Source organism: Dokdonia sp. Asnod3-C12 (genome assembly GCF_045063975.1).
Classification (GTDB): domain Bacteria; phylum Bacteroidota; class Bacteroidia; order Flavobacteriales; family Flavobacteriaceae; genus Dokdonia.
On record NZ_JBEFNY010000003.1, the window covers coordinates 1173015 to 1285510 of the forward strand.

The 112496-nt window shown below is 37.5% G+C and carries 94 protein-coding genes, 3 tRNA genes and 1 pseudogene (1 of these 98 only partly in view); 53 read left to right on the top strand and 45 right to left on the bottom strand.

Annotated features, from left to right (window positions below):
• Nucleotides 1–1096, bottom strand: partial view of a TonB-dependent receptor family protein gene (locus ACJJVW_RS05385; RefSeq protein ID WP_405250990.1) — the 5' portion only. It extends 956 nt beyond the left edge of the window; only the first 1096 of its 2052 coding nucleotides appear in the window; the start codon lies at nt 1094–1096; its stop codon lies beyond the left edge, outside the window.
• A gap of 85 nt (nt 1097–1181) precedes the next feature.
• Between ACJJVW_RS05385 and ACJJVW_RS05390 the strand changes: the two genes are divergently transcribed.
• Nucleotides 1182–3563, top strand: coding sequence for an alpha/beta hydrolase family protein (locus ACJJVW_RS05390; RefSeq protein WP_405250991.1), 2382 nt, complete (start codon nt 1182–1184; stop codon nt 3561–3563).
• 135 nt (nt 3564–3698) lie between these two features.
• Here the strand turns inward: ACJJVW_RS05390 and ACJJVW_RS05395 are convergent, their stop codons facing one another.
• Entirely contained in the window at nt 3699–5489 is a 1791-nt protein-coding gene (locus ACJJVW_RS05395) for a ribonucleoside-diphosphate reductase subunit alpha (RefSeq protein WP_298329522.1), read from the bottom strand.
• Complete coding sequence (locus ACJJVW_RS05400) at nt 5490–6767, bottom strand: ribonucleotide-diphosphate reductase subunit beta (protein ID WP_298329525.1); 1278 nt, start codon at nt 6765–6767, stop codon at nt 5490–5492.
• Nucleotides 6768–7260: 493 nt separating this feature from the next.
• On the opposite strand from ACJJVW_RS05400, the gene ACJJVW_RS05405 reads away from it, so the two are divergent.
• The 14 genes from ACJJVW_RS05405 to ACJJVW_RS05470 all read left to right on the top strand — a co-directional run bounded on the left by ACJJVW_RS05405 (nt 7261) and on the right by ACJJVW_RS05470 (nt 18650).
• Nucleotides 7261–7590, top strand: a complete 330-nt coding sequence (locus ACJJVW_RS05405) for an iron-sulfur cluster assembly accessory protein (RefSeq protein WP_013750987.1) — start codon at nt 7261–7263, stop codon at nt 7588–7590.
• A gap of 152 nt (nt 7591–7742) precedes the next feature.
• Nucleotides 7743–9188 carry a Fe-S cluster assembly protein SufB gene (gene sufB / locus ACJJVW_RS05410; protein ID WP_108877176.1) on the top strand — a complete coding sequence of 482 codons (1446 nt, stop codon included), beginning with the start codon at nt 7743–7745 and terminating at the stop codon, nt 9186–9188.
• A gap of 48 nt (nt 9189–9236) precedes the next feature.
• Nucleotides 9237–10124: an N-acyl homoserine lactonase family protein gene (locus ACJJVW_RS05415; protein ID WP_405250992.1), complete on the top strand. Its 888-nt coding sequence runs from the start codon at nt 9237–9239 to the stop codon at nt 10122–10124.
• Between the two features lie 3 nt (nt 10125–10127).
• Complete coding sequence (locus ACJJVW_RS05420) at nt 10128–10547, top strand: hypothetical protein (RefSeq protein WP_405250993.1); 420 nt, start codon at nt 10128–10130, stop codon at nt 10545–10547.
• A 23-nt stretch (nt 10548–10570) separates the two neighbouring features.
• Entirely contained in the window at nt 10571–11323 is a 753-nt protein-coding gene (gene sufC / locus ACJJVW_RS05425; RefSeq protein WP_013750983.1) for a Fe-S cluster assembly ATPase SufC, read from the top strand.
• A gap of 81 nt (nt 11324–11404) precedes the next feature.
• Complete coding sequence (sufD, locus tag ACJJVW_RS05430; RefSeq protein WP_339846715.1) at nt 11405–12718, top strand: Fe-S cluster assembly protein SufD; 1314 nt, start codon at nt 11405–11407, stop codon at nt 12716–12718.
• A gap of 124 nt (nt 12719–12842) precedes the next feature.
• Nucleotides 12843–14057 (top strand): aminotransferase class V-fold PLP-dependent enzyme, encoded by a 1215-nt coding sequence (locus ACJJVW_RS05435; RefSeq protein WP_405250994.1) that lies wholly within the window; start codon nt 12843–12845, stop codon nt 14055–14057.
• A gap of 107 nt (nt 14058–14164) precedes the next feature.
• Nucleotides 14165–14641, top strand: a complete 477-nt coding sequence (locus tag ACJJVW_RS05440; RefSeq protein WP_405250995.1) for a GNAT family N-acetyltransferase — start codon at nt 14165–14167, stop codon at nt 14639–14641.
• 43 nt (nt 14642–14684) lie between these two features.
• Entirely contained in the window at nt 14685–15113 is a 429-nt protein-coding gene (locus ACJJVW_RS05445; protein ID WP_298329549.1) for an META domain-containing protein, read from the top strand.
• 2 nt (nt 15114–15115) lie between these two features.
• A complete protein-coding gene (locus ACJJVW_RS05450) occupies nt 15116–15541 on the top strand; it encodes a SufE family protein (protein ID WP_013750978.1) in 426 nt (141 codons plus the stop codon).
• A gap of 87 nt (nt 15542–15628) precedes the next feature.
• Complete coding sequence (locus tag ACJJVW_RS05455) at nt 15629–15946, top strand: DUF59 domain-containing protein (protein ID WP_013750977.1); 318 nt, start codon at nt 15629–15631, stop codon at nt 15944–15946.
• 64 nt (nt 15947–16010) lie between these two features.
• Nucleotides 16011–16520 carry a DUF2480 family protein gene (locus ACJJVW_RS05460; protein WP_144782316.1) on the top strand — a complete coding sequence of 170 codons (510 nt, stop codon included), beginning with the start codon at nt 16011–16013 and terminating at the stop codon, nt 16518–16520.
• 65 nt (nt 16521–16585) lie between these two features.
• Entirely contained in the window at nt 16586–17542 is a 957-nt protein-coding gene (locus ACJJVW_RS05465) for a DUF3078 domain-containing protein (protein WP_298329554.1), read from the top strand.
• Between the two features lie 154 nt (nt 17543–17696).
• Entirely contained in the window at nt 17697–18650 is a 954-nt protein-coding gene (locus ACJJVW_RS05470) for a DUF3078 domain-containing protein (protein ID WP_298329558.1), read from the top strand.
• Nucleotides 18651–18811: 161 nt separating this feature from the next.
• On the opposite strand, the gene ACJJVW_RS05475 is transcribed toward ACJJVW_RS05470, so the two are convergent.
• Both ACJJVW_RS05475 and ACJJVW_RS05480 read right to left on the bottom strand, forming a co-directional pair.
• A tRNA-Pro gene (locus ACJJVW_RS05475) sits at nt 18812–18886 on the bottom strand.
• Nucleotides 18887–18960: 74 nt separating this feature from the next.
• The gene (locus ACJJVW_RS05480; protein ID WP_405250997.1) at nt 18961–19407 is read right to left on the bottom strand and encodes a hypothetical protein; all 447 of its coding nucleotides are present in this window, start codon (nt 19405–19407) and stop codon (nt 18961–18963) included.
• 137 nt (nt 19408–19544) lie between these two features.
• Here ACJJVW_RS05480 and ACJJVW_RS05485 point away from each other — a divergent pair.
• Nucleotides 19545–19619 (top strand) — tRNA-Pro (locus ACJJVW_RS05485).
• 94 nt (nt 19620–19713) lie between these two features.
• Nucleotides 19714–20610, top strand: coding sequence for a serine/threonine protein phosphatase (locus ACJJVW_RS05490; RefSeq protein WP_339846702.1), 897 nt, complete (start codon nt 19714–19716; stop codon nt 20608–20610).
• A gap of 43 nt (nt 20611–20653) precedes the next feature.
• Here ACJJVW_RS05490 and ACJJVW_RS05495 read toward each other — a convergent pair whose 3' ends face one another.
• From ACJJVW_RS05495 to trmB, 7 genes are all read right to left on the bottom strand, one after another.
• Entirely contained in the window at nt 20654–20983 is a 330-nt protein-coding gene (locus tag ACJJVW_RS05495; protein ID WP_298329566.1) for a 2Fe-2S iron-sulfur cluster-binding protein, read from the bottom strand.
• A gap of 51 nt (nt 20984–21034) precedes the next feature.
• Nucleotides 21035–22087, bottom strand: coding sequence for an NAD(P)/FAD-dependent oxidoreductase (locus tag ACJJVW_RS05500; protein ID WP_339846697.1), 1053 nt, complete (start codon nt 22085–22087; stop codon nt 21035–21037).
• Between the two features lie 75 nt (nt 22088–22162).
• Nucleotides 22163–22405 (bottom strand): NifU family protein, encoded by a 243-nt coding sequence (locus ACJJVW_RS05505; RefSeq protein ID WP_108877190.1) that lies wholly within the window; start codon nt 22403–22405, stop codon nt 22163–22165.
• A 2-nt stretch (nt 22406–22407) separates the two neighbouring features.
• Nucleotides 22408–23544, bottom strand: coding sequence for a P-loop NTPase (locus ACJJVW_RS05510; RefSeq protein WP_405222282.1), 1137 nt, complete (start codon nt 23542–23544; stop codon nt 22408–22410).
• Nucleotides 23545–23712: 168 nt separating this feature from the next.
• Nucleotides 23713–24063, bottom strand: a complete 351-nt coding sequence (locus tag ACJJVW_RS05515) for an MGMT family protein (protein WP_405250998.1) — start codon at nt 24061–24063, stop codon at nt 23713–23715.
• Complete coding sequence (locus ACJJVW_RS05520; RefSeq protein ID WP_298329580.1) at nt 24060–24689, bottom strand: LysE family translocator; 630 nt, start codon at nt 24687–24689, stop codon at nt 24060–24062. Before ACJJVW_RS05520 ends, ACJJVW_RS05515 begins: the two co-directional genes overlap by 4 nt.
• A gap of 9 nt (nt 24690–24698) precedes the next feature.
• Complete coding sequence (gene trmB, locus ACJJVW_RS05525) at nt 24699–25373, bottom strand: tRNA (guanosine(46)-N7)-methyltransferase TrmB (RefSeq protein WP_298329583.1); 675 nt, start codon at nt 25371–25373, stop codon at nt 24699–24701.
• 707 nt (nt 25374–26080) lie between these two features.
• Here trmB and ACJJVW_RS05530 point away from each other — a divergent pair.
• A pseudogene (locus tag ACJJVW_RS05530) lies at nt 26081–26362 on the top strand (glycosyltransferase); the annotation flags it as partial.
• A gap of 111 nt (nt 26363–26473) precedes the next feature.
• Here the strand turns inward: ACJJVW_RS05530 and ACJJVW_RS05535 are convergent.
• The gene (locus ACJJVW_RS05535) at nt 26474–27529 is read right to left on the bottom strand and encodes a cell wall metabolism sensor histidine kinase WalK (protein ID WP_298329585.1); all 1056 of its coding nucleotides are present in this window, start codon (nt 27527–27529) and stop codon (nt 26474–26476) included.
• Entirely contained in the window at nt 27529–28212 is a 684-nt protein-coding gene (locus ACJJVW_RS05540) for a response regulator transcription factor (protein ID WP_298329587.1), read from the bottom strand. Before ACJJVW_RS05540 ends, ACJJVW_RS05535 begins: the two co-directional genes overlap by 1 nt.
• Before the next feature lie 315 nt (nt 28213–28527).
• Between ACJJVW_RS05540 and ACJJVW_RS05545 the strand changes: the two genes are divergently transcribed.
• Nucleotides 28528–29505 carry an acyl transferase gene (locus tag ACJJVW_RS05545; protein ID WP_405250999.1) on the top strand — a complete coding sequence of 326 codons (978 nt, stop codon included), beginning with the start codon at nt 28528–28530 and terminating at the stop codon, nt 29503–29505.
• Nucleotides 29506–29569: 64 nt separating this feature from the next.
• The gene (locus tag ACJJVW_RS05550) at nt 29570–30019 is read left to right on the top strand and encodes a YHS domain-containing (seleno)protein (protein WP_405251000.1); all 450 of its coding nucleotides are present in this window, start codon (nt 29570–29572) and stop codon (nt 30017–30019) included.
• A 100-nt stretch (nt 30020–30119) separates the two neighbouring features.
• Here ACJJVW_RS05550 and tyrS read toward each other — a convergent pair whose 3' ends face one another.
• Entirely contained in the window at nt 30120–31415 is a 1296-nt protein-coding gene (tyrS, locus tag ACJJVW_RS05555) for a tyrosine--tRNA ligase (protein WP_298329596.1), read from the bottom strand.
• Between tyrS and ACJJVW_RS05560 the strand changes: the two genes are divergently transcribed.
• Nucleotides 31415–32542, top strand: coding sequence for an NAD-dependent epimerase/dehydratase family protein (locus ACJJVW_RS05560; protein ID WP_405251001.1), 1128 nt, complete (start codon nt 31415–31417; stop codon nt 32540–32542). The genes tyrS and ACJJVW_RS05560 overlap by 1 nt on opposite strands.
• Here the strand turns inward: ACJJVW_RS05560 and ACJJVW_RS05565 are convergent.
• From ACJJVW_RS05565 to ACJJVW_RS05575, 3 genes are read right to left on the bottom strand one after another with little or no spacing between them, the layout of a single operon-like run.
• Entirely contained in the window at nt 32526–33041 is a 516-nt protein-coding gene (locus ACJJVW_RS05565; RefSeq protein ID WP_405251002.1) for a DUF4296 domain-containing protein, read from the bottom strand. The genes ACJJVW_RS05560 and ACJJVW_RS05565 overlap by 17 nt on opposite strands.
• A complete protein-coding gene (locus ACJJVW_RS05570) occupies nt 33041–34381 on the bottom strand; it encodes a dihydroorotase (protein WP_339846665.1) in 1341 nt (446 codons plus the stop codon). The genes ACJJVW_RS05565 and ACJJVW_RS05570 overlap by 1 nt, the downstream gene beginning before the upstream one ends.
• Before the next feature lie 2 nt (nt 34382–34383).
• Nucleotides 34384–35106, bottom strand: coding sequence for a polyprenol monophosphomannose synthase (locus ACJJVW_RS05575; protein WP_405222266.1), 723 nt, complete (start codon nt 35104–35106; stop codon nt 34384–34386).
• A 109-nt stretch (nt 35107–35215) separates the two neighbouring features.
• Between ACJJVW_RS05575 and ACJJVW_RS05580 the strand changes: the two genes are divergently transcribed.
• Together ACJJVW_RS05580 and ACJJVW_RS05585 are read left to right on the top strand one after the other, a co-directional pair.
• The gene (locus ACJJVW_RS05580; RefSeq protein ID WP_405251004.1) at nt 35216–35875 is read left to right on the top strand and encodes a DUF4271 domain-containing protein; all 660 of its coding nucleotides are present in this window, start codon (nt 35216–35218) and stop codon (nt 35873–35875) included.
• Between the two features lie 23 nt (nt 35876–35898).
• A complete protein-coding gene (locus tag ACJJVW_RS05585; protein ID WP_035335512.1) occupies nt 35899–36645 on the top strand; it encodes a uroporphyrinogen-III synthase in 747 nt (248 codons plus the stop codon).
• 85 nt (nt 36646–36730) lie between these two features.
• On the opposite strand, the gene ACJJVW_RS05590 is transcribed toward ACJJVW_RS05585, so the two are convergent.
• Nucleotides 36731–37504 (bottom strand): DUF3050 domain-containing protein, encoded by a 774-nt coding sequence (locus ACJJVW_RS05590; RefSeq protein WP_405251005.1) that lies wholly within the window; start codon nt 37502–37504, stop codon nt 36731–36733.
• 217 nt (nt 37505–37721) lie between these two features.
• On the opposite strand from ACJJVW_RS05590, the gene aspS reads away from it, so the two are divergent.
• From aspS to ACJJVW_RS05615, 5 genes are all read left to right on the top strand, one after another.
• A complete protein-coding gene (gene aspS / locus ACJJVW_RS05595) occupies nt 37722–39470 on the top strand; it encodes an aspartate--tRNA ligase (protein WP_298329616.1) in 1749 nt (582 codons plus the stop codon).
• Nucleotides 39470–40021, top strand: coding sequence for a hypothetical protein (locus ACJJVW_RS05600; RefSeq protein WP_405251006.1), 552 nt, complete (start codon nt 39470–39472; stop codon nt 40019–40021). Before aspS ends, ACJJVW_RS05600 begins: the two co-directional genes overlap by 1 nt.
• A complete protein-coding gene (locus ACJJVW_RS05605; protein WP_405251007.1) occupies nt 39993–40838 on the top strand; it encodes a tetratricopeptide repeat protein in 846 nt (281 codons plus the stop codon). Before ACJJVW_RS05600 ends, ACJJVW_RS05605 begins: the two co-directional genes overlap by 29 nt.
• Before the next feature lie 142 nt (nt 40839–40980).
• Complete coding sequence (locus ACJJVW_RS05610; protein WP_035335508.1) at nt 40981–41247, top strand: hypothetical protein; 267 nt, start codon at nt 40981–40983, stop codon at nt 41245–41247.
• 91 nt (nt 41248–41338) lie between these two features.
• The gene (locus tag ACJJVW_RS05615) at nt 41339–41530 is read left to right on the top strand and encodes a cold-shock protein (RefSeq protein WP_013750944.1); all 192 of its coding nucleotides are present in this window, start codon (nt 41339–41341) and stop codon (nt 41528–41530) included.
• A gap of 89 nt (nt 41531–41619) precedes the next feature.
• On the opposite strand, the gene ACJJVW_RS05620 is transcribed toward ACJJVW_RS05615, so the two are convergent.
• Genes ACJJVW_RS05620 through ACJJVW_RS05630 form a run of 3 tightly spaced genes read right to left on the bottom strand, consistent with a single transcriptional unit; the run spans nt 41620 to nt 44608 of the window.
• Nucleotides 41620–42525 (bottom strand): geranylgeranylglycerol-phosphate geranylgeranyltransferase, encoded by a 906-nt coding sequence (locus ACJJVW_RS05620; RefSeq protein WP_405251008.1) that lies wholly within the window; start codon nt 42523–42525, stop codon nt 41620–41622.
• Between the two features lie 31 nt (nt 42526–42556).
• Nucleotides 42557–43495 carry a mevalonate kinase gene (locus ACJJVW_RS05625; protein ID WP_379952819.1) on the bottom strand — a complete coding sequence of 313 codons (939 nt, stop codon included), beginning with the start codon at nt 43493–43495 and terminating at the stop codon, nt 42557–42559.
• 30 nt (nt 43496–43525) lie between these two features.
• A complete protein-coding gene (locus tag ACJJVW_RS05630; RefSeq protein ID WP_405251009.1) occupies nt 43526–44608 on the bottom strand; it encodes a diphosphomevalonate/mevalonate 3,5-bisphosphate decarboxylase family protein in 1083 nt (360 codons plus the stop codon).
• A gap of 95 nt (nt 44609–44703) precedes the next feature.
• Between ACJJVW_RS05630 and ACJJVW_RS05635 the strand changes: the two genes are divergently transcribed.
• Entirely contained in the window at nt 44704–45180 is a 477-nt protein-coding gene (locus tag ACJJVW_RS05635) for a TspO/MBR family protein (RefSeq protein WP_013750940.1), read from the top strand.
• Here ACJJVW_RS05635 and ACJJVW_RS05640 read toward each other — a convergent pair.
• Genes ACJJVW_RS05640 through ACJJVW_RS05650 form a run of 3 tightly spaced genes read right to left on the bottom strand, consistent with a single transcriptional unit; the run spans nt 45173 to nt 48390 of the window.
• Nucleotides 45173–45703 (bottom strand): DUF1697 domain-containing protein, encoded by a 531-nt coding sequence (locus ACJJVW_RS05640; protein ID WP_298329644.1) that lies wholly within the window; start codon nt 45701–45703, stop codon nt 45173–45175. The genes ACJJVW_RS05635 and ACJJVW_RS05640 overlap by 8 nt on opposite strands.
• 10 nt (nt 45704–45713) lie before the next feature.
• Nucleotides 45714–46955, bottom strand: coding sequence for an NAD(P)/FAD-dependent oxidoreductase (locus ACJJVW_RS05645; protein WP_298329648.1), 1242 nt, complete (start codon nt 46953–46955; stop codon nt 45714–45716).
• Entirely contained in the window at nt 46948–48390 is a 1443-nt protein-coding gene (locus tag ACJJVW_RS05650) for an alpha-amylase family glycosyl hydrolase (protein ID WP_298329650.1), read from the bottom strand. The genes ACJJVW_RS05645 and ACJJVW_RS05650 overlap by 8 nt, the downstream gene beginning before the upstream one ends.
• A gap of 325 nt (nt 48391–48715) precedes the next feature.
• On the opposite strand from ACJJVW_RS05650, the gene ACJJVW_RS05655 reads away from it, so the two are divergent.
• From ACJJVW_RS05655 to ACJJVW_RS05695, 9 genes are all read left to right on the top strand, one after another.
• Nucleotides 48716–51856 (top strand): SusC/RagA family TonB-linked outer membrane protein, encoded by a 3141-nt coding sequence (locus ACJJVW_RS05655; protein WP_298329654.1) that lies wholly within the window; start codon nt 48716–48718, stop codon nt 51854–51856.
• Between the two features lie 16 nt (nt 51857–51872).
• Complete coding sequence (locus tag ACJJVW_RS05660) at nt 51873–53489, top strand: RagB/SusD family nutrient uptake outer membrane protein (protein ID WP_405251010.1); 1617 nt, start codon at nt 51873–51875, stop codon at nt 53487–53489.
• A 151-nt stretch (nt 53490–53640) separates the two neighbouring features.
• On the top strand, nt 53641–56856 hold the full coding sequence (locus tag ACJJVW_RS05665) for a VCBS repeat-containing protein (protein WP_405251011.1): 3216 nt from the start codon (nt 53641–53643) through the stop codon (nt 56854–56856).
• A 5-nt stretch (nt 56857–56861) separates the two neighbouring features.
• Nucleotides 56862–60200, top strand: coding sequence for a VCBS repeat-containing protein (locus tag ACJJVW_RS05670; RefSeq protein ID WP_405251012.1), 3339 nt, complete (start codon nt 56862–56864; stop codon nt 60198–60200).
• Nucleotides 60201–60203: 3 nt separating this feature from the next.
• Nucleotides 60204–63443, top strand: coding sequence for a VCBS repeat-containing protein (locus tag ACJJVW_RS05675; protein ID WP_405251013.1), 3240 nt, complete (start codon nt 60204–60206; stop codon nt 63441–63443).
• The gene (locus ACJJVW_RS05680; protein ID WP_405251014.1) at nt 63443–64795 is read left to right on the top strand and encodes a vanadium-dependent haloperoxidase; all 1353 of its coding nucleotides are present in this window, start codon (nt 63443–63445) and stop codon (nt 64793–64795) included. Before ACJJVW_RS05675 ends, ACJJVW_RS05680 begins: the two co-directional genes overlap by 1 nt.
• Before the next feature lie 12 nt (nt 64796–64807).
• Entirely contained in the window at nt 64808–65698 is an 891-nt protein-coding gene (locus ACJJVW_RS05685; RefSeq protein ID WP_405251015.1) for a GyrI-like domain-containing protein, read from the top strand.
• A 1-nt stretch (nt 65699) separates the two neighbouring features.
• Nucleotides 65700–66269 (top strand): pentapeptide repeat-containing protein, encoded by a 570-nt coding sequence (locus tag ACJJVW_RS05690; protein ID WP_405251016.1) that lies wholly within the window; start codon nt 65700–65702, stop codon nt 66267–66269.
• A gap of 170 nt (nt 66270–66439) precedes the next feature.
• Complete coding sequence (locus tag ACJJVW_RS05695) at nt 66440–67045, top strand: DUF4230 domain-containing protein (protein WP_405251017.1); 606 nt, start codon at nt 66440–66442, stop codon at nt 67043–67045.
• A 76-nt stretch (nt 67046–67121) separates the two neighbouring features.
• Here the strand turns inward: ACJJVW_RS05695 and ACJJVW_RS05700 are convergent, their stop codons facing one another.
• The 3 genes from ACJJVW_RS05700 to ACJJVW_RS05710 all read right to left on the bottom strand — a co-directional run bounded on the left by ACJJVW_RS05700 (nt 67122) and on the right by ACJJVW_RS05710 (nt 71283).
• Nucleotides 67122–69413, bottom strand: a complete 2292-nt coding sequence (locus ACJJVW_RS05700) for a glycoside hydrolase family 65 protein (protein ID WP_405251018.1) — start codon at nt 69411–69413, stop codon at nt 67122–67124.
• A gap of 89 nt (nt 69414–69502) precedes the next feature.
• Nucleotides 69503–70159 carry a beta-phosphoglucomutase gene (pgmB, locus tag ACJJVW_RS05705; RefSeq protein WP_405251019.1) on the bottom strand — a complete coding sequence of 219 codons (657 nt, stop codon included), beginning with the start codon at nt 70157–70159 and terminating at the stop codon, nt 69503–69505.
• 83 nt (nt 70160–70242) lie between these two features.
• Entirely contained in the window at nt 70243–71283 is a 1041-nt protein-coding gene (locus ACJJVW_RS05710; RefSeq protein WP_013750926.1) for a LacI family DNA-binding transcriptional regulator, read from the bottom strand.
• A 285-nt stretch (nt 71284–71568) separates the two neighbouring features.
• Between ACJJVW_RS05710 and ACJJVW_RS05715 the strand changes: the two genes are divergently transcribed.
• The gene (locus ACJJVW_RS05715) at nt 71569–72918 is read left to right on the top strand and encodes a sugar porter family MFS transporter (RefSeq protein ID WP_405251020.1); all 1350 of its coding nucleotides are present in this window, start codon (nt 71569–71571) and stop codon (nt 72916–72918) included.
• Entirely contained in the window at nt 72908–73852 is a 945-nt protein-coding gene (locus tag ACJJVW_RS05720; protein WP_405251021.1) for a carbohydrate kinase, read from the top strand. The genes ACJJVW_RS05715 and ACJJVW_RS05720 overlap by 11 nt, the downstream gene beginning before the upstream one ends.
• Nucleotides 73853–73998: 146 nt before the next feature.
• On the opposite strand, the gene ACJJVW_RS05725 is transcribed toward ACJJVW_RS05720, so the two are convergent.
• A tRNA-Leu gene (locus ACJJVW_RS05725) sits at nt 73999–74080 on the bottom strand.
• Between the two features lie 178 nt (nt 74081–74258).
• Nucleotides 74259–75644 (bottom strand): cell wall anchor protein, encoded by a 1386-nt coding sequence (locus ACJJVW_RS05730; RefSeq protein ID WP_298329692.1) that lies wholly within the window; start codon nt 75642–75644, stop codon nt 74259–74261.
• A 288-nt stretch (nt 75645–75932) separates the two neighbouring features.
• Between ACJJVW_RS05730 and ACJJVW_RS05735 the strand changes: the two genes are divergently transcribed.
• The 6 genes from ACJJVW_RS05735 to ACJJVW_RS05760 all read left to right on the top strand — a co-directional run bounded on the left by ACJJVW_RS05735 (nt 75933) and on the right by ACJJVW_RS05760 (nt 83966).
• Entirely contained in the window at nt 75933–77321 is a 1389-nt protein-coding gene (locus ACJJVW_RS05735) for a dipeptidase (RefSeq protein ID WP_298329695.1), read from the top strand.
• A gap of 202 nt (nt 77322–77523) precedes the next feature.
• Entirely contained in the window at nt 77524–78195 is a 672-nt protein-coding gene (locus ACJJVW_RS05740; RefSeq protein ID WP_405251023.1) for a hypothetical protein, read from the top strand.
• An 88-nt stretch (nt 78196–78283) separates the two neighbouring features.
• Entirely contained in the window at nt 78284–78655 is a 372-nt protein-coding gene (locus ACJJVW_RS05745; protein ID WP_298329701.1) for a BlaI/MecI/CopY family transcriptional regulator, read from the top strand.
• Nucleotides 78652–81237 carry a M56 family metallopeptidase gene (locus tag ACJJVW_RS05750; RefSeq protein WP_405251024.1) on the top strand — a complete coding sequence of 862 codons (2586 nt, stop codon included), beginning with the start codon at nt 78652–78654 and terminating at the stop codon, nt 81235–81237. Before ACJJVW_RS05745 ends, ACJJVW_RS05750 begins: the two co-directional genes overlap by 4 nt.
• Before the next feature lie 400 nt (nt 81238–81637).
• Nucleotides 81638–82651, top strand: a complete 1014-nt coding sequence (locus tag ACJJVW_RS05755) for a mechanosensitive ion channel family protein (RefSeq protein ID WP_379952822.1) — start codon at nt 81638–81640, stop codon at nt 82649–82651.
• Between the two features lie 211 nt (nt 82652–82862).
• Nucleotides 82863–83966 (top strand): DUF4407 domain-containing protein, encoded by a 1104-nt coding sequence (locus tag ACJJVW_RS05760; RefSeq protein WP_298329709.1) that lies wholly within the window; start codon nt 82863–82865, stop codon nt 83964–83966.
• A 56-nt stretch (nt 83967–84022) separates the two neighbouring features.
• Here ACJJVW_RS05760 and dinB read toward each other — a convergent pair whose 3' ends face one another.
• Complete coding sequence (gene dinB, locus ACJJVW_RS05765; RefSeq protein ID WP_298329711.1) at nt 84023–85135, bottom strand: DNA polymerase IV; 1113 nt, start codon at nt 85133–85135, stop codon at nt 84023–84025.
• 57 nt (nt 85136–85192) lie between these two features.
• Between dinB and ACJJVW_RS05770 the strand changes: the two genes are divergently transcribed.
• From ACJJVW_RS05770 to ACJJVW_RS05790, 5 genes are read left to right on the top strand one after another with little or no spacing between them, the layout of a single operon-like run.
• Nucleotides 85193–85861: an NAD(P)H-binding protein gene (locus ACJJVW_RS05770; protein WP_298329714.1), complete on the top strand. Its 669-nt coding sequence runs from the start codon at nt 85193–85195 to the stop codon at nt 85859–85861.
• On the top strand, nt 85845–86213 hold the full coding sequence (locus ACJJVW_RS05775) for a VOC family protein (protein ID WP_298329718.1): 369 nt from the start codon (nt 85845–85847) through the stop codon (nt 86211–86213). The genes ACJJVW_RS05770 and ACJJVW_RS05775 overlap by 17 nt, the downstream gene beginning before the upstream one ends.
• Nucleotides 86214–86218: 5 nt before the next feature.
• A complete protein-coding gene (locus tag ACJJVW_RS05780) occupies nt 86219–86596 on the top strand; it encodes a VOC family protein (protein WP_298329721.1) in 378 nt (125 codons plus the stop codon).
• 23 nt (nt 86597–86619) lie between these two features.
• Complete coding sequence (locus ACJJVW_RS05785) at nt 86620–87087, top strand: CYTH domain-containing protein (RefSeq protein ID WP_298329724.1); 468 nt, start codon at nt 86620–86622, stop codon at nt 87085–87087.
• A 1-nt stretch (nt 87088) separates the two neighbouring features.
• Nucleotides 87089–87571, top strand: a complete 483-nt coding sequence (locus ACJJVW_RS05790) for a YciI family protein (protein ID WP_298329727.1) — start codon at nt 87089–87091, stop codon at nt 87569–87571.
• A 3-nt stretch (nt 87572–87574) separates the two neighbouring features.
• On the opposite strand, the gene pbpC is transcribed toward ACJJVW_RS05790, so the two are convergent.
• The 6 genes from pbpC to ruvC form a co-directional block, all read right to left on the bottom strand.
• Nucleotides 87575–89944, bottom strand: coding sequence for a penicillin-binding protein 1C (pbpC, locus tag ACJJVW_RS05795; protein WP_298329731.1), 2370 nt, complete (start codon nt 89942–89944; stop codon nt 87575–87577).
• 2 nt (nt 89945–89946) lie between these two features.
• Nucleotides 89947–95538, bottom strand: coding sequence for an alpha-2-macroglobulin family protein (locus ACJJVW_RS05800; RefSeq protein WP_405251026.1), 5592 nt, complete (start codon nt 95536–95538; stop codon nt 89947–89949).
• Nucleotides 95539–95750: 212 nt separating this feature from the next.
• Nucleotides 95751–96065 carry an antibiotic biosynthesis monooxygenase gene (locus ACJJVW_RS05805; protein ID WP_298329736.1) on the bottom strand — a complete coding sequence of 105 codons (315 nt, stop codon included), beginning with the start codon at nt 96063–96065 and terminating at the stop codon, nt 95751–95753.
• A complete protein-coding gene (locus ACJJVW_RS05810; RefSeq protein ID WP_298329739.1) occupies nt 96065–96823 on the bottom strand; it encodes a cyclase family protein in 759 nt (252 codons plus the stop codon). The genes ACJJVW_RS05805 and ACJJVW_RS05810 overlap by 1 nt, the downstream gene beginning before the upstream one ends.
• A gap of 112 nt (nt 96824–96935) precedes the next feature.
• The gene (gene hemW, locus ACJJVW_RS05815; RefSeq protein WP_298329742.1) at nt 96936–98069 is read right to left on the bottom strand and encodes a radical SAM family heme chaperone HemW; all 1134 of its coding nucleotides are present in this window, start codon (nt 98067–98069) and stop codon (nt 96936–96938) included.
• A 16-nt stretch (nt 98070–98085) separates the two neighbouring features.
• Entirely contained in the window at nt 98086–98640 is a 555-nt protein-coding gene (ruvC, locus tag ACJJVW_RS05820; RefSeq protein WP_144782357.1) for a crossover junction endodeoxyribonuclease RuvC, read from the bottom strand.
• Between the two features lie 43 nt (nt 98641–98683).
• On the opposite strand from ruvC, the gene ACJJVW_RS05825 reads away from it, so the two are divergent.
• Both ACJJVW_RS05825 and ACJJVW_RS05830 read left to right on the top strand, forming a co-directional pair.
• A complete protein-coding gene (locus ACJJVW_RS05825) occupies nt 98684–99643 on the top strand; it encodes a lysylphosphatidylglycerol synthase domain-containing protein (RefSeq protein WP_298329748.1) in 960 nt (319 codons plus the stop codon).
• Nucleotides 99644–99646: 3 nt separating this feature from the next.
• Nucleotides 99647–100783: a glycosyltransferase gene (locus ACJJVW_RS05830; protein ID WP_298329751.1), complete on the top strand. Its 1137-nt coding sequence runs from the start codon at nt 99647–99649 to the stop codon at nt 100781–100783.
• Between the two features lie 26 nt (nt 100784–100809).
• Here ACJJVW_RS05830 and ACJJVW_RS05835 read toward each other — a convergent pair whose 3' ends face one another.
• The 8 genes from ACJJVW_RS05835 to ACJJVW_RS05870 all read right to left on the bottom strand — a co-directional run.
• Nucleotides 100810–101301, bottom strand: coding sequence for a hypothetical protein (locus ACJJVW_RS05835; protein WP_298329755.1), 492 nt, complete (start codon nt 101299–101301; stop codon nt 100810–100812).
• A 54-nt stretch (nt 101302–101355) separates the two neighbouring features.
• Entirely contained in the window at nt 101356–102558 is a 1203-nt protein-coding gene (locus ACJJVW_RS05840; RefSeq protein ID WP_298329759.1) for a lipopolysaccharide assembly protein LapB, read from the bottom strand.
• A 3-nt stretch (nt 102559–102561) separates the two neighbouring features.
• On the bottom strand, nt 102562–103995 hold the full coding sequence (locus ACJJVW_RS05845; protein ID WP_298329762.1) for a M56 family metallopeptidase: 1434 nt from the start codon (nt 103993–103995) through the stop codon (nt 102562–102564).
• 32 nt (nt 103996–104027) lie between these two features.
• Nucleotides 104028–105614 (bottom strand): M56 family metallopeptidase, encoded by a 1587-nt coding sequence (locus ACJJVW_RS05850; protein WP_298329765.1) that lies wholly within the window; start codon nt 105612–105614, stop codon nt 104028–104030.
• A gap of 2 nt (nt 105615–105616) precedes the next feature.
• On the bottom strand, nt 105617–105976 hold the full coding sequence (locus ACJJVW_RS05855; RefSeq protein WP_298329769.1) for a BlaI/MecI/CopY family transcriptional regulator: 360 nt from the start codon (nt 105974–105976) through the stop codon (nt 105617–105619).
• Between the two features lie 448 nt (nt 105977–106424).
• Nucleotides 106425–108374, bottom strand: a complete 1950-nt coding sequence (locus ACJJVW_RS05860) for an OmpA family protein (protein WP_405251027.1) — start codon at nt 108372–108374, stop codon at nt 106425–106427.
• A gap of 35 nt (nt 108375–108409) precedes the next feature.
• Nucleotides 108410–109357, bottom strand: a complete 948-nt coding sequence (locus ACJJVW_RS05865; protein ID WP_298329775.1) for a type IX secretion system membrane protein PorP/SprF — start codon at nt 109355–109357, stop codon at nt 108410–108412.
• Nucleotides 109358–109412: 55 nt separating this feature from the next.
• The coding region (locus ACJJVW_RS05870; RefSeq protein ID WP_405251028.1) for a Calx-beta domain-containing protein at nt 109413–112496 on the bottom strand (3084 nt) is incomplete at its 5' end.

The following is a 112496-nucleotide window of genomic DNA, read 5'->3' on the forward strand; positions in this document are numbered from 1 at the left end:
CCTCTTCTCCATCAAGGTTTCTAAACCTATTCCTGCGATCATTTTGATAAGCAAAGTCGTATCCTGCGCGTATGGTATTCTTATTTTTCTTGTAAGTTATGCTCGTTCCTTGCCCTAAGTAATTGCGTGATAGATCAACAATACCACCAAACTCAAATGGCAACAGCCCATTAAACTGTCGGTTGCTATAAAAAGCATAGGCATTTACCGTGGTATTCTCATTCCTATTCCACGCTAGGCTAGTTCCTACTTTAAACTGCTCTATAGCCTCACCTGTTTTAAACTGCACATTTCTATCTCTCGCCTGTCTTCTATTAGCGTTAACTTCCTCTAGCGTCAATCCCCCTGGGTCATCTGCCTGTGGTGAGTCTGCATAATTAAGAATAGCCGTTAGAGAAGTATTCTCCCCTAGTTTAAAATGCCCTTTAAAATTGGTGTTTATTTGCTCAAAACCACTTTGATCTCTGTAACCATCGCTAGTCGCATAATTACCGTGGAAGGTATAGTTTGTATTTGCATCTCCTATGGTAGCCGTGGCTTGATAATTTTGAAATCCAAAAGCACCTATTCCAGCTTTTACTGAGGTGCTATTTCCCTCCAGGGTGTCAAAAGATTTTGTAGCAATATCAATTACACCACCAGATGCATTACCGTAAAGGCTGGCACTTGCTCCTTTTGTAATCTCAATACGGTCTATGATACCTAGATTAAGATTATCAAGTTGTCCTTGCCCATCTGGAGTGGTCTCAGGAATCCCATCAACAATAAGTTTTATACCTCGTATCCCAAAACTAGACCGTGCTCCGAAACCACGAATGGATATTCGTAAATCCTGAGCAAAATTGTTTGCATTTTGAGTAAACAAACCTGGCACTTGCTGCACATACTCTTGTAAGGATAATTGTTGCCTAGTTACATCTTCCTTGCTCGTTGTAATGACCGAAACGGCTGCAGGTATTTGCTGTACATTACTCTTAATTCTCGATGAGGAAATTACAATAGTATCAATAGTCTGATTAGGTATAGATCCCGTCTGACTATAGGCACCATAAAAGAAAGCAATCGAACAGATAAAAGAGGTGATAATATTTTTCAAGGGTAGCAATTTTTGGCGAAAAGTACTGCCTATAAGAAGAAACTCAAAATAAAGCTACATTTACTTATGTAAACATGTTCATGATATGAAACGATTATTACAACTCAAAAAGTGGATTTATAAGCAATTAAAGACAATAACTCCTGGTGCTATTGCCACTAAAGGTGCCGCAAGAGGACTTTTTATAGGGACCTCCATTATCTTTTTGATTTTTGCGATCCACGCTATACAAACAATGGGTGACACTACACTCATACTATTACAGCTCGCTATTCTTATAGGGATTGTACTATCTGTATTCTTAGGACTATGGGTGCTCAAAAAGCTCACTCGCATTCCTAAAATTCTCCAGCTAGCACTACTGATCACTACACCACTCCTTCTGCTATCATTATCAGAAGAACTCGTTTACTGGTTGTGGGCTGTGATTACACTTGCAACCGCAGGAGCTGCTATTGCTGTCCTTACTAGCAAAGGATTTAGACAGAAGACTATTATAAAAAAAACAATAACACTTCTGGGAGGAGTAGTTGCAATTACTGGATGTACGCTCGCGATTTTAGGACTCGCGCCTGACGGATTTGACATGAAACCAATAGCAAATGCGGCTGCACTAAGTTCAAATAATATTGCACCAATTGAAGCTCCCTCTCCATCTTTAAATGGCAATTACAAAGTACAGACATTAACGTACGGTAGCGGTACTGACAAACACAGACATGAATATGGAGAAGACGCCACTATAATTACAAACACTATCAACGGAGTACCGTTTTTAGATAATTGGGAAGGAATGAGTGGATGGTATAGAGAACGTTTTTGGGGATTTGACGCTAGAGAACTTCCTATAAATGGTAGGGTATGGTATCCAGAGGGAGAAGGCCCATTCCCACTTGCATTAATTGTTCACGGTAATCACTCCATGCATGACTTCTCAGACCAAGGTTATGCGTATCTAGGAGAATTAATGGCATCAAGAGGATTCATTTTTGCATCTGTAGATCAAAATTTCATCAATAGCTCATGGTCAGATATTCCTCAAGGTCTTGATGAAGAAAATGATGCTCGCGGCTGGATACTTCTAGAACATCTAAAAGCATGGCACGAGTGGAATGAAGATTCAGAAAGTAATTTTTATAAAAAAGTTGACACCACGCAGATAGCATTACTAGGTCACTCTCGAGGAGGTGAGGCCGTTGCTCACGCCGCCTTACTAAACAAGCTTACACATTACCCTGATGATGCAACCATCGCTATGGATTACAACTATAATATCAACACTGTCATTGCGATTGCTCCTGTAGACGGACAGTACGAACCTGGGAATACCCGCACATCACTCAAGGACATCAACTATTTTGTGATGCACGGCGCTCAAGATGGTGATGTAAGTTCTTATGCAGGATCCAAGCAATATGAACGTATCACATTTTCTGACAGTACAGATTACATAAAAAGCGGACTTTATATAAAAGGAGCAAATCATGGACAATTTAATACTAGCTGGGGAGCTAATGATGCGGGACTTTCTGTAACGCAGTTTTTAAATAACAAGCAATTGCTTTCCAATAAAGATCAAGAAGAAATCGCCAAGGTTTATATAAGTGCCTTTCTAGAGGCAACACTTAAAAATCGCAACGAATTTCTCCCATTATTTATAGATGCTCGCAAAGGGAAAGAATGGCTCCCAGAAACCATCTACCTCAACCAATATGAGGATAGCTCTTTTGAGGCTATCGCAACTTATGATGAAGATTTTGATGTTGTCTCTACTGTAGATACTGCCACAACAATAACAACGCAACACCTAAGCGTCTGGAGAGAACAAGAAATAGCACTAAAATGGGGAGAGAAAGGTAGTCGGGCGGCATATGTAGGTTGGCACTATGGTGATATTGAAGAAGGAACAACACTTCCCGATAGCATCGTTGCTAGTTATTCATTTGTTTTCAAAAAACCGCTCAGCACCAAAGACAGTAGCAAGGTATTTACATTTTCACTAGCAGAATCCACTGAAAATACAAATCCAAAATCAGGTGGAAAATGGATAAACGATGAAGACAACAATTCAAACAATGAGCCATTACCGACTAACAATATCGCTAACAACAGTGAGGAACCTACCGAAGATAGTATAGATGATAGTGAAGGCACAGCGCTCCCAGAAGAACCTATTGACTTTACAATCACCATAGAGGACGCCACTGGAAACACCGCTTCTATGTGTTTAAGTGACTTCTCTGCATTACAAAAGGAAATAGGTGTGCGAGTATGGAAGTCTCAATTTATCAATGAGGAAACCCTTTCAGAAAATGTATTCCAAACTTATTATTTCCCACTAGCGGACTTCCAAGATCGCAACAAGGCTCTTGATGTAAAAGAAATTGTGAGTATCTCGTTCGTTTTTGACAACACTTCAGAAGGTGTAGTTGTTTTGGACAATGTAGGTTTTATGAAACGATTGTGATGTAGGTACGCTTTCGCGAAAGCGTATTAAAAACAGTATAAACACAAAAAAGAAAGACCCGCTATCACAGCAGGTCTTTCCTTTTTATATGGTTTGCTCAACATACATTGAGCAATACTCTTGATCTTTTACAGATTACGCTTCACAACTCGCGCAGTCCTTCTTCTGCTTGAATTTTTGTGCTGCATTCATACTGTGCTGGTAGTATAAAGATTTTAACCCTAGCTTCCATGCCGTCACGTGGATCTTGTTAATCTCTTTTACTGGCATTTCTGGATGCACAATAATATTTACAGATTGTCCTTGATCAATGTGATTTTGACGGTTTGCTGCTTGATAGATAATATCCATCTGGTCAATTTCTGAATACGTTTTAAAAGTATCCTTCTCATTCTCACTCAAGAACTCTAAGTGCTGTACAGATCCATCCATATCACGGATGCTTCTCCACACGTCTGTAGTATTCATTCCCTTTTCTTCAAGAAGTTCTACTAAGAATGGGTTCTTGATAGTAGTCTTAATTTTTGCAATATCCTTTACATAAATATTAGACCAGATAGGCTCAATTCCTTGAGACACTTGACCTAGTATAAAAGCAGATGATGTTGTAGGTGCAACCGCATTAAGTGTCGCGTTACGTCTACCATATCCTTTAAGTACTTCTGGCTCTCCGAAAGTTTCGGCTAGCTCTTCTGATGCTTTATAAGACTTCTCTTTAATTACTTTGAAGATCTCACTGTTAAGGTTAAATGCCTCTTGACTATTGAAAGGTAACATTCTAGATTGTAATAATGAGTGCCATCCTAGTACTCCTAAACCTAATGAACGGTTAGCCTTTGCAAAGTTATAAGCACGCTCCATAAATAAGAACGTCTGGCGATCTTCTCTTGAATCTGAATCTCTATATCTTTCTAATTTCTCTAAGAACTCAGTAATTACTGCATCTAAGAAATACACCATAGTTTCTACAGCATCTGTATCCTTCCACTTATCGTAGTGTAATACGTTTACCGAAGAAAGTACACATACGAAAGACCAATCATCATTAGAAGGTAACATGATCTCTGTACAAAGGTTACTTGCATAGATTTTATGATCTTTGTCCTTATACACATCGGCAGCACCATTGTTTGCGTTGTCTGTAAAGAAGATGTATGGGTATCCCATCTCTCCTCTAGACTGCAATACTTTTGCCCATAATGCACGCTTTGCACTATCTCCTGCAATCATTTCTTCCATCCACTCGTTTGTCACAGTCACACCGTGAGTAAGCTCTTGGATGCTATTTCCTTCTGTTCCTATTTCTAAGAACTCTTCAATATCTGCATGCTCGATAGGTAAGTAAGGAGAAAAACGACCACGTCTTACAGATCCTTGACTCACTACATCTACCATAGATTCAAAAAGTTGCATGATGTGTACAGAACCAGACGCTTGCCCGTTATTCTTTACATCTGCCCCTCTTGGTCTTATTTTACCAAAATAACCAGAAGTACCACCTCCTAATTTTGACATCATTCCTACTTCAGACTGTGTGTACAAGATGTTACCCATATCGTCAGAGATATGTGACCCGAAACAGCTTATAGGAAGACCTCTTTCTTTTCCAAAGTTTGACCATACTGGAGAAGCTAGTGAGTAAAAACCTTCAGACATATACCCATAGAATTTATCACTAAATCCTGGCATCCCTAAAATATCTTCTGCTCTATCTGCTACTTCACGTATACGTTGCTCTGGAGATACTCCAGGGCTTAAATATCCTGCACCTAAAAACTTGCGACTATTTTCTGTAAGCCATTCAAATCCGGCTCCTTCACCTTCTGTTTTATTAGACAACGCTTCTTTACGAGCAGCTAGTAGTTCATTTTCTTTTCCTGCTGTCGTTGCAGAAACTTGTCCTTTAATTAGTTCTTGATCGTTCATTTAAAATAGGTCGTCTTCGGTTATACTTTGTGCTCTTTTTGTGTAGTTGACAGATCTCTTAACAAAGAAATCGCCATGTTTGGTTCCTATGATTTCATCATCAAACCACTCTGCATCTTTTAATAAAGTCTGGTCAACTTCAAAGACAGGCTCAATACCAATACTCACAAGAGATTTATTGAATCTGTCTTTTATAAATTCGTTTACAAGCGCTTTAGGTAAGAAGTCTAATTCTCCAGCTTCAAAAATCCAGTCTACAATATTGCTTTCTGCTTTGAATGCTTCCTTACACATTTCTTGTACGGTTGCGCTATGCTCTGCATCAAACCACTCTGGATTTTCTGCTTTAATAATTTTTATAATATCAATACCAAAATCACCGTGTATCTGCTCCTCCTTAGAAGTTGCCTCTACTACGTTTGATATTCCTTTAAGCATGTTTTTATGCTTATTAAATGCCATGATAATTAAGAATTGAGAAAACAGTGATACGTGCTCAATAAATAGAGAGAATAATAAGATAGACTCTGAGTATTCTTTATTGTCTTCACTTTTTGCATTCTTAAGTGCCGTCTCAAGGTACTGCACACGCTTCATCATTACTGGCTTTTTCTTGAGTAATTTAAACTCTTTATTAAGTCCTAGTATTTCAAGAAGGTGTGAGTATGCATCTGCGTGACGCACTTCACTCTCTGCAAATGTTGCTCCTACCGCTCCTACTTCTGGCTTAGGCATTTTGTGATAGATATCTCCCCAAAATCCTTTTACTGCAACTTCTATTTGAGAGATTGCTAGCATTGTATTTTTAATAGCACTACGCTCTACATCTGTAATACGAGTTTTGAAATCTTGAATATCACTCGTAAAGTTATACTCTGTATGTATCCAGTAAGAGTGTCTTATTGCTGGAACGTAATCATATAATTGTGGATACTCGTAAGGCTTAAGATTGATACGCTTTTCAAAGATGTTTGTTTTACGCTTTTGCGCTTGTTCATCACGGTACAAAATGTACGTTTTTGCAACATCTACAAACTCCTCACTTAACATTAACTTACGCTCTACAAGATCTTGTATTTGCTCAATAGTAGGAATGTAACCAGCGTCAAGTTCCTTTCTCTTCTTAAGGTCGCTATAAACCATATCAGAAATACGTTGTGCATCTTCAGGACCTCCATGTTCAATAGCTGTCATGGCCTTAAGAATGGCACTTGTAATCTTCTCTTGGTGAAACGGTTTCGTTTGAAAGTCGCGCTTGACGATGTGGGTAATTTCCATAGCTATATTGAGTATAATAATTAGAATTATGCGGATAATAAAGGTCTACTTTTTATGGGCTCAAACCACCGTTTATCTTTCAACGTTTTCAACAGGATATTCACAATTGCCATTTTACTAGGCTTCACAAAGGTTTCATTTTCACGCTCATCTCTGTCATCAAGTCTATTTGCATATGATGACACGATTTACACAAATCTATCAACATTAGGGTGTGGAAAACTTAGTCAAAAATCTTAGCTTTTATATTAGGTTCCCACAGTCATTTCAAGTAGAAATGACACCTCGCTTTCTTACACACTCACAAACGCAAAGCGTTAGACTTATCACAATGGCGTACCACACCATAACAACCATCACTGCCTGCCAGAAACTAATATAACCATCCCTATACACCTATAAGAAAACCCTATCGCACTATGCATTAGTTATATGTTAGGAATCGTGTAAAAACGAGACCTAAACCTTATATTTGCAAACTATTTATAACGATATGATTAAAGTAGATTCACAAGCAAAAACTAAAATCGCAAGCCTCATGCAGGAAGACGGTTTTGATGTAACTACAGACTATGTGCGCGTAGGCGTGAAAAGTGGTGGTTGCAGTGGTTTATCATACGATCTTCATTTTGACAAAACGCATCAAGAAGATGACAAAGTCTTTGAAGATAATGATGTAAAGCTAATCGTAGATAAGAAGAGCTTCCTTTATTTAATAGGTACTACACTAGAATATAGTGGCGGACTTAATGGAAAAGGATTTGTTTTCAACAATCCAAATGCACAGCGCACCTGTGGATGCGGAGAAAGCTTTTCTCTATAATAACTTAATTGGTTACGCTTTCGCGAAAGCGTAACCAATTTAAAACCTATTACAGTTTTCTTGATGACACCCTAGAACAAGAAAACTAGCGTACCATGAAAAGTCACCCTTAGGGCAGGAATACTTTTCTATCACACATTGAAAAAAGAAACATGGCATATACTGAAGATGATTTAAGGGAAGAACTAAAAACCAAAGAATACGAATATGGTTTTTTTACAGACATTGAGTCTGAGACATTTCCTGTAGGATTAAACGAAGACATTATACGAGCTATTTCTAAGAAAAAGGATGAGCCGCAATGGATGACTGAGTGGAGACTTGAGGCATACAAGGTTTGGCTATCTATGGAGGAGCCAGACTGGGCAAACGTAAATTACGAGAAGCCAGATTTTCAAGCAATCGCTTATTACTCTGCTCCCGTAGCTGTAGACCCTAATAAAACACTAGATGATGTAGATCCAGATCTACTCGCTATGTATAAGAAATTAGGAATCTCTGTAGATGAGCAAAAGAAAATGAACAACGTCGCGATGGATATCGTGGTAGATTCTGTCTCTGTAGCAACTACTTTTAAAAAGACGCTTGCAGAGAAGGGAATTATTTTCATGAGCATCTCTGAGGCTATTAAAGAGCACCCAGAATTAGTACGTAAGCACTTAGGAACTATCGTTCCAGTAAAAGATAATTACTACGCAGCATTAAACAGCGCAGTATTTTCTGATGGTTCTTTCTGTTACATTCCTAAAGGTGTAAAATGCCCTATGGAACTTTCTACATACTTCCGTATTAACCAAGGAGGAACTGGACAGTTTGAAAGAACATTACTTGTAGCAGACGAAGGTAGTTATGTAAGTTACCTTGAAGGTTGTACTGCTCCTAGTCGCGATGAGAATCAACTGCACGCCGCCGTTGTAGAACTTATCGCAATGGACGATGCAGAGATTAAATACAGTACCGTACAAAACTGGTATCCTGGTAATGCAGAAGGAAAAGGTGGAGTTTACAACTTTGTAACAAAGCGTGGTCTTTGCGAGAAGAATGCAAAAATCTCATGGACACAAGTAGAAACAGGATCTGCAGTTACATGGAAATACCCTTCTTGTATTCTTAAAGGAGATAACTCTATAGGTGAGTTTTACTCTATCGCAGTGACAAACAATCACCAGCAGGCAGACACAGGTACTAAGATGATCCACCTTGGAAAAAACACCAAGAGTACGATTATATCAAAAGGTATCTCTGCAGGAAAATCTCAGAACTCATATAGAGGTCTTGTAAAGATTAATGCAGGAGCTACAAACGCTCGTAACTTCTCGCAGTGTGATTCTTTATTAATGGGTAACGAGTGTGGAGCACACACTTTCCCATACATTGAGACTAAAAATAAAACTGCTCAAGTAGAACACGAAGCTACTACTAGTAAGATAGGTGAAGACCAAATATTTTACTGTAACCAGCGTGGTATTGATACAGAAAAGGCAATTGCTTTAATTGTAAACGGATTCTCAAAAGAGGTACTTAACAAACTCCCTATGGAGTTTGCTGTAGAAGCTCAAAAGCTACTTGAAATTAGCCTTGAAGGATCTGTAGGATAGTATTTATTTACTATTACAATTAATAACTAAATGAAGATTATTAAAATAATGAAAAACATACTATTAATTGCTGCTCTTGCCATCACTACAATTTCTTGTGAAGAATTCAAGAAAGGTTATGAAGACGGAAAGCAAAAAGCAGAAGACCAAAAGGAAACAGCTGCCGCTGCAGAACTTCCTGAGGTAACTTTATATAAACTAGACGGTGGTACTGTAATGGCAAATAACTTAAACTTATTTGCACAAGGCGACACGTACAAAGGAGAATCAAAAGAGCTTGCAGATGCATTTTTTGTAATCAAGCATCCTAAAGGGACTCTGTTATGGGATACAGGTTTACCAGAAATGCTTGTAGGTCAAGAACCATATACTCCAGAAGGAGGTGCTTTTACAATCTCTCGTAAGGACTCCATAACAACTCAACTTAAAGGTATCGGGATGACTCCTGAGGATATCGATATGATTGCGTTTTCTCACATTCACTTTGATCACACAGGTGCTGCAAATCATTTTGCAAATGCTATGTGGTTAGTTCAAGAATCAGAATATGATTTTGCAAACGGAGAAGACATCAAAGGAAATTCATTTTATGCGCCAGATAGCTTTAACAAGCTTACAAACGTAGAGAAACTGAATGGAGATAAAGACGTTTTTGGAGATGGCACTGTAGTTATCAAATCTATGCCAGGGCACACACCGGGTCACCAAGTGTTGTTTTTACGTTTAAAAGAGAACGGACCTACATTACTATCTGGAGATGTTTATCATTTTGAGCAAAACCGAAAAGATGCGATTGTACCTCAGTTTAACTATGATATTCCAGCAACAGATCAAAGTATAAAGGATTTTGAAGCTTTCGCGAAAGCAGAAAATGCAAAGGTGATTATCCAGCACGACGCGGAAAACTTTGCACAAACGCCAGCGATACTTAATTAAGGTATGAAAAAGATTGTCTTTTTATTGATAGCAAGTCTCTCACTTGCATCCTGTAATCAGAAATCTACCGAAGACTCGTCTTCTACCTCATATGAAGTTATCGAAGGTGAGTTTATATATCTAGTAGATGCTGCTATCATTAAAGGGGATTCCTTTATTTATGGCGTAGCTCTAGATAATAAAATGCACGAACTAGCAACCATAGTCAAACCATTACAACGTGATGAATATGATATGGTGCCAGTTATTATAAAGGGTATTATTAATCCTAAGCCTATTAATGAAGAAGGCTGGGATTTTATAGTAACCATTAAAGAAATAGTAGAAGTAAAAGCACCAACGGCTGACACTTCAATTAAATTAGAAGCAGGAGACAAACTCAAGACAGAGGGTGGTTCCATTAAAGTAGAAAGCGGTAAATAATCGCACAATAAGAACGTAGAATTATGTTATCAGTTAAAGATTTACACGCACGAATTGAAGAGAAAGATATCCTTAAAGGTATTAATCTTGAGATAAAAGCTGGCGAAGTGCACGCTATCATGGGACCAAACGGTTCTGGAAAAAGTACACTCGCTTCTGTTATTGCAGGAAAAGAAGAGTATGAAGTAAGCGGTGGAGACATCGAACTTGAAGGAGAATCAATACTAGAAATGGATCCAGAAGAAAGAGCTCACGAAGGTGTTTTCTTATCTTTTCAATATCCTGTAGAGATCCCTGGAGTTTCTGTAACTAACTTTATCAAGACTGCGATAAATGAAACTCGCAAAGCAAAAGGCCTAGAAAATATGCCAGCTAGTGAGATGCTTAAAAAAATCAAAGAGAAGGCAGAACTTCTTGAGATGGATCGTAAGTTTCTTTCTAGATCATTAAACGTAGGATTCTCTGGAGGAGAGAAAAAGCGTAATGAGATTTTCCAAATGGCGATGCTAGAGCCTAAACTCGCTATTCTAGACGAGACAGATTCTGGTCTTGACATTGACGCACTACGCATTGTTGCAAATGGTGTAAATAAATTAAAGAGCAAAGATAACGCAGTACTAGTGATCACTCACTACCAGCGTCTTCTAGAATACATCGTTCCTGATTTTGTACACGTTCTTATGAATGGAAAAATTGTACGTTCTGGAGGAAAAGAGCTTGCTCTTGAACTTGAAGAAAAAGGATACGACTGGTTAAAAGAAGAAGTGGGAGCGTAATACGTTTAGACAACTCATAAGAGATATTCCCAATAAAAATATCCCTTATACTTAACTGTCTAGATTCATAACTTAGAAAAGATGAGTTTAAAAGATAAATTAGTAAGTAACCATATCGTACTTCAAGAAAGTATTGATGCAGATTCTCCTATATACGACATTCGTAACGAGGCCATCAAGACTTTTGAAGCAGAAGGGTTTCCTACAAAGAAATTAGAAAACTGGAAATACACATCTCTTAACAGCATTCTTAAGGAGGATTATAACATCTTCCCTAGTAAAGAAGCTGCACTAGACTTTAAAGATGTAAAGCAGTATTTTCTTAATGATGTAGATACTTATAAAATCGTTTTTGTAGATGGGGTGTATAGCTCATTTCTTTCAGAAACTACGCATGATGGTATTGATGTATGCACCATGGGTGCAGCACTATCAAAGCCAAAGTACAAACAAGTTATAGACGTTTACTTTAATAAGATTGCAAAAGGAGAATCTATGGATTCTCTTAACACTGCATTTGCAAAAGATGGCGCTTACATCTACATCCCAAAAGGAAAAGTAGCACAAAAGCCTATCCAGATTGTACACTTTGCTACAGGAGCAAATGATGCAATGATGTTACAACCACGTAACCTTATTGTTGCCGAAGAAAATTCTGAAGTACAAATTATAGAGCGCCACCAGAGTCTTACAGAAAAGAAAGTGCTTACTAACGTTGTTACAGAGATCTTTGCAGATAAAAGAGCGCTTGTAGATTACTATAAGATTCAGAACGACAACTTAAGTGCTTCCCTTGTAGATACTACAGAGATAGAGCAGCACAAAGAAAGTATTGTTTCTGTGCATACTTTTTCTCTAGGTGGAAATATCACTCGTAACAACCTTAACTTTTATCAAAAAGGAGAGTACATGGACTCTATCCTTAAAGGTATTACGATTATAGAAGGAAAACAGCACGTAGATCACAACACACTAGTACACCACATTACTCCTAACTGCGAGAGCCACCAGGATTACAAAGGTATTTTTGCAGATAAATCTGTAGGAGTATTTAATGGGAAAGTAGTTGTTGAGAAAGAAGCTCAAAAAACAAATGCATACCAATCCAATAACAACATTTTATTAGATGATACAGCGACTATCAATTCAAAACCTCAATTAGAGATTTTTGCAGATGATGTACGTTGTTCTCACGGTTGTACTATAGGACAACTAGATGAAAGTGCTCTTTTCTATTTACAATCTCGTGGTATTGGAGAAAAAGAAGGACGCGCATTATTGATGTATGCCTTTGCAAACACAGTATTATCAAGTGTAAAAATCCCTCAGTTAAAGGAAAGAATCACAAAACTTATTGCTAAGAAAATCGGTGTAAACATCGGCTTCGAGCAGTAGGAAATTAGTACCATATATTAAAAGCCGTTACTCTCTAGTAACGGCTTTTTCATTTTAAACACAATACGTACTGGAGTAGTCTAAAAGTAGTCCAGTTTGTATCTTTGTTACAAAGAAAAATGCTATGCTAGACGTTAAGAAAATACGCGAAGATTTCCCTATTCTCAAAAGAGAAGTAAATGGAAATCCGCTTATTTATTTTGATAATGCCGCCACTTCACAAACTCCACAAGTGGTGATAGATGCTATTGTAGATTACTACTCAAACTATAATGCAAATATCCATCGCGGCGTACACTCACTTTCTCAAGAAGCAACAGACGCTTATGAGGAGGCGCGTATTAAAATTCAAAAGCATTTTAACGCAGCAAAGCCTTACGAGATCATTCTCACTGCAGGAACGACACATGCTATTAATCTTGTGGCACATGGTTTTGCTTCCATACTAAAAGAAGGTGAAGAGATTTTAGTTTCGGCGCTAGAGCATCACAGTAATATTGTACCGTGGCAAATGCTTTGTGAGAAAACTGGAGCCATCCTTAAAGTGATACCTCAGACAGAAAGTGGTGAACTGGATATGGACGCTTTCGCGAAAGCGTTATCTCCTAACTTAAAACTAGTCTTTGTAAATCATGTATCTAACGCCTTAGGAACTATAAACCCTATAGAGCACATTATCAAAGAAGCTCATAAAGTAGGCGCTGCAGTTCTTATAGACGGCGCACAAGCTACGCCACACATCAAACCAGATGTACAAGCACTAGACGCCGACTTCTACGTATGTTCTGCTCATAAAATTTGCGGTCCTACTGGTGTGGGTATTCTATACGGAAAAGAAGAATGGCTCACTAAACTACCTCCTTATCAAGGTGGTGGCGAGATGATAGATCAAGTAAGTTTTGAAAAAACCACCTACGCTGGTTTACCTCACAAGTTTGAAGCAGGAACGCCTAACATTTGTGGAGGGATTGCAACGGGCGCAGGTCTTGACTATATGAATGCTATAGGTTTTGACAATATTGCAAGCTACGAAGATGAGCTATTGCAATATGGAACAGAGAAATTACTAGAAATAGAAGGCTTAAAGATTTATGGTACTTCTGCACATAAAACTGCCGTTATTTCTTTTAATGTAGGCAATATACATCCTTATGATATAGGGACTATACTTGATAAACTAGGTATTGCCGTACGTACAGGTCATCACTGTGCACAGCCTATTATGGAGTATTATAAAATACCAGGAACAGTGCGCGCTTCTTTTTCTTTTTACAACACCAAGGAAGAGATAGACACCTTTGTAACTGGATTAAAACGAGCGGTCACCATGCTCTCATAATATCTAGCAGAACATCGTTTTCAGACATTGTTATATTGATACAGGTAAATTCACATATCACATTATCGCCCGTCACCCTAGTTGATCAAGAGCGATTATACAATTTGATGAAAAGGGTGTATCCATCTGCATATGCGCATTTTTGGAAAGATGATTGCTCATGGTATCTCAGTCAGATTTATAGTAAGGAAAACTTAGAACAAGAGCTTAGTGATGCAAATAGTATGTATTACTTCGTGCATTATAACGATGAGACAGTAGGCATATTAAAGCTTATTAAGGATTGTACATATCCACCACTAGCTTCTGAGAAAGGCTTTAAAATACATCGTATTTACCTAGACCCTTCTGTTCAAGGTAAAGGCGTAGGCAAAGCCCTGATGGATTATACACAAGAAGTCGCAATAGCGCAAAAACACAGCCTCATCTGGCTTGACGCTATGGATACACATATGCAAGCACAGCGCTTTTACAAGAAACTAGGATTTCAAAAGACAGAAAAACAAAGACTAGATTTCCCATTATTACATGACGAGCATCGTCCTATGTGGTTTATGCATAAAATGCTAGACTCGACAGAATGACAGTTAATCTTCTGGGCACTATCTTTGCAAATACTCTTTTACTATGAAACACACATATTACATAATCGCTTTGACAATAGGCCTCTTTTTAAGTAGCTGTGCTACCGAAAAAAAGGAAAGTGAACCTGATGTAAAAGCGCCTAGATTTTCGGGATACTACACACTTACGAGTATAGAAGAAACACCTATTACAAAACAAGGAATCACCTTTAATATAGAAAGTCAAAAAAGAAGAATAACTGGTTTTTCCGGATGCAACTCCTATAACGCAGCGTTTACCCTTACTAAGGATAAATTAGATATTACAGATCCGTTATCTACTAAGAAAGCATGTCCTGCAGAGGCTATGGACTTAGAGAAAAAAGTATTTAAAAATCTCATCAAGGTAAATAGGTACACTCTTAAAAACGGAACACTTACTTTATACAACAAAGATCAAGTACTTTTTAAAGCAACATCAACAGCAATATAATTATGGCAAGTATAAAAGAAATACAAGATGAAATCGTTGATGAGTTCAGCATGTTTGAAGACTGGATGCAACGTTATGAGTATATGATAGACCTAGGAAAATCACTTCCTATGATTGATAATCAGTTTAAAACTGACGATTATATTATAAAAGGTTGCCAGAGCAAGGTTTGGGTACACGCAGATATGACAGACGGCGAGATTGCCTTTACTGCAGATAGTGATGCGATTATTACAAAAGGAATCATAGCAATACTTATACGTGCTTTTTCTGGACAACCGCCACAAGCAATTATAGATGCAGACACTTCGTTTATAGACGAGATAGGACTTAAAGATCACCTCTCTCCTACCCGTGCAAATGGACTTGTGAGCATGATCAAGCAGATAAAGCTATATGCTGTAGCTTATCAAACACAACTGAATTAGATTACAAATTACGCTTGCGCGAAAATGTGATGCAATTCACCATTATTAACTAAATAAAAGAGACTGCATTGCAGTACAACAATACATATGGAAGTAAACACAGAAGAGTTAGGAGACAAGATTGTAAGAGTACTAAAAACTATTTACGATCCTGAAATTCCTGTAGATATTTATGAGTTAGGATTGATTTATGATGTTTTTGTAAACGAAGACATGGATACTAAAATCCTTATGACGCTTACTACACCTAACTGCCCAGTAGCCGAAACATTACCGCTTGAGGTGGAAGAGAAAGTAAAATCTCTCAAAGAAGTAAAAGATTGTGAAGTGGAAATCACATTTGACCCACCATGGACACAAGACCTTATGAGTGAAGAAGCAAAACTAGAATTAGGAATGTTATAAAAGTATTGTGATGCGTTTTAAACTTATAGATTAAAACGCATCATCACTTTTTAATTACATTATTATGGCAGAAGAAATCATAAATAGAGTCGCTGGAAGTAAACTCATCACTTTTGATTTGGAAGATTTATATCCCAAAGGAAAGAGAGAAACACTAGACATTTCTGAATGGTTAGACCAAGGTTTTATTTTACGTGAAACTCAGTTTCGCGAAAGCATAAAAAATCACGATTGGCAGCAATATTCGGGCTCATTTGTAGCGCTACATTGCAGCACAGATGCTATTGTTCCAGCATGGGCTTATATGCTTGTTTCTACCCATTTACAAGATATTGCACAAAAGACCATCGTAGGATCTCTAGAACTTCTAGAAACTATTCTTTACACCACAGCTATTGCAAATCTTGATACGACACCTTATCAAGGTGTTCCATTGATTATAAAGGGGTGCTCTAATAAACCAGTACCTCCTAACGCATATTTACTGCTTATAGAAAAACTTCAGCCTGTGGCACGTAGTATTATGTTTGGAGAAGCTTGCTCTACCGTTCCCCTCTTTAAGAAGCGCGCTTAAAAATTGTCTTGACATCCATACACTCCCTGTGTATATTTACTTTCTTAATTTATAAGTAAGTCCCTATGAGAACATATCTTTTTTTATTGCTACTAGCCACAAGTAGCATTCTAGTCGCCCAGACGAAGACCAAGAAAAAAGATTCTCTTCCTGATGGATGGAAAAGCAAAGGACTTGCAGAATTACTTTTTAGCCAAAGTGCCTTTAATAAGGAATGGCAAGGTGGAGGTACTTCTAACATCGCTGGTAACTTTAATATAAGCTGGGATCTCAATTATAAACGCAATAAACTTACGTGGGATACTAGACTCACGTCTATACTTGGTCTTGCTGCCACAAAAGATCAAAAATTTGTACGTAAAACTACAGACAGACTCGAGTTAAACAGCCTTGTAGGTAGTAGAATCAATAAATCTAACTGGTACTACTCCGGAGTTTTTAACTTTAGAACGCAAATGGCGCCTGGTTATGAATTTTTTGACCGCAATATTCTTGATGATGATGGAGAGATTATCACCACTGTACAAGATAGAAGAGAAATAACAGACGCCTTTTCTCCAGCCTATATCCAGGCAGGACCTGGTATACTTTGGAAAAAAAGCAATGACTTTACAGTAAACCTAGCACCCGCTACGTCGAGACTCATTTTTGTACACTCTAAATTTACAAGAGTAGACGAGACAGACCCTGTAGCCTTAGCTGCTTACGAACCATTCTTTGGTGTAGCTGCAAATGAGAATACCCGTTTTGAATTAGGATCATCATTAAGCGTGTATTACAAAGAAGAGCTTTTTGAAAACGTGGTTTTTGAAAACACCTTAAACCTGTATGCAGATTATCTGGAGAAGGTAAAAAATGTCGACTTAGATTACACGCTAAATATCGCCATGCAAGTGAATAAATATGTCACTACTAATCTCGCACTACAACTCATTTATGATGAAAATGCAGTGAGCGGTTTACAAGTGCGAGAAGTACTTGGAGTAGGACTTAAGTACGCTTTTCTTGAGTGGAAATCTTAAATAGCACACCACTTTACAAAACTATTTTTACTAGCTAACGATTAATGTCATATTTAATCGATAAAGAGATAATACCATTAATTTACATGGGATTAAACAGCGCAGTTTTTATTTAATTATATCTTTGCGCTACAAATCTTAACTAATAATTATTATGAAAAGACTTATTGTTTTAGGAGCAGCTATACTCCTCACAATCAGCGCGCAAGCACAAACAGAAGAAGAATTAAAGGCGCAACAAGCTCCTAAGAAAGCAGAAATTGCAAAGCTTCAAGGAGAAGTAAATAGTTTACAAGCACAAATCGATGCCCTTCCAGGATGGAAATACGGAGCATTTGGAACTATAGGAGGAAATTTCTCTGAATTCAGTAACTGGTATTCTCAAGGTACGCCTAACGTATCTTCTGCAAACATTGGTATTACTGGTAATGCTTTTGCAAACAAACTAGAAGAAAAATATTTCTGGAGAAACAGCCTTAGCGTAAACTTAGGATGGGTAAAATTTGACGATAAAGATAACGACAGCCCAGAAGAAGATGATAGCTTTAGAGAGACTACAGATGTTTTTAATGTATCTTCTTTATACGGTTACAAACTAACTGACAAAATCGCTGTATCTGCATTAGGTGAATACAGAACTACTTTATTAAACAACTTTAACGATCCAGGTTACTTAGATCTAGGTGTTGGTGCTACATGGACTCCTATTCCTAATCTTATTGTTGTGGTACACCCACTTAACTACAACTTTGTTTTCAGCAAAGGAGAGTCTGTTTATGAGTCTTCATTAGGAGCAAAAATTGTTGCAGATTACACGCGTCAGATTGGTAAAATTGCATTCAAGTCTAACTTATCTGCTTTCCAAAGCTATGAGTCTAGCGACTTATCAAACTTTACATGGATTAACTCTTTCAGCTACAAACTATGGAACCAGATTGGTGTTGGTTTTGAATTTGGTTTAAGAGGAAACAGACAAGAGGCAGTAAACTTTGCTAATAACAATTTACTTGCTGTAGATCCAGCTGCTACTACTTTTGAAGTAGGTGATAGCGCTGTAGACAACAAGATACAGTCTTACTACCTTTTAGGACTTACGTATGCATTCTAAGTAATTGCAATACTACTAGCCTTAAGGCTAGTGATGCATAATAAAAATGCGAGCCCTCACAGGCTCGCATTTTTGCTTTGTAGCAACTTCATAATATAAAAGATTATGAATACCCAAAACCTTTTAAAATGAAAAAACCAGCCTAAAAAGGCTGGTTTTTGTCGGGGTAGCAAGATTCGAACTTGCGACCTCCTCGTCCCAAACGAGGCGCGATAACCGGGCTACGCTATACCCCGAGTATTTAACGGGGTGCAAATATAATAAAATCTATTATATAATCACAAACTTTATTGATCAATAATTTTAAATTTTACTCTATTCTTATATAACTCTCGCCTTCGGCCCTATTTCCATCTTCATCTAGCTGTATTTGCTGGTAGCTATTTGTTCCCATCACTAGCTCAAATCTAAAAATCTGAGTCGTATCTACTATATTCATCATAGGACCAGAAGCGTATTCTAACCGCTCTACTAGAAAACCATCTGTCACCTTATATGTCCCATACCCAAACCACTCATTACTATCTGAAGGATCGTTACGCGTCCACATCACCTTTCCCTTACTATACATCTTCACCTGCCTATAGCCATTCTCATTGGGCAACATTTCTGAGAGCATCCCATTTTCATACATCTGCTGGTTTTCTAATTCCCACACGCCTTCTAAGATCATCGCAGGTTCATCGGTATTCAATCCATCACTTGTTAAAAGTGTAGCACCCATCACATAAAAGCAAAGCATCATTAGTGTTTTCATAATATTTGGGTTTAGTTAATAATTTATTTTTCAACACTTTAAGGTACGAAAAAATTAATAAGATATGCGTTGAGCGTTTTTTTGAACCATGCTATTTCCCTAATGATTACGCTTTATTATATTTACGCGTATAAAAACGGGTAGTAGCTTAGTCCGGTTAAAGTGCTGGTCTGGGGGACCAGAGATCGGAGGTTCGAATCCTCTCTACTCGACTTATAGTAGATACGTGGTGTTTATTTTACGCTTTCGCGAAAGCGTACTCCTCTCAACCCTATTAATCTCAGTCTTTTTTAAGATATTTAACCTGTGAATACAAGACAGCGTTTAGACAGAGCTTACAAAGCAGCAAAGGAAATACCATTTTCTGATGCCGATAAACTAGTTTTCTTTTCCGACTGTCACCGTGGAGACAAAAGCTTTGCCGATGATTTTGCTAGAAATGAGAATATCTATTACCACGCCTTAAAACATTACTATAAAGAAGGTTTTACTTATTGCGAGCTAGGAGATGGTGATGAGCTATGGGAAAATAGCTCCTTTGAAAGCATCTTACGTGCACATAAAAACGTCTATACATTACTGCAGAAGTTTCACTTTGAAAAACGACTTCACCTCATCTGGGGAAATCACGATATGGTATATCGCGATAAGAACTACGTTCAAAAACATTTGAGCACTTATTTTGATCCTAAAGATGGCAGAGAAGAGGTTTTATTTAAAAATCTAGAGTATCATGAGGCATTGATATTAAAACATCAGGAAAGCGCTCAAGAACTCTTTTTATGCCATGGTCATCAAGCCGACTGGCTCAATTATCATGGATGGCGCTTTAATAGATTTCTCGTGAGAATCTTATGGAAACCACTTCAAATATTTGGCATCTCTGATCCTACGAGTCCTGCAAAAAATTACAAAGAGCTCATAAAAGTAGAGCGACGTATTAAGAAGTGGATTACAGAAAATAATAATCTACTCACCATAGTAGGGCATACACATAGACCTCGATTTCCAGAACCAGGAGATATTGCTTTTTTTAATGATGGCAGTTGTGTTCACCCGCGTAGTATCACAGGCTTAGAAATAGAAAATGGCGCTATCTCTCTTATAAAATGGCATATTACTACCACAGAAGAAGGCCACCTTCATGTAAATCGCGTGCTACTGGAAGGACCTCAAAAAATAAGGGATTATAAAACTAGCTAGTCTTATAATCCCCTGATATAATTTCTAATAACATATTTTAGCTCTACTCCTCTGGCGCAAGTGTTACTCGTAATCCATCCATATCTGGATGTATATGAAGCTGGCAACCTAAACGGCTATTATCCTCTACATGAAAGGCTTCTGCAAGCATTGCTTCCTCGTCATCACTCATCTCTGGCAACACGTGATCACTCTCAACATAACACTGGCAAGAAGCACACATCGCCATACCACCACAAATACCTATGGTACCTTCTGGAGCGAGCTCATAAGAGCGCACAACCTCCATTAAGTTCATATTCATATCTGTAGGAGCATCAATCTCGTGAGCAACGCCATCGCGATCTGTGATTGTAATTTTAATATCTGTCATGGATAGCGATTTATGCGTTAGTACCCTTGTAATAAATGAATGGTCGTATGGTTAGTCTATAGCTTTAACTACAGCTTTAGGAGCTTCTTTCTTTGTTCCGTCAAACCCTGTTACTCCACCTACGGTCGTATACTTCATTACATAACGTTTATCTGGAAAGATACGCTGGTAAGCACTCTGACACATTAACGTTGCTTCGTGAAAACCACAAAGGATTAACTTCAGTTTACCTGGATATGTATTTACATCTCCTATTGCATAAATACCTGGGATGTTCGTTTGGTAGTCCAAACTGTTATCCACTTTAATAGCATTCTTTTCAATCTCTAGTCCCCAGTCTCCTATAGGACCAAGTTTTGGTGCAAGCCCAAAAAGCGGTATAAAATGATCACAAGGCTCATTAAAAGTATCTTCACCTTGTTTGATAGTCACTCCGTTTACATGCGTATCCCCTAGTACATCAACTACCTCTGCTGGGGTGATTAATTTAATGCGTCCCTGGTTTTTAAGTTCTTGTACTTTCTCCACACTATCAAGAGCACCACGGAATTCATTACGACGGTGCACTAGCGTCACTTCACTAGCAACATCTGCTAGAAAAATACTCCAGTCTAAAGCACTATCTCCACCACCAGCAATAATCACTTTCTTGTCACGGTACAACTCAGGATCTCGTATAATATACTCTACCCCGATATCTTCGTAACTCGCAATATTAGGAATAGGCGGTTTACGAGGCTCAAAACTCCCTAAACCTCCTGCAATTGCTACAACTGGCGCGTGGTGTTTTGTTCCTTTATTTGTGGTTACTATAAAGCTCCCATCCTCCTGCTTATCTATAGTTTGAGCACGCTCACCTAGTGTAAAACCTGGTTGGAAAGGCTCTATTTGTTTCATTAAATTATCTACAAGATCTCCTGCAAGCACTTCTGGAAATGCAGGGATATCATAAATAGGCTTCTTAGGATAAATTTCAGAACACTGCCCTCCTGGTTGAGGAAGTGCGTCAATAAGATGACATTTTAACTTTAATAATCCTGCTTCAAAAACGGTAAAAAGCCCAGTAGGACCAGCACCTATAATGAGTATATCTGTTTTAATCATTGATTCTTATTAATACGCTTTCGCGAAAGCAAAAATAAATACATCCCCTATCTAAGAAAATGACCTTTATCAGTCTTACGCCTTAACATTAATAACTTCTTCTATCTGAGGAGCAAATTTTTTAATAGTCATCTCCACACCACTTTTAAGGGTCATTTGATTTACAGAGCATCCTACGCAAGCTCCTTGCAATTGAACACGTACAATAGTATCGTTTTCTATACCTAAAAGGGTAATATCTCCACCATCACTCTGTAAAAATGGACGAATTTCTTCTAGTGCATCTTCTACTTTCTGGGTTAACTCTGCTCCGGTCATAATTAATTCTTTACAGCAGAACAACCTGCCATGGTAGTAATCTTTATAGCCTCTGTAGCTGGCAAACTCTTGTTGCGTCGTACAGTTTCTTCCACTACATTCTTAGTAAGCTCATCAAAGGCTAGCATTGTAGGCGTATTTGCTTGTAATGCAGCTGGACGACCTATATCTCCAGCTTCACGTATGCTTTGCACTAATGGTATCTCCCCTAGTAAGCGCACTCCTAAATCTTCGGCAAGGTGCTTTGCTCCTTCTTTCCCAAAGATGTAGTATTTATTATCTGGCAACTCATCTGGTGTGAAGTAAGCCATATTCTCAACAATACCAAGTACTGGTACATTGATACTCTCTTGCTGGAACATTGCTACACCTTTCTTTGCATCTGCAAGTGCCACCGTTTGCGGTGTACTTACAACTACAGCTCCTGTGATAGGTAGTGATTGCATGATGCTTAAGTGTATATCTCCAGTTCCTGGAGGAAGGTCTAGTAGTAAGAAATCTAGCTCTCCCCAAGCAGCATCAAAAATCATTTGATTTAAAGCTTTTGCTGCCATAGGTCCTCTCCAGATAACCGCTTGATCTGGCTTAGTAAAGAATCCAATTGAAAGTACTTTTACTCCGTAGCTCTCTACAGGCTTCATTTTTGACTTACCATCTACTGTAACAGAAAGTGGTCTCTCATTTGCTACATCAAACATAATAGGGACAGAAGGACCGTAAATATCTGCATCCAGAATTCCTACTTTGAATCCCATCTTTGCAAGTGTTACTGCGATATTTGATGTTACTGTAGATTTACCTACGCCTCCTTTTCCAGAAGCAATAGCTACAATATTTTTAATACCAGGAATATCCTTTCCTTTTATCTCGTTACTTTCATCTTTGGCTGGTGCGTTGACTTTTACGTTAACCTTCACTTGCGCTTTTGCAAACACTTTATCGTGTATGGTTTTCATAATATCAACCTCTGCTTTTTTACGTGCTTGTAGCGTTGGGTTATTGATAGTAATATCTACTATCACCTCATCACCAAATGTAAGTACGTTTGTAACAGCACCACTATCTACCATATTTTCTCCAGCACCTGGAGCTGTTATGGTTTTTAAAGCCTCAAGAATATCGTTTTTTTGTAGTTTCATTGTCGTATTTAAGCAATTCTGAATAATCTCTAATTAGACTGATTCTAAATGCAAAGATACAACCGCAAGGAGGTATATTCCAACCTTTGAAATTTCAAATTATTTGACATTTCAAGTTTGCTTAATCACAAAATATTTAATTGATTTTTAAGGATTCTCTGCCTTGCGCTAGAAGTCTTGAGACAACTCCACACTAGGATCCCAGAAGTGCTTTTTAAAGGCTACAATTTTATCATCTACCACTTCTACTCCTTCATTTTCTAGCAGCTGCTGCATGAGGTTCGTTTGTGGGAAGTGATGCTTACCAGTAAGTAGTCCCACACGATTTACAACTCTATGGGCAGGAACTTCACTATGCGTGTGTGCCCCATTCATTGCCCATCCTACCATGCGGCTACTTCTCGCTGCCCCTAGATACTTTGCGATAGCTCCATAACTTGTTACACGGCCATAAGGTATCTGAGCTGCGACAGCATAGACCTTTGTAAAAAAGTTTTCGGTTTTTGGGGCGTAATTCATTCGAAGTAAATGGTTCTTATCAGTGTGATAATCATCAATATCACCATGAGACACGCCATAAAGTAATTAGAATACTTTGTAAATGTGGTTGCCCTGTTTTGAATTCTAGCAAAGAATATTACATAAAAATACAACGCCGTAAAGGTACCCAGTGCTGCAGCTAGCACAAATAGAGCAATAGCTACAATATCATATTCTACTTTGCCACTCACATTTAATGCAGCTCCTAATGCACAGAAATAAGGTATAGGTAAAATATTAAGAGCCGAAATCATCATCCCTTTACCAAGACTCTTGATTCCTCTATTTTTAGAAAGCTTGACTTTAGGAACCTTACCGCGCTTTGCCTTCATAAAGAAGAACACTGCCATAATCAAGAAGATTACAAGCCCTGTTCTCAATAACATATTCTGTACAAATGGATTGCCAAATATATATTTAGCCAGTAATACCGCAATAAGTGCTTGTATAATAACAATAAACGAAGCACCTATCGCGACCAATAATCCATTATTACGACCACGCTCAACGCAAGTTTTTGCGACCGACATATTGATTAGACCAGGAGGTATAACTCCTGCTAAAGCAGCAAAGAATGTGATTAAGAAGAGTTTTGTTATCTCCAAGGCTAGCGTTTACTTAACTCTAAATTTAATATAAGTAATTGGTTTTCCTTGTTCTAGATATTGTTTTTCATAAAAAGTTTGAATACCTACTACTTCCTTAGGAGAATATTCATTCTTGTATACATTATGATTTGCCTCTAAAATCTCGTGACCTTCGCCATGAAGTAACCCTAAGGTGTAACCATGCATAAACTCAGAGTCAGTTTTTAAGTTTACACAACCGCCTGGTTTAAGCACACGCTTATACTTTTGGAGAAACTCTGTATTAGTCATTCTGTGTTTTGTACGCTTGTACTTAATTTGAGGATCTGGAAAAGTTATCCATATTTCATCTATTTCCGCTTTCGCGAAAGCGTACTCTATCAACTCAATTTGCGTACGCATAAAACCTACGTTAGTCAAGTTGTCTTCGATAGCGGTTTTTGCTCCTCTCCAAAAACGAGCACCTTTGATGTCAATACCTACAAAGTTTTTATCTGGATATGATTGTGCAAGACCCACAGAATATTCCCCTTTACCACAGCCTAGCTCGACCACAATAGGGTTATCATTCTTAAAAAAGTCTTTATTCCATTTACCCTTTAATGGGAATGTACCATCTACGAGTTCTTCTCTCGTAGGTTGAACTACATTTGAAAAAGTCTCATTTTCTCTAAAACGCTTAAGCTTATTTTTACTTCCCACAGGTATATTTAATGTTTTGGTAAAATTAAGGAAACTTTTAGTAGTTAGAAGTGTTAGATATTTGCATTGTGAATTATAAAAAACACATACTAGTTGCACCCCTCAACTGGGGACTGGGTCACGCTACGCGATGCATCCCTATAATTCACACCCTATTATCTCAACAGTATAAGGTAACCATCGCTAGTGATGGTCAAGCCTTGAAACTGCTTACTAAGGAATTTCCAGAGCTTGCGACCGTCACTTTACCGTCATATAATATTGAGTATTCTGAGAAAGGATCACATTTTAAAAGAAAACTGATTGCAGATCTGCCTTCCATAAGAAGAACCATAAAAGAGGAACACAGAGACCTTGAGGAACTTATCTACAAGTTGGGCATAGATGGTGTGATTTCTGATAATAGACTTGGATTATATACTAAGAAAGTGCCCTGTGTGATTATAAGCCACCAGCTGCAGGTCTTGAGTGGTAAAACCACTTGGTTCTCATCTGCTGCTCATAGAATGTATCTCCAAAGATTTAACGAATGCTGGGTTCCTGATGTAGCCGGTGATATAAATTTAAGTGGCGTCTTAGGACATCCACAAAAAAAATTATCTATCCCTACTAAATATATAGGCCCTTTGAGCAGAATGAAATCTTCTGAGGAAGAAATTATATATGACTATATCGCCGTGTTGTCTGGACCAGAACCACAGCGCACTATGCTGGAGGGTATTATTATCACGCTTTTTAAGAAGGCCAGTGTAAAACTACTTATTGTGCAAGGAAAGGTCTCCACTGAAGAGCAGGTTGATAAAATAGGCGCTAATATTAAGGTTGTAAATTTTCTAACAACTGCTGCATTAGAAAAAGCGATTAATCAAAGTAGGTACGTAATTGCAAGATCTGGATATACCACAATCATGGACCTTGCTGTAATGAAGAAAAAGGTGTTTTTTATACCTACGCCTGGTCAAACTGAACAAGAATATCTCGCCGAATTATTAAAATCAAAAAAAATTGCTCCCTACTGTACACAAGACAGCTTTAAGAGCAAGGAGCTACCTAGATTAAAAGTATATCCTGGCTTTGAGCAAGGGATACCTTCTTATAATTTAACTCAATTCTTCGGCCTTTTCAATGGTGAAGGAGAACTCAGAACCCACTCCAAATTCGCTTTCAACATACACTCTTTCTTCATGCGCTTCAATGATGTGCTTTACAATAGAGAGTCCTAATCCCGATCCACCTACCTTACGGTTACCAGATTTATCTACACGATAAAAACGCTCAAAAAGCCTAGGTATGTGTACACTTTCTACGCCTTCTCCATTATCTGTAATACGCACGAGGACTTTATTCTGAATTAAGTCTTGTACACTTACTTCTGTCGTTCCGTTTTCTTTACCATACTTAATAGAGTTCTCTATAAGATTAGTAAGCAACTGCTGTATGCGCTCCTTATCTGCATTGACCATCACACCTTCATCATAAGGCGCGTCAAAAGCAAGCGTAATATTTCTTCTAGCAGCTTTCATTTCTAGCATTTCAAAAGTGCTACCTACTAACTCAATAATATCAAAATACTCGTAGTTAATATTAAGATCGCCTACTTCAAGCTTTGTAATCATATCTAGATCATTAACTAGATATATGAGACGCTCCACACCTTTTTCGGCGCGTTGCAGGTATTTTTTACGTACGGCTTTATCATTAATAGCCCCATCTAGTAATGTAAGAATATAACCCTGTACTGTAAACAGCGGGGTTTTTAATTCATGAGCTACATTTCCTAAAAAATCACGTCGATACTCTTCTTGAATGCGCAGGGATGATATTTCTATTTTCTTACGTTTTGCATAACGCTCTACTTCCTCAGATAAGGAAGCCATGTCTGTAGTTATATTATCTGGTGTAAAACTTACATCCTCAAGGAGTTTTATGTTATCATAAATCTCCTTTACTCCCCTGATAATGAAAAACTGCGTTCTATAATGAATAATTAAAAAAGAAACTACAAAACATAGTCCAATCCCAACAACTAGCGCTTCCCAAGATGGCTCACCATCACGGAATAACTCAAGCGTTACAATTAGTATCGCAAATACTATCGATATGTAACTCGCTGTAATAAGAGAGAATGAGTAAGACTGCTTATCTCCTGCGGCCATTAAATCACAAATTTATAGCCTACACCTTTTACGGTTTTAAAAGACTCATCACCTATTTTTTCTCTAAGCTTACGTATATGTACGTCTATCGTTCTACCACCTACTACTACTTCTAGCCCCCAGACTTTATCAAGTATATCTTCACGAGTAAATACTTTACCTGGTTTTGAGGTTAATAATGATAATAATTCAAATTCTTTGCGCGGCAGTGACAGTTCTTCTTTGCCTTTATACACCTTATATTCTTCTCTATTTATTACTAGGTTACCCACTTTTGTAATCTGAGAAGAAACTTCTTCCTCTTTAAACCTGCGCAGTAATGCTTTTACTTTACTTACTAACACTTTAGGCTTAATAGGCTTTGTGATATAATCATCTGCACCAGCATCAAATCCTGCTACTTGAGAATAATCTTCTCCTCTAGCAGTGAAGAATGTGATGATAGTTTGATCTAGATCACTATTTGCACGTATTACTTCACAAGCTTCTATACCATCCATCTCTGGCATCATCACATCAAGAATAATTAAATGAGGTGAGTGTTTTTTTGCAAGCTTTACAGCCTCTACTCCGTTTGACCCAGTTATAACTTGGTAACCTTCATTAGATAGATTATAACCTACTATTTCAAGAATATCCGGTTCATCGTCTACAAGAAGTATTTTTAGGTCCTTTTTTTTCATGCTTTAAATATTATACGCCTAGTGTAAATATACGTTGTTTTAGTCTTTTGATATACACTGCAATGTATTAGCAAAATTGCCGGCACTCATGTTAAGAGCATTAAGATTTTGTTAAGTTTTTCTACAATCACAACTATTGGCAAGGTAAAATTAAATCATTTAACTACATGATTAACAACACATCACTTCTAAAAAAATATTTTATCACAAGCTATTTTTAATCATTAGAACCACTCACCCGTCATCAAACTTCATAAAAAACTAGCTTGAATATGGGTAGATATGTTTTATATCTTTGCACAAACACTATTCTCAATGCCCCAACGGTCTATTTTTGATATCACTACAGATGCACAATTTGAAGAAGCTGCGCTGGAGGCATTTCGCTTTCAATTTGAGAATAATAATACCTACAGATCTTTTTGTGACTTGCTCTACAAACACCCTAGTGAGATAAAAAGAAGCAGAGACATTCCTTTTTTACCTATTCAATTTTTTAAATCGCATATCATTCTAACGGCTGGATCAGAGACTTCGGTTGTATTTAGTAGTAGTGGGACTACGGGGAGCATCACTAGCAAGCACCATGTTGCCAACTTGAGCTTGTATGAGGATAGTTTTAGGCACGCTTTCGCGAAAGCGTACGGAAACCCAAAAGATTATGTAATCCTAGCATTACTACCCTCCTATCTAGAAAGATCTGGATCTTCCCTCATATATATGGTAGATGATTTAATAAAAACTAGTGATCACCCTGACAGTGGTTTTTATTTAAACAACCTCAACGAACTTGCAAATAAACTAGACTCACTAGACAAGGCAGGGCAAAAAGTATTACTTATAGGTGTATCATTTGCACTTTTAGACTTAGTAGAATCCCATCGCTTTAATCTTAAGAACACCATTATAATGGAAACTGGTGGTATGAAAGGACGTCGCAAAGAATTAGTGCGTGATGAACTGCATGAAATACTTTGCAACGGTTTTGGTGTGTCTTCAATACATAGTGAATATGGGATGACTGAGCTATTAAGTCAAGGCTATTCTAATGGAAACGGGATATTTACCACACCTCCATGGATGAAAATCATCACTCGAGATACAGAAGATGCCCTAAGCTTATTAGACGGCACAAAAACTGGTGGTCTCAATGTAATTGACTTAGCCAATAGATTTTCTTGCCCCTTTATAGCCACTCAAGATCTTGGACGAGTATACGAGGATGGCAGCTTTACCGTAATAGGTCGTTTTGACAACTCAGACATACGAGGCTGCAACCTAATGTCTCTGTAAAATGTAATCTTGCTAAAACTAATACGACTTACTTTACGTACGTATTACTAAAAATAGCAAGTTTATGAAATCACTATCATTTATTCTCGTAGCATTATTTACAATTGTCGCTACCGCTCAAAAAACGGATTACAACCTTAAAAAAGGATATGTAGCCGAAGGATATGACGTGACAGAATATTTTAACAATAAAGCGATAGAAGGAGATAAAGAGTTTACCACAACCTATGATGGTGCAAAATTCCAATTTGCAAGCCAGAAAAATTTAGAGGCTTTTAAAAATTCTCCTGAAAAATTTATCCCACAATATGGAGGGTATTGTGCATACGCCATTGCAGATAAAGGAAAGAAAGTATCTATAGATCCAGAAACTTTTGAGATAAGAGATGGCAAGTTATACCTTTTTTATAATTCATGGGGAACTAATACTCTTGAGAGCTGGAATGAAGAGGGAGCAGCCACTTTAAAGAAAAAAGCAGATATTGAGTGGGAGCGTGTAAGGACTAAAAATTAAGAACGACTTTATAATAGATTGGTTAGTTAGTTAGAAAGCCCCAGATGTTCACTTGAACACTGGGGCTTTCATAATTCTATTAGTAAAGTTTTTATCTCAACTAGATTGCTCTAATAACAAAGTAGTTTTTCTTACCTCTCTGAAGCAGTACAAAGGTTCCATTTATCAAATCTGTAGTCTGGATGGTATAATCCTCTCCTACTTTTTCCTTATTTATCGAGATTGAGTTTTCTTTAAGTGCACGTCTCGCTTCTCCATTAGATTTTAAAAATCCAGTCTTTTCTGCAAGTGCTGCGATAATATCTAATCCACCTTCTATTTCAGATTTTTCTATCTCTGCTTGTGGTACACCTTCAAAGACATCTAAAAATGTCGCCTCATCAAGAGACTTTAGATCATCACTTGTACTTTTACCAAATAAAATATTTGAAGCTGCGATTGCTTTTTCTAGCGCCTCTGCATCATGAACCGTAGTGGTTACCTCCTCTGCTAGTCTCTTTTGTAAAGCTCTCTGATGTGGCGCCTCTTTATGAGCTGCAACAAGTGCTTCAATCTCTTCTCTATCTAAAAAAGTGAAGATTTTAATATACTTCTCTGCATCCTCATCTGTTGTATTTAACCAGTACTGGTAAAATTTATATGGAGATGTTCTTTTTGCATCTAGCCATACATTACCTCCTTCACTTTTACCGAATTTACTTCCATCAGATTTTGTGATAAGTGGGCAAGTAAGCGCATATCCTTTTCCGCCTCCTATGCGACGAACTAATTCTGTACCTGTAGTAATATTACCCCACTGGTCACTTCCTCCCATTTGAAGTGTAATTCCTTCGTTTTTATATAAATGTAAGAAGTCATATCCTTGTACCATCTGGTACGTAAACTCTGTAAATGACATACCATCTGCATCTTCACCAGTAAGTCGGTTTTTTACAGAATCTTTTGCCATCATATAATTAACAGTGATATGCTTACCTATGTCACGGATAAAATCTAGAAAAGAAAACTCCTTCATCCAGTCATAGTTATTCACTAAAAGTGCCTGATTTTCTGCACCCGAAGTAAAGTCAAGAAATTGCGACAATTGGTTTTTCACACACTCTTGATTATGACGTAATGTTTTTTCATCAAGAAGATTACGCTCAGAAGATTTTCCAGATGGATCTCCTATCATACCCGTAGCTCCTCCTACCAGTGCAACAGGTCTATGACCAGATCTCTGATAATGTGCCAGTAACATAATAGGAACTAAATTTCCAATGTGTAATGAGTCTGCCGTAGGGTCAAAACCTACATATGCAGAGCGCATTGCTTCCATTAAATGTTCTTCGGTTTGTGGCATCACATCGTGTATCATCCCACGCCACTTTAATTCTTCTACAAAATTCTTAATCATTGCTATTGTATTTAGGCAGTAGCAAATATAAAAAGAAGGATGTGACCATGGCTATTGTTTCTATTAAAAAGACAAATCATGTATACACTCCATATAATCAAGAATTAACTCATGAGATGTATCTTTACCATATGATTTTAGTTACTGGGAGTACTGGACTTGTAGGCAAACATTTACTGTTGAGCCTCACACAAAAAGATCAAAGCGTTAGAGCTTTGTACCGAAGCGAATCTAAGAAGGCGGAGGTTGTTTCTTTTTTTGCTTTCGCGAAAGCGGAATCTCAATTACACCGTATAGATTGGGTTCAAGGAGATATTACAGAAATACCCAGCCTCACTGCCGCTTTTAAAGATGCAACCTATGTATACCATTGCGCGGCACTCATTTCATTTGACCCTTACCAATTTAAGGAGCTCACTAAAACAAATATTGAAGGGACAGCAAATGTTGTAAATCTAAGCCTAGCAAATAATATCAAAAAACTAGTGCATATAAGCTCTATTGCCACGCTGGCAAGCACACCAAACAATCCAATTACAGAAGATAATTTCTGGGATCCAGACGCCCAAAACTCAGTATATGCACTCACAAAAAATGGTGCAGAGATGGAAGTATGGAGAGGAACACAAGAAGGATTAAACACAATTATTTTAAATCCCGGAATCGTAATAGGTGAAGGAAACTACCAGACCGGCAGCGGAAAGTTCTTTAATCATATTCTTGAAGGAAAAGCTTTATATCCTACTGGAGGTAGTGCAGTGATAGATGTAAAAGACTTAGTAGCATTAATGGAGAAAGCTATGAATAGCACCCTAGCACAAGAAAGGTATATTGCGACTGCTTACAATGTCACTTATCGTGCTTTACTAGAAGAAATAGCAAAAACCTTAGGCAAGAAAGCACCTAGTAGAGCTCTAAGCAACGGCTTACTGCAATTTTTAAACTTCTTAGACTCGATAAGAGGCATATTTACTCGTAAAAGGCAAATAACTAAAATAGGCTACAAGTCATTGCAAAGACAGACATTGTACAGTAATAATAAAATAATAGAAGCGTTTGATTACATTCCCACTCCGCTAGATGTGACTTTGTCACGTATAGCGCTACATATTAATCAAGCTCGCTAGAATCTTCTTTAACTTGTATAATTTTTCTACTAAAAGTATCAGTAACCAAACGCCTCGGGATCTCTTTAAACTTAGTAGAATCTTTTTGTTTGAACTTTGCTTTTACCTCTTTTGCTTTTAAAGTCCTCAGAGAATCTTGCTCTTTTTTCTGCACTGTTTCTATAGAGTCATTTACTTTTAACTCTGCCTGTACTCTTGCAAGTACTTTTGCGTTTATTCCTTTGTATAAATCTACATCTGCTGTGTAATACGCTAGATTTTGTGCGTACGTAAGACTATCAATATCAAACTTATCATAAATGTAAGTTTCTGGCTGAATTCCTAAAAGTTTAAGTTGCGCAACATTATAACCTCTAGCACTAGATACAAGTACAGATTCATATAATATGCTCTCCATGGTATTCTCATCAATAAAGTTACTTGGCTTTTCTACAGGTGGAATGTCTTGACAACTTATCAAGCATAAAAGACCTAGAAATAAAGCATATAATCCTCTCATTATCTATCAAACGTAAGACGTTCACCAAAAAGTTCGTCGTATACCTTAAAGTTTTTATGAGCAAGGCGTCCATTTACAAAGGTGTGTGTTATTCTAGACTTAAACGTAGTCCCTTCAAAAGGAGACCAGCCACACTTATAAAGAATATTATCTTTTTGTACCGTCCAAGGCGCATTTAGGTCTACAAGCACAAGATCTGCTTTATAACCTTTACGTATATATCCTCTTTTTTCTACTTGAAAAAGTATTGCCGGGTTATGACACATCTTCTCTACAATCTTCTCTAAAGAGATTTTCCCTTGATGATAAAACTCTAACATTGCTGGTAAAGCATGTTGTACTAGTGGGCCGCCACTAGGAGCTTTTGTGTAGACGTTGTTTTTTTCTTCTAGAGTATGTGGAGCGTGATCTGTGGCTATGACGTCAATCTTATCATCTAGCAACGCTTGGAATAACTCATCCCTATCCTTAGAAGTTTTTACTGCTGGATTCCATTTAATCTTAGATCCTTTCTCATCGTAATCCTCATCAGAAAACCAAAGATGATGAATACAAACCTCTGCTGTAATTTTCTTTTCGGCTAGTGGAATACTGTTATCAAAGAGCGCTGTTTCTTTACCCGTAGATAAGTGAAAAACATGAAGTCTCGCTCCAGTTTTCTTTGCTAGCTCTATTGCTCTAGATGAAGATATATAACAAGCCTCCTCACTTCTAATAATAGGGTGAAGATTCATAGGTATATCATCACCATAGCGCTCTTTATATATAGCTAGGTTTTTTCTAATGGTCTCTTCGTCTTCACAGTGGGTTGAGATAACCATGTCTGTAGACTTAAAAATCTTTTCAAGCACAGCCTCATTATCAACCAGCATATTACCTGTAGAGCTACCTAAGAACAATTTAAGCCCTGCAACATTCTTCTTGTCAACCTTTAAAATTTCTTCTAGGTTATCGTTAGTTCCCCCAAACATAAAAGAATAGTTTGCTGCGGACGAGTTTGCTGCAATCTCAAACTTTTCTTCGAGTTTTTCAATCGTAGTGGTTTGAGGCACCGTATTAGGCATTTCAATAAATGACGTAATACCTCCGGCTACGGCAGCCTTAGATTCTGTAGCTATATTTCCTTTATGAGTAAGCCCAGGCTCTCTAAAGTGCACTTGATCATCAATAATTCCAGGTATAAGGTAAGTACCCTCTGCATCAAAAATATGCACATCACCAGATTTTGCACTTATACTCTCTGCAATTTCTTCTATAATACCATTATGTACTAACACGTCACCTCTAAAAATGGTTCCTTCGTTAACAATATGAGCATCTTTTATTAAAATCTTTTCCATAATTATTTTTTAAAAAGATGTTGTAATCGCATTTTAACAACACCAAAAATCGCCTCAGAAATAATACCTGAACTCATTTTACTCTCCCCTTTAGTTCTATCGGTAAACACCACAGGAACCTCTACTATTTTGAACTTTTTAAGATATGCTTTATACTTCATCTCTATCTGAAACGCATATCCTACAAATTTTATATTCTCTAGATCTATTGCTCTAAGCACCTTATGATGATAACAAATAAATCCCGCCGTAGTATCATAGATATCCATCCTTGTAATAAACCTCACATATCTTGAGGCTCCCCAAGAAAGTAAAACTCTCCCCATAGGCCAGTTTACCACATTAACTCCCGTTACATATCGAGACCCAATAGCAAGTTCTGCACCATCTTTAACACAAGCATTATAGAGCCTTATTAAATCATTTGGGTTGTGTGAAAAATCTGCATCCATCTCAAAAATATATTCATATTCTTGATTAAGTGCCCATTTAAAACCCGCTATATATGCAGTACCTAACCCATTTTTTTTGGGTCTATTTAAGAGAAATAATTTCCCTTTATATAATTCTTGAAGTTCTTTTACCTTAGCTGCTGTTCCATCTGGAGAGTTATCATCAACCACTAAAATATGGAAAGCGCGTTGTAACGCAAATATATTGCGCAACAGCCTCTCTATATTTTCGATTTCGTTGTAGGTGGGTATGATAACTACAGCGTTTGCCATGCAATCTTGTTTGAGGCAAATGTACTTATTTTAATAAGGTCATTACACCTCAGGAGCACCTTTTGGTATAATTTGTAGTATTTTTAACGCTCTAAAAAAACTCCTCGATTTGGAAAGCAGTCTACGTCTTATTACATATCAAAACTGGATAACAATAATCATTGTAGGTTGTGTGATATTACTAGCCGCTATCAAGTTTTTTTATCAAGCAAGATTCTCAGATTTTATAAATGTAGTAGGTGCAGATCGCTTTTTTAGCACAAGATCCAAGGGGATTTTTATATTACACCCTTTACAGATTGTGTTACTCGCGATACAATTTACAGGAATCTCCCTTTCGTTTTACCTAGCCTACTGCTCCATAACAGGCCTTCCTTATTCAGAGAACTTTGACATCTTTAAGTATATCTTTTTGGGGTACTCTATCTTTGAGATTGTAAAATTCTTACTAGAAAGATTTATAGCATATGTTTTAAATTTTGACAAAAAAATGCAGTCCTTTTTTTACAAACGACTTAATGTGAAGCACCTTTTAGGCCTATTTGCGCTTTTAGGAAGCGCCTTTATCGTGTACCAACTGCAAATTCCTTTTTATTTCATTTACAGCATCCTAGGTATAGTCATTACTATTTACACTATTTCGCAATTTTGGCTCATCCGTAAATACAAGAGTGACTTTTTTAGGTTTCCTTTTTATTTTATTTTGTATTTTTGCACTCTCGAAATTGGACCCTACTTTATTTTGTACTCATTCATCGCAAAACAGTAGCCCAATTAAAAAAATGAGTGTTTATGAAAGTGAAAACTATCCTCGTTTCGCAACCAAAGCCTAAGGTTGAAAACTCACCTTATTTTGAGCTAGAACAAAGACAACGCGTTAAAATAGACTTCATCCCTTTCATCCATGTAGAGGGTGTCTCTGGTAAGGAAGTTAGATTACAAAAAGTAGATCTTAAAGACTACACTGCAATCATACTTACAAGTCGTAATGCCGTTGATCACTTCTTTAGAATTGCAGAGGAAATGCGTTTTAAAGTTCCAGATACCTTAAAATATTTTTGTCAGAGTGAAGCTGTTGCTTATTACTTACAGAAATACGTGGTGTATCGTAAGCGTAAAATATATGTAGGTAAACGCACATTCCCAGAGCTTATTCCATTAATTAAAAAGCATAAGAATGAGACATTCTTATTGCCATCATCAGATAAGTTCAAACCTAACGTTCCAGAACTTCTCGATGCTTTAGGTGTAAAATGGATGCAATCTACTTTTTACAAAACAGTAGTAAGTGACCTTTCTGAATATGAAAATGTATTTTACGACATATTAGTATTTTTTAGCCCAAGTGGTATTCAATCATTATTTGAAAACTTCCCTAACTTTAAACAGAACGACACACGTATTGCCGCTTTTGGTAACACCACGGTAAAAGCTGCCGAAGAAGCAGGGCTTAAAGTAAATATCCAAGCACCTACACCAGAGACTCCTTCTATGACAATGGCTTTAGAGAAGTACATTAAAGATGTAAACAAGAAGTAATATTCTTCTATTGTATATAAAAAAAAACCTGCTCATGGAGCAGGTTTTTTTTATGCTTATTAATGAAATGTATTACCTAGATAAGCTAAGCGTAAACCTCCTCGCGTTTTATCTCACTCAATATACCATCCCAAAGATTTAATCGCACTTTTAATGCTTCCTTAGATACAGCGATTACTTCATCCCATTTATTGTTATCACCTCCACATAAATGTTCAATCATTTTTAGCGCCATAGGCCCATGCTCATCTTCATCTAGCTCAATGTGGCGATCAAAATAATACTTAAAATCAGATAAATCCTTTGCCGGGAAGTTCTCTTCTATCTCTCCAATAATTGCGGTAAACATTGCTGGAATTAGGTTTTCACGACCAAAGGTAAATGCCGCAGCTATCTCATGTAAGTTACCCTTATCTATAATATCAAATGTAAATTTCAAAAACTGACGTACACTAGCTGGCAGATTTTCGATAGCCTCATGTATTGCGATTACATCAAAATCTGTAGCAACAAGATTATCTATTGCAACTGTACTCGCACCAGCTTTTTGCATAGCATCGACGTACATCTCATAATGACTCTGTCGCTCCCCTTTTGCATTTATATCTGTCTCTTCGGCAAGAACAATTTCATTGATTAAATATCTAGTTTCGGCACTTCCTACTGGTCTCCATGGAGTTTGTGTACACGTTAATCCATTTTGCAAAGCCTTCAGTAAAGACATAAAATCCCAAACAGCATACACATGATGCTCCATAAAGACCAAAAGATCATCTGGAGTTTTTATCTCTTTATATAAAGAATGACTAAGCAACTGTTCTTGAAGCGGTTGTATTTCTCGTGTAACTTGTGCAATCATTTTCAATCTATTTTATCATATATAATACGCATATAAGCGCGTTTCGGTTCTCATAAACAGACGACAAATTTACGTTTTTAAGAAGGTAAATTGAATTTTTACGCTTTCGCGAAAGCGTAATTAAACCATAAAAAACACTTCCTTAACATTTATAGACAGTTACTGTTTAAATCCCCTTTGATATATTTATTTTTGCACATCTCAAACAGAGCAAGAAATGTACAGAACGCACAATAATGGAAGCCTAAGAGCTGCCGATGTAAATAAAGAAGTTACCCTCGCAGGATGGGTTCAAAAATCTAGAGATAAAGGATTTATTATTTGGGTAGATCTACGTGATCGTTACGGAATGACGCAACTTGTTTTTGATGAGGAGCGTACCGATGCATCTATCATGGAGCAAGCACGTAAACTAGGACGCGAATTTGTAATTCAAGTTACTGGAACCGTTATAGAGCGTGATTCAAAAAATCCAAATATTGCTACAGGAGATATCGAGATTTTAGTATCAAAACTAGAAGTGCTTAACGCATCACTTACTCCTCCTTTTACCATAGAAGATGAAACTGATGGTGGTGAGGATGTACGTATGAAATACCGTTACCTAGATATACGCCGTAAGCCAGTGCGTGACAGCTTGATCTTTAGACATAAAGTTGCACTAGAAGTACGTAAATATCTTTCTGATCAAGATTTTATTGAGGTAGAAACACCATACTTAATCAAGTCTACTCCTGAGGGAGCTCGTGACTTTGTAGTTCCTTCTCGCATGAACGAAGGACAATTTTATGCATTACCACAATCTCCACAAACCTTCAAGCAATTGCTCATGGTGGGAGGAATGGACAAATACTTCCAGATTGTAAAGTGTTTCCGTGATGAAGATTTACGTGCAGATAGACAGCCGGAGTTTACACAAATAGACTGTGAGATGGCTTTTGTAGAGCAGGAAGATATCTTGAACATCTTTGAAGGACTTACACGCCACTTACTTAAAGAAGTAAATGGTGTTGAGATTGAAAAATTCCCTCGCATGCTGTATGATGATGCAATGCGTTTATATGGTAATGACAAACCAGACATCCGTTTTGGGATGGAATTTGGAGAGCTTAATGAAGTAGCACAACATAAAGACTTTGGCGTTTTTAATAATGCAGAGCTTGTAGTAGGTATCGCTGTCCCAGGAGGAAATAGCTATACTCGTAAAGAAATAGACAAACTCATAGACTGGGTAAAGCGCCCACAAGTAGGCGCACTAGGAATGGTGTACTCTCGTTGCAATGATGATGGATCATTTAAGTCTTCTGTAGATAAATTTTATGACCAAGAAGATCTAGCAAAATGGGCAGAAGTAACTGGAGCTCAAAAAGGAGATCTTATCTGCATCCTTTCTGGAGAAACTTCAAAAGTTCGCGCTCAAATGAGTGCATTACGTATGGAGCTAGCAACACGTTTAGGACTAAGAGATCCTAAGGTATTTGCTCCATTATGGGTAATAGATTTCCCATTACTTGAACTAGATGAAGAGACTGGGCATTACCACGCAATGCACCACCCATTTACATCTCCTAAGCCTGGACAGATAGAACTACTTGACACAAAACCTGGAGAGGTAAAAGCAAACGCATATGACCTAGTACTTAACGGTAACGAAATAGGAGGAGGATCTATACGTATACACGATAAAGAAACGCAAGCTATAATGCTACGCCACTTAGGCTTCTCTGAAGAAGAAGCTAAGGCACAGTTTGGCTTCCTTATGGATGCCTTTGAGTATGGAGCGCCACCACACGGAGGTCTTGCTTTTGGACTAGATAGACTTGTTGCTATTCTAGGAGGACAAGAAACTATACGTGACTTTATTGCTTTCCCTAAAAATAATAGTGGTCGTGATGTAATGATAGACGCACCTGCTTTTCTTGATGATGAGCAAATGAAGGAATTGAATTTGAAGTTGAGAGGGTAATGATTAAGAAGGTTATTAAAATAACGCTAGTAACCTTAGTAGGTTTATTTCTTATTGTGGAGGTGGGTATACGTATCTATAATTACAATATCTATGGAAAGTACGATGTAGATGAAGCTAAATACCCTCACGCAGTAGGATATATAAATCAATCTAAAGCACTTTATAATAATACTTACGAACTATGTAATGGGGATGCAATCTATGATATTCATTCACCACAGCATTTAAAAGTTTTTAAAAATTCTAAAAAAAGCTTTCGCGAAAATGTTAGTAGTAATTTTGATAGTTCACTTTATTCTGATTCTGGATATGTAACATTTAGGTTTATTGTGAATTGTAATGGGGAGCCTGGATGGTTTAATATATACCAAACGAACCTCAATTATGAAGAAATAGCTTTAAGCGAAAGTCTGGTAAATGATTTATTAGATTTTACTAAAAATCCTGATAATTGGAACGTAAGGATTATAGACACTGAAGCTGTAGATTACTATATGTATGTAACGTATCGAATTGAAAATGGAAAAATTACTGAAATACTTCCTTAGCACATCACTTGTATTCCTTTTTGCCTGCGCCGAAGAGGATACAAGTAATATGACCGCTTCAGAAAGGGCTAGTCTTTCCATGAAGACCCTTAACGAAGGTGGACATCTGTTTCAAGGCTCTCCAAAGAGCATGACGAGATTGGAAAAAGCTATAGAAATAGACCCCAACAACTCAGATGCACTACGTGAATTATCAGTTGCGTATCTCAAACGGGGTTTAATGGCCGATTGGAAAATTAGATATGACAAAGCAGTAGCTGCAAATCCTGAAGTTTGGATTCCAATGAGGGGATATTTACATCTGTTGTTTCATAGAGATTATGATGGAGCTATTGCAGATTTCAACACAGCAGATTCTCTTACTCCAAAGTTCAAGGACGCTCCTCAAGGACAAAGCATTGATTACTGGCGAGGCATTGCCTACTTAGGAAAGAAAGATTATGATAATGCAATCAAAAATTTCGAAAATCATATTGCCCTCGAGACTAATAATGCAGGTGAAGATTGGATAGAAACAACTACATTTCTATACCTTGGTATCGCATACTATTACAAAGAAGATTACATAAATGCCGACAAGAATTTTGAAAAAATTCTAATGTATAATAGAAATATTTCGGCAGATGGCAATTACTACAAAGCAAAAACACTTGCAGCTAATGGTAACGAGAAAGATGCTTATAAATATGCAACCACAGCTCTCCAGCAATTTAGAAATGGGAGCTACAATCAGCATGACTATGTAGAAGTTATTGAACAGCTCTACGAATCTGACATTTTAGAGCTAATCAAATCATTAGAAGCAAAACCTCTATAAACTTACAATTTTGGAAACAGAAGAAAACCAAAGCAACTCTAAAGTATTTAAAACTGTTTTAAAAACGATAGCAATCACGATGGTTAGCATCTTGGTACTAGCGATTATTGCTTTTTTTATAACCATTACATTCTTTGAATAAATGAACAAAGCTCGACGTATTTTCATCATTGTTCTTTTCTTTATTCTAGCAGCGATGCTTGCATATGGCTTTTACTGCAAAGACAATGTAGACGCAGCTTTGGGTCATAAGTTTATTGGCCTTTCTATTGCAGGTGGTTTTTTCATTTTAATGCCCACTTTTATTTATCACCGCTGGAAAGATCGCAAAGTGGCAGACTATATGCTCACAGATGACGCTTTTAAAAGAATGAAAGAATTTAACAATTCCAAAGATAAAAAGCGCTGAATTTAAAGAGTTTACATTAATATAATATAAGCAAAAGTTTTGTTTACCAAATAAAAGTGTAAGTTTGCACTTTATTAATACATATTTTATAATGGAAGGAACAGTAAAATTTTTCAATGAGTCAAAAGGTTATGGTTTTATAACTAACGACGACACCGGTAAAGACATCTTTGTACACGTTACAGGTCTTAACGGGGAAACTATCAACGAAGGAGACAAAGTTGAGTACGTAGAAGAAGAAGGAAGAAAAGGATTAACTGCTGCACAAGTACGTGTACTGTAGTTATCAAGATAGATAGATACTTTTTTACGATTACAAAAGCTCGCCTATGGCGGGCTTTTTCGTTTACAACAACTTTATAAAAGTATTGTTTAGAATATTCTATTAAGTACCACACTCGCATCTAGAAGTACTATACAGAACACCCCAGCTACAATAATAAACTTCAAAATATTATGAAGTAGCACATAGTGAGGTCTTGCTACAGATCTCCATAAGATGGCTAGAAACAATAACAACAAAGCCACACTCCCATAAAAGTAGTAGCTCATATACCCTAACTTAAAGTGGTTTATTAAGAAAAAGATAGGGATTATTGTGAGGCCTCCTAAAATTGTAAGCAACCACTTTGAGGTAGTAGTTCCGTATATAACAGGTATCGTTCTATAGTTCTGAACGAGATCACCTTTTAAATTTTCTAGATCTTTTACCATCTCGCGCATAGCAATTACTAGAAACAAAAAAGATCCGTGCACAAAAATCACCGGAGCAAGATTTCCGTAGTAAATAAACACGGCAAAAAATGGAGTAATCGCGAGTGTTGCCGCTACTAGATTACCTACAAAGGGATATTTTTTGAGTTTATGTGAGTAAATCCATATTCCAAAAATATAAAGCGCATAAAATATCACTGCTCTAAAGGACACATAACTAGCGGCAATGGCAGCTAGAAAGTTGAGCACAAAATATATAGACAGCTTTGTGTTTTGACTCACGAGCCTATCTAACATGGTCTTTTTAGGCCTATTAATCAAGTCCTTTTCAGAATCGTAAAAGCTATTGATGATGTAACCTGCTGCGATGGTAAAAACGCCAGCGAGCACTAGGAATAAGAGATTGAGATCAAATATGATTTCGCGTAAGCGTAAATCTGGTGCTAGTATAAATATAGATGTAAGATATTGTGCAATGACGATTACAAGAATATTGTAACCACGCACCACAGAAAAGAGGCTAATTAACTTAAGGATAAAACGTTTGTTTTTTCTCGAAAGCATCAGTTGCCTTTTAAGTAAATACTAAGAATTATTAGAAGGTATAAACCACTTCTAGCTTGTGTCCTTTAAGAGCCTGTTGTGCCTTTTCTAAGTCTTCGGTAAAGCCAAGCATGTAACCACCACCTCCAGAACCACAAAGCTTCAAGTAGTAGTCATTAGTATCTATTCCTTGCTTCCATAGATCATGAAATTTTGCAGGAATCATAGGCTTAAAGTTGCTAAGCACCACTTTAGATAATTGCTTCACATTACCAAAAAGTGACTTTACGTCTCCCTTTAAAAAATCATCTACACAAGCATCTGTATGTTTTACAAACTGGTCTTTAAGCATTGCTCTAAAACCATCTTGCTTCATACTTTCCATAAAGATGTTTACCATAGGAGCAGTCTCACCCACAATACCACTATCTAATAAGAATACAGCACCTGTACCCGTTTGCGCTTGAGAAGGAATCCCAGCAGCCTCAATATGATCTTTACTATTGATAAGAATAGGTAAGCTTAAATAGCTATTAAGAGGATCTAATCCAGAAGATTTACCGTGAAAGAAGGACTCCATACCGCCAAAAATTTGCTTCAAATTAAGCAACTTCTCGCGTGTAAGATTTTCTAACACCGTGATTTTATCTACTGCATATTTATCATAAATAGCCGCTACTAGTGCACCACTACTTCCTACCCCATAGCCTTGAGGTATACTAGAATCAAAATACATACCTGCATCTACATCTTCTTGCATTTGATCAATATCAAATGAAACAAGCTCTGGCTGCTCAGTTTGTAAGTTTTTTAAGTAGATAACAAAACGTGCAAGATGCCCGTTTGATGCAATTGCATCATCATTAGGATTCTCTTCTATTTTAAGGGCTCCGTTATAGAAGTTATAAGGAATAGCAAGACCTTTAGAATCTTTTATGATTCCATACTCGCCGAACAATAAAATTTTTGAATAAAAAAGTGGACCTTTCATAATGGGGATCTCCTAATGAGTTACACAAATTTACAGTTTTTTTGCTCCATTACCCACACAATCATCAATATAGTGGCTGTTTTGGCAAAATTTTGAAAGTTCGCTAGCTATAAATTTCTGAACAGACTCCTTTTCATTTTCTGGATATAACACATGAACATTTGCTCCAGCATCAAGTGTAAAGCAAATTTTTGAACCTGTTTCATTACGGTAAGCCCAGATTTCATTAATAATCTCGAGTGTTTTAGGCTTCATCAAGATAAAGTAAGGATGGCTCGTCATCATCATAGCGTGTAGTGTGAGCGCCTCACTTTCCACGATTTTTATGAACTGACCTACATCACCTTGCTTAAAAACTTGCATCAAGCTTGATAAGTTTTCATGTGCTTGGGTAAATCTCGCTTTCGCGAAAGCGTGACCATGCATTAAATCATGCCCTACAGTACTACTCACTTGCTTCTCACCTTTATCTACAAGTAAGATGGTATCTTGATAATTGTGGAATTTCTCATGAATTTCTCCTTCGTAAGATGTTCCATAAAAGTTTGTACTCCCTTCTATCTCTGCATGCTTACCCCAAACCACAAGAGGACCTTCTATACTTCTACACGCACTTCCAGAACCTAGTCTAGCAAGAAAACTTGCCTTCTCATTAAAGAAAGTATCTGTCATGGCTACCTCCATACCTCGCTCCATTTCCATAAGACAGAGTGCAAGTGCACTCATACCAGATGCAGAACTCGCAATACCAGAACTATGCGGAAAAGAGTTAGATGTCTCAATTTTATATTCATACTCCTTTACAAAAGGCATATAAATAACTATACGCTCAAAAAACTTGGCGATTTTCGGCTTGAAATCCGGCGCTGCTTCTCCATCTAAAAAGATCTCAAAAGGAATCTCGCCAGATGTATTACTATTCTTTTTATAGGATAGCGTTGTCGTTGTATGGCAGTTAGATAAGGTGAAGCTTATGCTTGGATTTTGAGGTAACTGCTCGCCATATTTACCCCAATATTTAACAAGGGCTATATTACTAGGAGATTGATAACTTACAGATCCTGCAGGTAAAACTTGGTAATTACCAGAGGGTATAAAATCGCTTTCGGTCATTGAGTTTGAGTAGAAATTTATACAAAGATAGCAATATCAACGCTTAGAGACGTCTAAGATTATTCACTACCTTTAAGTCTTAACCAATTTATTTTATGGACAAAGATTTATTAATTCGCATTGTTCTGAGTATAATCATTTGCCTTCTTGTAGGCACTATAGGCGCTCTAGCAACCCAAAGCAGTATAGATACGTGGTATGTAGGTCTTATGAAACCTAGTTGGAGTCCGCCTAACTGGATTTTTGCACCCGTATGGATTATACTTTATATCATGATGGGTATAGCCGCCGGTATTGTATGGAATAGAGGTTTTTACCACAAGTGGGTAAAAGTAGCTTTATACCATTTTGGTTTTCAGCTTATACTTAATGGATTGTGGAGCATCATATTCTTTGGACTAGAACAACCCTTCTTTGCACTACTCACCATTTGCGGCCTTTTTATCTTAGTCATATTAACGATAAAATGGTTTAAAGTTGTAGACAGATGGAGCGCAGCATTACTTATTCCTTATATATTATGGCTTGCTTTTGCCACGGCTCTTAATTTTGAAATCTGGCGTCTTAACTAGAAAGTTCTAACAGTTTTATGATGGTTTTATAATTGCGGGTTGTAGCAACCACGTTTAATTTTTTTTCAAAAAAAGTATTTGTCGCCTTTGCTTTCCCGTACCCTTTCTCCGGATAAAGGTAAACACAGTTTTGAGTAGCTACAAAATGTTCGTTAGGTAACTCTAAATTATTTACAAGCGCTTTATGTTCTGTGCTAGGTATGGTATGCAACAATGTAAAATAACTTGACTCTATATATTCTGGTGAGAGCGCATAGTTCTTATAAACCTGAGTGAGCATTTTACGAGTTAAAACAAACACTGGCAACTCAAAACCGTATGTATCCACAATAGTTTTCTTTAAAACATCTGCTATCTCGTCTATATCTTTCTCGTGAGATTTAAATATAATATTCCCACTTTGTATATAGGTCACTACCTCTGTATATCCTAGCGAAGTAAAAAGAGTTTTGAGGTCTGCCATTTTGATTTTTCTATGACCTCCTACATTAATTCCGCGCAGTAAACATATATACGTATTCATAAATCTTCTATCAAGAATCTATAGCCTGAGCAGCAAGGTAGCCTCCCGTCCATGCATTTTGAAAATTAAAACCACCTGTAATTGCATCTATATTGAGCACCTCACCTGCTAGATAAAGATTTGGGACTTTTTTGCTTTCAAAGGTTTTAAAATTCACCTCTTTTAAGTTGACACCTCCCGCAGTTACAAACTCTTCTTTAAAAGTACTTTTCCCGCTTACGCGAAAACGGGATTGCGTGAGCGCTCGGCTTAAAGACTGTAATTGCGCCTTCGTGAGTTCTGCCCACTTAGTAGCTTGCTGAATCCCTGAGGCGATTAATAAATTATGCCACAAACGCTTAGGCAGCTCTAGTTGTGCGTAGGTAAATGGAGACTGTTTTGCGTGTTGCAACTTGAGCTCTAAAAGCTCATCTAAAGCATCTTCTTGTGTAAGAAACTGTAGCCAGTTTACTTGAATCTCAAATTGATATTTCAAATTGGCAAGTTCTCTTGCTCCCCATGCAGAGAGTTTTAAAATGGCTGGACCGCTCATTCCCCAGTGGGTAATAAGTAAAGGCCCTTCAGATTTCTGTTTGGTTCCTAGCACCTTTACAGTGACATTAGTTGCCAGTCCCATGAGACCCTCTATCTTTTCATCTTTAATATTAAATGTAAAAAGTGATGGCACTGCATCTGTGATAGAGTGACCTAGCTTTTGCAATAATGACCACATCTTAGGATTACTTCCAGTAGTCATCACAAGGTGATTGCATATAAAATCCCCTTTATTAGTCTTTACATAAAACGAATCTTCATTTGAAATTCTCGCTTTCGCGAAAGCGGAATTAAAACCAACATCTTGCACAGAATGATTAGTAAGTACTTCAATATTATGCTTATGAGCCTCTTTTAAAAAACAATCTACAATTGTAGATGAAGAATCTGTGATGGGGAACATTCTCCCATCTTCCTCAATTTTGAGTTCGACACCTCGCTCTTCAAACCAAGCAATAGTATCACCAGTCATAAAAGTGTGGAAAGGCCCTAATAATTCTTTCTGTCCTCTAGGGTATTTTTTCGAAAGTTCTTTAGGTATAAACTCTGCATGCGTGACGTTACATCTCCCACCACCAGAAATTCTCACTTTAGTAAGCACTTCTTTTCCTCTCTCTAGAATAGCAATTTTGAGTGTTGGCTTTTTTTCTGCTATGTTAATTGCAGTAAAAAAACCAGCGGCACCACCACCTACAATAAGGACGTCAAATTTATTCATTTACAGTATTTGGTATGACACGAGTGTCAAAATTAAGATGAGTTTTAGGGCTCAGAATATAAAACTCCCAAGCCTTTAATGGAATTTCTTGTGTCTCGCTTATAGCTACATCTTCACCAGTGAGTGCATTGACATAAGCTCCAGACAGCGGTATTTTTGTAGTTATTAATGAACTTGAAAAGTTACCTATAAACAAAAGCTGATCGCCTTCTTTCTCTCTGCCAAAGGTAAGTATCTCAGGATTGCTAGCTTCTATTTTAATAAGAGACGCTTTAGTTTTTCCGCCGTGTAGAGATTTACGATTATTCTTTAACTCTCCTAATTTTTTAAGCAATTCAAAGTAACTTCCTTTCTCCTTTGGAATACTGTCCTTTTCAAAAAACTGTAATCTTTTATCAAGGTCATATTCTTGCCCACTATATATGAGAGACATGCCAGGCAACATATAGGTAAGTGTGGTAAAGATCTCTTTATTGTCTGGCATGCGCTCACCTAGCGTTCCTGCCCAGCTATTTTCGTCATGATTTGTAACAAAGTACATATTCATATCATTTTGAGCTAGCGTTTGATCATACTGCGCGAGTAGCGTCCAGAAGTCCTCTACACTTTTTTCTTCTTTGGCTATTTCATTAAGTAAATGATGCATCTGCCAGGCGTAGTGCATATCAAAACCATTTGCCATAAGATCCTCTTGCTCTGCTTCTGCCAGCATAAAGAGCGGTGACTTTATTTGCTCAAGAGAATCTATTGCTCTCTTGAAAAATGGTACTGGCACTTTATGAGCAACATCCATTCTAAAACCATCAACATCATGTTCTTGTACCCAGTAAGATAAATCTGCAATCATCTCATCGCGCATCGCTTGATTATCATAATTAAGATCTGCCACATCTGTCCATCCCCACGATTTCCCGGTTGCTGTATCTATAGGGTCAACAATTTCTCCTTTATCATTTTGTGTATACCATTCTGGGTGCTTTGTAATCCACGTGTGATTCCATCCCGTATGATTAGGCACCCAGTCAAGCACAACCGCTATTCCATGTTCATGAGCAACCTTAATCATATTATCCACATCTTGCAAAGTCCCAAACTCCGGATTCACTTCTCTAAAATCTGAAACTGCATAATAGCTCCCCAAGCTTCCCTTTCTATTAGTTTCAGAAATAGGAAAAATAGGCATCACCCAGAGTACCTTGATCCCAAGTTCCTTTAATACAGGTATATCTTTTGTAAAAGATGTAAAAGTTCCTTCGGGAGAATACTGCCTTATATTCACCTCATAAATTACGCCTGACTCTTCCATAGTTTCATCAAACTGGAAAGAGGTGTTTGATAACGCTTTCGCGAAAGCGGGAGTTTCATTTGAAGTATTGAATTCACAAGAACATAGTGTCGTAACAATTACAGCTAAGCTTAAAAAATGCTTTTTCATAAGTTTCCATTTTGTGTGAAATTAGGCTAATAATACAACCTAATCAAAGTTAACCAAATGCTATGCAGCTGGGGTGACATATGACTTAAACACAATTTTGAGTAATTATATAAAAAAAGTTGAGCTATTTAAATCATAATATGACAATCAAAGCAATCAAATATTATGGTATTCTTACAAATCAACCCTTGTTCACACGAAATCGTTTTCGTAACTTTATGGGGGTACACACACTATCTTAACATAAAATTTGCATATTTTTAACCCTTATAAAGTGTACAAACACTCAAATAAACTAAGCAAACTAATTTTAAACAAGATTCTTATGAAGAAAGTAATACTTAAAAGTATGCTCTTGTTTGTTGCAATTCTCTTTGTAGGAATTGCCCAAGCCCAGACGGTGACTGGAACAGTTACTGAGGAAAACGGCCCATTACCGGGAGCAAATGTTATTGTAAAGGGTACTTCAAACGGTGCAACTACCGATTTTGATGGAAACTACAGTCTTAATAACGTACCAAACGATGCGACACTCGTTTTTAGTTACGTAGGTTATGCTACTCAAGAAGTAGCTGTAGGTGGAAGAAGCACAATTAACATTGCTCTTGCTTCAGATAATGCACTTGATGAAGTGGTACTTATCGGTTATGGATCAACAACTATTAAGGATGCTACGGGAGCCGTAGACAATGTAGGTTCGGAAGACTTTAACCAAGGTGTAATACAAACACCAGAACAACTTATACAAGGTAAAACTGCTGGGGTTCAAATTTCAGAATCTTCTGGAGAGCCTGGTGCTGGAGTATCAATACGTATACGTGGTAATAACTCTATACGTTCTGGAAACAATCCTTTATTTGTAGTAGATGGTGTACCTCTTGCTGGAGGTGGAGCACCTGGTGTAAATACTGGAGGGATCGCACAAGCTAGCGGAGGAAATCCACTAAGCTTTATCAACCCAAATGATATTGAGAGTATCTCTATATTAAAAGATGCATCTGCAACTGCAATTTACGGTTCACGTGGGGCAAACGGAGTTATTATTGTACAAACTAAGGGAGGCCGTGGAGCTTCTAAAGGTGTTTGGGAGATTAACTCATCTGTAAGTTCATCTAAGGCAGCAGAAAGATATGATCTACTAAACAGAGCAGAATTTCTTGAAGCAATTGGAGATATCCAAGGGGCTAGTGACCAATTGATAGGTAATGCAGATACTGACTGGCAAGATGTTTACTTACGTAACTCTTTCTCAAGACAGACAGACTTAAGTTACTCTAAGAGTTATACTGGAGGTAATGTGCGTGCTTCTTTTGGATATGGAAATAACAATGGTGTTGTTGAAAATTCTTCACTAGAAAGAATATCTGGAAGACTTAATTTTTCTCAAAAGTTTTTTGATAATAAATTAACTGTAACTGGAACAGGTAGTATCTCTCGTATTAACAGAGAGACTGCACCTTTAAATGGTGGGGCAGGATCCAGAGGAGACATAATAGGTGCTTCTATCTCTGCAAACCCTACTTACCCTCTTAATGATGAATTTTTCGAACAAACTCCTGGTATTTTCAGCCCTGTAAACTATTTAAATAGTTTCCAAGGACTTTCTGAAAGTGATCGTTTTCTTGCTAACTTATCTCTAGATTATAATTTCACTGAAGAGTTTAGTGCTAAAGTAACGGTGGGTTATGACAAAACAGAATCTAACACGACAGGTGTTGTAGCTTCTTCTATTTTAAATACTCAAGGAATTACTGGTATAGGTCGTGGAGATTACAACATTAATAATAATGAAAATAGGCTTCTTGAAGCAACGCTTAACTACAAAAAAGATTTTGGCAATGTTAATCTAGACTTACTTGGAGGTTTCTCTTACCAAGAGTTTCAAAGAGATGGAATTTTCTCTAATGGTGCAGGATTTAACACTACTGACCTTAGTGCTATGAGAGGGCAGCTTATCAACCAGTACAATATTTTAAATGGTGTTGTACCAGGTAATGCTCAAGTTTTTGGATACGGTAATGATGGAAGTTTTGTTACAACACTTCTTCCTGAGGTTCAAACAGGACTTACAATTCCTGAAGGATTTAATCGCTTACTACCAGCATATATTGCAGGTCGTTATGATAATGCAGATGAGTTACAATCTTTCTTTACAAGAGCCAACTTAACCTTCAATGAGAAGTTCTTAGTTACTGCAACTTTTAGAGCAGACGGATCTTCAACTTTTGGAGATGAAGAGCGTTATGGATACTTCCCTTCTGGAGCATTTGCTTGGAAGCTTGATCAAGAAGACTTTGTAGGAGACAACATTTCTACACTTAAGCTTCGCCTTGGAGCAGGAATCGTAGGTTCACAAGAAGGATTAGGTTATGGTCAATTTACTACTAGAACTCAAGCTAACTTTACAGGCATCGACAATGATCTTAACGTTATTGGTGGTGGAGGTAATATACCTGGAACTTCTCCTGTAGGTGATGTAAATCCTGGATTAAAATGGGAAGAGACTACAGATTTTAACGTAGGTCTTGACTTTGGTTTTAATGATGATCGTCTTAATGGTTCTTTCAACTTATATCGTAAAGAAACTAATGACCTTTTATTACTTGCCGAAACAGCTGCTCCTTCAAATGTTGCGACAGCATTTGGTAACTTAAGCGATGGAACTGTTGTTAACCAAGGTGTTGAATTATCATTAAACTACAACTTCGTAGATACTGAAGACTTTGGGTTTGACGCATCATTCAACATAGCTTATAATAAAAATGAAGTGCAAGATACTAAGCGTATTATCCAAACTGGAGCTATACGTGGTAATGGTCTTACTGGAGCTTTTGCTCAACAACTAGAAGCTGGACAGCCACTATTCTCATTCTACATGGCAGAATTTACCGGATTTGATGAGAATGGAGACCCTACTTACTTAGATTTTGATGGTGATGGTGTAGGTGATCCAGACGCAGATAAGTTTTTTGTAGGAGAAAACGCTGTACCTAAGGTTACTTCAGGTTTATCTCTTAGTGCTCGTTACAAGAACTTTGATCTTAGCACTTACTTTAATGGACAATTTGGATTCTCAGTATATAATGCTACAGACAATGCATTCTTTACTAAATCTGCATTAATCATTGGAAAGAACGTAACACAAGCTGCTGCAAATAGCCCAGAAAACCCTAACTCATCTGTCGCAGTATCTACTCGTTTTCTTGAAAAAGGAGATTTTGTAAGATTACAATCTGCTTCACTAGGCTACAACTGGCCATTAAGCGGAGATGGAATGTTTGATTCTTTACGTTTGTCTTTTACAGGTCAAAACTTATTCTTAATTACAAGCTACAGCGGTCTTGATCCAGAAATTAGCTCTGACACAGGTGAGCTAAATGCATCTAATATTCCAAGCGCAGGAATCGATTATGCACCATACCCAAGAGCTCGTACTTTTACACTTGGTGTAAATGCTAGATTTTAATAAAAAAAGAAAAATTATGAAACGAAACATTAAACTAAATGCAACCCGCTTCATAGCGGGAGCATTTATGATCGGAGCGCTGGCGACATCGTGTACTGATCTAGAAATCGAAAGCACAGATTCGGTTATTACTGGAGAAAGCTTTAACGGAGTACTTGAGCCTGCATCTTTTATAGATAACATGTTTAACAACATTAATGGTCAAATAGGTGATCAGGCAAACATCTTTGCACTTCAAGAAGTGACAACCGATGCAGCTCTTATACCGACAAGAGGATCTGACTGGGGAGATAATGGTATCTGGAGACAGTTACACCAGCACAACTGGTTAACTACTCACCAGTTTATTCAATCTGCCTTTTTACAGTGGAACACAACACACTTTCAAGCTGCACAGATTCTTTCTGAGCTATCAGTAAATGCTACTGCAGAGGATCGCGCTAACGCTTACTTTTTAAGAGCATTGGGTATGTGGGTTGTTCTTGACAACTGGGGACAGGTACCTGTACGTGATCCAGAACTTTCATTATTTGAAGATCCTATCGTACTTAGAGGTGCAGAAGCGGTTGATCAAATTGTATCTGACTTAAATCAGGCTATTGATCAGCTTCCTGCTGGAGCTCCTATGACTAACAATAGTAGACCAAATAAAGCCGCAGCAAGGTACTTACTAGCAAAGGTGCTTCTTAACAAACACATTTACTTAGATACTGAAGCTGCAAGTGCAGACATGAATCAAGTAGTATCACTTGTAGACCAAATTAACGGAGAAGGATACGATCTCGTAGAAGGATATTTTGATATTTTTCGTGAGTCAGGAGATAATGAGACTATCTGGTTCTTGGGAGCTCAGGTAGGTAATCGAATTTGGAATGGACTTCACTACGCACAAACTAGTGAGCGTGACAACACCGGTGGTGGATGGAACGGCTTTGCAACATTATCTTCTTATTATGATCTTTTTGAAGGAGACTCAGAAATTAACGTAGAAGGAAGTGGTCAAGAAGAACGTAGAGGTGTAGTTCCTACAGGTGGTCAGCCAATTGGAGCATGTGATGGATGTACAGACAATAATGGAGATGGTATTGCAGATGCATCACATATTGGTGTTGGATTCTTAATAGGTCAACAATATGCTGCAGATGGAACACCACTACAAGACAGAGCTGGTGCTCCATTAACTTTCAAAAGAGATTTTAAAGATGGAGATGGTAACGTAAGTCTTATAAACAATGATGAGACTACAGGTATACGTTTACAAAAGTATGCTGCTCGTTATGGGTCTTTTAACTCTCACGAGATTTTCTTTAGATATGCAGATGCACACCTAATGAAAGCAGAAGCACTTTTCCGTTCTGGAGGAGATGCTACACCATTAGTGAATGAACTTCGTGTACTAAGAGGAGCTACTCCACTTGGCTCTGTAGGAGCTCAAGAACTTATAGACGAGAGAGGACGTGAATTATATGCAGAATTATGGAGACGTAATGACTTAATTAGATTTGGACAATTTACTGCAGACTGGGAACTTAAAGCTCCGGGAGCTGTAGGCGATGAGACTAGAAACCTCTTCCCTATTCCAGCAAGTCAGGTAACATTAAACCCTAATCTTACACAAAATCCAGGCTACTAAACTTGGTGATTTAATTAGCTTAAAAGAGGGTTAGATGTTATCTAGCCCTCTTTTTATATATACAACTTAGACGTACATCATCTTGAAACAGGTTTTTACATTTATAGCTTTAATCTTCTTCATACTTTCATGTAAGGACAAAAAAACAGATGTGCGCTTTACACTTAAATCAGATTCAGGTATAACATTCAAGAATGAATTATCTCCTGACTCAGATTTAAATATTTTAAATTATCTCTACTACAATAACGGAGCAGGTGTAGCAACTGGAGATTTTGATAATGATGGATTAATAGACATTTATTTCACTTCAAATCAAGGGTCAGACAAACTATATCACAATCAATCCAATCTTACTTTTAAAGATATTACAGCACAAGCTGGCATCTCTAATGATACTGGCTGGACTACGGGTGTAACTACTGTAGACATCAATAATGACGGACTACTAGACATCTACGTATCCAAAGTAGCCAGGCATTTAAAGCTTAAAGGGCATAATCTTCTCTACGTAAATCAAGGTCTCATCAATGGCCAACTTACTTTTAAAGAAGAATCAAAAAAATATCAATTAGATCTATCTGGATTATTTACTCAATCTTCATTTTTTGATTACGATAATGATGGAGATCTTGATGCCTATATCATGGGGCATTCGTTATATCCTAATGCATATTTTGGTCGAGGAAGTCAGCGTACAAAGGTGGATAGCATCAATGGAGACAAACTATTAGAAAATCGAGACGGTGTTTTTATAGACGTTTCCGCGAAAGCGAATATATTTTCATCTAGAATAGGTTACGGACTAGGACTTGCCATAAGCGACATAACCAACGATGGTTATCCTGACATTTATATAGGTAATGATTTCTTTGAAGATGACTATCTCTACATTAATCAAACTGACGGAACTTTTAAAGAGGTCAATACCACAGAAGGAAAGTTAGGTCACACTAGCCATTTTTCTATGGGTAATGATATTGCAGATGTCAATAATGATGGTTTTACTGATATTCTATCTGTAGACATGCTGCCAGAGAATTTAGAAACCTTAAAATCTTCTGGAACGGAATTTAACTTCCCTATATTCCAAAATCAGTTACGTCAAGGATATCGACCTCAATTCATGCAAAACACTTTGCATATCAATCAAGGGAAAGAGCAATTTTCTGAAACTGCTTTTTTGAGTGGTATATCAAGTACGGAGTGGAGCTGGTCTCCCCTACTTGCAGATTTTGATAACGATGGTGATAAAGACATATACATTACAAATGGTATCATAGGTGCAACAAACGATATGGATTTTGTGAATTTTATCTCTAACGAAAACATTCAAAAAAGAATAGGAAGCCGCATGACTGATAAAGAGCTTCCGCTATTAGAAGAAATACCACAAAAGAAAACAGAAAACTATTTCTTCTCAAATAATGGTGATGGCACGTTTAAGAACACCTCAAAATCGTGGATAAAGAGTACTACCTCCTTTAGTAACGGAAGTAGTTATGCAGATTTAGATAACGATGGTGATCTAGATCTCATCGTAAATAACGTAAATGAACAAGCGTATCTGCTAGAAAACAGAACCCAACAATTAAAAGATAGTGTGCATTATCTGAAGATTCGTTTTAAAGGGTCTCAACAAAATACCTTGGGCATTGGAGCACAAGTTCATGTGTATAGCTCAACAGACTATCAATATTTTGAAAACTACACTACTAGAGGATACTTATCTTCTGTAGCGCCCGAGTTATCAATTGGTTTGGGAGAACACAAAAGCATCGATTCTCTCACTGTTGTATGGCCGGACGGCAAGACGCAAACCTTGAAAAACATAAACACAAATCGACTTATTACCCTAACACATAATGCTTCTTCTGTACTCCCATCTAGCCAAAAGGAAACATTAAAAGCACAAATAACTGATAGCATTATACCTTTCAAACATATAGATAACGCCACGCTAGAATTCAGCAGGAATCCTCTTGTACCTTATGCATCTACTAACCTGAGTAAAGCAATTGTTGCAGGAGATTTAAATAATGATGGACTTGATGACATGGTTGCTCTTGGTTCTAAAATAGGAGAATCTACCACTTATGTACAGACATCCTCAGGTACATTTAACGAAGTACATCTACCGGAGAGTAATAAACATCAAATACATGAGGACATTGATGCTGTCATTGCAGATATAAATGGAGATTCCTTAAACGACTTAATTATAGTAAGCGGTGGGAATGAAATAAAATCTGGCAAGCCTCTTCAACCAAGATTATATATTAATAATGGAACATCATTAACCTATGATGCGACTGCATTCTCAGATATAGCAGTAAACGCATCTACAGTAAAAGCCATAGATATCGATAATGATGGAGATCTCGATATCTCTATAACTAGTGACGTGGTTCCTCAACAATTTGGCACTACTCCACTGCAATATATTCTTGAGAACAATGGGAAAGGTGTTTTTAAGGATGCTACAACTCAGTACAGCACAACGTTTCAGCATTTAGGAAACGTCCGAGATATTGAATGGATAGATATAGATAACAATGGGTATAAAGATGCCATAATTATAGGGCACTGGATGTCTCCTGCAATTTTTCTCAATGATGGAGCTAAGCTTTCAAAACAAGACAATAACGGATTAGAAGCGTCTACAGGATGGTTCAATTCGTTAAAAGTAGCAGACTTTGACAATGACGGAGATTTAGATATCATTGCAGGAAATTGGGGACTTAATTCAAGACTTACTGCTTCGACAAATCAACCGTTACAATTATATATTCAAGATTTTGACAGCAACGGAACTCAAGACCCTATTGTAACCTATTATTATCAAGGAGAAGAAACTACCATTGCAACAAAAGATGAACTCGTAAAACAGCTACCTCAACTCAATAAGAAATACTTGTCTTATAACGCTTTCGCGAAAGCGAGATTTAAAGAAATACTACCTCAAGATAAATTAAGACAAGCTCAAGTAAAGTCTGTCACACAACTTGCTTCCATGTATTTTGAGAACGATGGAGACAATACATTTACAGCACATGAGCTGCCACTACTTTCTCAAATCTCCTCTGTACATGACATCCTAGTAGATGATGTAAATGACGATGGTTATAAAGATGTACTGTTAGTAGGTAATGATTATGAAATAAGTACTCAAATAGGAAGACTAGATGGATCACAAGGCGTTCTGCTTATCAACGATAAAAAGGGCTTCTTCCGCATAGAAAAACAACCAAAATTTAATATTTTAGGAGCCTCTAGAAGCATACAAAAAATTACTATTTCTGGAAGCACCTATTACCTTATAGGAAGGAATAATGACACCCCATTATTCATAAGAAAAGACGACTAAACTTTATGGAAACACTACAAAAATATGGGCTTTTATTAATAGTCCTTCCCCTATTATTACTTTCTTGTGATGAGCAGTCTAGCGCAACACAAAAGACAGAGAGCGATACGTTATTTACAGAGATGCCCTCAGACAGTACTGGCATCAACTTTATAAATAACATTAAAAATGAATCTGACTTCAATATTTTTAAATACCGAAACTTCTATAATGGTGGTGGTGTTGCTATAGGTGACATTAATAATGATGGTCTAGCAGATATTTACTTAACGGCAAATATGGGTAAGAACAAGCTCTTTTTAAATAAAGGAGATTTTAAATTTGAAGATATTTCAGCATCTGCAGGAATTGAAGGTAACAAGCCTTGGTCTACAGGAGTAACAATGGCAGATGTAAATGCAGATGGACTTCTTGATATTTATGTAAGTAACGCAGGAAACCTCGAAGAAGACAGTCATGATAATGATTTATACATAAACAATGGTGATCTCACCTTTACTGAAAAAGCAAAAGAATACAACCTAGCAACTTCAGGATTTTCTACCCAGGCTTCCTTTTTTGATTACGATAAAGATGGTGATCTTGATGTGTACATCCTTAATAACAGTAATGTTCCTGTAAATAGCTTAGGTAACAGAGGCCAGCGAGATAAGCGTGCTCAGGACTGGGCAAATGTAAATGAAGATATACGCGGCGTGGGAGACTTACTAATGCGCAACGACGGTGGGATATTTACAGACGTAAGTGAAGAGGCAGGTATTTATGGTTCCTTGATAGGCTTTGGGCTGGGTGTCGTAGTTACTGATATTAACCAAGATTTATGGCCAGACATTTACATCTCAAATGATTTCTTTGAGCGTGACTATTTATACATCAACAATCAAGATGGAACATTTACAGAAGAAATAAAAGAATGGACCTCTCACTTATCCCTATCGGCGATGGGAATTGATATTTCTGATATAAATAACGATGGTTTACAAGATATTTTTATCACAGATATGTTACCTGAAAATGAGCAACGTGTTAAGTCTGTTATGGAGTTTGATGGGTACAATATTTACAAGCGTAAACAGCGTGATGATTTTTACCAACAATTCATACAGAATACATTACAGTTAAATAATGGTAATGGTTCATTTTCTGAAACTGCATATCATAGTGGAGTGAATGCTACAGACTGGAGCTGGTCTGGACTCGTATTTGACATGGATAATGATGGTTACAGAGATATTTATGTTACAAATGGTATAAATCATGACCTAACAGATCTTGACTTTGTAGACTTCTTTGCAAACGAACTCATTAGAAGTAAGGTTAATGGTAAAACACATCCTGTTGATTCTATTATCAATAAAATGCCTATCAAACCTCTAGCAAATTATGCGTATCACAATCAAAAAGACATCACGTTTAAAAATAAATCTAAAGACTGGGGACTTGCTACACCGAGTATGAGTAATGGTGCAGCTCACGCAGATCTTGATAATGATGGTGATCTCGATATCGTGGTTAACAATGTAAATATGCCTTCCTTTATTTACCGCAACAATACAAAGGTTGATAAAAATCATAACTATATTAAACTCACTTTTAAAGGAGGTGACAAAAACAAGTTTGCCGTAGGCACCACTGTAAGGTTATACCACAATAATCTTTCAGTATTACAAGAACTTATACCTTCTCGAGGATTCCAATCATCTATGGACCATGATATGACTATAGGACTAGGAAGCTCTACTACTATAGACTCACTTCGCGTTATATGGCCCGATGACAAAACACAGCTTTTAAAAAATGTAAAAGCAAACCAAACACTCAAATTATCAATCACAGACGCATCTGAAACCTATGTTCCTGTAAAAAAGAATAAGCCTACATTACTTAAGGAAATTACAAACCCTACACTTATTGCCCACAAAGAGAATAATTATAGTGACTTTGATTTTGAGGGACTCATTGCAAAAAAACTTTCTCAAGAAGGTCCTGCAATTGCAATAGGAGATATAGATAATGACGGCAATGACGATATCTTCATAGGTGGGGCCAAAGGACAAACTAGTATGCTCTATCTTCATAAAGGAAAAGGTAATCTTGTTCCATCTAGTAAAATTACTTTTGAAAAGGCTGCATTATTTGAAGACACAGCAGCCACTTTTGTAGATGTAAATAATGACGGCTTTTTAGATCTTATTGTATCCACTGGAGGTGGTCAAGTAGATGCGGAGGCTTACTACATTTCTAGACTTTACATAAATAACGGCAATGGAACTTTTAAAAACGCACGTAGTTTACCATCTGCACATCAAAGTGCATCTGTAATTGCATCTAACGACATTGATGGCGATGGAGATATAGATTTATTCATTGGTAGTAGAAGCGTCGCAGGTGTTTATGGTATTAACCCACCGCATGCAATCTTAATTAATGACGGAAAAGGGAATTTCATTAAAGACAATCTACTGTCTAAGCAGCTTAATCCTGCTGGAATGGTAACAGACGCACTATGGATAGATCTTGATGGTGACAACAACAAAGAATTAATAACGGTTTCAGACTGGGGGACTCCTACTGCATTTAACATCACAAGTGAGTACATTAAAGTTATAGATACTGGACTATCATCTTATGCAGGATGGTGGAATGCTATACAAAGCGCAGATCTTGACAATGATGGCGACTTAGACCTAATACTTGGTAATGATGGAACAAATGTGCATTACAAACCAGGAAGTGATGGCCCGCTTAAAATGTTTATCACAGACTTTGATGGAAATGGTACGATAGAACAAATCACCACCTACTCAGAGGATGGCAAAGATTTTCCAATACATCAAAAAAGCGAAATCACATCACAAATAGTTTCTCTAAAAAAGAAAAATCTCAAAGCATCAGATTATGCAAAGAGATCTATTGATGAGCTTTTTTCTGAAGATATCTTAGCTAATGCTATTGTAAAAGAAGTTAATACTGCCGAGACTGTAATTGCTATAAATGAAGGAAATGGCAACTTTACCATCAAAGCATTACCTACCCGAGTTCAACTATCTTGTGTTTGTGGCATTACGTGTACAGATGTAAACAATGACGGTAATCTTGATATTTTAATGGGAGGTAATAATTTTGAATTCAAACCTCAGTACTCCCAACTTGATGCTGGATATGCTCATGTGTTACTAGGTGACGGTAAAGCAAATTTTGAATGGCAAGATTATACAAACACTGGCTTCTTTGTACGCGAAGAAATGAAACATCTAGAATCATTTAAGGATGCTCAAGGCAATGTATTTCTTGTAGCGGCAATCAATGATGGAAAACCTAGAATTTTCACAGCAAACAAGTAATTCATGAAGTGGGGAGTTCTATTAGGTCTGTGTTATCTGCTCACTGGTTGTACTAATCAACCAGTACGAGAAGCGCCTGCGTTATTTTTAAACCCTATAAGCACGAGTACTGGAATCACTTTTTCAAACAATCTCACAGAGACAGATAGTCTCAATATACTCGACTACTTGTACTTCTATAATGGTGGTGGCACCGCTGTAGGAGATATTAACAATGACGGGTTACCAGATATCTACCTCTCTGGAAATCAAGTGAAAAATAAGCTCTACCTCAATAATGGCGACCTTACGTTTAAAGATATCTCGGCTAGTGCTGGCGTAGCAGGCAACAACTCGTGGAGCACTGGAGCGATAATGTTTGACGCAAACTCAGATGGACTCTTAGATATCTATGTGCGTGCTGTAGTAGGCATAAATAATTTCCAAGGACACGACGAGCTTTTTATAAATAATGGCGATGAGACTTTTACAGAGCGTGCTGCAGAGTTTGGTCTTGATTTTCAAAATTATGGAACCACGGCCGCCGTTCTTGATTATGATAAAGATGGCGATCTCGACCTGTATATACTCAACCATGCGGTACATACAGAATCCTCATTTGGTCATGCAGATTTACGTTTAGAACGTAACGAGCAAACAGGAGACAAACTTCTTAGAAACGATGGAAACATTTTTACAGACGTCAGTGAGGAAATGGGCATTTTTGGTGGTATCAATGGGTATGGCCTAGGGATTTCTATTGCAGATTTTAATCAGGATGGTTATCCAGATATTTACGTAGGTAATGACTTTCATGAGGACGACTATTACTATATCAATGAAGGAGGATTACGCTTTCGCGAAAGCTTAAAAGAACAATTCCCACACACCTCAAGATTTTCAATGGGTAATGACGTGGCCGACGTTAATCATGATGGTTTCCCTGATCTCATGTCACTCGATATGTTACCAGAAGACGAGAATGTTCTAAAGGCTTCCGAAGGTGATGATAATATCCAAACACAAAAACTCCGTACAGAACGTTTTGGGTATCACTACCAGTTTACCCGCAATATGCTATTTGTAAATCAGCCGGGATATCAATTTCAAGAACGTGCCCTTTCCTCTGGAGTTGCGGCAACAGACTGGAGCTGGAGTGCTCTCTTTGCAGATTTTAATCAGGATGGGAATCAAGACTTGTTTATTTCAAATGGTATCCCAAAACGACCTAATAATCTTGATTTCATTAATTTTATTTCTAGCGGTAAGATTCAAAACAGACTCAACGAGACTAGGCTTCTAGATAACGAAGCTCTTAATCTTATGCCTGATGGTGCTTCACATAATTATGTCTATCAAGGAAATGAAGACCTCGTATTTACAGATCAATCTGGAGTGTGGATTGACAAAAAACCTACGGTGTCTGGTGCTTCTGCGCTGGCAGATCTTGATAATGATGGAGACCTTGATGTTGTTGTAAATAACATCAATCAAGAGGCAACTATTTATGTGAACCAAACAGACACTACAGCAACCTTTTTAAAATTAAAGTTTAAATATTCTAAAGCTAATTCGCTCGGTATAGGTACTAAAGTTTTTGCATATCAAAATGGAACGTTACAGTACAAAGAATTGTATACTGTCCGAGGATTTCAAGCATCCTCTGAGCCGGTTGTTCATTTTGGTTTTAAAAAGAACACTTCAATAGACTCACTTCTCATTATTTGGCCAGATAACAAGCAGCAAGTGGTATACGATATCCCAACAAATCAAACATTGTCCTTATCACCGCAAAACACAACCACTTTTGACTATAGTTTACTTCAAATAAAAAGCAAGACGCTATTTACTAAAGAACCAGGAAATCTAGGTATAGACTATGTACACAAGGAAGATGCTTATATAGACTTCAACAGGCAGCAACTAATTCCTTATCAAATATCCGACCGTGGTCCTGCAACAGCAATTGGCGATATAAATGGTGATGGTCATGACGACATCTATTTTGGTAGCTCTAAGTTTATACCTTCGGCCATGTATACTGGAGGAAATAACGCTTTCGCGAAAGCGTACTCAACCCCATTAAAATCTCTTTCAAAAACTGAGGATGTAACGGCTACTATCCTCAATAATGAGATTATCGTAGGTACAGCAGGTGGTGATTTTTCCGAAATGAACGAGGCTTTAGAAAACTATTATTTAAAAGTATCAGATACCCTAACCAGCGAGATGTCAGGCATGCGAGCTAACACCTCCATCATTATCGCAAGCGACTATGATAATGATGGAGACAAGGATCTCTTTGCAGGTAATCATGCCGTTACAGGTGACTTTGGGAAAATTCCAGCATCGTTTCTTTTAAAGAATGATGAAGGTAAGTTTGTAGAAGATCAAGACAACCCTCTAGGTAAGATAGGAATGGTCACAGATGCCGTCTGGACAGATTTTAATGCTGATGGCTCCACTGATTTAATTGTCATAGGAGAATGGATGCAGCCGCTTTTTTATAAAAATGAAGATGGTATTCTTAAAAAAGAAGAAGTACTAGACGCTACGCTCAATGGTTTATGGCAAAGCATACAACCGTTTGATATAGATCATGATGGTGATATGGACTACCTACTTGGGAACTGGGGAACAAACAGTAAGTTTACAGCATCTACAGCGTTTCCCATGACAATGTATTACTCAGATTTTGATAATAATGGGCAAACAGAAACCGTTGTTACTACGGCAAAATACGGAAAATACTACCCTATTCAAAATCTTCAAGAGCTAGGTGCTCAACTTGTATTTCTCAAAAAGAAATATGCAAATAATAATGATTTTGCTGGAGATACCGTGTCCCAGATTTTTGGAGAAAAAGCACTCAATACCGCTCAGCGATTTGAAGTAAACACCTTGGCCTCCGGATATTTAAAAAATGAAAAAGGAATTTTTACTTTTGTACCTTTCACTGGTGCATTGCAAGTAGCTCCTATTATGGATTTCGTCGTTCACGACTTTAATGGCGATGGCACCAAGGAAGTACTAGCAGGAGGAAATTATTTTGGCACAAAACCATATCACGGTAGGCTAGATTCATTTTCTGGGGCACTTATAGCTTCAGAAAATAAAGTAATCTTAGGGTATGAGCTAGGCCTAGATTTTGCACAAAAATCGATAAGACATTTAGACATTATAACCGCAAACAATATTTCATACTTGCTCGTGACTTTTAATAACGAAGCCGCACAAGTTTATAACATACAAATCCCTGATTAATGAAAACAGCATATTACATTCTATTATTCATTGTTGCCACAGTAATCACTTCATGCGCTTCAAAAGATGAGCCTATTGTAATTACTCCTGAACATTTTCACAATGCAATAGACAAGGTTACTGAGGTTATTATACACGACATTTTCTCACCACCTGTTGCGAGTCGTATTTATGCTTATCCTAATATTGCAGCTTATGAAATACTAGCTGTAAATGATACTGAATTTAACTCTCTTGCTGGACAGCTAGCAGGTCTTAAAAGTATTCCAACTCCATCAAAGGACACAACTATAAACTTTGAGCTTGCAGCACTGGTTGCTCACATGGAAGTGAGCAAGCGCCTCATATTTTCTGAGCAAGAAATTGAGACATATAGAGATAGCCTTTATACGACATGGAAAGAGCGCAATGAAGATGTTTTTGTACAGTCCCGAGATTATGGGCTAAAGGTTGCAAGCCATATAGCACAATGGATGGATGGAGATAACTATAAACAGACGCGCACAATGCCAAAGTTTTCTGTGTATGCAGATGAGCCTTCTCGCTGGCAACCTACGCCTCCAGCATACATGGACGGTATAGAACCTCACTGGAATAAAATTAGACCATTTACACTTACATCTGCAGACCAGTTTAAGCCTGTACCGCCACCTCCATTCTCCCTAGAAGAAGATTCAGATTTTTATAAGGAGCTTAAAGAGGTTTATGACATAAGCAAGCAAATCACAAAAGATGGCGACACCTCAGAAGAGATTGCGATTGCTCAGTTTTGGGATTGTAACCCATACGTATCTGTAACTCGCGGTCATTTAATGTTTGCAACTAAAAAGATTACTCCTGGAGGACACTGGATCGGTATTACAAAGATTGCTTCAAAGAAGGCAGGTTTTGATGTAATGAATACATTACATGCTTATGCAAAAACATCTATCGCCATGAACGATGCGTTTATTTCTTGCTGGGATGAAAAATATCGCTCTAACCTGATACGCCCAGAAACGCTAATCAACAATCACATAGACGACTCGTGGAAACCTATATTACAAACGCCTCCGTTTCCAGAATATGTGAGTGGACACTCTGTAGTATCTGGCGCAGCATCTGAGACATTGACTAGCATTTTTGGCGATGACTTTTCTTTTGATGATGATACAGAAATAGCGTACGGACTTCCGGTGCGTAGTTTCATATCTTTTAAAGCTGCGGCTGAGGAAGCTGCTGTAAGCCGCATGTATGGAGGAATACACTATCGTGCTGCAGTAGCAGTAGGACTAGAACAAGGTCAAAAACTAGGAAAGTTTGTTGTCTCTGCACTTGAGATGAAAAATGAAACGATGGTCGCAACTAACTAAGGTTTGAAATTAATGAAAAAAGCTATAGCGATATTATTTATTGCCTTGATTGCAGCTACAGGCTGGTATTTCTTTTTGAAACCAGGAGACTTTACCGCCAAAATAAAAGCCAAAACTACCCTAGGCACCATAGAGCAATCTATAAAAAACTGGAAAGACGGAGCTCTTATTACTGATGTAAAACTAGGAGAGGAAAATATCCAACTTACTCAAGAGTTCACGAGGCAAGACTCCACTCATATCTATGAGTGGCAAATAGCTAAAATACACGATTCTCTTTCTGAAATCACTGTACATGTAACAGACCCTACACATTCATTAAGTAACCGTTTACAAGGTGTTTTTAAAACTACAGACTTTAAGAAAAGTGCCACGGCAACAGTTTTAAAATTTAATGAACTACTGCAAGATCACTTAGATAGAATTACAGTAACTATAATAGGTGAAGAAGAGTTACCAGCAAAGTTTTATGCCTATACAACGTTAGAGGGATTACAAATTCTCAAAGCAGGCGGAATGATGCGCGACATAAACCACCTACAAGGCACAATGGCGTCTTATGACATAGCGCTTGATGGTCGGCCATTTGTACAAATCACAGACTGGAACCGTGATACAGATAGTATAAAATATCACTTTGCTTTTCCTATAATTGAGCGCGACTCGCTACCACAGGTAAAAGATATAAAGTATGGATCAAGACCCGCGACAAGAGCTATTAAGGCTATCTATAATGGCAATTATATTACTTCAGACCGCGCTTGGTATGCCTTACTTAATTATGCAAAAAGTAATAACATCAACGTAGATCCAAAGCCAACTGAAGTGTTTTATAATAATCCTAACATGGGTGGAGACGAGAGCAATTGGAAAACAGAAATCTACATGCCGATAAAGAACTAGTATGTCTGACTTTTTTGATGACCAAGATTTTATATCTATAGACTTCACCTTACAATCCTTTAAAAAAGGTGAGTATGACAATTGCACATTTACAGACTGTAATTTTGAAAATCTTCATGTCTCAAATACAAGCTTTCTTGAATGTACATTCATAGATTGCAATCTTACTAATGTAAAATTTGGCGGTACAACACTCAACCAAGTTACTTTTGAGTCGTGTAAATTACTAGGCGCAGACTTTAGTGTTTGCCAGCCGTTTATGTTGGATATACGCTTTCGCGAAAGCATACTACAGCTAGCAAACTTCACACAATTACCTTTAAAAGGAACATCTTTTACTTCTTGCCAAGTTATCGAGGTAGATTTTACTAATGCAGATTTATCGCAGGCTACATTCACTGGGTCAACATTGAGTAAAACTATTTTTGATAATACAAATCTTACTAAAGCAGATTTTATAGAAGCGCTCGATTTTACTATTGACACTACGAATAACAATATGAAAGGCGCTATGTTTTCTAAGGACAACTTAGAAGGACTCGTAGCACACTTACAGCTCAATCTTAAGTGAGATTTGTAATACATAAAAGGGGGTAAATGCCCCTACTAAAAAGCTATTCCTCAAACTATATTTACATCAATAATCAATGAGGGATTAAATTGGGGGATTTATAAACTCATATGGCCACACTAACGTGTGGCTTTTTATTTTATGTACCTTAGTTATGGAAAAACACAACTATGCGTAACATACTTTTTGGTGCAATACTCACCTTATTTATTGTTTTTGGCTTACGGTATTGCGAGCATACTCAAAGTGAGAAAGAACAGCTACGAGTAAATACCGCCCTTATAGAAAAACAAATCAAAAATGTAGGTAAGCTCATTGTTACAGAAGGTAACTATGCACAAGTCTTTACTTATGAAGATTCAAAAAAATTCTATGTAGATGTACTATCTGCTACAAAAAAAGCACTGGTTGTTGTAAATGCAGAAGCAACCATCGCCTACGATCTTTCTAAAGTTACTACAGAAATCGATGAGCTCACAAAAACTGTTCGCATTACTAATATTCCAGAACCTGAGTTAAAGATTAATCCTAATATAGAATATTATGATGTGCAACAAGACTACCTCAACCAGTTTAATGCTCGAGACTATAATATTATAAAGTCACGCGTACAAAATGGCCTTGAAAAGGACATTAAAAATTCTAACCTGTACACAAATGCACAAAACAGACTCATCTCAGAGCTTTCTAAAATTTATCTTCTTACTAGCTCGCTAGAATGGACGCTAGAGTATAATGGCAATATTATAGATGAAGCAAACCCTATTAAACCTTAACAAACCAGTTTTATAAAATAAAAACGCATCATAAAGTGAATCTCTATGATGCGTTTTTAAGTATATTAAAAATGACTTATGCGCTTACTGTTTGCTTATTACCGTTTACAATAATATCTAGTGCTTCTCCGCTCATAAGTGTAAATGCCGTCTCACTTTTATTGACCTCAACCTTAAGAATCTGTCCTCTAAAATTTACTTTAAAAGAATAAGCTTCCCATGCATCTGGGATTTTAGTTTCAAAAGATAGCGTATCATTTTTCACACGCATTCCCCCAAAACCTTCTACCACACTCTGCCAGGTTCCAGCCATACTCGTGATATGTAAACCTTCTTCTACTTCTTTATTATAATCGTCTAGATCAAGCCTTGATGTGCGTAAGTAGAATTCATATGCCTGATCCATCCTACCTAGCTTAGCAGCCTGTATAGCGTGTACACATGGCGACAGCGAACTTTCATGTACCGTAAATGGCTCATAAAAGTCGAAGTGCTTTTCTAGATTTTCTTGAGTAAAGTGGTCCTCAAAGAAGTAAAAACCTTGTAATGTATCTGCTTGTTTAATGTAAGGCGAACGCAAGATGCGATCCCAAGACCATTTTTGATTAATAGGTCGGTTTGATTTTGGTAAATCTGCTACGGTGATTAACTCTTTATCTAAGAAACCATCTTGTTGTAAGAATACGTCATGCTCTTCAGAATATGGGAAATACATCTGTTCTGCAGTAGATTTCCAAGAGAGCATCTCGTCATAAGACAGATGAGTTTTACCAGATATACGTGACCAGTCCTGCTTTTGAGTGTCTCTTATCAATTCAGCTTTCGCGAAAGCGAACTCCATACACCACTTTGCAATATAGTTTGTAAACCAGTTATTGTTTACGTTGTTTTCATATTCATTAGGCCCTGTAACTCCTAGAATCACATAGGCATTCTTAGCTTTAGAAAAAGTAGCTCGCTGTCTCCAGAAACGTGCTACGGCTATAATCACTTCTAGCCCCATTTCTGGAATATAAGTAGTATCGCCTGTGTAGCGTTCATAGTTATAAATAGCATATACCATAGAGCCGTTACGGTGTATCTCCTCAAAGGTAATCTCCCACTCGTTATGGCACTCTTCCCCATTCATTGTGACCATAGGGTATAATGCAGCACCTCCTGAAAAGCCAAGCTTCTCTGCATTCTCAATGGCTTTATCTAATTGATTATAGCGATAGGTGAGTAACTGCCTAGCCACTTGTTGATCCTTAGTCGCCATGTAAAACGGAATACAATATGCTTCTGTATCCCAATAAGTGGATCCTCCATACTTCTCTCCAGTAAATCCTTTAGGGCCTATGTTGAGACGACTATCTTGTCCCGTGTATGTCTGATTGAGATGAAAGATATTAAAGCGTATACCTTGTTGCGCCTTTACATCACCCTCTATGGTGATATCAGACATTTCCCAGGTTTGTGCCCACAACTCCTTTTGAAGTTGTTGTAACGCATCAAAACCAATCGCAGCTGCTTCATTAATTACTGTCGTAGCAGCGTTTACAAGATTATCTTGCTCATGATTAAGACTACTTACATACCCTCCTAATTTATGAATACTGAAGGTTTCTCCTTGAGAGATTTCTGTTTCATAAATATGCCCAATATATGTTTCTGTAGCATTAGTACGCTTTCGCGAAAGCGCAACTTTTCTACCATCTATATTAAAGCTATTATGCATCATAGTGCACACGTGGAATTCTGTCTTCATGGTATGTGCCGTAATGAAAGCCATATCATCATCCTCTGAAACCTCTAGCGTATTCCAAAACTTATCATCCCAATTAGAATCCTCATTAGTTATGCCGCTATCTAAATACGGCTCATAACTTATAGTTGCATCTTCATTAATAGGTGTTACTTCGTAGTTAATAGCACCTACCTCATCCATCTTCATACTCAAGAAACGAGTAGACTTGACTGCAATCTCTACATCATTTTGTAAGGTCGCTTTGAAGCTTCTGTACAATACCCCGCTTTTCATATCAAGCTCGCGACGGAAATCATTTACCTCCTTACACGTATGTAAATCTAAGCTCTCACCATTTACTGTCACTTTTATACCTATCCAGCTAGGAGCATTGAGCACCTTTGCAAAGTATTCTGGATATCCATTTTTCCACCAGCCTACGCGGGTTTTATCTGGATAATACACACCTCCTATATAGCTTCCTTGAAAAGTAGATCCGCTATAATCTTCTTCAAAATTTGCGCGTTGTCCCATGGCTCCATTTCCTAGTGCCATCAAGCTTTCTGAAGACTTTACATTATCCGGATTCCATCCCTCTTCTATAATGGACCAATGATTTGGTGTGATATAATCTATATGCATACTCTCAATAAAATTTTAAACAATAATGCTCTACTTATAAATTGGCACTGTAAGCCGTTTAGTTAAATAACTGTTGTGCTATAGTACTCTTATGCTTCAATAAGTGAGGATAAAAATGCATCACTCATTTCTGTAAAGTCTGTAAATACATGATCTGCTTCATGTAATACATCTTTTTCTCCTATACCTATACTTACCATTCCAGCAGCATTTGCCGCCTGTACTCCCGCAATAGAATCTTCAAAAACGATACAATCTGTACGTTCTATTTTTAAAGCTTCTCCTCCTTTTAAAAATACTTCTGGATCTGGCTTTGCAGCCGTCACATCATTACCATCTACTATAGCTTCAAATTTCTGTATAAGATTAAGTTTAGTTAAGATGGGCCTAGCATTTTTACTAGCACTTCCAAGAGCGACACCTTGATTTCTTTCATGTAAAAAATCTAATACACGCACTACGTCTGGAAGAATCTCACTATCATCCATTGCTTCTATATACTTGAGATATTCTTCATTCTTCTGTATAAGCCAGCGTTCTTTTTGTTCTTCTGTAGCCTGGTAAGAAGCTAGATCTAAGAGGATTTCAAGTGAGCGCACGCGGCTTACTCCCTTAAAAAGTTCGTTCTGCTCTTCGGTAAAATCAAAGTTCATTTCTTTGGCAAGATTACGCCATGCGAGGTAATGAAACTTTGCTGTATCTACGATGACTCCATCTAGGTCAAATAGGAATGCTTTCTTTTTCAATGTCAAGTTATTTTCGAGCGTTTTCATTATTAACAAATAAGGTAAACGCTTGTGTTGATTTTCATTTTTTCGCGAAAGCGATACTATTTAATTCGCTTCGTACTTTCTCGTTCTACAAGGCTCGTTTCTATGTAAGCCGTTGTGTACTCTTCTATCTCCTCTTCCGGACGTTCTAGTTTATTAATAAGAAGCTCTGCTGCCTTACGCCCCATTTGTTCACCGTGCTGACTTACCGTAGTAAGACTAGGCACAAAATGCTTAGACAACTCACCATCTGAGAAGCTCACAATGCCAACGTCATTAGGAATTGATTTACCTGCCTCCATGATATACTTTGCAGCAGTTACTGCAAAAATCTCATTTATGGTAAACACGCCATCTATATCTTTTCCCTTTAAGAAATGCTTGATGCGCGCCATAGTCTTATCATTAAGATCATCTATTGCGTCTAACTTTAAAATAAGATCTGTGTCTATTTTTATTCCTGCAGACTCTAGTGCTTCTATGTAACCTTTGGTTCTTAGTTTCCCTACAGTTATATAGTCATCTGTAGTAATGATTGCAATTTTTTTACATCCTGTTCTTATAAGATGATTCACTCCTAGTTTTGCACCTTCCCTATCATCTATGAGTACTTTATCACATGGGATTTCATCCACAATACGGTCAAACATTACGACTGGCATTCCTTGATCAATAGCCTCTGTAAGGTGTCTAAAGTCATCCTTTTGCATAGTCTCCTTAGACAGAGAAAGGATGAAACCGTCTGTACTTCCATTTGCGAGAAGTTCCATATTAAGAACTTCTTTATCAAAATCATTGTTTGATAATGTTATAATCACATTGTAATTATGCTCCCTAGCCATTTGCTCAACCCCTCGTATTACCGTGGTAAAAAAGTGGTGTACAATCTGTGGTATAATTATCCCAATTGTGCGCGTCTTCCTATTTTTAAGACTTAATGCGATATTATTAGGTTTATAATTATAGAGTTTTGCAAAAGCCTTGATCTTTTGGCGAGTGTCCTCACTTATCTCTGCACTATCGCGCAATGCTTTAGAAACAGTAGAGATAGAGACGTCAAGTTCTTTGGCAATTAATTTTAAGGTGAGTTTTCTTTTCATAATGGTGTTGTAAAAATAGGATTACTAGTGGCTAGAGTACAATTTAGTTAAAACCTTTTGGGTACGAAAACGATGTATTCTTAATAAGTTATTATTATTTACACGAATTTGTTATTTTTCTTTCTACTTTAAAGCATTTTATGCAAAATACGAGTTTGCTTACAGCACCTTTAAAAAACACGTTTTTTAAAGAGAAATCTAAAAAAACAACTCATAACGAGTGTTTATTATGCTCCTAATCAACTCAAATACTTAACGTTACACCATTAATACTATATCATATATATGAAAGAAATTACAAAATGGAGTATCACAGTAGCTCTAGCCGGATTTTTATTTGGTTTTGACACTGTAGTAATAAGTGGGGCAAATTCTCCTATTAAAGAACTATGGAACCTATCTCCATTTATGCATGGTACTTTTATCATGAGTATGGCTTTATGGGGAACGGTAGTAGGTTCTTTGCTAGGTGGTTTTCCCACCAAAATATTAGGACGTAAAAAAACGCTATTCTGGATAGGTATTTTATTTTTTGTCTCTGCCTTAGGATGTGCACTTACTCAAGACCCTTATACCTTTTCTGCCTTTCGATTTATAGGAGGCATAGGTGTAGGAGTATCCTCTGTGGCGGCTCCTATTTATATAACAGAAATAAGCTCGGAGTCTAACCGTGGTAAGCTGGGAGGTTTATACCAATTTTGGTTAGTTTTTGGTATTCTCATAGCCTTTGTATCAAACTGGTTACTCAAAGGTGTAGATGGCGCAAATGACTGGAGATGGATGCTTGGTATAGAAGCAATACCTGCGCTTATTTATACACTTATGGTAATGAAGGTTCCTAATAGTCCGCGATGGTTAGTTTTACAAAAGAAAGACGATGCAGCAGCGATGCTCGTGCTGGAAAAAATATATGATGGAGCCGCTTCTGCACAACAACGACTTGAGGAAATTAAGCTAGACTTACAACAAAAAACAAGTTCAGAAAATCTATTTCAAAAAAAGTACTCACGTATTTTATGGCTAGGATTTCTCATTGCATTTTTTAATCAGTTATCTGGAATCAACTTTGTGCTTTACTACGCACCTCAAATTCTAGAACAAGCGGGGCTAGGAGGAGCCGAGTCACTCTTCAATTCCATCTCTATAGGAATTGTAAATCTTATATTCACTTTTATAGGAGTGCGTTTACTGGATAAATTAGGAAGAAAACAGCTTATTATTATAGGTTCCATAGGCTACATCATAAGCCTAGTTATGGTAGGTATATGTTTCCAGATGGAGCTAAGCGCTACACTACTACTTATATTTATTTGCACATTTGTTGCATCACACGCTATAGGTCAAGGAGCTGTAATATGGGTATTTCTCTCAGAAATATACCCAAATCGCGTGCGAGCTTATGGTCAATCCTGGGGAACAAGTACCCATTGGGTATTTGCAGCTTTCATAACACTCGTGACACCCTTCTTTATAGATGATAAAGAAGGGATCATGAGGGACAATCTTTGGAATATTTATTATTTCTTTGCAGGTATGATGGTACTCCAATTGATATGGGCAATTATATACATGCCAGAAACAAAAGGACGTACCTTAGAAGAACTAGAAAAAGACCTCGTAGACCATGCCAAATAATCCACTTAAAGTTGCCTGTTATGGCGAAATCCTCTGGGATGTATTCCCAGATAAAAAACACCTAGGTGGCGCTCCACTCAATGTGGCATTGCGCTTACACTCTTTTGGAGTAGATGTAGCTATGATTTCCACCCTAGGTAATGATGCTTTAGGCAAAGAAGCACTTGCCGAGATTAAAGAGTTTGGGCTAAAGACCAAATATATTCAACGCAATGATAAACCTACGGGTCAAGTAACCGTAGCTCTTGATAAAAAAGGTGTTGCTTCTTATGAGATAGGAGACAATGCTGCTTGGGATGCAATTGCATGGACAGAAGATAATGTAGCAGCAGTCACAGATGCAGACGCCTTGATTATAGGCAGTCTCGTTTTTCGCGAAAGCGTAAATCTAGACGCTATGTTACTTGACACAGAAGAAGAGATTACACCTCCGATAAATCTGGAAGCGATTGAGGTACTCATAGAACGATCTAAGTTTACAGTTTTTGACTTAAATCTTCGTGCTCCCCATTACGATCTTGAGGTCGTTGTAGGGCTTATGGAAGCGGCAGATATGATAAAGCTCAACGATGAAGAGTTAGAGCTTGTTGTACTAGCAATGGGTATAGAGGCCGAGACGCTGGAAGATGAGCTTAAAATGCTTAGTGCAATGACAGAGACTCCTACCGTTTGCGTTACACTAGGTTCAGAGGGAGCGATGTTACTACATAAAGGTGGCATCCACACTCAAGTAGGTTTTAAAACTAAAGTGGCAGACACCGTAGGCGCAGGAGATAGCTTTCTAGCAACCCTAGTCTTTGGTTTATTATCTGGAGAAACGGCAGAAGATGCACTTGAGGTAGCCTGTGCTATGGGTAGTCTAGTCGCTAGTAAAGCTGGCGCAAATCCAACAATACATAATGATGAAGTAAATGATTTACTTGATGATGTTTAGTAATTACGCTTTCGCGAAAATTTGAATTCAACACACTTAGTACGCATTCAAAACAACAAAGCCGACTTTTTAAAGTCGGCTTTGTTGTTTATAAATATGAAAGTTTATTGCAAAAGAAAACCTCCCAATTTCTTGAGAGGTTTTTGTACGGGCGAGAAGACTCGAACTTCCACACCGTGAGGCACCAGATCCTAAGTCTGGCGTGTCTACCAATTCCACCACGCCCGCATTTCAACACATCGTCACGTAATAACTTCGTAACGGGGTGCAAATATAATACTTTTTTTCAATCTCAAAATAAATAATTAAAAAAAATAACATTTTATTTCCACATTCTATAACGACACCAGAAGATTTAAATGCTAGCTTATTGACTATGAGATAAATGAAAATATTTTAATAAAATCTACCTAATAGTCAAATTTTCTGAAAAGACAACAAGTGTATCTGTACCAGTCCCTGTTAATCGTTGAGCATATATTTCTATAAAATCTCCGCTCTCCATGGTGACAACTGTATTTATAGATACTGACTGTATTTGTGTATCACCAACAATGAGTACCAATGCGTCAGAGTCATCTACTACAACGCCATTTTTTGCAATAATGAAACTATAAAAATTATTGTCAGCGTTAGTAACTCGCACAGATAATGATGCATTAACTTGAAAATTTCTAACCTTCTTCCCTTCGTAAATTAATCTATTTTTGGCAGGGTTTGATGTAAAACGAAATAATTCCGTATTATCAAAAGACCCATTACCTACTATTGGAACTGCTGTATTATTATTTATGGTTTGTGTAAAACCGGTAGTTATAGCCGAAGTACTATAAAAATTGGCTGTAGATTGATCATCAGTCTCTGTAGGAATACCTGAACAGTTTACATTCCAATCTGTAGTAAAACTAAAATCTGTATAACTTCCAGCAGTATATCTAGACACTAATGTGCCAGCACCTACAAAGCTTAACCCATTTAAGCTAGCCTCATTAATAATAGTAGGGTTTGCACTTACATCTATACCTATTTCACCAGCGTCTGCCTCTATCCTACCACTTGACATTTGAAAATTATTAAACGTCCCTGAAACCGTCGCAAATGTCCCTGTGTTTGTAGTAGTCCAGAAAACGTTACTCATAAGCAAAGAACCAATATCAGACAGCTCAAAACCATCATTATTATTCACATACTGAGCAATACTAAAAAAAGCCGTTCCTAGAGAATGTAATGTCCCCATAGTGCTAGCCCCAGTAAACACAGTATTATTAACTACCAATAAGTCTGAGCCTGTTCCCGTAATATCAAAAATAGGAGCGCCTCCTCCTGATATGGTGATATTTCTTATTCTACCTGGAGCCCCTTGAAAAAGTGCTGCGCCAGAACCATTAACTATGATATCTTGGGAAGAGTCTACACCTTCGATATAAGCTCCATTCATATTTATAGGAGCATTAAAAATAATGGCTCCATTGATTTCATATAAGAAGTTTGAACTCAGTAAATAAGTAGATCCACCACCTGCAGCCAGCTCTTCTGCCAGATCAGATATATCCTTAACTAGCTTATAATTTTCTCTAGAGTTATTAATACTAACTTTTTGCCATGCACCTTCATAATAATAAAAAGCCTCCAATGTAATATCATATACTAATAATCCCTGTGCTGGACTTGTTATGGCCAGCCTTTGAGTGGTTGACATTCTAGGAGTTAAAAGTCCTCCTACTTCAGATTGAATATCAAGTACTGAAGAAGGGTCAGGGCTAGTGGTATTAATTCCAACCTGCGCTGTCATATTCAATGTTAAAAAACAGCCCAGAAAAGACAAAAAAGTAAATATATATCTCATGATATTTTTTTTCAAAAATATATTTTAACAGCAATAGAGAGGTTGAAATTAACATTTTAATCGACGAAATACACAATATTTTATTATTTTAAATGTAAATGCATTTTTATATTGATTTGTTACTAGTAATAATTTGATCAAAATAGATAAAATAAATGAAAAACTGCACATCTAAAAAACTACATACTATCAAAGAACTACCCTTATTTGTACTTTTGAAAAAATTACTATTTGATGAAAAATTCTAAAGAATATATAGCTGAACATAAAGATCGATTCTTAAACGAACTTATTGAGTTATTAAAATTACCAAGTGTAAGTGCAGATCCAGCATTTGCCTCATCTACTAAAGAAACAGCAGAAACTGTAGCGCAGAGTTTACGTGATGCTGGTTGCGATACGGTAGAAATTTGTGAGACCCCTGGTTACCCAATTGTCTATGCAGATAAGATTATAGATAAAAACTTACCTACGGTACTCGTTTATGGACACTATGATGTACAACCAGCAGATCCTATAGAACTATGGGATTCTCCTCCATTTGAACCTGTAATTAAAAAAACAGAGAAGCATCCAGAGGGTGCCATCTTTGCACGTGGCGCTTGTGATGACAAGGGACAAATGTATATGCATGTAAAAGCGCTTGAGTACATGGTTGCAAATGATAAACTTCCTTGCAACGTAAAGTTTATGATTGAGGGTGAAGAAGAAGTAGGAAGCGCAAACCTTGCTTGGTATGTAGAGCGCAACCAAGAAAAACTTGCAAATGATGTCATCCTTATTTCTGACACAGGGATGATTGCCAATGATATTCCTTCTATCACAACCGGCCTTCGTGGTTTAAGTTATGTAGAGGTAGAAGTTACAGGACCTAATCGTGACTTACATTCTGGATTATATGGAGGTGCTGTGGCAAACCCTATAAATGTAATTGCAAAGATGATTGCTAACTTACATGATGAGAACAATCACATCACCGTAAAAGGGTTTTATGACAAAGTGGAAGAGCTTAGCCAACTCGAAAGAGATAAAATGGCAGAGGCTCCATTTTCACTTGAAAATTATAAGAAAGCTCTGGACATCGATGATGTGTACGGAGAAAAAGGATACACCACAAATGAACGCAACTCAATACGACCTACACTTGATGTAAATGGTATTTGGGGAGGCTATATTGGAGAAGGAGCCAAAACAGTAATCGCAAGCAAGGCATATGCAAAAATATCTATGCGCTTAGTTCCTAATCAAGACTGGAAGGAGATTACAGAACTGTTTAAAGCTCATTTTGAAAGCATCGCTCCGGCAGGTGTTACTGTAAAAGTAACTCCTCATCATGGAGGACAAGGTTATGTAACTCCTATAGACAATGTGGCCTATCGAGCTGCTGAGAAAGCATATGAAAAAACTTTTGGAAAGACTCCAATACCTCAACGTAGTGGAGGTAGTATCCCGATTGTAGCTTTATTTGAAAAGGAACTAAAAAGTAAAACTATCCTTATGGGCTTTGGGTTAGATAGTGACGCCATACATTCACCTAATGAACACTTTGGCATTTGGAATTACTTAAAAGGCATCGAGACAATCCCTTATTTCTACGAGTATTTTACAGAGATGAGTAAATAGTACTGCTTTATAAATAAGAAAAAAAGCGTTTTGGTAATCTAGTGATTACTAAGGCGCTTTTTTATTTCACCCTTAACTACCTACGTTTTGGTTCTTAAAATACATCTGTTAGGTCGTCAAATACATAACAAATAATTGTGGTATCATAAATTTTCATAAATTCGGTACAAATATTGATAATAAACCACTAAACATCGATCATATGAAATTTTTTTTAGTAATTATATCACTATTGTTATCAGTTTCTCACTCCTTTGGTCAAACCCTATCGGCGACTCAAGATTATAGAAGTAATAAAGATAAGGAGCATGATCTCAGTACATTTAAAGGTTCTCAATATCTTGAAGATGATTTTAAATTAAGTATTGTTCAAGATAAACTCACTAATAAGGAGACTAAACTATATCTAAGGTATGATGTCTACAGTGATACTTTTGAACGCAAAGTAACTCCAACTAGCTCATCACACACATTTTTAGAGAAAGCTTACGGTGTTGAAGTTTTATATAATAGCCGCTCCTTTACGTACACAAACTTTTCAGATAACAACAACAACTCGATAATTGGATACATAGAATACATCGGCAACTATGATTCAAATTCATATTTTATTAAACACGAAAAAACACTAAGACTTCCTGAAAAAGCACCAAATCCTCAAGTACCAGATAAGGCTGGAAAAATTAGTGATGATTATTATTTCTTGATTAGTGACAAAACTGGCAAAAAACCTCTCGACGTGACAAAGCGCAACATATATGATTTATTTGCAAATGAAGATAAGGATGCCATAAAAAACATACTCAAAGAAAATAAACTGAAATTTAAAGACCCACTTGATTTAAAGATTTTCCTCAAGAATCTGAATAAATAAAAATTTCAGAAAAAGATTACTACTCTACACTTGTAGAATTAAAATATTATTCTACATTTGTAGAGTAATATTTTAATTTCATACAACAATGACTCTTTCTACTGCCGAAGAACAACTTATGCAACTCCTCTGGGTGAAGGAAAAAGCCTTGATGAAGGATCTTATTAATGGTTATCCAGACCCAAAACCTGCCATCACCACCGTTGCTACGCTCCTAAAACGTATGCAAGACAAGAAGTTTATAGATTATACGCAAAAAGGTAGGTCAAGAGAATATTTTCCCCTCGTCAAAAAAACAGATTACTTCTCAAAGCACGTAAATGGCCTGATTAAAAATTTCTTTAACGATAGTGCTGGACAGTTTGCTTCGTTCTTTACTAGAGAAACAGATTTATCTAAAAATGAATTAGAAGATCTACGAAGGATTATAGATAGTCAACTAAAAGCCAAAAAGAAATGATACTCATCTATCTCTTAAAAAGCGCTTTATGTTTAGGCATCCTATTTGGCTTTTACAAGTTAGCGCTAGAAGGAAAAGCGATGCACCACTTTAAAAGGTTTTACCTCCTGGCAAGTCTTGTATTTTCATTTACGATACCGCTTATCACCTTTACCTACCAAGCAGAGAATGCGCCACAGATTACTCCCATATTTCAAGAATATGTAGAGACCGTTTCTGCGCCAAACGAAGTGCCTGAAGTTACCGAAGTAGATTATACAAACACCGTTATCTGGGGAATATACCTTCTAGGGATATTCATTTTTGGCACTCGTTTTATTATAAATCTTGTGCGCTTAAAGCGAAAGATAAACCAGGCAGAGCTTCACCCATCATCACACTTTACGCTTGCCCTATTAGAGCAAGTGATGGTACCACACTCTTTTCTCAAGTGGATTTTTGTAAACAGACAATCATACACACAACAGGAAATAGCCCCAGAAGTACTTGCTCACGAGGCAACTCACGTGCGCCAAAAGCACTCTCTAGATATTATTGCCATCGAGTTTATACAGGTCATTTTCTGGTTTAATCCGCTGGTGTGGCTCTTTAAAAGTTCTATAAAATTAAACCACGAATTTCTAGCAGATCAAGGTGCTATAGTAGGTAAAAGTAATATTGCTATATATCAAAATATACTCTTAAGTTATGCAAGCAGTACTCATCACACTGCGCTCGAGAGTCCTTTTAATTATTCATTAACCAAAAAACGAATCGTTATGTTATCACAATCATTTAGTCGTAAAAAAGTATTGCTGCGCGCATTACTACTCATTCCTATCATAGGTTTGTGTGTTCTCTTTTTTAATCAAGCTATTGTTGCACAATCGGGACCAAATGCTGTATCTGGTATTATGTCATACGAGAATAGTGCAACAAACACTCTAGAGCTAGAACTAGACACCGAAGGTAATTTCTATTACAAACTAAAACCTATCTCTATACAAGGCATTGAGAACCTTATTAAGGAAACGGTTTACGACTACTTATCTATACAAGGTAGACCAGGAGTATCTAGCAAGTTAGGAAGAGAAAAGCAACTACTCGTAGCAGAGCTATGGAACTTTAGTAGAGTTACTTTTTGCACCTCAAATTTAGTTGATGATCAAAATGCAATTTTTGATCCTGAGGCAAATGCACTTGTAAGAGCAAATTTTGTAAAATCAAAAAAACCAGACTATGAAGACCTTGTTAAGTGGCAAAACACTTCGTTGTTTGCCATATTTTTAGACAACGAGGAAATTTCAAATAAAACTATTTTAGATTATGACCCAAATGATCTCCCTTACTACGCTATTGGCGATCGCACAAATGGTAGATACAGAGTAGATGTATGGACTAGTCCATACTGGCAAAGTCAAAAACACGTAACTACCAAGGCACCTCAAACCTCAACCTACGCCACACAGTTTGTAGAAGGAGCAACACGTAATGGTAAAAACGCACTAGTTATAGAGGTGCGAAATGATAGTATCTATATAAATGGACAATATAGTCCGCTTGACAGCTTTCGCGAAAGCGTAGATAACATCACCGCACAGTGGACAAAAGAGGAGTTTGCACAGCCGGTGAGGTCTATGATTTTCAAGGGCAACTCAAAAGAGTTTATTAAAAAAGCAGAAGCAGTTTTTAGACAAACGCAATTGTATAAGGCAAATAACAGTTTACGCCTTATCCCGCCAGCGCCTCCTGCTCCACAAGGTCAATTACCTCCACCGCCTCCACCACCATCGGCAGAGGAGTATTTGGTAAGAATGAGAAAACTAGGCAGTCTATTTATATATGAAGAAAAGGAAATATCATTTGACAAAGCTGTGCTATTAGTTAACAGCAATACATACAATGTAAAAACACCATTTCCATATACAAATCCTCCTAAAACGTATATCTCTAGCATATCTCAAAGTGATCAATCTGCAGAACCAAATAATAAAATTAAAGCTACAAATACAGAGATCAACACTTATAATAAACTAGCAAAAAAATACAATGCAGATCCTGAAAGGGTTATAAATGGAAAAGAAGTCGGTCAGATATATGAAATTTATGATAAAATGACTTCTGCACAGCGAGAGAAGGCTGTTGCATTTCCTAAACTACCGCCACCTCCACCGCCTTCAGCACCTAAAATGGATAAAAAAGTTGGTGTTATATACTCAGACAAAAATGATCAGAGAAAAGCTTTTCAGGATCCAAATAAATATCAAACCATTTTTTCAAATATCGTGGTGCAAGAAACTGAAATCACTCCAGAGTCTCATCCAGAAGAAATAGGTTTCACAGCAAGCTCGATAAATGATGTTTCGAAAAAAATAAACGCTTTTGAGTCATCAGAAAAAGCAATTGCATCTGCACTAGATAAAGAAAATATAAATAGTGAGAACATAACTCTTATAGGTATAAGTAATGGTTCCTTAAATAAGGAAACAATTAAAAATTATAAACTAGGTGGTCAATCTGTAGTCTTAGGTCTCACTAAACAGGAAGACGGCTATCAATATACAGAAACAACATATTTGATAAAAAAAGCAAAGGAAGATTAGTTTTAAAATCAACTCATAACTATTTAGCATTAAGGGCTACACGTTGATACGAAATGAAACTGCTTTCACAACGACCTTCTCTTAAAACAAAGCCAATAACACAGCTATTTATGATCATATATGTAGCTTTGCGGCAATGGATTATAAAAAGGAATTAAGCTGTTTTTTTTACGACTATTTCATGGTCTGGGGAATATCTGATGATGTTGCTAAATATCTGAATGCCCTTATTTTAGGAGTTCTCCTTGTTATTTTAGTTTTATTAGTTGACAGGCTTTTTCGCAGGGTATTGAGGACCATCGCTTACCGCTTTTCAAAAGGATCAAAAACTAATTTTGATGATCTTCTTATTGAAAATAGGGTCCCACGTAGGTTAGCCCATATTTTACCTCTGTATCTTATGTTGGGCTTTTTGCCTATCGTTTTAGGCGACTTTCCAGAGATTCAGCGATTATTTTCTATACTCCTCACATTAGTAGGTATTATACTCGCTTTGCGTATCATACGTGCGTTTCTCCATACTTTACGAGATTATTTTAAAACAGTCCCAGGCCTTAGAGACAAGCCTATAGATAGTTACATACAAGTATTCATGATTATCGCATGGATTCTTATGATCTTCTATGCCATCAGTTTACTTACAGATGTTTCTATAGGTGCTGCCTTAGGAACTTTTGGAGCAGCATCTGCTATTATTCTGCTTATTTTTAAGGATACTATTCTAGGTTTTGTAGCCAGTATTCAAGTTGCCATAAATGATATGGTGCGCATAGGTGACTGGATTACTTTTGAAAAATTTGGCGCAGATGGTGATGTGATTGAAATCAATCTTTCTACTGTAAAAGTGCAAAACTTTGATATGACTATTACTACTATCCCTACCTACTCTCTTATTTCAGATTCTTTCAAAAACTGGAGAGGGATGACAGATAGCCCTGGACGTCGTATCAAAAGGTCGTTATTAATTAAGCAAGACAGCATCAAATTTTTATCTAATGATGATATAGAGAGACTCAAAAAGATTGGGCTAGTATCTAGTTACTTGACTAATATGCAGGGCAAACTAGACAGACTCAATGCAGATGATGATATTGACCGATCTTTACAAATAAATGGTGTAAACCTTACTAATATAGGGCTCTTCCGCAAGTATATGGAGACTTACATCCAAAATCACAGCGCCATTAATAAAGAAATGCTTCTTATGTGTCGCCAGCTTGCGCCTACCGCTCAAGGTGTTCCTCTTGAGGTATACTGTTTTAGTAAAGATAAAGTTTGGGAAAATTATGAGTATATCATGGCAGACCTTTTTGACCATTTTCTAGCTGCCGTATCTTACTTTGATTTGGAATTATTTGAATACCCAAGTGGTGACAATTCTCCAAAATTTATTGACTCTTCAGATTTTGAGTAGGTACGCTTTCGCGAAAGCGTAAAAGAAAAACACTGCAACATTTTATAATTTATACAGTCTCTATGTTATAGAGACTGGTACTCGTGTGCGCTACTCTGAAAAGTGATACATACGAAAAGCAGCCAAAGCATCGTTCTATACACCATACACATCATCAATCATCTTGCTGAACTTCAATCACCCAGCGACTATTAAATAAACGAACCGTACTATGATTCAATCTTTCTTTATTCTTTGCTCTGGAGCAGATCGTGACGTGCTGGACACCTGCTCTCGCGGCGAAAAAAACAAATATGCAGGTATAGGTGCTACTGTATTTTTTACGGCAATTCTTGCAACCATTGCTGCTACTTACGCACTATTTACAGTATTTGATAATGTATATAGAGCTTTGCTATTTGGTATGCTATGGGGCTTAGTTATCTTTAATCTTGATCGCTTTATTGTCTCTACACTTAAGAAACGTGACCAGTGGTGGAAAGAATTTGGGATGGCAGTGCCTAGACTTATTCTTGCGGTCATTATCGCTGTAGTAATCTCAAAACCACTAGAACTTAAAATCTTTGAGAAAGAAATAGACCGCGTGATACTCAGTCAAAAAAATGAGTTTACCGTTCAAAATCAAGGAGAGATACTCGCGCAGTACACCCCAGAAATCAATAAACTGGATGACCAAATAGCTGCTGCAAAACAGGAAATCGCTACCAAAGAAACAGAAGTAAATAACCTTTATGAAATCTACATAGACGAGGCCGAAGGCACTGCTGGGACAGAACTTCTAGGCAAAGGACCAGTATACCAAGAAAAACGAGACAAACACGATGCCGCTCTTACAGAACTCGCACTTCTTAAAACCACAAATGCAGAAAAGATAACTCAAGCCGAAGCCCAGAAAACACTGCTACGTGATGAGTTCAATACTGCTGTAAGCACGAGTCAGCCCATTATAAATAACTTTGACGGATTAATGGCGCGCATAGATGCGATGGAAGAACTCCCATGGATGCCTTCTCTTTTTATTTTCTTACTATTTCTTGCGATAGAGACGGCACCTATATTTTCTAAGCTCATCTCGCCTATGGGTGAGTATGATATAAAACTTGCAGACCACGAGCTCACCATAAAAGAATGGAGTGCACAAAAAGCCTTACAACGCAAGATCCTTACAGAGACAGATCATATTGTAAATGATCGCGTGTATACAGACATCGCTCAAGATGAAGAGCTATACAACTACAAGAAAAAAATGGCTAAAGAAATTATGAAACGCCAGCAAGATGCCTTTTACAGGCGGCAGACTAAAATTTTAGGATAACGAATTTGATTCTTTTTTCTAAGATGAATATTAGGTAGAATCCTCACAAATGGTTGCTAGAAGGTAAAGCGCATTTGCACATCAATCTCTTCTTCTTTTACAGCCTTTTCTGCATCCTTCTTTTTGCGGTCTTCGGTATTAAGATTAGATAAAGAAATGCCTAAGAGACGCACGCTATTTTTCATTTTCTCTTGATAGAGCAAATCCTTTGCGGTTTCTAAAATAATTTCCTTTGACCGCACATAGAGCTCCAGTGTTTTAGACCGAGTTTGTAATGTAAAGTCTGAGTACTTTATTTTTAGAGTGATTGTTTTTCCTGCGACTTTACTTTTAGCGAGACGCTTCTCAACCTCTTCGGCGATAAGATCTAGTTTTTCAAGCATAAAGACTTCAGAAGTGATGTTTTCAGAAAAGGTACGCTCGGCGGCTAGTGACTTTCTAATACGGTTAGGTCTCACCTCACTATATTGGATGCCACGCACGATGTCATAATAATATGCACCACTCTTACCGAAGTTTTCAGAGAGGTATTCCTTAGATTTCATCTTCATATCCATGCCTGTAAAGATGCCATGTAAGTACATCTTCTCGGCAGTCTTCTTACCTATACCGTAAAATTTTCTAATATCTAATTTCTCAAGAAACTCAATAACTTCCTCTGGCGGGATTGTCTTTTGGCCGTTAGGCTTATTAATATCGCTGGCAACCTTGGCAATAAACTTATTGATGCTTATTCCAGCACTCGCATCTAATCCTGTTTTTTCTTTAATGCGTTGTCGTATCCACGAGGCAATAACAGTTGCGCTAGGCATTCCTACTTTATTTTCGGTAACATCTAGGTAGGCTTCATCTAGTGATAACGGTTCTACAAGGTCTGTAAACTCGTGAAAAACCTCTCGTATCTGTGCCGAAATCTCCTTGTACCTGTCAAAATTGGTTTTTACAAAGATGAGCTCGGGACATAGTTTTCGCGCAAGCGCACCTGCCATTGCAGAGCGTACTCCATATTTACGAGCTTCATAACTCGCTGCACTCACTACACCTCGCTCTCCACCACCACCTACAGCAATAGCTTTACCGCGTAAATCTGGATTGTCCAGCTGCTCTACAGATGCATAAAATGCATCCATATCTACGTGAATTATCTTTTTTATAGGCAGCTCAGACATTGTATGCAAGGTACAAAGTACTCAGAAAGTTTTGCACTATAAATCGTAACTTTGAGTATGTCAAAAACAGCAATCGTACTCGGCGCCACAGGACTTACCGGTGGCTTACTAACAGAATTACTTATAAAAGATGCTACGTTTTCTAAAGTGAAAATCTTTACAAGGCGGCCTACCTCTTTTACACACGAAAAGGTAGAAGAGATTATCTGTGACTTGCTCGATACTAGTACTTTTGACAAACAATTTACAGGCGATGTCGTTTATTGTTGCATAGGCACCACAAAAGCCCAAACGCCAGATAGAGATAAGTATCGCGCTATAGACTACGGCATTCCTATTCACACTGCCGAGCTAGCAAAACAACATGGGATAGCAAGTTATATGGTTATTTCTTCGGCGGGAACTTCGGCTAAGAGTCCGTTTTTCTATGTGCGTACAAAAGGTGAGATGGAGCGCGACTTGAGTAAGGTAGGAATTGAGAACACCTACATTATTAAACCTGCTTTTATAAATGGCCGCCCAGATGACGCTCGCAAAGGCGAGAAAGCTCTCAAAATGATGATGGCCGTTATGGACTTCTTTATGGTAGGACCGCTCAAAAAGTGGAAGTCTACACAAGCAAAAGACATTGCTAGAGCAATGGCACAACTTGCAAAACAAACAGTAACCCACACAGACATCACCAATATTGAGATTAAAGAACTAAGCAGTGCCTACCACGTTTAACCACATCACCGTTCCCTCCCAAGACCTTAAAGCGGCGATTGCGTTTTATACAGGCATTGGAATGCAACTTATTGAGCACGAGCCTCAGCATCACGCACATTTTGAAAACAAGGAGCACGAAGTCATTTTTACAGCTTATTATAACCCAAAGCTTTCAGAACAACCCGTAACCGTTTACTTTGAAACAGACGGTATTGAGGTGTTTGAATTACGCTTTCGCGAAAGCGTACTCAGCCCCACAATACACAGAGACTGGGGTGGTAAAGACTTAACACTGCAAGATCCCGATGGGAATCATGTAGTGCTTTACCAAAAGGACACCCCTACTACGGTAACTCCCTGGCAAAAATAAAAGCTATGAACCTCAACCAAATCACCGTACCGTCACTAGATCTTGCAACTTCCATTGCTTTTTATGAGCAACTGGGATTGCGTCTTATTGTAAAAGCCTTGCCACATTATGCACGCTTTGAGTGCCTGGAGGGAGATGCTACGTTTTCTATACATCTTGTAGATGATTTACCTGCAGGTGCTGGAGTAACGGTATATTTTGAAACAGAGCGTTTAGACCAAGAAGTGTCACGATTACAAGGGGAGAATGTTACTTTTGACCTATTGCCCACAGATCGGTCGTGGTTGTGGCGAGAGGCAAGACTTAAGGATCCAGATGGAAATCAAATTATTCTTTACTACGCTGGTGATAATCGCAAAAATCCGCCGTGGCGCATTAACTAAAGGCTAGATATAACAGCAACATTATGTTAGAAATAGAACGAAAATTCCTAGTAACCTCAGCAGCTTTTAAAGAAGTTGCTCAAAAGGCAACTCGCATTACTCAAGGATATCTAAGTACAGATCCTGAGCGAACTGTAAGAGTGCGAATTAAAGGCGAGAAAGGCTTTCTTACCATAAAAGGAAAATCAAACGATAGCGGTACTACCCGTGTAGAAGTAGAAGAAGAAATCGCAGTAGATAAGGCGCAAACGCTTCTATCTCTATGCCTTCCCGGAGTTATAGATAAAACACGTTACGAGTATACCGCAGGTAATCACACTTGGGAAATAGATGAATTTTATGGAGATAACGAAGGGCTAACCATCGCCGAAATAGAACTCAACGCTGAAAAAGAAGATTTTACAACACCAGAATGGATAGGTCAAGAAGTGACAGGAGATAACAAATATTACAACTCGCAGCTATCTAAGAATCCTTTTAAAAATTGGTAATATGAAAATTACATTCACTTTCTTAGCACTCGTACTACTATTAAGTTGTCAATCTAAGGTTGAGACAAACACTAGCACAGTCGCAGCTTCACCTAGTAAAGCACAACAAATTGCAGATCTTAAGGCCAATGGTTTTGAGATATTCGATTATTACGATAATGATATTCAGGACACGGTAATTATGCAAAAGTATTTTCTAGCTTTTCTCAATACGGGACCTAATAGATCACAAGATGAGGAAGAAGCTACAAAGATTCAAAGAGGACACCGCGCACATCTAGGTCGTATGTACAAGCTAGGCTATGCAGATATATCTGGACCTCTTGAAGATAGCTTAGGTATTACACAGGGAATTACAATTTACAATGTCCCAAACCTTGCTACAGCAGATAGTCTAGTACGCCTAGATCCCGCAGTACAAAGTGGCAAGCTTGTGGTAGACATAAAACCGCTTTGGGCTGGAAAAGGATTTGCTTTGAGATAGACATTACCCTCTAGAAACCTCAACTTGCTTCTTGAGTTCATTACCCTGAGCATCTACTACGGTAAGCACATAGGTTCCTACTTGTGGAGCAATGGCTAGTTCATGAAAAAATTCTGTACTGCCTATAAAGTTATTGTCTAAATACCAGAAGAGCTTCGTCTCTGGATTGCGATGAGCTACTTTAAGCACCACATCATTTATTTCCGAATCAAAATTCTTAGGTAAAATAACGCCATCGTTATTTTTGGGATATATAAAAACCATAGGTTGCTCCCCTGAGAATCCGCAATTGGGGAGATAGGGTGGTAACTCTTTATAATCTGGATGCTTTCCTGAATAATAAAAAGCTAATGAAGCCGGTAACGCAAAGTAATTCTTAGCCTTCATTTTATCGAGTTCATAACAATCAGAATTAACGCGATAGGTCTCACTATGATCTACATATACCTGTTTATGATATGGACAGGCAGCACTATGCTCTCCAGCAACAGGAGCCAGAATACTTTCTGTATGCGGGCAATAGACGCTCGCTTTCATTCCACTTTTTGTGCATACGTCTATTTCGGAAAGGGCATCATAAGGCGTGTCAAACCAATTACCGCTCATGGGTAAGCTACGAAGTATATCAAAAAACAATGGAGCCGCTGCTTGAATACCCGTGATGCCTGGTCTACCTTCTCCATCTGCATTTCCTACCCAAACACCTATAGCATATTGAGGTGTAACCCCAACTGCCCAGGCATCTTTAAAACCAAAACTTGTCCCAGTTTTCCAAGCTATGGGCTGCGCATCTTCATAAAACTGCCAGTTCTCCTCACCATTAGGCCTATTTACCGTACGTAAAGTTTCTAACGTATTATATATTGCTCCAGCAGAAAAGACACTCGGTTCACTATGCAAACTCTCCTCGTTCTTATCACAGGTAGCACAACGCTTGCGCAACGTGTATTCCTCAAATGAAGACGCCGAGTACTCACTACTGGACTTATTAAATATATGCAGTGTGTTTGCAATTCCTGCATAGGTTTTTGTCAACTCAAACAGGCTACTTTCTGCCCCACCCAAAATCATAGCAAGTCCATAATGAGAAGCCGGTTTATTAATACCGCCTAGGTTCATTTCCTTAAGATTGCCATAGAATTTATCAAGACCGTATTGTCGTAACAAACGTACAGCAGGAACATTAAGCGATCGAGCCAAAGCAACATCTGCAGCTACTGCGCCACTGTATTCATTATTAAAATTTTGTGGCTGGTAATTATTAATACTCGTGGGAATATCTGCCACCAGCGTTTTAGGTAAGAGCATGCCTTCATCTAGCATTCCGGCATATAAAAAAGGTTTCAGCGTGCTTCCTGTGCTTCGTGACTTTGTTACAATATCAACATCCTTTTGATGCGCGGCATCTGTAGGTGCGTTTCCCACATAACCCACTACTTCCTTCGTATTTACATCTATCACAACCATGGCAAGGTTGTAAATCTCATTCTGCTTTAACTGTCCGTAATGCTCTTTGGCCAGTCTATTTAATGAGCGTTGCAGTGGTACTTTTATAGTGGTCTGGATACGCTCTCCCTCAGACTCTTGTTTTATTCGCTCAACCAGATGTGGCGCTAGTTGTGGTAATGGATAGGGTTTTCCTGGGAGTTTTTCAAGGAGTGATAGCTCGTAAGTAGTTTCATCTATTTCTCCAGTTTCCCAGAGTTTTTTAAGGAGCTCATTACGCTTTCGCGAAAGCGTAACCTCATTTTTACCCGGTCGCACCATACTAGGATTATTAGGTAAAACGGCTAAGGCAGCCATCTGCCCCCAGCTCAAACGATCTGCTGGAAGTCCAAAATATCGCCAAGCGGCAGTCTCTAATCCCACCACATTACCGCCAAAAGGCGCGTAGGTCGCATACATATTAAGAATCTCATCTTTAGCATATCCAGCTTCGAGCCTTGTCGCCTTTATGAGTTCGACTAGCTTTTCCATATAAGAACGTTCTGTTCCTTTTCTAGAAAGTCTAATTACTTGTTGTGTAATGGTACTGCCACCACGGCGCTTATCTGTGGTTATATTTCCCCAGACTGCCTTCCCCATAGCCACGGGATTAAACCCGGGATGCGTATAAAAGTACTCATCTTCAAAAAGAAGAATACACTTCTCAAACTTTACAGGAACGCTTTCTAGCGCAGGAAAACGCCACTGCCCATCACCCGCAATACGCGCACCCAGCAACTCACCTTCTGTACTCTCCACCACTGTCGCGTGCGGATCTTCAAACAATGGTGAAGGCAAAGAGAACAACCAATACATAAAAAATCCCGTCAATATAATGAGCTTGACTTTGTGAGATTTTAAAAACTGTATGATGGAGGTTTTGGTCATTACTACTTCTCAATCAATACCCAATTACCTTTGTTTCTTGCATAATAATTTGCATCATACATTGCTTCTACCTGAGTTCCCGGCAAGTAATACCTACCTAAGTAACTTGCATTGAGACGTACCGTAAACGTTTTTGTGCTGGCTTTACTCATATCAAAATAAAAATTGACTCTATCATCTCTTATATCTGTGTAGCGTGCGCTGCCTTCTGTACCGGCTTGTGCATCTGTAAAGCGTGTATTTACAATTTCCCACCCGCTTGGAAAGATTTGTGTGAGTGCGATATTATCTACATAGTCGCGACTGTTATTACTTACTGTAATTCTTGCAGTAAACTCCTCTCCTTGACGTAGTTTACTAATCGCAATAGGATTTCCTGACCCATCCACAAAGGTGGTATTCACTCTCAGATTTTTACTATCTGTGAGCTCTTTACCTAGTGGTAATTTTCCACTCTGTACTAAGCGCACAAATACAGTATTTTCTTTCTGATTTTTAAGTGTGATGCTATTCTTACCATCTTGTGTCTTAAGATCTCTGATCGCTATGGCTTGTGGCGTGTTTATCACCACTTCCTTAGCGTTTTTCATCATAGACAGCTGCATGGCTTTACCTCCATTTTTAGTCACCATTTTTGCCATCGCGAGTAACGCATAACTTGTCTCTTGCGTACTCAGCCATCTATCTGACGCTAGCGTTTTGGCAATTGATATAGCCAATTCTTTTTGCTTAGCATCATTCATAACCACCATTGTTTCTAGTGCCATCGCTCTGTTACGATACACAGAACCATAGGTGTGGTAGTCATAATTTTTGGGCTTAAAATCAATATTTGCCGTTACTGTTAGTTCGCGAGCTACTTTCTCCTGCCCCACAAGTGCATAGGCTCCTGCTAGTCTCCATTTGCTCTCGTTTGATAGGTTTCCGTTTTCGCGCAAGCGGTTCATTGCCGCAAGATCTGGTTGTCCAGCTAGAGCAAGGGTATATAAACGATACGCTTGCATTAAGGTGGCATTATAGGCATACTGCCCTGCTCGCCACTCGCGGGCTGCTTTTTTCTGGAAACGCAGCCAGTTACTCATAAAAGTGAGTGGCAATGCATAGCCTTTCTTTTGTGCTTCTATCATAAAATGACCTGCGTAACTTGTGCCCCAGTCATCTGCTTCTGATTCTCCTTGCCAGTAACCAAGACCACCATCTGCATTCTGGAATCTTCCTAGACGGGTAATTCCGTTTTTGATGTGTTGTTGTGATTCGGCTTTTTGCTCATAAGTCAGATCAAAAATATCACTCAAGAATAATTGCGGAAATACGCCAGACGTAGTTTGCTCTACACAACCGTGTGGATAGCGTATCAAATATTGCATACGCTTTGTAAAATCCATAGGTGGTAATGTCGAAAATTCTAAAGCGCTTTCATTTGTTCCTGCTACACCAAAGGTTGAATAATCAATGGTAAGATCTCCGCTAGCGTCTAGTTCATAATCGGTTACTTGTTGCGTGATAGGGTTTGGATTTTCTACATCGATTTCTACTTCATAGGTTGCACGTTCTCCGTGACCTTCTACGATAATTTGTACGGTTTGCACTTCTGTTGCGGCTTGCATATCAAACTCAAATGGCACTATTTTTTCTCCCACTTGCGTGAAATTTACCGTTTTCACATTCCCGTCAGACGCTTTAAAAGCTTCAGAAGTTTTTATCGTAATCTTAGCCTGCTTGATTTTACTTTCCATGGCAAACACGGTAACGGGTAAAATCACGTGCTCTCCTGGAGATAATTTTCGCGGAAGCGAACCTAGCACCATCAATGGTTTACGCACAGCCACCGTTTTGTCTGATTTACCGTAAGCGCTTTTTGTGGCATCTCCAGCAATCACCATCGCACGTACAGAGCCTACATAATTTGGCATTTTTATAGTGTGTGATTTTGTTTCATTTTCGCTTAAAGCAAAAGGACCTAAAAAGCTAACAACGGGTTTAAAACGTTCTGCTTTTCGGTTTTTGGCAGCACTTCCTGCATCACCTCCACCTATTGCATAAATATTATCTACACTACCAGAATATGCACCGATTACATAATCATACATGTCAAACGACTTTACTCCGAGCGCTTCCCTACTATAAAAATGCTTGTGAATCTCTGGTGTTTGAAATCTCGTAAGATCCAGCAAGCCATCATCTACCACAGCGATGGTATAAGTCATTGCTTTGCTGTTTTTCTCACTTACCTTTATCGTATAATTCTCCTCTGGCTTGAGAACATCTGGCATGGATATTTGTGGTTGTAACACCGTATTAACATCCTCCACAAGCAACGGAATCACACCGTATAACCTGATAGGCAAATCATTTGCCGACTGTTCATGGGGCTGCAATAAAGCAATGTTTACATACACATTAGGCGCCATCTCTGAGGTAACAGGAATACGTACTTCCGTTTCTCCTTTAACCGCATCTACCCAGTACGTTTCTAATACGTTTGTACCATTTTCAATACTTACGAGCGCTCTTCCAGCAGACGATGAAGGGAATTTAATGATGGCTTTTTCTCCTACATTATATTTCTCTTTATCTGCAGAGAAAACGAGCATCTTTGCACTCTCAGGATCACTTTGTAAACCACTCCAGTTTCTATAGAAATATGCGATGCGTCCCGTGGCGTGACCACTCTCTGGGTCTAAAATTCTAATGAGATAACGACCGCTTTCTTTTTCTGGGATATTTACATTAAAACTTGTTTTTCCATTTGCTCTAGAAGTAACCGTGAAGTTTTGCACGGGCGTGTGCACAGTTCCTGTCTCGTAACTTGAGTAATTATCATTATTCCGATTCCACCACCAGCGCCATTCCATTTTAAAGACTTTTACTTCCAGCTTACGATTGCCCGCTGGATTTCCTTGTGCATCTGTTGTCGCAAGATCAAATGCTGTATTCTCATCTGTATAGTAGCTGCCGTAGGCTCTACTTTCTGGTGAGCGTAAGCCTACAAAATGCTCAAAAGGCGAGACATCTTTACTAACGACATCTAGTGAAAAATCACCACCACCTTCATATGCTTTTGTCACAAACGTAGCTTTAAGCATTCCTGAAGCGCGCTTACTGAGTTCTAGTTTCTTATTGATTTTAGTACTTCCCTCATTGTCTAGTTTACCATCTAGCACATTAATTTCTACCTCATCAAAACGACGGATAGGATCATAAAAATTATATTTAGGAAACTTCTTGAAACCGCTATTTGAACTGCGGATGGTAGCGTCACTTACAATTTTGAGATTGCGTGCTGGTGCTCCGTGGAGCCATTTTACGGTTGCAGTACCCTCTATACTACCACTTGCATCTAGTATTTCATCCTCAAATTCTAAATTAACCTTGAGTCGGTTAGGCTTTATAGTTTCTACTTTAAGAGACTTATAAAATGTTGCTCCTCCTACAGAGATGGTCGCATTATAATTTCCAGTAGGAGCCGTTTGTGTTGTTGGGACAGGGAAATAGTAAAAATTATTAAGCGAGCGTTCATTACTTTGAGATGTTCCCTCTTTACTAGTGAGTACCTTTCTGTACATCAACTTCCCTCTAGGGTCTGTAACTTCAAGTTTTACTGGATGATCTTTAGGCAGCGGATTTGCTTTATCGTCTAGTGTAAATGTAAGATGTATCGTATCTCCTGGACGATGCACACCGCGCTCCAAATATGTAAAACCTTTAAGACCTTTTTCTAACTGGTTACCAGAAATATCAAACTTACTCATAGACAAACTATGCCCGTCTTCTAGTTTTAAATATGCATAATTGTTATCCTTTACTGCTATGGCAAACACAGGAAAACCTTTTGGTGTAACTCTTGCTATCCCTGTCGCATCTGTAGTTACAGTACCTATAGCTTGTTTCTGGTAGTTATATAATGTGATCTTTGTATTTGCTTCTGGGGTAGTTGTAATAATATCTGCCGCTGCAAAAAGGTAAGAATTGTCTTTTCCTTTCTTAACAATAAGACCAAGGTCAGAACCTAGCAGGTTGCTATTGATAAATCTACCTTCTTGATAATAAGCAGGGTGGCAAGGATTATCTTCTTGCTCCCAGTTATACACTTGCTTACGCCATCTATAGATACGGTTATCCCAGTATTGTTCCTCTCTCGTATCTTCATCTGCACTTTCTGCTTCTGTGTTTGAGTTATCATAATAATCTTCTTCATAGTAATAATCATCATAGCTATCATCATCTACAGCTGTAGATGTATCATCTGTACATTCAAAGATTGCGTATGCTGGCTTATAACTTATCTCTATACGATATAGTGCTCCTGGATCTGCCTTAAACACCGTTGATAGATCAATACCATGAGCTTTCCACTGCCCATTATCTAGGTCTTCTTTATTTGCTATTTGTATGGTTTTCTTTGCTATCCTGCGGCCTACTCTTTTTAGGTTATAGGTACTTTCATCATTGAGTTGTCCATCTTGTAAAAACTGTAACACATTGTTTTCAAAAATCTTAATGATTCTTACATCTACGTGGCTCAAGCTTACGGCTTCAAAGTAAAAAGGAGTGCTCGCAGAATTAGGTAAAATCACCCCATTAGTTATGGCGCGCACAGCAGGTTTTACCTGCTCAAAACTTATTGATTCTTGAAACTGCTCTTTAAGCCTATATCCATCTGTGCTTTTAATACCTTCAAAAACCTCAACCAGTGCATTACCTACAATTTTAGTCTCTGGATATACGGTAAGTACATTACCATTTACCTCAAAACGAAGGTTACCACCTTGCTGGATAGTTACCAGTCCGGCAAAATTTTGCTTGTCTTGTATAGGGTCAGAAAAGTTAATTGCCAGTGAGGCATTTGCTCCTCTAGTTTGATCAATACCTATAATTTTAAAGTTACTACGACCAGGGATTTCTACGGTATTTTCTCCTTTAGTTTCTTTTGCTCCTATCGCTTTACCATTCCATGATATTTCAATTTTTGAGTCCTCTTCGGCTCTTGAGATACTGTCTATTCTAAAGGAATGAAATCTAGCATAAGCATCTTCGCTAAACCATTTGATAGATAATGCGTTTCCATTTTGTGTAGCATTTATGAGTTGTTGCGCTTTCGCGAAAGCGATATCATCACTTCCCTCTATCTGTCCTTCTAGATAGTTATATTCTTTACTATACGACTGTAATGCACGCAGATTCACTTTAAAATCTGGCGTGATAGTCTTGAAAGAAAAGTGAAATTCATCCATCCCTTTTTCTAGATCATCATAGAGTTTGTCTAGAAAAACAGTCACCTCATACGCCACATCTGCTTCTAGTGGTTCACTAGGCACAAATTCTAATAATCGCTGGTTACGCACGGTTAACTTTCCAGAGATACTTGGACTTATTTTTAATATATCTGCAGGTATTTCTTGATCTAGCTCAAACTGCGTGAGTGCCTTTGCTAGCTCTACTCTTATAGGACTCTTTACAGACTGGCGCCCCTCTGTTGTGTATGAAATATAGTCTTTAAATTTAAAAAGGTTATCTGTTGCAGATGGTGTTTTATCGCAAGAAATGACAATTAGTAGTACGGCGAGAAAGGCGAGTAGATGGTTTTTACGCATTGATAGTGATTGTGTTAGGTGCCCAAAACTAAGGTTTACTCATTGATAAAAAAACGTAAATCGCTTAAATAATGAGTGCTTAAATTCAAGCCGAAAACAGCTCATATTAAACAAGTTAGTGACTGATTGATATAGAATTCTGGTAGTGTGGTTACTTGTTCAACGGAAATGTTAAAACAACTAGTATAAGGCAATTAACTTTTAGGAGGATTTTAACTTTTATCAAAAGAGTACTCGCGTTCTACTTTGCAAATTCTCACTGTATAGTTATCGTACCAATCTGATTTACCCATGCGCTGGGCACCTTGATGCTCTGCTTGTGCTTTCCAGTGAGCGATATCCTTTAATGTTTTCCAGTAAGAAACAGTAATCCCGAGATGATCGCTATCATTCCTAGCGCCCTCTACTCCTAAAAAACCAGGCATTGTTGCTGCCAGCTCTTCCATAAGATCTGCGGCTTGTTTATAGCCTCTTGTGCTACTGGTTTGTGTAGATGTAAAAATTACAGCGTAGTAAGGTGCTTGCATTATTCGGCTTCTATTTTGTACAACACAGGTTTACTTGGTGTGGCATCATTCTCAAAAGAGGCAATTTGTAAATTGAGTAAATACCTGCCATCTGCCACTTTGTGCGGCACATAAATCATCTCTGTAATGGTGGCATCCAGGCGTATATTTTCTTCTACATTCCAGAAGGCGTGATGTGCTTTAAGAGCACCGCCATCTTTTTCTCTATCTACACTTGGAAGATCTATGAGAAGGTGTTTGATTCCGCTTTCGCGAAAGCGTACCATTGCTTTTTCTTCTATAAACGGCCAGTTTGTGTGAGACCAATTCATTGATTTCTTTTCGCGTGCATTAGGCAGTGTGCGGATCACTAAAGCTTCTGGAGATTTACCTTTAAGCAGACTGTGGAACTGCTTATCTCTTAGTATAAAATCGTCTTCGTCATTATCTAAAGGTTCAGGAATTACAGTAATCACCTCTGCCACAAAAAAGAAAGTTTTGAGATTTTTATTGATACTGTGTACCTTCTCTGTAATATGGCCAACGGTTTCTGTGTGGGTTCCGTGCGCGTGAGGATTAAAGGTGATAGTGGTGAAGTTTACATCTCCGCCTTCACTCACTTTACCTACCCACTCGCCATCTGTGACTGTCTCAAACTTAGGCGGTTCAATATACCAAGCCAGCGGATTCTTCTTAGGAGTAAGAGGAATCGAGAGATCAATAGGTTTTAAAAGATCGACCTTAAAAGTTTCTTTATTATGGGATATTGTTGCAAGCATAGCGTAATTCAAAAGAAGACTAAAGATAAAAATCCTGAATAGATTAACCTAAGTCTTTTGCCTTATAGATAATTGAAATATCTACTAGTGCAAATTAAAAGATTAGAAAGCGCTACTTTAAATTTAAGATAAACAAATCACTAGCGATTCCGTCGCTTAAGAACTTCCCTTTTTTTGACACATATACACGATCACCTTCTTTAAACAAGAGATGTTCTTCTACATGCTTTTGTGAATACTCAATAAAATAGTCTTTGTACTTATCGCCATATAAAGTGGCTATCTCTGTAAGTGAAACACCAAACTGCGTGCGCAATCTAGTCATCACATACTCATTGTATTGATCTGTAAGTGAGAGCTCTTCCACCTCTTGTGGCAACTCTCCGGCAGTGATTGCTTTTATGTACTTCGGGTTGTTATTAATATTCCACGCGCGACGATTATTATCATAACTATGTGCAGAAGGTCCTATCCCAATATATTTTTTCCCTTGCCAGTATGCCGTATTGTTTCTAGAGTGGAAACCAGGCTTTGCAAAGTTTGAAAACTCATAGTTCTCATAGCCTGCTTCTTCCATTTTACGTATTAAAAGCTCATGATGCTCTTGAGCAACCTCGTCCTCTACGGGTGGAACAATTCCTTTTTTGATAAAGTTTTCTAGTGCTGTCTTAGGTTCTACGGTAAGTGCGTATGCAGATATATGAGGTACATTAAGTTTTAACGCTTGATCAATATTTTCTTCCCAACGCTCATTAGTCATCCCAGGGATTCCGTAAATAAGATCAAGCGAACTATTAGGAAATTGTTTTCTTGAAAGCACTAGGCAATCTATGGCTTCTGTAGCATTGTGGGCACGGTTCATTAACTTGAGATCTTCTTCAAAAAACGATTGTACGCCTATGCTCAACCTGTTAATTCTTGATTCGGCTAGTTCGCTTATTTTCTCTGGAGTAAGATCATCAGGATTTGCTTCTAGCGTAATTTCTGGATCTTCTTCAATCGTATAATGCGTATAACAAGCATCTATAATTTGTTCAATCTCTGCAGTGTTCAAAACAGAAGGTGTCCCTCCACCAAAGTAGACATTAGACACTTCGTCATTTTCAAACTCCGCTTTACGCATCTCAAGTTCGCTTATGATTGCCGTTATCATTTCCTCCTTTTTACCCATGGTGGTCGAAAAGTGAAAATCACAATAGTGACAAGCTTGCTTGCAAAATGGTATGTGAATGTAGATGGATGCCATAATTTTTAAAAGAATATTATTTCTTAACCCGCTTATCATTTTGCTTTACAAAGCTCTCCCAGCCAGAATAGCTTTTACCTATTTCTACTTTTCCAGAGTTGTAATAATGACACACTGCAGCTGCGAGTCCATCTGTGGAGTCTAAGTTTTTAGGCAAGGTTTTTAGTTTCAATAAAGACTGCAGCATTCTTGCCACTTGCTCCTTACTTGCATTACCGTTTCCAGTAACTGCCATTTTTATCTTTTTAGGAAGATATTCTGTTATGGGGATTTCTCTAGATAACCCTGCAGCCATCGCCACACCTTGTGCTCTACCTAACTTGAGCATACTTTGTACATTCTTTCCAAAAAACGGCGCCTCTATCGCAATCTCATCTGGGTGATAGGTGTCTATTAATTGGATAGTTCGCTCAAAAATAAGCTTAAGCTTCACGTATGGGTCATTATACTTTTGAAGCAACAACTCATTAAGCAGCATGAATTCCATCTTCTTTCCTACTATTTTAATGAGCCCAAAACCCATAATTGTGGTTCCTGGATCAATCCCTAATATGATTCTTTCGTCTGCCACTGCTTTTATTGTTACTTTGTAAACATCCTTAACAAAGAAATGAATGCCTAGATTATCTCACAAAGCTACGCAATTACTCTGGGCGACTCTTAAGATTCTCATTGTAGTACTCGCTGGATATTTTATTTATAGCAAACTCAACCAAAGCGCACTAATTAATCTCCAGTTTCAACTTTCTGAAATAAACACGTCATCGTTATATTTCTATATTATAATAATACTATTATTTACAGCTTCCAATTGGTTTTTTGAGTTTAAAAAATGGCAAGTTTTAGTAGGTTACTTTAGGCAGTTAAGCTTTCGCGAAAGCGTACAACAAACCCTTACTGCGCATCTTGCTGGTTTTGTAACTCCAGCAAAAGCGGGTGATTATGGAGCCAAAGCGCTGTATTACCCAAAAGAGCAACGCAAAAAACTTCTCTTCTTAAATTTTATAGGAAACATGTACCAGCTGCTAGCAACGCTTGTCGTAGGTTTTGTAGGCTTAGGTATGCTAGCGTTATTTACAAGTGGCACTGCAATCTTTTTCTGGGGTCTAAGTATTTTTATGACACTGGTCTTTTATCAAATATTACCAAAAGTTCTCAAGCGTTTTAATTGGTCATTAAAAGGAAATGCATGGCATAAAATCAAGAGTTTCTGGAAGGCTATACCTAAAGATATCAAACGCAAGACTCGCTTATATTCCTTTATACGTTATGCGATATTTGCACATCAATTTTATATTATTTTACTGATGTTGGGAGCAGATATTCCCTACGTATTTGCCATGTCGTGTATTGCCGCTATGTATATTTTAAGTTCTATAATACCCGTGATGCAACTACTTGATGTAGTAGTGCGCGGCGGAGTTGCCGTACTTGTTTTTAGCTGGTATTTTGTACCTGAAGAAATTGTGTTAAGCACCGTGCTCATCATGTGGTTATGCAATGTCGTGTTGCCGCTTCTACCAGGAGCTATCTACCTATTTAAAAATAAAAAGCGCTCAAGCGTAGCCCTATAATAAATGATCTGGATACTGCTTTTCGTTTTTATTTTTTACGGTATTATCATACTTGGCTTCACCATTAAAACAACGTATGCTGGTACTTTTAATAATCGTACTACAGCGCATGAAAACGGATTTACGGTAATTGTACCTTTTAGAAATGAAACTAAGAACCTCCCACGATTATTAACCTCACTAGCCGCGATAGATTACCCTTCTCATAATTGGGAACTTATTCTTGTAAATGACGAGTCTACAGACAACTCCCTTGAGGTTATAAATCAATGTCTCAAGAATAATCCTATTTCTAATGTGAGCATTATAAACAACGTGCGTACTACAGCCTCACCAAAAAAAGATGCGCTACAAGCCGCTATTAACAAGGCTCAACATAACTGGATTGTTACAACAGATGCAGATTGCTACGCCCCAACACAATGGCTCGCCACACTAGATGCTGCGATACAACAAGAGCAACCACTTATGGTCATTATGCCGGTTGCTATCGCTACCACAGCGCGTCCTTCTTTCTTAACTGCATATGAGCAACTCGACTTTTTAAGTCTAATGGGAGCGACTGCTGGAAGCTTTCATTTTGGTCTTCCTTTTTTATGTAACGGAGCAAATCTTGCGTATGATAAAGATGCCTTTATAAAAGTGCAAGGATTTTCTAATAATGATCATATAGCTAGTGGCGATGATCATTTTTTACTAGAAAAATTTCAAGAAAGGTTTAAAGATAAGATAAGCTATCTACGCTCTCAGGATGCCATTGTAAACACGCAGCCACAAGAGTTGTGGAGTACATTTATAGCACAGCGCACACGATGGGCAGCCAAGTCTAGCGCTTACACGTTTTGGTTTTCAAAACTTATGGGTTTATTGGTTGTGAGCGGTAATCTTATGAGTGGCTTAGGTTTGATTTATCTCGCTTTCGCGAAAGCGGAAACCCAATCTCTAATTATCATCGCACTGTTACTCAAAATAATCGCCGATGGAATTCTTATCGCAACCGAAGCCCAGTTTTACAAGAAACTTAGCTATTTGAAATGGTATCCAGTTGTGATGATTTGTTACCCGTTTTTAAGTACTTACATAGCCATAAGATCGCTTACTAGTAGTTACCAATGGAAAGGTAGGAACTACGCGAAATAATAGCCGATAACACTATTTAAAGTTATTTACTCAACCTTGAGTACTACGGGAATTTTAAATTTTGTCTTTACAGGAACCCCTTGTTTTGTAGCAGCCTTAGCTTGAGGAAGTTGTTTGGCCGCTTCATGAATCCACTGCTCTAATTTTGGAATTTCTGCGCGAATTTCTGGTGTAATGGCAAGGGTGTCAATACAGTATTTACCTTTTTCATTTACCACAAAATTGACTACAATGGTATCGTTGAGCTCTCTATTTACAACAATCGTGTGTTTACCAAAAGACTCATAAAACGTGCTCGTTACTGTCTCTTCAAAACATACTCTCAACGCCTCCCCTTCTGCTTGTGAGCTACATGTATCAAAGGTAGGATACCCGTCAACTTTATGGAGATCTATGGCCTTCCAGCTTTCTGAAAGATACTCGGAAGATGAGATCTTTTTTGTTTCTATACGGTCGCAAGAAGTCATTACAGCTATTGCTGTAATCATTACTAAACCACGATATAATAAGCCTCTCATACGTACTTCGAAAGTACGATTTTTAAATCTCGTTTAAAAGTGCTGTAAATAGGGTTAGTCCTGCGCTTTTTTAGCTTCAAAAATTTCTCTTTTAAGGATTACAATTCTCTCCTTAGCAATTCTTATCAAATATGGCTTTGATTTTGATTTTTCAGATTGAGTTACAAACTTCTCATACAATTGGACTACCTCTTCCTTGTCTTCATAATAATTATCGGCTGCTACGGCAATGGCATATATGGCATCAAGGTTATCAGGATCTTCTTTAACTGCTAGTTGATAGTGCTTCATTGCCTGAGTGAACTCTTTCTTAAACTCGTAAGCTCTACCTAATGTAAAGTACACATCATCAAGCGGCAAATCTTTATACCTAAGCGCTTTGGTCGAATAATCAACGGCCTTATCGTATTCTCTGTTAAAGTTATACAACCTAGCAAGGGTAATAAGTGTTCCCCAGTCTTCATCATCATAAGCGAGTACCTCTTCATAAGCTTCTATAGCCTCTGGATACATTCTTTTCTCGTAGTAGGCACGCCCTAGTTTATTTCTCACAAACGCGGTATCCACACCTAAATCTAGTAGTTTATTAAACCACGCTATGGCCTCAACCCACCATCCTTTTATGTAATAGTTTTGAGCTAGAATATTAGTTATCTTAATATTCTCTGGGTAACTCTCAAGAGCTTTCTCAGAAATCTTTTCTACGATGTCGTATTCTTTTAATCCTAGATGATGCTTTGCAAGCTCATACATCGCATTTTGATGTGTAGAATCTAGCTGTACTGCCTTTGCAAAAGCTTTTTCTGAAGTGTCTATCTTTTCATTATCTACTTTTCTATTTAAAACCAAGGTATCCTTTACCGCGGTCTTTTTAAGTGCTCGTCCCCATTGATAGTAATACTCAGGATTAGTAGGGAATCTCATTGCTAAATCAGAAAAAATTGAGTCTGCAAGATGATGCTTTGAATTTGACAGTAATAATCTACCGTACTCTGTTTGAGCTATGGGTTGCTTGTTATTTAGTTCTAATGATTTTTTATAATAGACTAAGGCATCAGTTTTTACCCCTTTACCGTTATAGGCTCTTGCTATTTGCAAATATGTTCTAGCCGAAGGATCTTTTATAAATTCATACTGAGCAATTGCCTGTGTATAATCTCCCACAGCATATAAACTATCTGCAATAGCCAAAGCCGGAGCTTGTGCTCCGGCTTTTGAAAATGCTATGATACTTAAAAGTATAATTAGTTTTCTCATAGGTTACTCTGCTATTTTAAAAATAATAGGTAAGCTGTAAAGAACTCCTACTTCTTCGCCATTGTGTTTACCAGGTTTCATTTTTGGCAACATAGAAATTACGCGCTGTGCTTCTACATCAAGATCTGGGTGTGGTGAGCGAGTTCTTAGATTTGTAACATATCCGTTTTTATCAATTTTAAAACTTGCAAAAATCCTGTTAGTCCCAGTAAGATTTAACTGTTTACCTAATCCAATATTAAAGTTAGAATTCACCAAGGCACTTATTTTTTGTGACATACAGTCTCTACGTTGCTCATTTGAAGCGACTGACTCACATCCAGGAAATACTGGAACTTCATCTATCACTGCAAATGGGATATTACCATTCTCATCTAGATTGTACACAACTTCTTGCTTAACAACTTCTATTAATTCGCCATCATCCTTATTCATATTAAAAGTATGCACAGATGTTCCTTTTGTTTTTTTGGCTGATGTCATACTTAGATCATTGATCATTAGAGACTCTGTTTTTGAAAGGTTCTCTTTTTGCTCTACTAGCAGTTGTAATTCACTAATTTTTTGCTCTAATGATTGATTTTCCACCAGCTCATTATCTTCACTACATGAAACATAAACTAACATTGATAATACTAATGGTGCGATAAACATGTACTTGATTAACGCACTCTTTTTTGATTTTGATTTTTGTAACATAATGATTCGATTTTTGATTAATGATTGATTGAAAAATGTATTTGTAAAAGAAAGGTTATTAGTGCCAAAAGCAGTATTTAACAACTTTTCATAGTATGCCTTTTTTGATGTGGCTGCTGTTGCTTTTTGATCTGCTAGATATTCATGAACTGTGCTTATCAGTTTTTGATTGAAATATATTAATGGGTTGAACCAAAAGATAATTTTCATGATCTCAAAAAAGATAAGATCCCAAGTATGCCCCTGTTTTGCGTGTATCTGTTCGTGGGTAAGAATTTGCTTTCGCGAAAGCGTATCTATATCCTCTCCAATAAATATGTATTTAAAAAAGGTAAAAGCTTCTGTACTGTTAGGGACATTAATAATGTGCTCCCCACGTCGTTTAAAAGATAAATAGCTAATAAAACTTTTGACCTTTATCAAAAGTAGTAATACACTTACTGCAACACCTACGAAGTAAATACTCAACCACGGAATAATAAAGGAGTTTGTTTGTTCTGTTTGGCTCGTAGTTGCTTCACCTATTACTACTTCTGGTAACATGACAGACATCACCTCTACGGGCACGACTGTTTGTAAACTTGCAATTTTTATAAATGGTAATAAAAGCGCTATGAGAGGTGTCATTAGAAGGTAAATTCTATTGCATACAAAGAAGGTTTCCTTTCTTAATAGGAGATAATACACTGCTAAGAATATTGCTTGAAAACAGATGACTTGTATAATGTACGCTATCATATCGCATGATTTAATATGGTTATTCTATTTAATTACTCTGCTATTTTAAACGTAATTGGTAAGCTATAAAGAACTCCAACTTCTTCTCCTGCCTGACTTCCGGGTTTCATTTGAGGTAGATTGTAAATAACTCTTCTAGCCTCTTCTGCTATATCTGGATGTGATGCGCGTGCCTCAACGTTATCTACCTGTCCCCTTTTATTAATTCTAAATGATACAAACACTCTGTTAACTCCTGTAAGACCTAGTGGTTTTGCAATACTTGTATTAAAATTAGCACTTACATATTTTGAGACTTTATCTGACATACATGTCTTTTTATCTTCATTCCCTTCTAGTTCATTACAACCAGGGTAGGTAGGGACATTATCTATAACTGCAAATGGTATTTCGAGTTCCTCTTGAGTTTCGACAACTTCTACTTCTTCTTTATATATAGCCTGAGAAGTATAAGTATTTTTTAACTTATATTTTTTACGTAGCTCCTCAACTGTGTAAGATTTTATATCAAATTTTTCTTTGAGCTCCACAATGTCATCCTTACTTGAAAACATAAGTAATTTATCCATACCGTTGAGTGTAGAACTTTTGTCCTCTATTAGGTCAAAATCTGAAACATCTAAAGATTTATTTTTATGTATTGCTTCTAAAAATGCTTTCTCATTACTTGCTAACTTTAAGGTATCTATAATTATAATAGAGTAATTAACTTTCTCGTTATTAAAATCACTTTCCATCAATGTAAAATTCTCTCTCTCCACCTCTCCTGATTTACTCGAATTTTGCGCCCAAGAAACTTGCACTAGCATTGCTAGTATAAGAGGTGCTATAAGAAAGTACTTGATGAGAGCACTCTTTTTTGATTTTGATTTTTGTAGCATAATAATTCGATTTTTGATTAATGATTGATTGAAAAATGTATTTGTAAAAGAAAGGTTATTAGTGCCAAAGGCTGTATTTAACAACTCTTCATAGTATGCTTTTTTTGATGTGGCTGCTGTTGCTTTTTGATCGGCCAGGTATTCATGTACGGTACTTATCAGCTTTTGATTAAAATATATTAGTGGGTTGAACCAAAAGATAATTTTCATGATCTCAAAAAAGATAAGATCCCAAGTATGCCCCTGTTTTGCGTGTATCTGTTCGTGGGTAAGAATTTGCTTTCGCGAAAGCGTATCTATATCCTCTCCAATAAATATGTACTTAAAAAAGGTAAAAGCTTCTGTGCTGTTAGGGACATTTATGATGTGTTCCCCACGTCGTTTAAAAGATAAATAGCTAATAAAACTTTTGAACTTTATCACAAGAAGTAATGCACTTACTGCAACACCTACGAAGTAAATACTCAACCACGGAATGACAAAGGAGCTTGTCTGTTCTGCTTGACTCGTAGTGGCATCACCTATTACTACTTCTGGTAACATGACAGACATCACCTCCATAGGAACTACTGTTTGTAAACTTGCAATTTTCACAAATGGTAGTAAAAGCGCTATGACAGGCGTCACTAGAAGGTAAATTCTATTGCATACAAAGAAGGTTTCCTTTCTTAATAATAGGTAATACACCGCTAAGAATATTGCTTGAAAACAGATGGCTTGGACTACATATGCTATCATGACTAGTCGTTTTTATTAATTTCTTTGAGTATGGCTTCTAGGTCTTGTACACCTACATCATTCTTTTTTACAAAGAAGCTCACCATGCTTTTAAAACTTCCATTAAAATAGCTATCCATCATTTTGTGCATAGAATCATTGCTATACACCTCCTTTGTAACTAAGGGATAGTAGAGGTATCCTCTTCCTTCTTTCTCATGGCCTACAAAACCTTTGTTCTCCAATATCCTTATGATTGTTGAGATGGTGTTGTATGCTGGTTTTGGCTCTGGCATTTTATCAATAAGAGTTGCGACATTTGCTTTTTTGGCTACCCATAATAGCTGCATCACCTCTTCTTCTGCCTTTGTAAGTTGTTTCATAGTCGAGCTTTGTATTCCTTTAGATCACAATAACTTATAATCCTTATTTCTATTAATTACTCAAATATAACTAAAACATTAGTTTAAACTAATGTTTTAGTTTAAAATTTTAAAAATATGCTTTTCGGCTTACTATCAGCAATTAGATAATTGAAAAATAAATTTTAAGCTATACGCAGTGGAAGGCTAACGCTCTATGGTTTAGTAGGACGTTCGTTGTGACATTACTCATAGATTACGACAATTGATAGCTCGACTATCTAAAACTTCATTAAAGGAGCTTAAAACCTTCTTGAGTGCGGATTTATCTTTGACAGATTTCTCTATATTGAAGCTACATCGTCTAGTGAAGTACTAGGCGGGTTTATATAACGCTTTCGCGAAAGCGTACAAACAAAAAAAGCCCCCTCTTCAAAAGAAAAGGGGACTTTGTATTAAGAAACTAAAGTTAATTCTTTATCACTATAAATTCTGAACGTCTGTTAAGTTGATGCTCTTCTTCTGAACACTTAACTCCGTTAGAACATGTATTTACTGGTTGCTTTTCTCCATATCCTTGTCCGGTGATTCTAGAAGAGCTTATGCCTTGTTCAATAATATATGCAACTGTTGATTTTGCACGCTTATCTGACAAGCTTAGGTTATAAGAATCCTTACCTCTACTGTCTGTATGTGATCTTGCGTCTAAAACCATAGTAGGATACTCACGCATTACTGCTATTACTTTTTCTAATTCAAGCGCAGCGTCTGGACGAATATTGAATCGATCGAAATCAAAGTAAATAGGATTGAGTTCTAAAACCTTTGCAAGATCATCACCTACATTGATTGGTTTTTGGAGAAGGCTCAATACTAAGTCGTTTGTAAGTGTGCCTGTTACATCTGGAGTTGTAGTTATAGCCTCTGCAGTACTATATTCTTCTTTTGAAGCACGTATAACGTACTGCGTAACACATGTTGCCTCAAATGCATAAGCTCCTGCAGCTGTTGCCTGAACAGCCTCAATTACCTCACCTTCACTATCTATAAGCTGGACTGTTGCTTCTGAAATAGGATTGCCACTATCTTTATCTGTAACAACACCCACTAGTTTAATATCACATGGTATTTCCTCTTTTAAGAACTTATAAATATCATCACTTCCCTGACCACGTTTACGATTTGAAGCAAAGTAACCTACTTGCGTATCCTCATTCAATATAAAAGTAAAATCGTCAAAAGAACTATTAATAGGCTCACCTATATTACTAATAACCTCTTTTTCATTACTATTTGTTCTAGGAGTTGTTGCAAATACATCAAGTCCCCCTAGACCAGGATGACCGTCTGATCCAAAGTACAATACTCCTTTTGAGCTCATGAATGGGAAAGTCTCTCTACCTTCTGTATTTACCGGTCTTCCTAAGTTTATAGGTGTTCCTACAGAATCTGTTGCATCAATTGTTGCAACCCATATATCTGAAAGTCCTACGGTACCAGGCATATCTGATGCAAAATATAATTTAGTCTCATCTGCATTAAGTGTAGGGTGTGCTGTAGAGTACTCGTCACTGTTAAATGGCATTTCTACAGGTGTAGACCATTTACCATTTTCTTTTTTAGACTTATAAATCTTAAGCTTGTTTGTTCCATTCTTTGATTTACGGTAATTTCCTTTATTGAAATTATTTCTAGTAAAATATACCGTGTTACCATCTTTTGTAAATGCTGTAGTGCTCTCGTGAAATTTTGAATTTAATTCTCTACTAAAAGTTTTAGGCTTAGTATACGATCCTGAACCTGCTCCAACTTTAGATTCGTATAAATCTAAGAAAGGTTCGTTATTCCATTTGTGAATTTTCTTTGTTGCTCCACCAGTATCACGTGATGACGCAAAAATCAATTTACCTTCATATTCTGTAGGAGCAAAATCTGAGTATCTAGAGTTTATACTACGTATATCTTCTATGGTATACTTGCTCTTTTTATAATCGATATTGCTAAGATAGTTAGGCTCTTCAGTAAAAAGCTCTGCTCTTAAATCACCACTATTAACCTCGTTAAACTTAGCCATCATATCATCTGCACGATCATAATTTTTAAGAGCACGCAAGGTTTGTGCAAAACGGAAATAGTATTCTGGTTTTATCTCTTCTGCATAGTTGCTTACAAGCTTGTTGTACCACATCTCTGCTTCTCCATATTTTGCATTAAAATAGTAGCTATCTGCTATCTTTTGAAAAAGATCGGCAGATTTATATCCTTTCTCTGCAACTTCTAGGTAGATTTTTCTGGCATCTACAAAGGCATATTGATCAAACTTTTTATCGGCTTTATCAATTTTTCCTTCTTGAGCATTTACTGTAAAAATTCCTAAGAAAAGAAGGCTAAGGCAAAAACAAATTATATTTTTCATCATGTAATCAATTTAGATATACTACTAGAGTATACGTATTAAAAGAATCTAGGGGTAAGCATTCTATCATACTCATTGAAGAGTTCAAAACGAAGAAAAACTTCGAAACTCCCGTCATTATAGACAGTCTCTCCAAGATCAGTGCTTTCTCGATCATAAGCAAGACCGATAAGCATACTATCTGACACTTGAAAACCTACAAGACCACTTAAAGCTGCGCTCCATCTATAAGCTGCTCCTAAGTGTAATTTTTCCATCACCAAAAAATTTGCCGTAAGATCAACTTGAAGTGGAGCTCCAGCAACTACCTTGACAAGAGTACTAGGTTTAAATTTCAGTTGTTCGTTAATATCAAAAGTATATCCCATTATTCCATAATAGTGGATACGCTCCTTTGCTATAAAACTAGCTGAGTTACTATTGTTACTTTCATCAAAATGCTCAGTTTGAATTAAATTAGGAGCACTTAAACCAGCATAAAATCTATCTGTATGATAATATAATCCAGCACCAATTACAGGAGAAATTTTATTATCTATATTTTGAGAAAATCTAGGATCTGTAACGTCAAACAGTGACAATTTAGAAAAGTCAACATCTAAAACGTGACCTCCCGCTTTCAATCCAAAACTTAATTTTCCTGAATTTGAGGTATTTATTGTGTAGCTAAAATCTGCACCAATGTATGTTTCTTGAGCTGGCCCTAGTGCATCATTTACTATAGATAATCCTAACCCTACTTTACCTTCACCTATAGGTGAGTGAATACTTAAACTTTGAGTTCTAGGAGCACCTTCAAGACCAACCCACTGACTTCTATGAAGTCCCACAATACTCGTCACACCTCTATTCCCTGCATAAGCTGGGTTGATAGCAACTGTATTGTACATATACTGAGTATACTGCGGATCTTGTTGTGCAGTTAGCGTAAATGTACTTAGCACTAGTGTTGCTAAGAAAACAACTGTTAATATTATATTTTTCATATATACATCTAATAAAATCGTTGAGTGCATAATGCACTCAACGATTTAAAATTATTTATCTAGTTAAATATAGATATCCAGAGTTATTGATAGTCTCTCCTACAGAATTAACATATTCTAGTATCCAGTAATATGTTCCTACAGGTAAGAATTTATCTTGAGATATCGTAGTTCTACCTTCTGATAATCCTATGAAAGTTTTACCATCAGACCCATATCCTTCTGCATTATATACTTCTACACCCCATCTATTAAAGATTCTTAATCTATTTTCTGGGAAGTTCTCTATTCCTTGTATTCTGAATGAATCGTTACGACCATCTCCGTTCATGGAGATACCATTGTTAAAGATAAGTCCTGAACTCTGACTTAATACGGTAACTGTAGGATCATCATCACTAGTGGTATCTGTTACATCATCAGATACGTCTGAGATCTCTAGACCATTATTAGTCAATCCAATCGCTAGTGCAGTATTTACAACCTCACCATTATTAACATCCTGTTGAGTAATAATATATACCGCTGTAAATGTAACTGATTCACCTGGAAGTAAACTTACTGCATCACCTATCACTTCTACCATCTCATCGGTTACTATAACATCATTTAATATCACGTTACCCGTATTAATAACATCAAAGGTATAAATAATCTGATCACCTGCATTTGCAAACCCATCTTGATTAAAATCTTGGAATACTCCATTCTTAGTAATCATGATATCCGGAGACTGATCTAAGATAGTCACTGTAGGATCTTCAAAATCTCCATCACCATCAACATCTACATTTGTTGTATCGGTTGGATCATCAGATTGATCTGTAATTGTATTACCCGCCTGATCAGTTCCTTCTGCAGTTGCAACGTTTACAACTCCTCCAGCTTCAATATCATCTTGAGTGATTGTATATGTCCCAGTAAATGAAGCACTCTCACTTATTGCTAATACCGCAACTGGACCTTCATTGATAATGATTAATGGATCCACAACGAGAACATTAGTAAGGTCTTCGTTTCCATTATTTGTAACTGTTAAAGAGTAAGTGATAGTATCACCAGCATCAACTACATTATTACCATTTAAATCATTTAAAACGCCCACTTTAACAAGATCTAAATTAGGTGTTGTAACCGGAGCATCATTATCTGTAATAGTTACTGTTCCGCTTGGATCTGTATTGGCAGTGTTGCCACTTGTTACTGTTCCATCTACTGTGAAAATCTCATCTTCCTCATCTAATGTATCATCAGTAATTGGAATTACAACTTCACCAGCAGTCTCTCCAGCAGGAATCGTTACTGTAACAATAGTTTCTGTGTAATCATCCTCACCAGCAGTACCAGTCGTCGTTACAATCTCGATAACAGTATCCTGATCACTTGGGTTACTTAAGGTTACAGGAATTGTTACCGTACCAGCTCCTTCATCTACTACTACATCTTCGATAGTCACCGTTGGTGCACCATCATTATCTGTAATAGTTACTGTTCCACTTGGATCAGTATTATCAGTGTTGCCACTTGTTACTGTTCCATCTACTGTGAATGTCTCATCATCCTCATCAAGCATATCATCCGTAATAGGAATCACAACTTCACCAGTAGTCTCTCCTGCAGGAATCGTTACCGTTACAATAGTCTCTGTGTAATCATCCTCACCAGCAGTACCAGTCGTAGTTACTATCTCTATAACAGTATCCTCATCACTTGGGTTACTTAAGGTTACAGGAATTGTTACAGTTCCAGCTCCTTCATCTACAATCACATCTTCGATAGTCACTGTTGGTGCACCATCGTTATCTGTAAGCGTTACTGTTCCACTTGGATCAGTATTGTCAGTGTTACCACTTGTTACTGTTCCATCTACTGTGAAAATCTCATCTTCCTCATCTAATGTATCATCAGTGATTGGAATTACAACTTCACCAGCAGTCTCTCCAGCAGGAATCGTTACCGTTACAATAGTTTCTGTGAAATCATCCTCACCAGCAGTACCAGTCGTCGTTACAATCTCGATAACAGTATCCTCATCACTTGGGTTACTTAAGGTTACAGGAATTGTTACAGTTCCAGCTCCTTCATCTACTACTACATCTTCGATAGTCACTGTTGGTGCACCATCATTATCTGTAATAGTTACTGTTCCGCTTGGATCAGTATTATCAGTGTTGCCACTTGTTACTGTTCCATCTACTGTGAATGTCTCATCTTCCTCATCAAGCATATCATCCGTAATAGGAATCACAACTTCACCAGTAGTCTCTCCAGCAGGAATCGTTACCGTTACAATAATCTCTGTGTAATCATCCTCACCAGCAGTACCAGTCGTCGTTACAATATCGATAACAGTATCCTCATCACTTGGGTTACTTAAGCTTACAGGAATTGTTACAGTTCCAGCTCCTTCATCTACAATCACATCTTCGATAGTCACCGTTGGTGCACCATCGTTATCTGTAAGCGTTACTGTTCCACTTGGATCAGTATTGTCAGTGTTACCACTTGTTACTGTTCCATCTACTGTGAAAATCTCATCTTCCTCATCTAATGTATCATCAGTGATTGGAATTACAACTTCACCAGCAGTCTCTCCAGCAGGAATCGTTACCGTTACAATAGTTTCTGTGAAATCATCCTCACCAGCAGTACCAGTCGTCGTTACAATCTCGATAACAGTATCCTCATCACTTGGGTTACTTAAGGTTACAGGAATTGTTACAGTTCCAGCTCCTTCATCTACTACTACATCTTCGATAGTCACTGTTGGTGCACCATCATTATCTGTAATAGTTACTGTTCCGCTTGGATCTGTATTATCAGTGTTGCCACTTGTTACTGTTCCATCTACTGTGAATGTCTCATCGTCTTCATCTGTCGTGTCTTCTGTAATTGGAACAATTACTTCTCCTTCTGTTTCACCAGCAGGTATTGTTACCGTTACAATAGTCTCTTCAAAATCATCCGCTCCAGCAGTACCAGTCGTCGTCACAATCTCGATAACAGTATCCTCATCACTTGGGTTACTTAATGTTACAGGAACTGTTACTGTTCCAGCATCTTCATTTACTACTACATCTTCGATAGTTACCGTTGGTACACCATCGTTATCTGTAATAGTTACCGTTCCACTTGGATC

What these genes read in the sequence shown, in the direction of transcription:
- ACJJVW_RS05390 (WP_405250991.1), top strand. Translation starts at nt 1,182, where the DNA reads ATGAAACGATTATTACAACTCAAAAAGTGGATTTATAAGCAATTAAAG.
- ACJJVW_RS05395 (WP_298329522.1), bottom strand. Translation starts at nt 5,489, where the DNA reads ATGAACGATCAAGAACTAATTAAAGGACAAGTTTCTGCAACGACAGCA.
- ACJJVW_RS05400 (WP_298329525.1), bottom strand. Translation starts at nt 6,767, where the DNA reads ATGGAAATTACCCACATCGTCAAGCGCGACTTTCAAACGAAACCGTTT.
- ACJJVW_RS05405 (WP_013750987.1), top strand. Translation starts at nt 7,261, where the DNA reads ATGATTAAAGTAGATTCACAAGCAAAAACTAAAATCGCAAGCCTCATG.
- sufB (WP_108877176.1), top strand. Translation starts at nt 7,743, where the DNA reads ATGGCATATACTGAAGATGATTTAAGGGAAGAACTAAAAACCAAAGAA.
- ACJJVW_RS05415 (WP_405250992.1), top strand. Translation starts at nt 9,237, where the DNA reads ATGAAAAACATACTATTAATTGCTGCTCTTGCCATCACTACAATTTCT.
- ACJJVW_RS05420 (WP_405250993.1), top strand. Translation starts at nt 10,128, where the DNA reads ATGAAAAAGATTGTCTTTTTATTGATAGCAAGTCTCTCACTTGCATCC.
- sufC (WP_013750983.1), top strand. Translation starts at nt 10,571, where the DNA reads ATGTTATCAGTTAAAGATTTACACGCACGAATTGAAGAGAAAGATATC.
- sufD (WP_339846715.1), top strand. Translation starts at nt 11,405, where the DNA reads ATGAGTTTAAAAGATAAATTAGTAAGTAACCATATCGTACTTCAAGAA.
- ACJJVW_RS05435 (WP_405250994.1), top strand. Translation starts at nt 12,843, where the DNA reads ATGCTAGACGTTAAGAAAATACGCGAAGATTTCCCTATTCTCAAAAGA.
- ACJJVW_RS05440 (WP_405250995.1), top strand. Translation starts at nt 14,165, where the DNA reads ATGAAAAGGGTGTATCCATCTGCATATGCGCATTTTTGGAAAGATGAT.
- ACJJVW_RS05445 (WP_298329549.1), top strand. Translation starts at nt 14,685, where the DNA reads ATGAAACACACATATTACATAATCGCTTTGACAATAGGCCTCTTTTTA.
- ACJJVW_RS05450 (WP_013750978.1), top strand. Translation starts at nt 15,116, where the DNA reads ATGGCAAGTATAAAAGAAATACAAGATGAAATCGTTGATGAGTTCAGC.
- ACJJVW_RS05455 (WP_013750977.1), top strand. Translation starts at nt 15,629, where the DNA reads ATGGAAGTAAACACAGAAGAGTTAGGAGACAAGATTGTAAGAGTACTA.
- ACJJVW_RS05460 (WP_144782316.1), top strand. Translation starts at nt 16,011, where the DNA reads ATGGCAGAAGAAATCATAAATAGAGTCGCTGGAAGTAAACTCATCACT.
- ACJJVW_RS05465 (WP_298329554.1), top strand. Translation starts at nt 16,586, where the DNA reads ATGAGAACATATCTTTTTTTATTGCTACTAGCCACAAGTAGCATTCTA.
- ACJJVW_RS05470 (WP_298329558.1), top strand. Translation starts at nt 17,697, where the DNA reads ATGAAAAGACTTATTGTTTTAGGAGCAGCTATACTCCTCACAATCAGC.
- ACJJVW_RS05480 (WP_405250997.1), bottom strand. Translation starts at nt 19,407, where the DNA reads ATGAAAACACTAATGATGCTTTGCTTTTATGTGATGGGTGCTACACTT.
- ACJJVW_RS05495 (WP_298329566.1), bottom strand. Translation starts at nt 20,983, where the DNA reads ATGACAGATATTAAAATTACAATCACAGATCGCGATGGCGTTGCTCAC.
- ACJJVW_RS05500 (WP_339846697.1), bottom strand. Translation starts at nt 22,087, where the DNA reads ATGATTAAAACAGATATACTCATTATAGGTGCTGGTCCTACTGGGCTT.
- ACJJVW_RS05505 (WP_108877190.1), bottom strand. Translation starts at nt 22,405, where the DNA reads ATGACCGGAGCAGAGTTAACCCAGAAAGTAGAAGATGCACTAGAAGAA.
- ACJJVW_RS05510 (WP_405222282.1), bottom strand. Translation starts at nt 23,544, where the DNA reads ATGAAACTACAAAAAAACGATATTCTTGAGGCTTTAAAAACCATAACA.
- ACJJVW_RS05515 (WP_405250998.1), bottom strand. Translation starts at nt 24,063, where the DNA reads ATGAATTACGCCCCAAAAACCGAAAACTTTTTTACAAAGGTCTATGCT.
- ACJJVW_RS05535 (WP_298329585.1), bottom strand. Translation starts at nt 27,529, where the DNA reads ATGGCCGCAGGAGATAAGCAGTCTTACTCATTCTCTCTTATTACAGCG.
- ACJJVW_RS05540 (WP_298329587.1), bottom strand. Translation starts at nt 28,212, where the DNA reads ATGAAAAAAAAGGACCTAAAAATACTTCTTGTAGACGATGAACCGGAT.
- ACJJVW_RS05545 (WP_405250999.1), top strand. Translation starts at nt 28,528, where the DNA reads ATGCCCCAACGGTCTATTTTTGATATCACTACAGATGCACAATTTGAA.
- ACJJVW_RS05550 (WP_405251000.1), top strand. Translation starts at nt 29,570, where the DNA reads ATGAAATCACTATCATTTATTCTCGTAGCATTATTTACAATTGTCGCT.
- tyrS (WP_298329596.1), bottom strand. Translation starts at nt 31,415, where the DNA reads ATGATTAAGAATTTTGTAGAAGAATTAAAGTGGCGTGGGATGATACAC.
- ACJJVW_RS05565 (WP_405251002.1), bottom strand. Translation starts at nt 33,041, where the DNA reads ATGAGAGGATTATATGCTTTATTTCTAGGTCTTTTATGCTTGATAAGT.
- ACJJVW_RS05570 (WP_339846665.1), bottom strand. Translation starts at nt 34,381, where the DNA reads ATGGAAAAGATTTTAATAAAAGATGCTCATATTGTTAACGAAGGAACC.
- ACJJVW_RS05575 (WP_405222266.1), bottom strand. Translation starts at nt 35,106, where the DNA reads ATGGCAAACGCTGTAGTTATCATACCCACCTACAACGAAATCGAAAAT.
- ACJJVW_RS05585 (WP_035335512.1), top strand. Translation starts at nt 35,899, where the DNA reads ATGAAAGTGAAAACTATCCTCGTTTCGCAACCAAAGCCTAAGGTTGAA.
- ACJJVW_RS05590 (WP_405251005.1), bottom strand. Translation starts at nt 37,504, where the DNA reads ATGATTGCACAAGTTACACGAGAAATACAACCGCTTCAAGAACAGTTG.
- aspS (WP_298329616.1), top strand. Translation starts at nt 37,722, where the DNA reads ATGTACAGAACGCACAATAATGGAAGCCTAAGAGCTGCCGATGTAAAT.
- ACJJVW_RS05600 (WP_405251006.1), top strand. Translation starts at nt 39,470, where the DNA reads ATGATTAAGAAGGTTATTAAAATAACGCTAGTAACCTTAGTAGGTTTA.
- ACJJVW_RS05605 (WP_405251007.1), top strand. Translation starts at nt 39,993, where the DNA reads ATGGAAAAATTACTGAAATACTTCCTTAGCACATCACTTGTATTCCTT.
- ACJJVW_RS05610 (WP_035335508.1), top strand. Translation starts at nt 40,981, where the DNA reads ATGAACAAAGCTCGACGTATTTTCATCATTGTTCTTTTCTTTATTCTA.
- ACJJVW_RS05615 (WP_013750944.1), top strand. Translation starts at nt 41,339, where the DNA reads ATGGAAGGAACAGTAAAATTTTTCAATGAGTCAAAAGGTTATGGTTTT.
- ACJJVW_RS05620 (WP_405251008.1), bottom strand. Translation starts at nt 42,525, where the DNA reads ATGCTTTCGAGAAAAAACAAACGTTTTATCCTTAAGTTAATTAGCCTC.
- ACJJVW_RS05625 (WP_379952819.1), bottom strand. Translation starts at nt 43,495, where the DNA reads ATGAAAGGTCCACTTTTTTATTCAAAAATTTTATTGTTCGGCGAGTAT.
- ACJJVW_RS05630 (WP_405251009.1), bottom strand. Translation starts at nt 44,608, where the DNA reads ATGACCGAAAGCGATTTTATACCCTCTGGTAATTACCAAGTTTTACCT.
- ACJJVW_RS05635 (WP_013750940.1), top strand. Translation starts at nt 44,704, where the DNA reads ATGGACAAAGATTTATTAATTCGCATTGTTCTGAGTATAATCATTTGC.
- ACJJVW_RS05640 (WP_298329644.1), bottom strand. Translation starts at nt 45,703, where the DNA reads ATGAATACGTATATATGTTTACTGCGCGGAATTAATGTAGGAGGTCAT.
- ACJJVW_RS05645 (WP_298329648.1), bottom strand. Translation starts at nt 46,955, where the DNA reads ATGAATAAATTTGACGTCCTTATTGTAGGTGGTGGTGCCGCTGGTTTT.
- ACJJVW_RS05650 (WP_298329650.1), bottom strand. Translation starts at nt 48,390, where the DNA reads ATGAAAAAGCATTTTTTAAGCTTAGCTGTAATTGTTACGACACTATGT.
- ACJJVW_RS05655 (WP_298329654.1), top strand. Translation starts at nt 48,716, where the DNA reads ATGAAGAAAGTAATACTTAAAAGTATGCTCTTGTTTGTTGCAATTCTC.
- ACJJVW_RS05660 (WP_405251010.1), top strand. Translation starts at nt 51,873, where the DNA reads ATGAAACGAAACATTAAACTAAATGCAACCCGCTTCATAGCGGGAGCA.
- ACJJVW_RS05670 (WP_405251012.1), top strand. Translation starts at nt 56,862, where the DNA reads ATGGAAACACTACAAAAATATGGGCTTTTATTAATAGTCCTTCCCCTA.
- ACJJVW_RS05675 (WP_405251013.1), top strand. Translation starts at nt 60,204, where the DNA reads ATGAAGTGGGGAGTTCTATTAGGTCTGTGTTATCTGCTCACTGGTTGT.
- ACJJVW_RS05680 (WP_405251014.1), top strand. Translation starts at nt 63,443, where the DNA reads ATGAAAACAGCATATTACATTCTATTATTCATTGTTGCCACAGTAATC.
- ACJJVW_RS05685 (WP_405251015.1), top strand. Translation starts at nt 64,808, where the DNA reads ATGAAAAAAGCTATAGCGATATTATTTATTGCCTTGATTGCAGCTACA.
- ACJJVW_RS05690 (WP_405251016.1), top strand. Translation starts at nt 65,700, where the DNA reads ATGTCTGACTTTTTTGATGACCAAGATTTTATATCTATAGACTTCACC.
- ACJJVW_RS05695 (WP_405251017.1), top strand. Translation starts at nt 66,440, where the DNA reads ATGCGTAACATACTTTTTGGTGCAATACTCACCTTATTTATTGTTTTT.
- ACJJVW_RS05700 (WP_405251018.1), bottom strand. Translation starts at nt 69,413, where the DNA reads ATGCATATAGATTATATCACACCAAATCATTGGTCCATTATAGAAGAG.
- ACJJVW_RS05710 (WP_013750926.1), bottom strand. Translation starts at nt 71,283, where the DNA reads ATGAAAAGAAAACTCACCTTAAAATTAATTGCCAAAGAACTTGACGTC.
- ACJJVW_RS05715 (WP_405251020.1), top strand. Translation starts at nt 71,569, where the DNA reads ATGAAAGAAATTACAAAATGGAGTATCACAGTAGCTCTAGCCGGATTT.
- ACJJVW_RS05720 (WP_405251021.1), top strand. Translation starts at nt 72,908, where the DNA reads ATGCCAAATAATCCACTTAAAGTTGCCTGTTATGGCGAAATCCTCTGG.
- ACJJVW_RS05730 (WP_298329692.1), bottom strand. Translation starts at nt 75,644, where the DNA reads ATGACAGCGCAGGTTGGAATTAATACCACTAGCCCTGACCCTTCTTCA.
- ACJJVW_RS05735 (WP_298329695.1), top strand. Translation starts at nt 75,933, where the DNA reads ATGAAAAATTCTAAAGAATATATAGCTGAACATAAAGATCGATTCTTA.
- ACJJVW_RS05740 (WP_405251023.1), top strand. Translation starts at nt 77,524, where the DNA reads ATGAAATTTTTTTTAGTAATTATATCACTATTGTTATCAGTTTCTCAC.
- ACJJVW_RS05745 (WP_298329701.1), top strand. Translation starts at nt 78,284, where the DNA reads ATGACTCTTTCTACTGCCGAAGAACAACTTATGCAACTCCTCTGGGTG.
- ACJJVW_RS05750 (WP_405251024.1), top strand. Translation starts at nt 78,652, where the DNA reads ATGATACTCATCTATCTCTTAAAAAGCGCTTTATGTTTAGGCATCCTA.
- ACJJVW_RS05755 (WP_379952822.1), top strand. Translation starts at nt 81,638, where the DNA reads ATGTTGGGCTTTTTGCCTATCGTTTTAGGCGACTTTCCAGAGATTCAG.
- ACJJVW_RS05760 (WP_298329709.1), top strand. Translation starts at nt 82,863, where the DNA reads ATGATTCAATCTTTCTTTATTCTTTGCTCTGGAGCAGATCGTGACGTG.
- dinB (WP_298329711.1), bottom strand. Translation starts at nt 85,135, where the DNA reads ATGTCTGAGCTGCCTATAAAAAAGATAATTCACGTAGATATGGATGCA.
- ACJJVW_RS05770 (WP_298329714.1), top strand. Translation starts at nt 85,193, where the DNA reads ATGTCAAAAACAGCAATCGTACTCGGCGCCACAGGACTTACCGGTGGC.
- ACJJVW_RS05780 (WP_298329721.1), top strand. Translation starts at nt 86,219, where the DNA reads ATGAACCTCAACCAAATCACCGTACCGTCACTAGATCTTGCAACTTCC.
- ACJJVW_RS05785 (WP_298329724.1), top strand. Translation starts at nt 86,620, where the DNA reads ATGTTAGAAATAGAACGAAAATTCCTAGTAACCTCAGCAGCTTTTAAA.
- ACJJVW_RS05790 (WP_298329727.1), top strand. Translation starts at nt 87,089, where the DNA reads ATGAAAATTACATTCACTTTCTTAGCACTCGTACTACTATTAAGTTGT.
- pbpC (WP_298329731.1), bottom strand. Translation starts at nt 89,944, where the DNA reads ATGACCAAAACCTCCATCATACAGTTTTTAAAATCTCACAAAGTCAAG.
- ACJJVW_RS05800 (WP_405251026.1), bottom strand. Translation starts at nt 95,538, where the DNA reads ATGCGTAAAAACCATCTACTCGCCTTTCTCGCCGTACTACTAATTGTC.
- ACJJVW_RS05805 (WP_298329736.1), bottom strand. Translation starts at nt 96,065, where the DNA reads ATGCAAGCACCTTACTACGCTGTAATTTTTACATCTACACAAACCAGT.
- ACJJVW_RS05810 (WP_298329739.1), bottom strand. Translation starts at nt 96,823, where the DNA reads ATGCTTGCAACAATATCCCATAATAAAGAAACTTTTAAGGTCGATCTT.
- hemW (WP_298329742.1), bottom strand. Translation starts at nt 98,069, where the DNA reads ATGGCATCCATCTACATTCACATACCATTTTGCAAGCAAGCTTGTCAC.
- ACJJVW_RS05825 (WP_298329748.1), top strand. Translation starts at nt 98,684, where the DNA reads ATGCCTAGATTATCTCACAAAGCTACGCAATTACTCTGGGCGACTCTT.
- ACJJVW_RS05830 (WP_298329751.1), top strand. Translation starts at nt 99,647, where the DNA reads ATGATCTGGATACTGCTTTTCGTTTTTATTTTTTACGGTATTATCATA.
- ACJJVW_RS05835 (WP_298329755.1), bottom strand. Translation starts at nt 101,301, where the DNA reads ATGAGAGGCTTATTATATCGTGGTTTAGTAATGATTACAGCAATAGCT.
- ACJJVW_RS05840 (WP_298329759.1), bottom strand. Translation starts at nt 102,558, where the DNA reads ATGAGAAAACTAATTATACTTTTAAGTATCATAGCATTTTCAAAAGCC.
- ACJJVW_RS05845 (WP_298329762.1), bottom strand. Translation starts at nt 103,995, where the DNA reads ATGATAGCGTACATTATACAAGTCATCTGTTTTCAAGCAATATTCTTA.
- ACJJVW_RS05850 (WP_298329765.1), bottom strand. Translation starts at nt 105,614, where the DNA reads ATGATAGCATATGTAGTCCAAGCCATCTGTTTTCAAGCAATATTCTTA.
- ACJJVW_RS05855 (WP_298329769.1), bottom strand. Translation starts at nt 105,976, where the DNA reads ATGAAACAACTTACAAAGGCAGAAGAAGAGGTGATGCAGCTATTATGG.
- ACJJVW_RS05860 (WP_405251027.1), bottom strand. Translation starts at nt 108,374, where the DNA reads ATGATGAAAAATATAATTTGTTTTTGCCTTAGCCTTCTTTTCTTAGGA.
- ACJJVW_RS05865 (WP_298329775.1), bottom strand. Translation starts at nt 109,357, where the DNA reads ATGAAAAATATAATATTAACAGTTGTTTTCTTAGCAACACTAGTGCTA.